The following is a 115,343-nucleotide window of genomic DNA, read 5'->3' as shown; positions in this document are numbered from 1 at the left end:
CGCAACCAGATCCCAGCGCGGCCATCCGAAGGCGAACGGCGGGGTGAAGCCGAGCCAGTCGGCCTCGCCGACCGCTGCGAAACTCGCGTCGCCGCACAGCCATGCCACCACGGTGCCGATGACCAGACCCAGGAGGACGGCGATGGTGCCGAGGAACCCGCGGAAGAATCGTTGCATCAACACGATCAGGATGATGGTCCCCAGGACGTAGAGGACCCAGCGCCAGTTGGCCGCGTCGTACAGGTGGGTCGTCGGGTCGCTGACCGCATCGCCCGCACCCACCGGGATCAGACAGATACCGATGATGGTGATCAGCGTGCCCGTGACCACCGGTGGTAGGAACCGGATCAGTTTGGCGAAGAACGGGGCGATCAGGAAGGTGAAGACACCGGCCGCGATCACCGCGCCGTACACGGTCTGCAGGCCGACCCGGCCGCCGCCGTGGTTGTTGGCGATCTGGATCACCGGCGCGAGTGTCGCGAAGGTGATGCCCTGCAGCAGCGGCAGGCGGACGCCGATCTTCCAGATGCCGACCGCCTGCAGCAGGGAAGCGATCCCGCAGGTGAACAGATCGGCGGTGATCAGCATGGTGAGTGCCTCGGAGTCGAGGCCGATGGCCCGGGCGATCAACAGCGGGACCAGGACGGCGCCGGCGTAGAAGGCGACCACGTGCTGAGCGCCGAGTGCGACGAGCCGGCCCGCGGGCGGTACCTGATCGACGGGGTGCACGCGACGTCTGCTCTGCGCTGCGGTCGGGGCGGACGAATCTGTTGCCATGTGCTCAACCACCTTCTGCTCACCGCCATCGGATCCGTGGCAGCGATGCCACGGTGGCAGAGAAGATTGTGAACCCCGGTACGGTTTACCGCGCGGCGGTCGATGATGTGTTTCCGGCCGGTGAACCAGTGAGGGAGAGGCGGCGCGACGACGTCATGACGAAGCCTTCTCGAGCGCCGGCCGAGGGTGGGACCGAGGGCGGCACCAACGTCCTCGGCGTGGTCCTCGCGGCCGGTGCGGGCACACGCTACGGATCGCCCAAAATCGTTGCTCGCCAAGGCGAATGGCTTCGTCTGGCAGTCGCCGCGCTGGCTGGAGCGGGCTGTCGCGAGGTGATCGTGACGATGGGTGCCCGGGTGGTGGAGCCACCGGCCGGATCGTCGGCGGTGGTGGTCTCCGACTGGGCCGACGGATTGTCGGCGACGGTGCGTGCCGCCGTCATCGAGGCAGGTCGCCGGTCGTGGGTGCACGGCATGGTTTTACATGTTGTTGACACACCAGACGTCGGGGCGGACGTGGTGGCCCGGGTGTTGTCGGCGACCGGCGGACGAGCCGACCGACTGGGACGTGCGGTCTTCGATGGTGCACCGGGACATCCGGTGTATATCGGTGTGCGACACCTCGATGCGTTGGTGGCCGGACTGGACGGTGACGTCGGTGCAGGGCCGTATCTGCGGACGCATGCGCGGGAGGTCATTGAGGTGGAGTGCGGTGACCTCGCGACCGGGACAGACCGGGACGTGGCGGATTGAGTGCCAGACTCTCAGCGCAGAAAACTCACCGGGCCGGACACGCCGCGCTCCGGTGGCGCCGGTCGAACGGGGTTGCTGCCCACAGGGATCGGGGCCCGGACGACGGCTGTGGCGAGCTCAGGTCGGGAGGGCGTCGGACAGTGCACCCACCGTCACGCCGAGAGCGCCCTGGGCGAACCGGGCGACCGGGGCGGCCGCGGCGTCGAGCGCGGCACCGTGGCCCGTGCGGGCGCGGCCCCAGAGCCGGCCGCGCTGGTGGTCACCGCCCTCGGGTGTGACACCGATGAGGCACACGAGTTCCCCGGTGGTGGGGATGCACACCCCCCAGACGAATTCCGTCTCGCGGCGCCAGCCGTCGGCGGCGGAGGCGACGAAGGAGCTTGCGTCGGCGACCCCCAGATCGGACAACGCCGGAACGTCGGTGATCCGGTCGTCCGCACGAAGCGCACGCAGATACCACGTCCCGGCGTTGATCTCGACAGCTTCCATGTCGAAGCGGTGAGTGCCTGACTACTTGATCTCGAGCAGGAGGGTTCCCTGGGTGACCGCGGCACCGGCCTCGACGGCCAGGCCGGTCACGACGCCGTCCTTGTGGGCGGTGACCGGGTTCTCCATCTTCATCGCCTCGAGCACCACGACGAGATCACCGGCAGACACCTGCTGGCCCTCCTCGACGGCGACCTTGACGACGGTGCCCTGCATCGGGGCCTGCACGGAATCGCCGGAAGCAGCGGCGCCGCCGCCCTTCTTGCGGGAACGCGCCTTGGGCTTCTTGCGCAGGACACCGTTGCCGCCGCCACCGCCGAGCTGCAGATCGCCGGGCAGCGAGACCTCGACGCGACGGCCACCGACCTCGACGACGACGTTCTGCCGCGGCAGGGCGTCGTCCTCGTCGATGGCCTCGCCGCCGGTGTACGGCTCGATCGGGTTCTCCCAATCGGTCTCGATCCATTTGGTGTAGACGTCGAACGTCTCCACGCCGTCGTCGTTCTTGTGCCCCATGAAGGCGGGGTTGGTGACGATGTGCCGGTGGAAGGGGAGCACGGTGGCCAGACCCTCGACCTCGTACTCGGCGAGTGCGCGGCTGGCACGCTCGAGCGCCTGCTCACGGTTCTCGCCGACGACGATCAGCTTGGCGAGCATGGAGTCGAACTGGCCACCGATGACGTCGCCCTCGACGACACCGGAGTCGACGCGCACGCCCGGGCCGCTCGGCTCGCGGTACTTGGTGATCGGGCCGGGAGCGGGCAGGAAGTTGCGGCCCGCGTCCTCACCGTTGATGCGGAACTCGAAGGCGTGCCCACGCGGTGTCGGGTCCTCGGAGATCTCGAGCTTCTCGCCGTTGGCGATGCGGAACTGCTGGCGCACCAGGTCGATGCCCGCGGTCTCCTCGGTGACCGGATGCTCCACCTGCAGACGGGTGTTGACCTCGAGGAACGACACGAGACCGTCGTTGCCGACGAGGAACTCGACCGTCCCGGCGCCGTAGTAGCCGGCCTCCCGGCAGATCGCCTTGGCCGACTCGTGGATCTTGGTGCGCTGCTCGTCGGTCAGGAACGGCGCCGGGGCCTCCTCGACGAGCTTCTGGAAACGGCGCTGCAGCGAGCAGTCACGCGTGCCGGCGACGATGACGTTGCCGTGCTGGTCGGCGATGACCTGGGCCTCCACGTGGCGGGCCTTGTCCAGGTAGCGCTCCACGAAGCACTCGCCGCGACCGAAGGCGGCGACGGCCTCACGGGTGGCCGACTCGAACAGGTGGGGGATCTCTTCGATGCTGTAGGCGACCTTCATGCCGCGCCCGCCGCCACCGAAGGCGGCCTTGATCGCGACCGGGACCCCGTGCTCCTTGGCAAACGCGACGACCTCGTCGGCATCCTTGACCGGATCCTTGGTGCCCGGAGCCATGGGGGCGTTGGCCTTGAGCGCGATGTGGCGCGCGGTGACCTTGTCACCGAGGTCGCGGATCGACTGCGGCGACGGTCCGATCCAGATCAGTCCGGCGTCGAGCACGGCCTGGGCGAAGTCGGCATTCTCGGACAGGAAGCCATAGCCGGGGTGCACAGCGTTCGCGCCGGACTTGGCTGCTGCGTCGAGAAGCTTGTCGAAGACGAGGTATGACTCGGCAGACGTCTGGCCGCCGAGCGCGAAGGCCTCGTCGGCCAGCTTGACGAACTGTGCGTCCGCATCGGGCTCTGCGTAGACCGCGACGCTCGGAATACCGGCATCGCGCGCCGCGCGGATCACACGCACGGCAATCTCACCGCGGTTGGCGATGAGGACCTTGGAAATCGTCGAGCTGTTCGCAGAGGGACTAGGCACTTGTTCTCCTGGGCGTCGTGTCGCCGTGGTCGGCGGCACCGGCTGGTGGTCGGGCTTCACACTCACTTTGTGGTCCACCCCGTGACGGGCCTGATGTGGGCCGGGACGAGGTGACGCATGACACTTGGAGTCTAGGTGCCACGCGCTCAGGGCAATACCCTAACCCACCGATCATTTGCTCGGTCGCCCGCCGGGGGGCACGGCGAGTCCGAAGGCACTGTCGTCGCCGACGGTGCGGACGAACTCGGTGAAAGCCTGCAGGTAGGCGCGAACCGGTGCACCGGGCGCACCGTCGGCGCGGCGGGGGTCGTCGGGGCCAGTGACATTTTTCACTGCCGGTTCGGCGCCGGGAAAACGAGCGGACACCCGCATACCCGATGGTGTCCGATTTATCCAGATGAACACCTCGTCGGTGGCATAGCTGTGGCTACGCAAGACCTTGGCGCGGCCGGCGTCGGCCTCGGCGGCACCGGGGGCGTAACGGGTGTCGATGAACGAGATGACGAAGCGGGGTTCGCCGCCGTGCCCGAGGAGTTCGGCCACCCGTAGGAACGGCAGCGATGATCCCTGTCGTGACCGTTTCAGCTCGGCCGTCGCCCGCGCCACCGCCTGGTCGAAGGTCGGCGAGTCGGAGACGTCGAGGCAAAAGGGTGCGACGGCCACGTACCACCCGAGCGACGCCAGCCATCGGGTGTCGTTGCGGGTGTGCCGGGGCAGCACGCAGCGGAACTCCGGGTCACCGGTGTGCTGGTGGTAGACGATCGCGAACGCGGCCAACACACCCGCGGTCAGGGTCCCGCCCGCTTGGGAGCACACGGCGTTGAACCGGTTGGCGGCCACGTCGTCGAGCACGACATCGGTGATGGAGGCCTGTGGGATCGCGACCTCCTCGTCGATGCTGTCGGTGTCGCTGTCGGTGCCGGCGTCGGTGTTGGCCGTTCGGCCCGCTTCGATCTCCGGGGATTCGCCGTCGGTGGCGGTGCGCTCGTAATCGAACCCGGGCAGATCTCCGCGTCCGGCACGCAGGAAGTCGGCCCAGGTGCCGACGGCAGGATGGTCGGCGCCGGTCTGATCGGCCTGGCGGCGCTCCTCCGCGCTGAAGTCGACATAGCTGCCGACCTCCGATGTCTGCGGCGCAACGTGATCGCGAGCCGCGCGATAAGCCTGCACCAATTCGTCCTGGGCCATGATCAGGGAGTAGCCGTCAACCAACGAGTGGTCGGCGGCGAACAGCAACGTGAACGAGTGCTCGCGACCGACCGTGGCGAACATGTAGGCGGGCCAGTGCAACGGGGCGGTGGCGCGGTCGAAGGCGCCCGCGACCTGCTCGACGAGCGGCCCGGATTGCGTGTACCAGCCGATCCGACCCATCTTGAGTTTGACGGTCCCGGGTTCGGTGGTCAGGCGCTGCAGACCGTCACCCTTGAGCACCACATGGCTGCGCAGCACCTCGTGACGATCGATCCATCGCATCAGCGCGGTCCGGATCGCCGGAATCGACAACGGTTCGTCGAACTCGATCGACAGGCCCAGCCACGATTCCCGGCCGCCCTCGCGACGCGTGCGCAGGCGATACTCGAACGCCGATCGCAGGTGCTGTTCGTGATTGTGGGAGGTGAGTCGCGAATCGTGCGTCCACGTCCCCAGGCCACCCGGGACATACGGGGTCCACTCGACGAGGCCGCCGGGCTCGATCGGCTCCTCGAGGATCTGGATGAACTTCATGTGCCGGGTTCGGCCGCCGGCCCGGGTGTGTCCTGCGGCCCGTCTGTACTCTGCGGCCCGTCTGTACTTTGCGGCCCGTCTGCGAGCTGCGCGCGCACCTGGTTCTTCACCCGCGCCAACATGCCCGCCATCCCGCGCAGCCGCAGAAGACTGACAGCGGCGTCGAGACCCAGGTCGTGGTAGAAGTCGGCGGGCACGGCGAGGATCTCCTCCGCCGAGGCGCCGTCGAGTCCCTGATGCAGGATCGAGGCGAAGCCCCGAGTTGTCGGAGCCTCTTGCGGCGCACTGAAATACAGCCGCACGGCCGTCGGCGCCGAGGCATCGACGGCGAGGAACACCGGTGACTGGCACTCCGGGACCGGCTCCATCGCGTCGGTCACCAGATGGTCCGGTAACTCCGGCAGTTCGCGGGAGAACTCGAGCAGTAGCGCAACCTTGTCCGAATCGCCGAGCGCACCGAAGTCGTCGACGATGTCCGCGAGTGGTTCGGGCAGACTCATTTCTTGACGGGTGGTTGTCCGGGCTCGGGACCGATGGCGATCGGCACCCTGACCACGTTGCCCCACTCGGTCCAGGAGCCGTCGTAGTTACGGACGTGCTCGAAACCGAGCAGATGGGTCAGGACGAACCAGGTGTGGCTCGAGCGCTCGCCGATCCGACAGTACGCGATCGTCGGGGTCGACGAGTCGAGCTCGCCGTAGATCTCGTCGAGCTCGGCGCGGGACCGGAACCGTCCGTCGGAGGCAGCTGCCTTGGCCCACGGGATGGAGATGGCCGACGGGATGTGGCCGCCGCGCAATGCGCCTTCCTCCGGGTAGTCCGGCATGTGGGTGCGTTCGCCGGTGTACTCCTGAGGGGAGCGGACGTCGACGAGCGGCTCGCTGCCGAGCGCCTCGAGGACCTCGGGTGCAAAGGCCCGGATCCGGGTGTCGTCGCGCTCGACGACGGGATAGTCCGATCGCGGGTACTCCGGGACGTCGAAACTGGTCTCGCGGTCCTCGGACATCCACGCATCGCGTCCGCCGTCGAGCAGGCGCACGTCCTCGTGTCCGAAGAGCGTGAACACCCACAGCGCGTATGCGGCCCACCAATTGCTCTTGTCGCCGTAGATGACGATCGTGTCGTCGCGTTCGATGCCCTTGCTGCGCATCAGCTCGGCGAACTGCTCCCCGTCGATGTAGTCACGCTCGACCGGATCGTTCAGGTGCAGGTGCCAATCGATCTTCTGCGCGGTCGGGATGTGCCCGATGTCGTAGAGCAGCACGTCCTCGTCGGACTCGACGATCTTGAGTCCCTTGGCGCCGAGATGCGCGGACAACCACTGCGTGGTGACCAGCCGCTCCGGGTGTGCATAGGCGGCGAACGTCGGATTCGGATCGGTCTCAACGCTCAACTGCGGTCCCTCTCAGGAGTGGTGACGAATCCACCGACGACCCTTCGAGACGCTCACGAACTTCGTTCCTCAGGTGCCGGTGGACCCGGGCTGTGGTCTGTCGATAGCGAGCCTACCCAGTCGTCGGTGCCCGCGGTGTGCGGTGTGCCGGGATGTCGCCGCGCGATTCACCGTCGGTACGGCCGAGCCGCCTGGTCGGAGAGGACCGCACACGCCGACGACAACGCGTCGGTGGGTGGGATCAACCGATCCGCGAGCTCGCGCGCGGCACGCCTCGTCTCGGGGTCGGTGAGGGGTTCGAGGTGGGTCGCGCCGAGTCTGGACAGCGGGGCACCCCCGCCGACACCGGCCCGGCGCAGCGCCCCGGCCCACAGGGGTTGATCGGCGCTGAGCCACCCGATCACGCTCGGGATGCCGGCGCGGGTTGCGGCACCGGTGGTCCCCGCACCGCCGTGGTGGACGGCGCCCGCGCAATGCGGCAGCAGGACTTCGTGATCGACGGCGTCGGCGACGTGGTGCACCCCATCGGCGCCGACGGGGTGCGGGGTGTGTGCGATCACGCGCAGCCCCTGGCGCGACAGGGCGTCGACGACGGTGATGACGCGATCCTTGTCCACCGGCATGCTGCCGAAACCGACGTAGACGGGAGCAGGTCCCGCATCGGCCCAGTCGAGCGCCTCGACGGTCGCCGCATCCTGGTGGTCGTTGAGTGCGAGGCGGGTGTTTCGGTCGGCCACAAGGCTTCCCACCACCGGTCGCTGCGCGCCCCATTCGGCATCGAGTCCCTTGAACAGGAGCGGATCGTAGGCCTGGATCTCGCGGAACCCGTCGGAGCGTAGGCGGTGGCTCAGCGGGCCTTTGGCCGGTGCGAGATCGAGTCGTCGACGGAGGTCGGCCTCGGCGCCGCGGACACTGAGGTGATAGACCCGTTCGGCGACACTCCAGGCCGGTCGGCGAGTCCATCGCGGCCAGTCGCCCGCCGTCGGGGAGACACTCGAATTCGGCCGCACCGGACAGTAATTGAGGCCCGCATAGGCGATCTGACGGCTCTCCGCGATCGCCGCGGCGCGTTCCTGTCCGACGGGCCCGCAGACGATGTTGTCGGCGACGTCGGCGAGCGCGGAGATCGCCGCCTCGGATTCGGTGGCACCATAGGCGCCGACCTCGCGCAGCGCGCGGAATCGGACGCGCGGATCCTTGGCGTGCAGTTGCTCGCGGATCAGCGGACTGCGCAGCAACTCCGCGGTGTCGGGACCGATGCTCTGGGTGGGCAGCCCGGTCCGCTCCACGGCAGCCACGAGATTGTCGGGGACGGCCAACCGGACCTCGTGACCGCGGTCGACCAGGCCGACGGCGAGCGCCACCGCTGGCTGGATGTCGCCGCGACTGCCGTGCAGGGCGAAGCCGACCCTCATCGGTCCCACGTGTTCGCCGGCAGCCCCCAGCGATCGAGTTCGGCATGCACGAGTTCGGCCAGCGCCGCCGGCAGTGCCGCGGCATCGGGATCCAGACAGATGAACGACAGCGTGAACACGCCTGCACTCTGCGACATCCAGGCGCTGATGCCGCCGCCCCATCGGCGCAGGGTCTCGGTGTCGGCGCCCGGGGTCACCGCGCGACTGACCACCGACACCGGGGTCGACCCACCCAGCGCCGCGAAATCGTGATCGAGTCGGCCGATGTTGGAGACCAGACACAGTGGCGTGGTCATCGACCCGGTCAGCCGGCGGATCGCCTTGTCTCCCAACGCTTGCCCCAGAACGCCGAACTGGGAGCTGGGCGGTCTCTCCCGCAGGGACGCGAACGCGGACTTGCTGGCCGCCCGGATGGTGCCGAGATCGGCGTAACGATCGTCGTCGACGACGATGCGTGCGGTCACCGCGGACGTGGCGTTGGCCCGACGGTCCCCGTCCGCACGGGTGGAGACGGGAAGGTTGACACCGATCTCGTCTCCGGTGTGGATCCGGCCGGTGCGGGCCAGCACGCCCACTGCGATCGCGATGAACAGCGTGTTGGCGGTGCCTCCGGCGGCCGCTGCGGTGTCGAGGAAGGCCTGTTCGTCGACGGTGACCGCATGATTCGGCACGCCGGTCGGAGTCCGCTCGGCAGGTTCGTCGGCCTGCGGGAGGCGTCGGTTGACACCGGTCGCCTGCGGGGCGAGTGCGCCACCGGCGCGCACGATGCCCGCTGCGGCGCGGCCTGCCGACGCCAGTACGGTTGCTGCCTCGCGGATCTCGTCGACACGGCCGGGGAGGACGTCGCGGGTGTCGAAGTCGATGTCGCCGAACGCCTCGGCGAACGCGGCGAAGGTGGCGCCGCCGTCGGCGATGACATGTGAACAGATCAGCGACACGAGGATGTCGCCGTCGGCGTCGTCGACGCGTGCCGCGGCCAGCCGCCACGCCGGGCCGTGTATCGAGTCGACGGGTTCGGCGGCCCGCGCGTCGGCCCAGTGGATGGTCTCGCCGCTGGGCACCGGGGTGGGGGAGAAGTGGAATCGGCCCGCAGCGGGTGTGTGAATCCAGCGGTCCCGCACGGGTATACGTCGGCGGCGCACGAGTTTGCCGAGCCGTCCGACGCGGAGCCGGTCGGCCAACTCGGTGAGGATCGCGGTGTCGTAGTCGGCCGGCAGACGCCACAGCGTCTGGTTGACCACCGCGAGTCCGATGGCGTGTTCCATGCGGACGAAGAGATCGTCGTCGGGGGTGAGACGTTCGGCGGCGTGCAACGTCGTGGCGGGGGCGGTGCTCACTGGGCGGAGGCCTTTCGTCGGTCTCGGGGGTGGAGTGGTCAGACGCGCCGCAGGTAGGTGCGCACGGTGATCGGGGCGATGATCGCGATGATGGCGACCGTGCCGAGGAGCGTCCAGCCGAGATCGGCACTCACCGTGAGGCCGTCGGCGAGATCCCGGTAGGCCGAGACGAGGTGCGACACCGGGTTGACGTCGGCCACGCGTTGCATCCATCCGGGCATCGTCTCGGTCGGTACGTATGCGTTGGAGGTGAAGGTCAACGGCATCAGGATGAGCATCGAAATACCCTGTACTGCCGATGCTTTGGACATGAGCACACCCATCAGCGCGAAGATCCAGCTGATCGAGAAGGCGGCGAAGACGGTGAGCAGCGTGGCGGCGAGCGCGCCGATCACGCTGTCGGGACGATAACCGAGTGCGACACCGACGGTGAGCGACACCACCGTGGCGATCAGGTAGCGGAAGGTGTCGGCGATGAGCAGTCCGGCGAGTGGGGCGACGCGTGCGATGGGCAGCGATATGAAACGGTCGAACACACCGGTGTCCATGTCCTCGCGCAGCTGGACGCCGGTGATCACCGAGGTGGTGACCGCGACGGAGACCGCCACGCCGGGCACCAGCTGCGGCAGGTAGTCGGTGACGCTGCCGGACACCGCGCCGCCGAAGATGTTGGCGAACATGATCGTGAACACGATCGGCACCACGATGACGTCGACGAGCTGATGCGGGTTGTGCCGGAATCGGGTCAGCCCGCGTCCGGCGAGCGCCGCGGTGTCGCGCAGTGCCTGCCCGAAGGTGACCCGTTCGATGACAGTGCCGGTCCATTCGGGAACGGCGACTCCGACGGTCATGCGGGGACCTCGTTTCCGGTGATGGCGAAGAACGCCTCGTCGAGGCTCGGGCGCTGCACGGTCAGTTCGGCGAGGGGTATCGCGGCGTCGTCGAATGCGGTGACCACACGGGCCACCACGGACGGATCACTGATGCCCGCGGTGATCCGTCCGGCTTCGGGAGTCGGCGTCACGGCATCACCGAGCAAGGTCTGCATGATCGTCAGGGCCTGACCGAACTGTTCGGGCCGTTCCAGCGTGATCTGCAGAGTTCGGGAACCCACGCGGTCCTTGAGCGCATCGGCCGGGCCATCGGCAACCACGCGCCCGTGGTCGATGACCACGAGCGAGTCGGCGAGTTGATCGGCCTCGTCGAGGTACTGGGTGGTGAGCACGACCGTGCTGCCTGCACCGACGAGCTCGCGTACCGCAGCCCACACCTGCGCTCGGGTCGCCGGATCGAGGCCGGTGGTGGGTTCGTCGAGGAACAGCAGGGCCGGTCGGGTGATCATCGAGACCGCCAGATCGATGCGTCGTCGCATACCTCCGGAGAACCCGGATACGGGGCGGTCGGCCGCATCCGTCAACCCGAACTCCTCGATCAGTTCGCTCGCCCGAGTGCGCGCACGGGGACCGCGGAAGCCACGCAGCCGGGCGAACAACTGCAGGTTCTCCGTCGCGGTGAGGTCTTCGTCGATCGACGCGTACTGGCCGGTCAGCGAGATCAGCGAACGCACCGCGGTCGCGTCGGTGACGACGTCGCGGCCGAAGACGCGAGCCGAACCACCGTCGGGGCGCAGCAGTGTCGCGAGCATGCGGACGGTCGTGGTCTTGCCGGCACCATTGGGACCGAGGACGCCGCACACCGACCCGGTCGGCACCGTCAGCGACACGTCGTCGACGGCGGTCACCGCGCCGAAGCGTTTGTGCAACCCGACGGCCTCGACCGCGATCTCCGGCAGTCTGGTCATGAAACGTCCCTCCCGTATTCGGTGTCGACGTCAAGGATGCGGGGACGGCGCGACGACGGCCACCTGCCCCGTTGTCGGGGTGAGGGAACTCACGCGCCCGCTGATCAGCCCGCCCGGTGGCGTCGTGGCTGCGTCCGCATGTCGTCGACCTGGTCGGTGACCGCGTCGAGCAGGTCGTCCATCGTCTGCCGAGCGGTGGTGGTGTCGGGGTGTCGCGCGCGCAGCTGGATCCCGTCGGTATCGCGCCAGAACCAGAACTGGGCGGTATCGGTGTCGCGGGAGCTGGAGATCTGTCGGGTGGTGACCGAGGCCGGGAGGTGCAGGCGCCGGTAGTCGACGTAGGACATCATGAACACGTCGTTGCGGTTCTGCCGGAGCAGGTCGGCGTACGCGGTGTACACCGGCGTCAGCCCGATCTCCGCCAGCGGCAGTGCGTCGCCGAGTCGTGTCGTGTTGGTGCGCAATGCGCAGGCGCCGTCGCCACGGGCGAGCAGGCGGATCGGCGCGTTGCCGACCAGCCAGCCGACCGCACGCCGGTCGACCGGACGACCGCGGGTGTGGATCGGGAGGATGGTGGCCAGCTCGGCGGGCCCGCCCGCCTGACGCACGGCGTCGGCCACCGCGGTCAACAATGCGGGATAGGTGCGGGCGCCCTTCGCCCGCACCGCGCTCTCGAAGGAGTCGGTCGCCTCCGCGTCGAGCAGGTCACGCACCTCGGTGCGGACCTCGGCCTTCTCGCCCGGTGCGAGACCGAGGTCGAGGGGGAACTCGGGTACCGTCCAGTCGCCCGCGGCGAGGAACTCTCCCCACCGCGTCAGACGCGGGTCGTCGGTACCGACGGGGGCGGCGTTCTCCTCGAGTGCGCGGATCGCCAGGAAGCTCGCAGGCGCGGGGACCGGCACGCGCGCGATGTCGTCGACGAGGTCCGAGGCGATCACGGCCAACGAATACGCATCCACGAAGCAGTGATCGAACGCGCAGATCAGTGTCGTCGACGAGGGGCGATCGACGGCCGCGATCACGTGCCCGAAAGGGGTGAAAGGCGAACAGTTCGCCGCGATCTCGTCGATCAGGTGGTCGGAGATCGGGCTGGTCTCGGTGTCACAGGTGCGAGGTTCGACGGTGACCGTCGCCGCAGGTGTGACGTGGCGGCGGAAATCGTCGCCGTCGATGTCGAAGTGACACCGGAGTACCTCATGTCGCTCGAGCAGCGTGCGCACCGCTCGGGTCAGGTCCTCGAGCGGCACCCGCTCGCCGAACTCCACCGTCAGGGCGAGCCAGCCGGCCGCGCCGTGCCGACGCAACCCGTCCAGATGGAATTTCTCGTTCTCCGACGGCGGCACCGCCACCGCTGTCGGCGTCGCATCCGACGACAGATCCCATCGCACCAGGGCGCCGGGCGCGATGGCGACGGTGTCGACGCCGCACAGCTTCACGAGGTCGCCTCGACCGCAGGCGCCGCGCCGACGACGAGGTCGTCTCCGGCGCAGTAGGACCTCAGCCATCGACCCACCGAGTCGCGGTAGGTGTCGAAGTTCGCCAGCGCGGTCGCGTTGTCGGGAACCAGTGCGGTGAGCCCGAGGCCGAGATCGAAGCGGGTGAACCACATGTTCGCGTTGCGGGTGCGACCGACCGCCGGGAAGATGGTTGACTCCGCGACCACGGGGTCACTGGCCACCGGGACGCGACGGAAGTCCAGGTAGGAGACCATCTGCGGCGATGTCGCCTCCGGCACGAAGGCGCCCTGCGCCGCCAGGATCGCGAGCGCCGCGTGGACGGGCACCGCGCTGAGCTCATGCGCCCGGCGCACCGCGGTGGTGGCGGTCCGGATCAGATCGTCGAACGACGACCCGGCCGCGATGGGGAACGTGACCGGGGTGAAGTTGCACAGCCAGCCTTGCGTGGCGGTGTGCTCGGCCGTTCGTGTGGACAACACCGTCGACGTGAAAAATGCGTCGCTGCCCAACAATTCGTTCTCGGCCGCGGCCAGTGCCGCGTAGACGAGTCCGGCGAACGACTGGCCGTCGCCGCGGCGTCGGTCACCCGCCTCGAGTTCGTCTGCGGTCGCCAGCGTGTGCGTGACCGGGACCGCCGGGGCCGGTTCGTCGTCGACCAAGCCGAGATCGAACGGGAAGCGGGGGATACGTCCGTTGGTCACCGACAGTGCTTCGCGCCAGGTGGCGATCCTCGGGTCGTCGGGATCCACGGCCGCTGCGGCAGCCTGCTCGGTGGCGATGTAGTCGGTGAACTGCCCGGGCACCACCGGCTCGGGTGTCCGCCCGTCGCGGTAGGCCCGATAGAGCTCGGCGAGCTCCTGCAGGCCGACCATCTGGGAGAAACCGTCGCTGTGCGAGTGATCCGACCCGATGTAGAACGTGAACCGTGCGCAACCGTCGACCGCGCCGTAGACGAGGCCGGGCATCCGGTCGAAGACCGCTTCGGTCTCGATACGGCCGACGATGTGCGCCAACACCTCGTCGGAGGGGAGCTCGACATCGGTGTCCACGGCGACGAACTCGATGGTCTCGGGAGGCGCGACCAACCGCTGCGGCCCGCTCTCGGTGAGCGTGTACAGCGACCGCAGTTCGTCGTGTCGCCGGACGAACGTGGTCAGGGCCGACGCCATCGCGGCATGGTCGAGTGGCTCGTCGAACACCGTGATCGTGCCGGTCGTGCCGGTGTGCGGGGAGCCGCTCGCGCGTTGCGCGACCGACCCGGCGAGATGGTCGAGCTGCAGACCCGTCGGTGTGCCCGCGGGCACGGCCGCGGCCAGCGCGGCGTCGGGATCGGCGAGGCGCCACTCGACGAGGGTGCCACCCACCGGGGCGGATCGGATGTTCGGAAGGTGCGCCATCACGTCCTAGGTCGAACTCGTCGAGCCGACCACCGGGAGCTCGTATGCGAGATCACCCTCGGCGATGACGGTGGTGAGGATGCGGTGGAAGGTCGAGATGAACCGGTGCACCGAGTCGGCCTGCGCGCCGGTGGGGAAGCGCGAGGAGATGTTGGTGCCCGCCGGGACCCGGTTGATCCAGAAGTAGACCTCGTCGGCGTTGCGGGTGGAGCTGCGCAGGACACGGGCTGCTCGCGCATCCCAGAGTTCGGCGCCCTCGCCGTGGCGTAGGTCGATGTAGGAGACCACCAGACCTGGGGGCGTGGTGTCGCCACCGATCAGATCGGCGATCGGGGCGAACGGCGCCGCGCCGACGTGTTTGTAATCGCCCGCACTCGACCCGACGCGGGTGATGGCCTCGCGGAAGGTGGTGGCGCCCTGCGGACGCAGATGCACCGGGATGATCCCGACGAACCAACCCGCGGCCTCACCCCACTTGAGTTCGCTGCGCGTGTGGATGGGATTGAGGAAACGCAGTTCGCCGGAGCCGGTCAGCGACGAGGCCGTCATGGACAGCGCGGTGTAGATGCCTGCCTGCATGTTCGCGCCGGCATCCTTGCACAGCGCGTGGAACGCCGCGGTCTGCTCGGCATCGAGCAGCCACGATGACAGCGTCGCCTGGAATCCTGTGTCGGGCTCACGTGACGCGGTGATCGTCGGGCGTTCGCGACTCGCGTCGGAGGCGAAGGCCGGGAACGCAGGCATCGGCGTCGGCTGTGTGGAATCTGCTCGGGCGGAGGAGAAGAAGCGGCTCCAGCCGGCGACCGCCTCGTCGGTCTCGCGGATCTGGTCGCCCAGTTCCCGTTCGGCGTCGGAGAAGTCGACGTAACTCCCGAAATCGGCCAACCCGTCGGGGGTGTCGGTGGCCGCGGATTCGTAGAGCGCGGTCAGTTCCTTGATGGCGAACACCTGCGTGTAGGCGTCCATCACCGTGTGGTCGGCGCCGAAGACCACCAGGAACGCGTCGTCGCGATCGGCGAGCTCGACGGTGACGGCGGTGCAGTGCGGCCAGCGCAACGGGCTCACCGTGGTGTTGAAGTACTCGTTCATCTGCTCGAACACCTCGGTGCTCGACAACCCGGTGCCCATGGGGCGCTCGGCGATGCTCACCGCGTCGGCGGGCAGTGTGATCCGGTGCAACTCGCCGGCGTCGTCGAAGCGGACCGACGTCCGGAAGGCCTCGTGCCGTTCGTACCAGCGACGCATGGTGGCATCCATCGCGGCGCGATCCAGCGGGCGTTCGATGAGGAATGCGGTACCGATCCACTGGCTGTACCAGGCGTCGCCCTCGGCGGAGGCACGATGGGCGTGCTCGAGATGCATGTACGACAGGCGTCGCGGATCGTCCGACCAGCGTGCGGTCGGTGCCTCCGGTACCCAGGCGGTGAGGTCACCGCCGGGCAGCGGGTAATCGGCTAACTCGGTGTATTCCACGAAACCTCCTCCATCAGAAGCACTGTCGCCCCGAGAATCTGTGTCGGATGGTCTTCCGCGGCCGAGGCTACCGCCGAAGGATGCTGTATGCAGTTCGAGCGAATTCGAAACCTTCAGTGGCGCAATCGGTCAGCCGGCGCGGTTGAGCGCGGCACCGATGAAAGGCCAGCTCGTGTGGAGCTGATCGACCCAATACGGCCAAGAATGCGTGCCCGGGTTCACATAGGTGAACTTTGCGGGAATTCCCTGGCTGGACAACTTGCTCTGCAGACTCTGGGTGCACCAGAGAGAACCGGCCTCGATCGCCCCGCCGACGATCTGGCGATCGGTCGGGTTGGAGTTGCCCGGGAATCCGGGGGCGTCGTAGGCGCCCGATCGGCCGGTGCCGGTGGAGACGTAGATCGCGCTGCCGCGCAGTCCACCCGAGCGCAGCAGCACGTCGTGCGCCGCCCACTGCGGGTCGGTGGGCGGTCCCCACATGTTGTCGGCGTTGCCGCCGAAGGCGCTGATGATGCCGCGCGGATAAGCCTGCCCGGCAGGCCCGGTGGTGGTGTAGCAGCCGCTGTAGGCGGCGACCGCACGGTAGAAGCCCGGGTTGCGAGCGGCCAGTGCGAGGCTCGAACCCGCGCCCATCGACAGTCCGGCGATGCCCTGACGGCCGTTGCCGTCGAACCGGGCGTTGATCAGTGGGGGCAGCTCCTTGGTCAGGAAGGTCTCCCACTTGTAGCGCCCGAGCTTGGGGTCGTCGCGCTGCCAGTCGGTGTACATGCTGCCGTTGCCGGCGATCGGGAGGGCGACGTTGACGTTCTTGTCGGCGAAGAACCGTACGGCGTCGGTCTTGAGTAGCCAGATGCTGTTCTGCGGGTCCTGTTCGCCGAGCCCGCTGAGCATGTAGAGCGTGGGCCGGGGACCGGACTGTGCCTTCGGTGTGAGGACCTGCACCTTGATCGTCTTGCGCATCGATGCCGAGTGCACGTACGCGGCGTACTGGGTGGGGCCTTCCTTGACGACGCGTTCGATGTGCGACGACGAGGGCGCGGCCGATGCGACCGGCGTCGCGACCGCTGCCACGGCCCCCAGCACCATCCCGATCACCGCCGTCACCGAGAGCACGTAACGGGCAGACAGCATCGGCATCGGTGTCCTTCGGGTGTCGTCGGTCCGGCGGTCCTGATGCCGGCGGATCATGAAACTTGCATCCGAAAATAGTGACTCAAACGAGATAAGTCGCCCCAAAGTGAGAATTGTCACGACTTGGTCAAGTGTCAAACTTCAACGCGCGCTTGGTGATTGGCACCGCTGTGCCAGTTCTTTGCCTATCGGACGCTCGGTCAGGTTCTCGTCCAGAGGGTGGTGATGTCGACATCGACCTCGCCGAGCAGCCGCCGCACGGTGGGCAGTCCGATCCCGATCACCGACGACGGATCGCCGTCGATCCCGTCGATGAACCAGCCGCCGAGACCGTCGAGGGTGAAGGCCCCCGCCACCGAGAGGGGTTCGCCGGTGGCGACGTAGGCGTCGATGGTCGCGTCGTCGATGTCGGCGAACCGGATCAGCGTGGCGACCGCGGAGTGGGCACTACCGACCACCGCGTCACCGCGCAGACGGGTCACCTGATGACCGGTCAGCAACTCCGCCGTCCGGCCGCGCATCCGCCGCCATTGTTCGCGGGCGACGTCGGCGGTGTGCGGTTTGCCGGTGAGCGCACCGTCGAAGAGCAGCATCGAGTCGCAGGTGAGGATCACGACCTCGGCATCGTCGGCGCGCGTCTCGGCCACGACGGTGGCCACCACGGCATCCGCCTTGGCCGCCGCCAGCCGGACCACGATCTCGTGCGGTGCCGCCGTCGCGAGGGAACTCAGCAGAGCATCCTCGTCGACGGCGGACACGATCACACGCGGGTCGAGTCCCGCATCACGCAGGACCCGCAGTCGGGCGGGCGATGCCGACCCGAGTACCACCGAGGTGGTGGTCACCACCCCAGGTTGGTGAAGCTCGACGGTCCACCCCACACCGGGCGCAGTCGATCCTCCGGACGACCCCACTCGTTGCGTGGTTCGGTGTCGGTGGGTGCACCGCCGGATCCGTCCGCGGCGGCAGCGGCCACCACGGCCACCAGGGCGGCGACCTCTTCGTCGGTGGGGGCACCGCGCACCACGCGCAGGAACGGGGCAGCACCCGTTGTCTGTGCTTCGCTCACAGCGACCGCATCTTTCGCTTCGCTCACAGCGACCGTATCTTTCGCTTCGCTCACAGGGGGATGTTCCCATGCTTCTTCGGCGGCAGCGACACCATCTTGCGCTCGAGGAGACGCAGGGCGGTCGCGATCTGACCGCGGGTGTGGCTCGGCGGGATGACCGCGTCGACGTATCCGCGCTCGGCGGCGACGTACGGGTTGACGAGGGTGTCCTCGTACTCCTGCTGCAGTTCCAGCCGCAGTGCGTCCACGTCGTCGCCGTTGGCGGCGGCTTCCTTGAGCCGGCTGCGGTAGACGAATCCGACCGCGCCCGAGGCGCCCATGACGGCGATCTGGGCGGTCGGCCAGGCCAGGTTGACGTCGGCACCCATGTGCTTGGACCCCATCACGTCGTACGCGCCGCCGTAGGCCTTGCGGGTGATGATGGTGATCTTGCCGACGGTGGCCTCGCCGTACGCGTAGAGCAGCTTGGCGCCACGACGGATGATGCCGTTGTATTCCTGGTCGGTGCCGGGCAGGAAGCCGGGCACGTCGACCAGGGTGATGATCGGGATGTTGAACGCGTCGCAGGTCCGCACGAAGCGTGCGGCCTTCTCCGATGCATTGATGTCCAGGCAGCCGGCGAACTGGGTCGGCTGGTTGGCGACGATACCCACGCTGCGGCCGTCGACCCGGCCGAACCCGACCACGATGTTGGTCGCGTACTCGGCCTGGACCTCGAGGAACTCGTCGTCGTCGAGGACGCGACGGATCACCTCGTGCATGTCGTAGGGCTGGTTGGGCGAATCCGGGATCAGGGTGTCGAGCTCGAGGTCCTCGTCGGTGAGGGTCTCCTCGATCGACCCGGCGGCCGGCTGGGCGACCGGCAGGCGCGGTGCGTCGGCGCGGTTGTTCGACGGCAGGTAGCCGAGCAGTTCCTTGACGTACTCGAGCGCGTCCTCTTCGTCGGCGGCGACGTAGTGCGCGGTGCCCGACTTGCTCATGTGCGTGTGCGCACCGCCGAGCTCCTCCATGGTGACCTCTTCACCGGTGACGGTCTTGATGACGTCCGGTCCGGTGATGAACATCTGGCTGGTCTGGTCGACCATGACCACGAAGTCGGTGAGCGCGGGGGAGTAGACGTGTCCGCCTGCCGCGGCGCCCATGATGAGCGAGATCTGCGGGATCACGCCCGAGGCACGCACGTTGCGGTGGAAGATCTCGCCATAGAGGCCGAGCGAGACGACGCCCTCTTGGATACGCGCACCGGCACCGTCGTTGATGCCGATCAGCGGACGTCCGGTCTTGACCGCGAGGTCCATCACCTTGACGATCTTCTCGCCGTAGACCTCGCCGAGGCTGCCACCGAAGACGGTCGAGTCCTGGCTGAACACGCACACCTCTCGGCCGTCGATGGTGCCGTAGCCGGTCACCACGCCGTCGCCGAGCGGGCGACGCTCGGCGAGTCCGAAGTTGGTGCTGCGGTGACGGGCGAGCGCGTCGAGTTCGACGAACGAGCCCTCGTCGAGCAGGTGGGTGATGCGCTCGCGCGCGGTGAGCTTGCCCTTCTCGTGGGTCTTCTCGACCGCGGCCTCACCGACCGGGTGCTTGGTCTCGTCGAGACGGTTGCGCAGATCGGCGAGTTTGCCCGCCGTGGTGTGGATGTCGGGAGCGCCGTCCTCGCGCGAAGCTGTCGTCATGGTCATCGATGCTAACGACCCGAGTGTGAGCCACGTCAACCGGATCAACGTGAGATATGCCTCAGGTTCCCGAGCGATCGGTCGGCCTGCGGGTTTGCGGCGTCCGGCGTGGTCGGCAGCGGTACACGCGCAGTACCGTCGGATCTCATGACCGTGGATCGCACTGAACTCATCCGCCGATTGGCCGGCACTCGTTGGCACACGGTGGAGGTGGTGGACGCGACCGGATCGACCAATGCCGATCTGGTCGCCCGAGCGGGTACCGACGACATCGCGGGAACCGTGCGCATCACCACCGACCAGACCGCCGGGCGCGGTCGACACGCACGGGTGTGGTCGGCGCCCGCGGGCAGTCAGCTGGCCATGTCCGCGGCTGTCGCCGTGGGCGAGCGCACCGAGCACCTGGGATGGCTGTCGTTGATCGCCGGGCTCGCGGCGACCAAGGCCATCGAAGAGGTGACCGGTCTGCGTCCCACCCTCAAGTGGCCGAACGACGTATTGCTCGAGGACCGCAAGGTCGCAGGCATCCTGTCGGAGTACACGCCCGGGGTGTCCGGTGGCGTCGCGGTGATCGGCATCGGGATCAACACGGCCATGAGTGCCGATCAACTGCCGGTCCCCACGGCGACGTCGCTGTCGATCAGCACCGGCCGCGATGTCGCGTCCACCGACGTCGCGGCGGCGTTTCTGCGCGAGTTGTCCGACCTGCTCGTCATGTGGCCGGACGACGTGATGAGCCTCGCCGAGGCCTATCGACAGCGCAGCGACACCATGGGTCGACGGGTGCGTCTGGTGCTCCCCGGCGACGACGAGGTCATCGGTACCGCCACCGGCGTGGACTCCGCGGGCCGGATCGTCGTCGACGCGCAGGGACGTGAAGTGGTCGCGGCGGCCGGTGACGTCACGCACCTGCGGCGTATCGACTGACCGCCCGACAGAGCAGTGCCCGGTCGGCGAGGTCATCGACCTCGCCGACCGGGCCCTCAGCTGCGGTTGATGCTCTTGTGCCCCATGGTCGGGACGAGGATCAGGATCGGTACCCCGATGATGAGGTGCAGAATCGCTGTCGCGATCCCGACGGAGATCTCCGCCGACAACACCAGCGGGATGATCACGGCGGCTGCGATGAGCAGACCCACGATCCAGCGGAAGAACTGATCGGGCGATGGCGTCACCAGCTGCAGCACGTACCACAGTGCACCCGCCGCGAGCGCACACAGAAACCCGACGACGGCAAACCAGAACTCGTCGCGCGCAAGGGGATTCCAGACACCGAATCGACCGGCCTCGTTGACCCGTTCGACGATGGCCCGGATGATCCATGCGGCCAACCAGGCGGCGAGTCCGGTCACCACACCGGTCATCACCACACCGCCGATGAACATCGTCGGGTTGATATCCGGCCCCAGTCGGGGTCGCTCGCGCCGCTGCGGCTCCATCGGTTGCTGGGCGTGGTAGCCGGCCTGGCTGTATGCCTGCGATTCCGGATATCCCGACTCGTAGCGTCTGGTCCCGGGATCACGCGGATCGCGGGGATCCTGATAGCTCATGTGCCTTCCTGACCTCGTCGCCTTTTGCGTGAGTGTACCCATGCGCAGCGACGGGATCCTCGCCCCGCGCCAAGTGGTCGGCGCTCTGAATCGCGACCATTAAGCTGGCTGCCATGTCCTATCCACGCGAGAACCTCGCCCCCGGTGAGGAGATCGTGCTGCACCGGCATCCCCACTGGAAATGCCTGCTCGGCCCGTTCCTGCTGTTTCTGGTGATCACCGCGATCGCCGGGGTGCTCGCCGGCATCATCAGCGGGTCCGATCTCGGGTCGACCCCGACGATGGTGCTGCTGATCATCGTCGGCGTGTTGTGGCTGGCCGGCCTCGGCTGGTTCTTCCTGCGGCCGTTGATCTCCTGGAAGACCACACATTTCGTGCTGACCGATCGCCGCGTGATCTTCCGCAACGGTGTCCTCACCCGGTCGGGGATCGACATCCCGATCCGACGGATCAACACCGTCGAGTTCCGGCACGGCCCGATCGACCGGTTGCTGCGCACCGGCACGCTCATCATCGAGTCCGCCTCCGACGATCCGCTGTCGTTCGACGACATCCCGCAGGTCGAACGGGTGCACGCGCTGCTCTATCACGAGGTCCTGGACACCCAGGACCGTGACTTCGACGACGAGGACGGCTACGCCGGTGATCCGGCACGTAGCCGGGACGAGGGGATCGGTCGATGACCGACGTGTTGCTGGCCGAAGACGATGCCGCGATCGCCGAACCGCTGGCCCGGGCCCTCATCCGGGAGGGTTACGGCTGTCAGGTGGTCGCCGACGGCGCCGAGGCCCTCGACCAGGCCCTCGACAGCCGCTACGAGCTGCTCATCCTCGACCTCGGGCTGCCTCAGATCGACGGTCTCGAGGTGTGTCGTCGGGTGCGTGTGGAGCGTCCGCAACTCGCGGTCCTGATGCTCACCGCGCGCACCGACGAGGTGGACTTCGTCGTCGGCCTCGACGCCGGCGCCGACGATTACGTGGGCAAGCCGTTCCGGTTGGCCGAACTGTTGGCACGGGTGCGTGCCCTGCTGCGACGCCAACAGAGCACCGACGAGGTTCTCGACGGCGGTGACATCCAGCTCGACACCCGAGGTCGGCGCGTTCTGGTGAACGGGCAGGACCTGGTGCTGGCAAACCGCGAGTTCGACCTGCTGCGGTTCCTGATGGAGCGGTCGGGGCAGGTGGTCAGCCGCGACGAGATCCTCACCGAGGTGTGGGGTTCGGCGGATCTGCGGTCGTCCAAGACGCTGGACATGCACATCTCGTGGTTGCGTCGCAAGATCGGCGACGACCAGTACGACCGGCCCCGCCACATCGTGACGGTCCGGGGTGTCGGATTCCGTTTCGACCCGTGATCAGTGGGCGGACACCCGGCGAGAGATCACCGGGGGAGAGGTCGCGGTGCGTCGTCGAATCCTGAACACGATGATCGCGATGATCGTCGCGGTCGGTCTGCTCCTCGGTATCCCGTTGTCGGTGATCGCCTGGTGGTGGGTGGCCGACAATGCGCGCCAGAGCCTCGACAGTCGACTGCGGCTCATCTCCGACCAGCTGATCCGCGACGAGGGGGCAGCGGGCCGGGTCGAGTCGGGTGCGCTCGACACCGACGCGTTCACGCTCCTACTGCCCGAGGACGGGCGTCTGATCGTGCGTTACCCGGTCGCCGAGGACAACGACGCGGTGACCGTCGTCGGCGATCCGATCGTCGGGGCCACGATGAAGGAGTCCTTCGACCTGGGCAAGGCCGGGTCGTTGGTGTTGGAGATCCCGATGGATCAGGTGCGCGACGACCAGCTCGCGGCCCTGGGCATCGTCGCGCTGGTGGTGGCCGGGTCGATCGCGGCGGGCACCATCGTCGCGGCGGTGACCGCCGGACGGGTCGCCGACCCGCTGATCGACCTCGCGACCCGCGCGGCGGCGATGGCGCGTGGCGACTTCCGCTCGGAGTGGAAGTCGTACGGCATCAGCGAACTCGATCGGGTGTCGCGCGCACTCGGTGACGCGAATGCGGAGATCGCGCTGCGGCTCGAGCGTGAGGGCGAGATCGTCGGTGACGTCTCGCATCAGTTGCGCAGCAGGCTCACGGCCATCCAGCTGCGGCTCGACGAGCTCTCGATGCACGACGATCCCGCCGTTGTCGCGGAGGCCGAGGCTGCGCTGGAACAGGTGGAGCGGTTGTCGCGGGAACTCGACGAGATGGTCGCCGCGTCTCGCAGCGACCCGACCGCCCCCAACGCCACCATCGACGTCGAGGACATGGTCCGCACCCTGATCGGTGACTTCCGTGCGGGGTTCGCCGCGGCCGACCGGACCATCTCGGCCACCTTCGACGGGCAGGCGACGTCGTCGAGTGCGCGACCTGGCCGCCTGCGTGAGGCGTTGAGCGTGCTCGTGGACAACGCCCTGCAGCACGGCGGCGGCGCCTGTCGCATCGCCGTGGACGATCTGCCGTCGGGTGACATGCTGCGCATCTCGGTGTCCGACGAAGGTGGCGGTGTCGACGACGCCCTGGTCGGTCTGATCTTCCGGCGGGGCTTCTCCGCCGGGCGTGGCAACGGCGTCGGTCTGTCGTTGGCGCGTGCGCTCATCGAGGCCGACGGAGGTCGTCTGGACCTCACGTCACGTCGACCGCCGGTGTTCTCGATCGTGGTGCCCTCGGCACATGGCGGCAGCGATGACGATGGCGGGGACGGTGACGTCGGGGACGGCCCGGTCGACGACGAGTCCGTCAGGCGTGACCGAGTTCCTCATCGTTGAGTTCCTCGGCGGTTGGGTGCAGGTCGGTGGATCCGGCTTCCCCGGCGTGGAGTTCGGCGACCGGGAACGCGAACTTGCGCAGTGCCCAGAAGCGGAATGCCATCTGCAGCAGGTTGCCGATGATGAAACCGAGGATGAAGTCGACCACCGCCAACTCCAGCCTGCCCAGGTTGGCACGCATGTCGAAGACGTTGTTGGCGAGCCAGAGGGGTGCTGCGGCCAACACCACACCGACGCCGCTGATCACGAAGAAGATGAGGGCCTCGTGGTGTTTCTCGCGGCCGCCGCGGTTCTTGAACGCCCACTCCCGGTTGAGGATGTAGCTCAAGATGGTGGCGAGTGTGCCCGAGATCACACGGGCGACGACGGGTTTCGCCTCGAGGACGCTGAACGTCAGGGCATAGAAGATCACCAGGTCGAAGACGAACGTGGTGCCGCCGACGAGAGCGAACTTGATCAGTTCCTGGTGGCGTACGACGAGGCGGTGAACGGGCTCCGGTAGCCGGGCAACCAGCTCGTCGATGAATGGCACAAGATCCGAGTGTACGAAACCGAACCGGCGAGTAGGTTTCCTGGGCGGTTGTGTGCGCATGTCGCGGCCGCCGTGACACCATGTTCGGCGTGAGTTCCCGCGCACAGGAGTCCCCGTCGTCCGACGCCTCGACCCGGTCGGAGACCGGAATGCCGGCCCGGTCGGAGACCGGAATGCCGGCCCGGTCGGAGACCGGAATGCCGGCCCGGTCGGAGACCGGAATGCCGGCCCGGTCGGAGACCGGAATGCCGGCCCGGTCGGAGACCGGAATGCCGGCCCGGTCGGAGACCGGAATGCCGACCCGGTCGGAGACCGGAATGCCGACCCGGTCGGAGACCGGAATGCCGACCCGGTCGGAGACCGGAATGCCGACCCGGTCGGAGACCGGAATGCCGACCCGGTCGGAGACCGGAATGCCGACCCGGTCGGAGACCGGAATGCCAACCGTGACCATGATCGGCGGCGGCCAGTTGGCGCGTATGACGCACCAGGCGGCGATCGCTCTGGGGCAGTGTCTGCGCGTGTTGTCGGTGAGCGACACCGATCCGGCGGCGCAGGTGAGTGCCGACGTGGTGGTCGGCTCGCATGACGATCTCGACGCTCTTCGCGAGGCGGCACGCGGTGCGGTGGCGTTGACGTTCGACCACGAGGGTGTGCCGCTGACGCACCTGCAGGCCCTGGAGGCCGACGGCGTCGCGGTGCGGCCGCCCTCGGCTGCACTGCATTTCGCGCAGGACAAACTCGCGATGCGGTTGCGCTTGTCCGAACTGGGATTGCCGATCCCGGATTTCGCCGACCTGACCGGAGACCGAGACGCGGCTCGCGCCCGGTTCGTCGAGTTCGGCGAGCGGCACGACTGGTCGATCGTGCTGAAGACCATCCGCGGCGGGTACGACGGCCGCGGTGTGTGGCTGATCGAGCATCGCGAGGAAGCATTGGCCGTCTTCGACGAACACATCGGGTCGGGCCCGGGCCTGATCGCCGAACAGATGGTGCCGATGCGACGCGAGCTGTCGGCGATGATCGCCCGGTCACCGTTCGGCCAGGGGGCCGCGTGGCCGGTCGTCGAGACGGTGCAGCGCCACGGGCAGTGCGCTGTGGTCCTCGCCCCGGCTCCGGGTCTCGACGAGGAGGCGGCCGGGCGCGCACAGCAGATGGCGTTGGGATTGGCCGACGCGCTCGGTGTGGTCGGCGTGATGGCGATGGAGCTGTTCGAGACCACCGACGGTGAGATCCTGGTGAACGAGTTGGCGATGCGGCCGCACAACAGCGGCCACTGGACGATGGACGGCGCGGTCACCTCGCAGTTCGAGCAGCATCTGCGGGCGGTCCTCGACTATCCGCTCGGCGACACGCTCCCGCGGGCGTCGATCACCGTGATGGCGAACATCCTCGGGGCCGCGGATGCGCCCGCGATGTCGATGGACGAGCGTCTGCACCACCTGATGGCGCGGATGCCGGACGCCAAAGTGCATCTGTACGGCAAGGGAGAACGCCCCGACCGTAAGATCGGGCACGTCAACATTGTTGGCACCGAACAAGATTCGGTCGCCGACGTCCGGGAGCGTGCTGAACGTGCCGCTCATTGGATGTCGCACGCCGAATGGACCGATGGATGGGATCCGCACGCATGACCGACACCACCGCCACAGACACCACCGCCACCGACGACCCCGACATCACGCGTCCGCGTGTCGGTCTGATCATGGGCAGCGACTCGGACTGGCCGACGATGGAGGCCGCGGCCGAGGCGCTCGCCGAGTTCGAGGTCCCGTTCGAGGTGGGTGTCGTGTCGGCGCACCGCACACCGCAGCCGATGCTCGACTACGCGTCGGGTGCCGCGGCGCGCGGTATCTCGGTCATCATCGCCGGAGCGGGCGGCGCGGCCCATCTGCCGGGCATGGTCGCCTCGGCGACGCCGTTGCCGGTGATCGGCGTCCCGGTCCAGTTGCGCACACTCGACGGTCTCGATTCGCTGTTGTCGATCGTCCAGATGCCCGCGGGGGTGCCGGTCGCGACCGTCTCCATCGGTGGCGCGCGTAACGCAGGACTGCTGGCCGTGCGCATCCTGGCATCCTCCGATGCCCGATTGCGTGCTCGCATGGAGGATTTCCAGCGTGGTCTGGAGACCATGGTGCTCGAGAAGGACGAGGCCCTGCGTCGCAAGCTGCTCGGCGGAGAGCAGGACTGACCGACGAACCGGATGATCGACGGCCGGTTCGGTTACCTCACGGCGATCCTCCGCCGGTGAGCTTGGCCTCGAAGAAGTCCAGGACCTGCTCGCGGGTGTCGTAGGTCGGCTGTCCGGGTTCGTCGACGAGATCCTCGGTGAGCACCGAATGTGGCGTCGGCAGCATCGAATCCGGATTGGCGGCAGAGTCGGGGAGTTCGACCGCCAGGAACGCGTCACCGAGTTGTTCACGCAAGAAGTCGAATCGGTTGCCGGGGGACAGGCGGTCACCTTCGAAACGCAGCCCCATCACCTGGAGTCCGGCCGCGCAGCGCGATTTCACGCGCGCGAGATCGGCGTCGCTGAGGTCGATGGACCGGTTGCGCGAGGGGATGATCCCGAACGGCAGCGAGGGCTGCGAGAGCACCGGTGCCAGCAGCCGGTCGTCGGTGGCCATGGCCAGTGCGAATCCGCCGGTGAAGCACATGCCGACCGCACCGACACCTGGTCCGCCACACCGTTCGTGTTCCTGTTCGGCGAGTCCGCGTAACCAGTCGGCGACCGGGGAGGTCTTGCCCGTGGCGAGCACGGTGAACTCACGACTGATGCAGGCTTTGACGATGGTGCCCACCATGTTCCGGCCCGAGCCGAGATTGCCCAGATTCTCCGGACGCGGATCGCGGCCGTCGACTCCGAACAGGGACGGCATCACGGCGGTCAGGCCGCGGGCTGCGACCTTGCGGGCGAAATCGGCGACCTTGGGACTGATCCCGGGCATCTCCGCGATGACGATGACCGCGGGCCCGGTGCCTTTCGAGTAGACGCGACGGGTGGCAGCGCCGACCGTGACGTCGCGGGCGTCGAAGTCGTCGAGTGGATCGTCGGCCATGAGAGGTCCCCCTGTGGTCAGTCGTCGACGATGGTGCCGATGAGAACGGAATCGAAGAGCCGGGCCGGCAGTCGCGCACCGGACGCCACGTCCGGTGAGTCCGACGGGATCACACGCGGGCGAACCACCTTGTGGTGCTTGGACTTGCGGATCAGGCCGAACTCTCCCGCGGCCTCGACGTTACGCACCCAGTCGGTGTGCCGTCCGTAGGTCAGGACGATGGAGAGCCGATCGCCGTCCACCCAGGCGAGGACCGGGATCGAGTACTTCTTCCCGGTTCGACGCCCGACGTGTTCGATCATGGCCCACGGCGCCAGCCGCGGTGCCCACTGCCGTTGCAGGGGGTTGGTGATCACTTTGTTGACGTGTGCGACCGTCCGAGGGATCTTCATGGCTACGAGGATGCCGTACCGCGCCGGTCGGGGTGGGTCAACTGCCCAGATACCCGCTTCCCGAACCGGTGCCCTGTGCGGCGCCGTTGGTGTAACCGCTGATCACGCCGGCCACCGGGATCGAACCTCGTACGGCCGAACGGAAATTCAGCATCGCCCGCTTGACGTGGGCCGGACTGCTCACCACGACTGCTCCGGTGGCCCTCCCGGCTGCGAGCATCGCAGCGGTGTTGCGGGCGTTCTCGGCGGTAGAGCGGGAACGATTCTCGGTGGCTACCCGGTTGCCCGCCACACCGTGCGCGATCAGCCATGTCCTCATGGCCTGGGCCTCGGTGCGACCGCCGCGCGGCAGTCCGCCCGTGGTGATCAGGCCGGCGGTCGGGAACGTGCGGGCCAGCGACAATGCGGCGAGGAGGCGTGTCACCAGGACGGGCTTCATCGAACCGTCGCGGTTGAGTGCGGCACCGAGGACGACGATGCGTGTCCCGAACGGATTCAGCCGCAACATCATCGGAACCTCGGGCGTCAACCGCTCCTGATCGGTGCACCACCGGATCAGTTGCGGGATGGCGGTCTGACACCCTCCGACGGTCGACAGAACCCCGTTGACCATCGTCGTCGGTGATGCTGTGGCGGTCGGCACCGAGGTCGGCCCCGCTGCGACGATGACACTCATTACCGTGGCGCCCAACAAAAGGGCGAGTCTCCCCTTTATCCGCATGGCCCAACGGTAAGGAGGGCCGGGCCACCTGTCCGGCTTTCCGGGGAATCGTGACCTCCGGCGAAATGGATCAGCGCAACACGACGGTGGCCCGTTCGGTCGCCGCGAGCGCATCGAGACGCGTGTCGTCGGCGTGCGCGACCGTGACCAGCGAGGCGCCGGCGATCAGGGGAGCGAGCAGGTTGGCGGTGACGTCGGCGGCCGTGTGCCACCCACGGGTGGTCACGACACGTGCACCCGCCGAGATACCGGCGCCGGCCGCCGCCGCCGCGTCGCGGACCACCTCGTCGGTGGTCGCATCATCGAGCACCGGGCCGGTGGGAGCCGGACCGGGACGGTACTGATCGCCGTGCACACGCACGGCGGTCGCGAAATCCGTGATCCCCGCGGGCAGGTCGCGCACACCCATCGCGAATGGGTCGAGCGAGGCGACGAGAACCTCGTCCACATCGCCGTGGTGATCGATCCGGTCGGCGGAGGTCACGACCGCCTGCAACGACCCGTGGTCGACGTCGGACAGGTGTACCCGAGTGCCCGCCCACCAGGCGCCCAACAGGATCGCGGCGGTCTGCCAGTGCTCGGGAAGGTCCACGAGGATCTCGTCGCCGGCCCCGAGTCCCAACTCGTCGACGAAGAAGTTCGCCGACTTGGCCGCCCAGTTGCCCAGGGTCGCGGCCGACAACTCGGTACGTTCGCCGGATGCGTGGTCGTAGTGGGTCAGCAGCGGCTGCGACCAATCGTCGACGACGTCGAGCACTGCGGAGGTGATGGTTGCGGGACTCATCGGACCAGCATCTCAGTTCACGCAGGCGGGCCCGTCGCTGCCCGCGGTGATGGGCGGCCGCTTGTTGCCGACCCGATCGCTCGCCGGGGTGTTGTCGGCCTGCTGGCCGGTGTCACCGATCGACCCCGGCCCGTCGTAGGTGTTGGTGAGCACCGCGCGCATCCGGTTCTCGGGCATCGATGGGTCGGCACGCACCTCGACGCCGCCGAGATCCTTGGCGAGCTGTTTGGCGCCATCGTCGTCGGCGCTGTGGGAGTACACCACCGAGTTGCGATCGCCTGCTGCGCCGCTCGCGGTCTTACCCGCCTGGAAACCCTTGTTGGTCAGGATGTTGGCCACATTGGACGCGAGTCCGTCGACGGTACCGGCGTTGACCACGTCGACCGTGTAGTCCGAGCGCTGGGCGTCGGAGGATTTCTTCGCGTTCAGCAGGTTGTCGGTGTAGGCGTGCACCTGCTTCGGATCGACCTGCACCACGCTCTGCTGGCCGTCGTCGCTCCACCCCTGTTCGGTGACCACCGGGATGGTCGAGAACTTCACCTTGCCGCCGGTGAGATCCTTCAGCTGTTCGGCGAAGTGCAGCACATCCCAGTTGTCGTCGATGACGACCGATCGCGACACCGCCTTTTCGAGTTCGGAGATCTTGCCGGGGTCGGTCAGCATGTGCGCGGAGAGCATCTTCTGGGTGAGTGAGGCCATGAAGACCTGCTGTCGGGTGATCCGATCGAGGTCGCCGCGGGGTAGATTGTGGCGCTGACGCACGAAGCTCAGGGCTTTGGGGCCGTTGAGCGTCTGCTTGCCTGCGGGGAAGCGAGCCCCCGAGAAGGGCTCTCGCACCGGGGCCTTGAGGCACACGTCGACACCGCCGACCGCGTCGGTCAGCAGGACGAACCCGAGCAGCCCCACCTCCGTGTAGTGGTCGACCTTGACGCCGGTCAGGTTGGCGACGGTGTCCACCAACGCCTTTCGGCCGGCCTGCGTGCCCTCGCGTTCGGCCTTCGACTCCGAGTCGCCGGCCTCGACGGCGCGGCGGCGTACGCCCTCCTTGGTGGTTCCGTACGCGGCGTTGATCTTCGACATCCCGATTCCCGGCACATCGACGTAGGAGTCGCGCGGGATGGAGATCGCGGTCGCCGACGAACCGTCGTTCGGGATCCGGATGAGCAGGATCGTGTCGGTGTTGGTCGCGACCTCCTCGCCGGAGCGCAGCCATTTGAGTTCCTTGGCCGACAACGGGTTTCCCTTGGCGTCGGTGCGGGAATCGGTACCGACGAGCAGGATGTCGACGGCACCGTCGTCGGCGCCGCCGAGGCCGAGGCCTGCCGCCTGGGTGATCTTCGAGTTCAGGCCCGTGACGCTGTTCCAGGCATACCCGGTGCACAACAGCACCGCTGCGGAGAGCAGCGCGACCAGTCCTCGACCGACGCCACGGCGCGTCGAGCGTGATCGCCACGAGAAACGCGGCGTCGCGGGAGCGGGTCGCGTCGCCGCCTGCGGGCGGGTCGCGCCGTCCGGGCGTGCGGTGTTCGGACGTTCGGCGTTCGGACGTGCGGTGTTCGGGCGACCGGGCCGTTGGCGTGGTCGGCCCGTACCGTTCGGGTTCGCGGCTCGTCGGGGGCCTGCGGCCGCCGCCCGGGGATCTGCGGTGCCGTCGGCGGACCGAGGGCGCGGGCGTCGACGAGGTGCGCCGCCGTTGCGGTCGTCGCGGCGGGTGTGGATCTCGCCCGATGCACGCCGAGTGGTGTCGCCGGCCGGATCGTCGGGGCCCCCACCCTCGGTCCGCCGACGGCCCGGTGGGGTGCGTCGCTGCGCACCCTCGGGCCGCCTGCCGGTCGCGCCGGGCTCGCGGTCGCGGGACTCCGGCGCACGTCGCCGCCGTTCGGCGGGATCACGCCGGGGCTGTTCGCGGCCGGGGTCGCGACGCCCTTGCCGGCGGTCGCCGCCATCGCGGCCGACCTGGCCGCGGTCACCGGGGTCGCGACGTGTCTGACCGTCGGGGCGCCCGGCGGATGGCTGCGCACGTCGGGCGCGCGGGCCGGTGGGCTCGTCGGGACGTGCGCCACCTCCGGGACGTCGCCGGGCACCATCGGGTCGAGACTCCACTGACGGGTCAATCCTTTTCATCTGTTGCGCAAGTGCGTGACGTTGCGTGTGTTGTCTGTTGTTACTGCGATGACGCAAGGCTACTGAAGTGAACAATGAATTCGGTGCCGCAACGCCGGGGGTCGGCGAGACTCACATCACCGGTCGTCCGCTCGACCGACGGCGTGCGGCAAGATGTGTTCCATGACCGCGACCACCTACATCGTCGGCGCCGCAGGCCAGCTCGGCACAGCCCTGCAGAACAGTCCGCATGCGCCGTCGCAGGTACGCGCACTGACGTCGGCCGATCTCGACATCACCGACCAGGCCTCGGTCGCCGACGCCCTTGCCGCCCTCGGCCCCCGCGACGTCGTCATCAACTGTGCGGCCTACACGAATGTCGATGGCGCGCAAAGTGATGTCGACAGTGCGGTCGCCGTCAACCGTGACGGACCGCGCCACCTCGCCCGGGCCACCGCGGCAGTCGGTGCCCGGTTGGTCCATGTGTCCACCGACTACGTGTTCGCAGGCGCCGCGGCCACATCGGATCGACCAGGCCGGACGGTCCCCTACGAACCCGACGACGTGTCCGGCGAGCCGGAGACCGTGTACGGCGCGTCGAAGCTGGCAGGCGAGCGCGCCGTTTCCGGCGCCGACCCCCGCGCGACCATCGTGCGCACCGCCTGGGTGTACACGGGCGGCCCGGAGAGTCCCGACTTCGTCGGCACCATGCGGCGGCTCGAGGCGGACCGCGACGAGGTGACCGTCGTGGACGACCAGACCGGCTCGCCGACGTACGCGCCCGACCTCGCCGATGCACTGTGGGAACTCGCCGCCGACGGCCGGGACACGACGCGCGGAGTCGTGTTGCACGCCACAAATGCCGGCGGCGTCACCTGGTATCAGGTCGCCCGCGCGGTGTTCGACGAGATCGGTGCGGACCCGTCGCGCGTCCGGCCCTGCACGACCGCCGACTTCCCGCGTCCGGCACCACGACCTGCCTTTTCCGTATTGTCCGGATCGTCGTGGACGGCCGCGGGCCTCGCGCCGCTGCGGGACTGGCGCGCCGCCCTGCACGACGCGATCCACCAACCCCGCGACACGCGTGGATGATGCAGGGTCCTCGGCCGTCAACCGATCGCTCCCGGCGTTGGTTACCCTGACCCGGTGACTGCTCAGCTTGCCGTCGTGACGGTGACCTACTCGTCGGGGGAGTACCTCACGACCTTCTTGCGCAGCCTGGAGAAGGCGACGTCGTCGGCGATCCCGCCGGTGATCATCGCCGACAACGGCTCGACCGACGGTGCTCCGGAGGCCGCCGAGCAGGAGAACGACAACGTCACCCTGGTCCGCACGGGCGGCAACATCGGCTATGGCGGTGGCGTCAACCGCGCCGTCGCGGAGGTCGATCCGGACGTCGAGTTCGTGGTGATCGCCAACCCGGACGTGGAGTGGGGGCCGGGCTCGCTCGACGAACTCGTGGCCGCTGCGCAGCGCTGGCCGCGCGCCGGGTCGTTGGGTCCGCTCATCCACGAACCCGACGGGTCGATCTATCCGTCGGCACGACGGGTCCCGGACCTGGTGTCCGGGGCCGGCCACGCACTGTTCGGCACGGTGTGGAAATCCAATCCGTGGACGGCCGCCTACCGCGCCGACAGCGCGGCACCGAGTGAACGTGCCGTCGGGTGGTTGTCCGGATCGTGTCTGCTCGTGCGTCGCGCCGCCTTCGACTCGGTCGACGGCTTCGACAGCCGCTACTTCATGTACATGGAGGACGTCGATCTCGGGGACCGGCTCGGCCGAGCCGGGTGGCTCAACGTCTACGTGCCGTCGGCCGAGATCGTGCACACCAAAGGCCATGCGGCCGGGCGCAATCCGGAGAAGATGCTGCCTGCCCACCACCGCAGCGCCTACCGCTTCCAGGCCGACCGCAATCCGGGTGTGCTGCGCGCGCCCATCCGCCTGGCCCTGCGTATCGGGCTCGCAGTGCGATCCAAGGTCGCGGTGGTCGCGGCCCGAAGGCGAGAGAACAAGGTGGAGTCCGGTGACCAGTGACAACCGAGAAGAGGCCATCGTGAGCGAAACAGACCGTCCGTCGGTGCAGGCGGTGGTTCTCGTCGGCGGAAAGGGAACCCGGCTGCGGCCGCTGACGCTGTCGGCACCCAAACCGATGCTCCCGACCGCCGGGGTCCCGTTCCTCACCCACCTGCTGTCCCGCATTCGCGACGCCGGGATCACCGACGTGGTACTGGGCACCTCGTTCCAGGCGCACGTCTTCTCGGAGTACTACGGCGACGGTTCGAAACTCGGACTGCGGCTGCGCTACGTGACCGAGACCGAACCACTCGGTACCGGCGGCGGCATCCGCAACGTGTTGCCCGAGCTGACCGCCGACACCGTCCTGGTCTTCAACGGGGATGTGTTGGGCGGCACCGATGTCCGTGAGGTGCTCGCCACCCATGAGAGCAGTGGGGCAGACGTCACCCTGCATCTGGTACGGGTCGGGGACCCGCGTGCCTTCGGGTGCGTGCCCACCGACGACGACGGCCGGGTCACGGCGTTCCTGGAGAAGACCCAGGACCCGCCGACCGACCAGATCAACGCCGGGACCTACGTGTTCAAGCGGTCGGTCATCGAGCAGATCCCGGCCGATCGGGCGGTGTCGGTGGAGCGCGAGGTGTTCCCGAAGCTGCTGGCCGAGGGGCGGCACATCCACGGCCACGTCGACCACGCCTACTGGCGGGACATGGGCACACCCGAGGACTTCGTCCGTGGGTCGGCCGATCTGGTGCGCGGAATCGCGCCGTCGCCGGCTCTCGGTGACCGCCACGGCGAATCGCTCGTCCACGAGGGCGCCGGTGTGGGCCCCGGTGCGGTCCTGATCGGTGGCACCGTGGTCGGTCGCGGCGCCGAGATCGGTCCCCGCGCACGTCTCGACGGTGCGGTCGTGTTCGACGGCGCGGTGATCGACGCGGGAGCGGTCGTGGAACGCAGCATCGTCGGATTCGGGGCGCGCATCGGTCCGCGGGCTCTCATCCGCGACACCGTGGTCGGCGACGGTGCGGACGTGGGCGCTCGCTGCGAACTGTTGCGGGGTGCCCGGGTGTGGCCCGGCGTGCAGATCCCCGACGGCGGGGTGCGGTTCTCGACGGACGTCTGAGGGCGCCTCAGCGGGCCTTGGCGGCCGCGAGCACCCCGGCGCCGAGTGGGATCACGACCGGCAGCAGACGTTCGTCGTCGGCGATGAGCATCGCGGCCTCACGTGCGGCGGCGGCCGGGGGATCGGTGCGGGTGGGATCGGCGACCGCACCGTCGGCGGTGGCGTTGTGCACCACCACGACGCCGCCTGGGCGCAGCATCCGGACGGCCTCGGCCACGTTGCGCGGATGATGGATCAGGGGACCGTCGACGAACACGAGATCGTAGGTGGAGTCCGACAGTCGCGGCAGGACCTCGGTGGGTGTCCCGTTGATCAATCTCGTCCGACCGGGCGCGATGTCGGCGGCCGCGAACGACTGACGGGCCGCACGGTGATGTTCGGGTTCCGGGTCGATGGTGGTCAGGACGCCGTCGGCGGCCATGCCGGCCAGCAGCCACAGCCCGCTGACGCCTGCCCCGGTGCCGATCTCGGCGACCGCGTGGGCGTCGCACGATCGCGCGAGGAGCGCCAGCAGCGCGCCGACCGCCGGGCTGACCGCGGTGGCGCCGAGCTCTTCGGCACGGGCCCGGGCCGCGACCAGGGCGTCGTCCTCGACGATCGCCGACTCGGCGTAGTCGATCAGGGCTGAGGAATCGGTCATTCTCTGAGGTTATGACGTGTCGTCGCGATTGCGCGGGTGGCGCGCCAACCACAGAGGAACTCGGTGGTCAGCGCCGCTGCGAAGACGGATCGGCGCGGCCGCCGAGACCGCCGCAACTTCCTCAGCCAAACCTCAGGAGTCTCATACGGCGACCACACCCCGATGCGAGAGGGTTTGAGGAGCGTGTCGGGGGGAGGAATACCTCGACGACACGCGGGGTTTACCATCGTGAACATCCGTCATTTGGCGGAGCGGTCCGAAGAAGGGAACTGGCCACCCAACATGACTGATCCCGAGGGGTCTGCAGACGCCGTCCCGGCCGGAACGGCCGGATTCGATGCCACTGGTGACGAGCGCTTGATGCCGTCATGGGATGAACTCGTGCGCGAACATGCCGATCGGGTGTATCGGCTGGCGTACCGGCTGTCCGGTAACCAGCACGATGCCGAGGACCTCACGCAGGAGACGTTCATCCGGGTCTTCCGCTCGCTGTCGAACTACAAGCCGGGCACCTTCGAGGGGTGGCTGCACCGCATCACCACCAACCTCTTCCTGGACATGGTGCGTCGTCGCGGCAAGATCCGCATGGAGGCATTGCCCGAAGAGTACGACCGCGTTCCGGCCGACACCCCGGATCCGCAACAGATTTTCCACGACGCCAACCTGGACCCGGATCTGCAGGAAGCGCTCGACGCCCTGCCGCCGGAGTTCCGTGCCGCAGTGGTGCTGTGCGACATCGAAGGTCTGTCCTACGAGGAGATCGCCACCACCCTCGGGGTCAAGCTCGGTACCGTCCGCAGCCGCATCCACCGTGGCCGACAGACCGTCCGCGATCACCTCAAGGCCAAGGGGCACCACAACAGCCGCTCGGTCGTCGTCGGTTCTCGACAGGCCTGACCACCGCCGTCTCGCGGCGCGTCCCATCCGGGAACCCCTGGCGTCCCGCCGTCGTTGTCACCTTCGGATAGGCTCGGATATTGCGCCGTCGGGATACCGCGCGCGAGTGAAACGCACGTGTGGAAGAGGTGAACGTCAGATGGAGATGGACCGAGGCCGAACCTCGGAGGAGTGGGAACCGAACCCGCCATCCGCATCGAATCTCCGCCGACGTCGTCGTTCCGCATGGAACCCCGCAACATGGAGTCCGGTGACCACCTCTTTCGCCCCGAATCGTGAGTATCGGGCACCCGGTATGGCCGGTGGCCGACGTTTCGCGCCGACCGAGCATCTCGCTGCGGAGGCGGTCGCCGCCTTCGTCGACGGTGAGTTGGGGATGACCGCACACATGCGTGCTGTCCAGCATCTGGCCATCTGCCCCGAGTGCATGTCGGCGGTCGATGCGCAGATGTCCGCACGTTCGCGGCTGCGCGCGGCTGGTGACGTCTCGTTACCCGCCGGGCTGCTCGGTCAGCTCAGTGCCATCCCCACCCGCGAGATCGACATGACCGCACCGCGTTCCGAACCTCCCACCGACCGGCACGAACCGATCCCACCGTGGGCCGCCCATGGCACCCGGTCCCGGATGAGTCGCTGGCGGGGCCGCTGACACGTGGACGACAACACACCGGAGGACGCACTGGACGAGCCGGTCGGGCCGACCGATGGTCGGCCCACAGACGCCCAGCCCACAGATCCCCAGAACCCCGAGGCCGGTCTCGAGGGGTCACCGGACGCCGCCGGCGTGACCGGGCCCGCCTCGAGCGGCGAAGCGGCGCGGCACCTGGCGATTTCACCGGAGACGGTGGCCGTGTTCGGTCGCCCGCGTGGCGTGCAGGGGTCGTTCGCGACCTCGCCGGACGAGGCGCGCGACCGCCTCGAACCGACGATCGCCCCGCCCGATCCCGTCCTGGCCGAGGCGTTCGGACGCCCGCAGGGCTCCGCCGAGACACTCCAGCGCGACCCGCTGGCCACCTATGGCGAGCCCGAGGCGTCGGACAGCCCGGCCGACCCGTGGCGCGATCCGGAGAGCCCGGCGAGTCTGGACCAGCCTGCCCTGGAGACCCCGAGCGCCCCCGAACCGACCGAACCGGGTCCCAAACTCGGCGTGCAGGACGTGTTGTTCGGCAAGCGGGTGGGCTGGCACGCGTTGGCCACGCTCGGTGTGCTCGCGTTGCTCGTCGGTGTGGTCGGCGGACTGATCGGACGATGGACCGCCGAGGTGGTGTCGCCGCTGAACTCCGATTCGGTCCAGCTGTCCACCGGGGACCGTGACGACAACGACGCCCCACGCTCCCCGGTCGCGAAAGTGGCTCGCGCCGTGGAGAAGTCGGCCGTCGCCATCGACGTGCGCACCTCCAGCGCGGTGGGCACCGGGTCAGGCTTCGTGATCGACGAGAACGGCTACATCGTCACCAACAACCACGTCATCGCGATGGCCGCGAACGACCGCAATGCCAAACTCGAAGTCGTCTTCTTCGACCGCAAGCGGGTGCCCGCCCGGATCGTCGGCCGGGACACCAAGACCGACCTGGCCGTGGTGAAGGTCGACAACGTCGACAACCTCACCGTCTCCGATCTCGGCAACTCCGACGACCTGCAGATCGGGCAGGAGGTCATCGCCTTCGGCTCACCCCTGGGCCTCGACCGCACCGTGACCAGCGGCATCGTCAGTGCCCTGAACCGCCCGGTGCCGTTGCGCCCGGACGCCGAATCCGACACCGACGCGGTGATCGACGCGATCCAGACCGACGCCGCGATCAACCCCGGCAACTCGGGCGGACCGCTGGTCGACGATCAGGCGCACGTCGTCGGGATCAACACCGCGGGCCTGGTGCCCGGCGGCGGATCCATCGGACTGGGCTTCGCGATCCCGATCAACCAGGTGGTCCCCATCGCGCAGACGTTGATCAAGAACGGCAAGATCAACCACCCCCAGATCGGCGTCAACGCCAGCTCGGTCCGCAACGACCGCGTGCTGGGTGCCCAGGTGCGCAACGTCGTCGCCGGCGGTCCGGCCGAACGCGCAGGCGTTCGCGAGGACGACGTGATCACCTCGTTCGACGGTCGTACGATCGAGAGCGCAGACGAGTTGACCGTCGCGGTCCAGACGGCGAAGATCGGTGAGAAGGTCCCGTTCACCTACTGGCGCGACGGGCGCACGTTCAACGGCACCATCACGCCGGCGAGTGACTGATCGGGCGCGGCACCAGACCGCGACACCAGACAGCGGGGATGACATATGTTCAGCAGCATCGGTTGGGGTGAGATCGTCATCCTGTTGGCTGCGGGTTTGATCATCCTCGGACCCGAACGTCTCCCCGATGCGGTGTCGTGGACGATGAAGTCGCTCCGCCAGGTGCGCGACTACGCCACGGGCGCCACCAACCAGCTCAAGGACGAGCTCGGGCCCGAGTTCGACGACCTGCGAAAGCCGTTGTCCGAACTCAACGAATTGCGCGGCATGACACCGCGGGCAGTGGTCACACGACATCTGCTCGACGGTGACGACTCGATCTTCCGGATGGGACTGGACTCGCGCGACGTCGATCGACCGACGACGCCCACCCCGGAGATCAAGCCGGTGTCGGCGCCGTTACCTCCCGAACCCGGTACCGAACCTGCCGGTCGCACCGCCGACGACACGGCACCGCGTCGTCGGTCGGTCTCCGATTGGGACGCCACCTGAGCGGTGCGCCCCCGGGCTCAGCCGTGACGAGTGGTGTCGATGCCCAGGCTCATCCCGGCCAGACCGCGCTTGCGGACGGCGAGCTTCTCCGCGATTGCCCGTAGAGCTGTACCGGATGCCGATTCGGGTGCCGACAGCACCACCGGGACACCCGCGTCGCCACCCTCACGCAGGGTGGTCTCGAGCGGAACCTGGCCGAGCAGTTCCACCGGGGCGCCGACCGCACGGGTGAGGCGCTCGGCAACCTGCTCGCCGCCGCCGGAACCGAACGGCTCCATCCGGGTGCCGTCGGGAAGCTCCATCCAGGACATGTTCTCCACCACGCCGAGGATCTTCTGGCGGGTCTGCAGTGCGATGGCGCCGGCACGTTCGGCCACCTCGGCCGCGGCCTGCTGCGGTGTCGTCACCACGAGGATCTCGGCGCCCGGGATGAGCTGGGCGATCGAGATCGCCACGTCGCCGGTGCCCGGCGGCAGATCGAGCAGCAGCACGTCGAGGTCTCCCCAGTAGACGTCGGCGAGGAACTGCTGCAGCGCGCGGTGCAGCATCGGACCACGCCACGTCACCGGGGTGTTGCCGTCGGTGAACTGGCCGATCGAGATGAACCGCACCCCATGGTTGCTCGGGGGCATGATCATGCGCTCGACCTGCGTGGGTTTCGCGTCGCTACCGAGCATGCGGGGCACCGAGTGGCCGTAGATGTCGGCGTCGAGGACACCGACGGTCAGGCCGCGGTCGGCCAGTGCGGTGGCCAGATTCACCGTCACACTCGACTTGCCGACGCCACCCTTGCCGGAGGCGACCGCGTAGACGCGGGTCAACGAGCCCGGCTGCGCGAACGGGATCACCGGCTCGGCCTTGTCACCGCGCAGCTTCTTGCGCAACTCGGTGCGTTGCGCATCGTCCATCACGTCGAGTTCGACACGCACCGCGCCGACACCAGGCACGTCGGCCACCGCCTGTTCGACCCGGCCGGAGATCTCGGTGCGCATGGGACAGCCCGAGGTGGTCAGGTACACGACCACGTCGACGGAGGCGTCATCGTTGATCGCGACCGACTTCACCATGCCCAGGTCGGTGATGGGTTTGCCGATCTCGGGATCGTTGACCTTGCTCAGGGCAGCGCGGACCGCGGATTCGGTGGGTACAACTCCGGTAGTCATCACAGCCAGCTTAACGGTCGGGGCCGACGGCCCATTCCGCCGCCGGTCAGCGGGCCGGTACCGGTGTCGTCGGTGTGGTTTTGCCGGTGCCCTTGGCGTTGGGCGCGCGGTGCGGCTTGGGCGCCGGCCGACGTGGCGGTTGTGGGGGCAGCAGCTGCGGCGGCAGCAGCTGTGACGGGATCAGGTCCGGCGGCACACAGACGACGCCGACGCAGGCCGGGGGCGGTGCGGTCGTGGTGGTCGTGGTGGACTCCGGCGTCGACGACTCGGGGGAGCGCGCGCCCGGCTTGGCCGGCTTCTTGGCCTTCTTGACCTTCGGCTTGCCCGGCTTGTGCTTGGGCTCCGGGATCGGATTGGTCGGCATGACGCCGGTGGCGTATGCGCCCGCCCAGGAGAGCACGTTGGCGGCGTATTCCATCGAGTGGTTGTACCGCATGACCGCCGCGACCTTGTTCTTGTCGGACATGATGTCCACGAAACCGGAGCAGAGGTAGCGTCCCGCCGAGTAGGTGGCGTCGAAGACGTTGTTCGGGTCGGCCTTGCCGTCACCGTTGGCGTCGGTGCCCCAACTCGCCCAGGTGCTCGGGATGAACTGCATCGGGCCCATCGCGCGGTCGTGCTTGCTGTCACCGTCGATGCTGCCGCCGTCGGTGTCCCGGATGACGGCGTTGCCCGCGAGGGAACCGTCGAGGACCGGACCGGCGATCGGGTTGATCGTGGTGCCGAACTGGTCGACCGAACCGTTCGAGGCGTGATTGGACTCGATCCGGCCGATGCCCGCGAGCAGGAACCACGGCAGTTTGCACTGCGGGCTCTCGGCACTGACGCGGCTCGCGGCGAGCTTGTACGCCTGCAACACCACCCCGGGGATGCCCAGGGGGCCGGTGGGGAGGTCGCCGGTGATCCGGAACTGTGGCTCGACGACCGGGTCGATGGTCTTCGGTGGTGGCGCGAACCCGAGCAGGGCGACCGGGTCGCCCGGGACGATGTCGGCGGCGGCCGCCGGGACGGCGTCGTCGGTGGGGACCGAGGCGATGGATTCGCTCTGCGCGCTCGACGTCGCGACACCGAGCACCAGTGCACCGACGAGAACCCCGCCCGCACCGACGGACAGCGCTCGACGTGAGACCTGCGCCCGACGCCGACGGCGGCGGAACATGCGGGGACTCACCGGGGGTACCCCGCCCGGATCCGCGCAGCTCGACTACCCACTGGCCCTGATCTCCCCTTCACACCACGTCCGTCATGCACAGGCATGTCCGACCCCCCGATATCCACTTGCGAATGGTGTCGGTCCGGCGCCGTTGATCGTGTCGTTCCGGCCCGGTCGACGTGTGACCCACCATACATATGGGTCGTTCGCCCGAATACAGGAACGAGACAATTATTCACGACTTGCATCTGATCGGACGATGAACGAAATCGCTCAGGTGCGGCGTGGTTCCTCGCGGGTGTCGTCGCGGTCGGACGCCGCGTCGTCCACCGGCGGTGACAGGCGTTGGACGAGCTCCTCGAGCAGGTCGTCGAACTCCCGGCGCAGGTAGTCGCGGGTGACGGTGTCGCCGACGGCGATGCGCACCGCGGCGAGTTCACGGGCCAGGAACTCGGTGTCGGCCTTGGTCTGCGCCGCGCGGGCCCGGTCTTCGTCCAGCGACACCTTGTCGCGATTCTCCTGCCGGTTCTGGGCGAGCAGGATCAACGGGGCCGCATACGCGGCCTGGGTGGAGAACGCCAGATTCAACAAGATGAACGGGTAGGGGTCCCATCGCCAGGACACCGCGAGCAGGTTCAGCGCGATCCACACCACCACGATCACGGTCTGGATGGCCAGATAGCGACCCGTGCCCAGGAATCGGGCGATTCGCTCGGCGTACACCCCCACCACGTCGGAGTCGAGGTTGAACGACAGACCGCGACGCACCCGGGGCATGTCGAGGCGGCGGCCCGACTGATCGGCGCTCACGCACCCGCTCCCGAGGTGCTCGTGCGCGGCAATGCCGGGTCGTCCTCGTCGTCGGGTTCGGTTTCACGCCAATCGCGGGGCAGCAGTTCGTCGAGAAGGTCGTCGACGCTCACCGCGCCGAGGAGGTGGCCCTCGTCGTCGACCACCGGCCCGCACACCAGGTTGTAGGTGGCGAAGTACCGGGTCACCATCTCCAGCGAATCCTCCGGATTCAGGTGCGACAGATCGGTGTCGAGGATGCCGCCGACGATGTTCGCCGGCGGTTCGCGCAGCAGTGCCTGCAGATGGGTGCAACCGAGGTACTTGCCGGTCGGCGTCGCCGTGGGTGGGCGGACCACGAACACGATGCTCGCCGCGGCCGGCGTGACATCCGGATCACGTACGCGCGCGAGTGCCTCGGCCACCGTGGTGGATGCGGTCACGATGATCGGTTCGGAGGTCATGAGGCCGCCTGCGGTGTCGGGGGAGTGGGTCAGCAGACGGCGAACCGGCTCGGATTCCTCGGGATCCATGCGTTCGAGGAGTGATTCGGCCTCGGCATCGGGCAACTCACCGAGGAGGTCGGCGGCATCGTCGGGGTCCATCGCCTCGAGCACGTCGGCGGCGCGTTCGAGTTCGAGGTGCGCGATCATGTCGGTCTGATCGTCGGGCGGGAGTTCCTGCAGCACGTCGGCGAGCCGCTCGTCGTCGAGCGCGGCGGCGATCTCGTCGCGACGCTTGACCGGCAACTCGCGCAGCGCGTTGGCGACGTCGGCTGCCCTCATGCCCTCGAACTGCATGAGCGCCTGGGCCACCCCCTGACCCGGCAGGTTCAGTTCGGTCGCGGTGAGCCCGTGTACCCGGTTCCATTCCACGACATGGGTTTCCCCGCGCCGGCGCAGTCCCTTGCGGCCGGTGCGTACCGCCACCCTCGACACCACCCAGTCCCGGGTGCGGGTGCGTTCGATGCCGAGATCGACGACGACCACGTCGATCCCGGCGAGCTCGGTGAGGTCCGGGTCGTCGACCTGCACACGCGAATCCAGGATCTGGCCGATCGCCAATGCCTCGCCGGGGCGCAGGTGCAGCCGGCGAAGGCTGACCGTTCCGGTGTTGAGGGTCACCGCCTGCGGTTCGATGGAGGTGACCCGCAGCATCGGAACGAAGATCCGTCGGCGCGTGGTGAGTTCGACCGCCAGCCCCAGCGCCCGGGGCTGTTGTCCGCTCATGCGGATCGCGACAACCACGTCGCGGACCCGGCCGATGGACTCGCCGTCGGGTCCGAGCACGGCCAATCCGACCAATCTGGCCACGAACACCTTGCTCACCGACGCCATGGGAGTAAGGGTAGTGGCAAGGTGACGGAGACCGCGCACGCCCGGCCGGGCGTGGTGGTGGCCGTCGATGTCGAGGTCAGATGCCCGACCAGCGAGTGGAGGACGAACGATGACCAACCCCATGCGACCGGGTCGCGAGACGCCCGGTCTGCCGACGCCTCCCAAAGGGTGGCCGATCGGGTCCTACGGCACGTATGCCGAGGCGCAGCGGGCCGTCGATTACCTCTCGGATCAGAACTTCACCGTCCAGGACGTGACCATCGTCGGCGTGGACCTGATGCAGGTGGAACGCGTCATCGGCCGCCTCACCTGGGGCAAGGTCGTCGGTGGCGGGATCGTCTCCGGTGCGTGGCTGGGTCTGTTCTTCGGCCTGCTGGTGTCGCTGGTGGTCTCGGGCGCCGGGTTCGCGCCCGTCGTGTTCGGTCTGATCGGTGGCATCGTCTTCGGGCTCATCTCCGCGACCATCCCGTACGCGGCCACCCGTGGGCAGCGCGACTTCGCCTCGACGATGCAGTTGGTGGCCGGGCGCTACGACGTCCTGTGCGACCCGCGCAGCGCCGAGAAGGCGCGCGACATGCTCAGCCATCTCACGAACTGACCGATCACGATCGGGCCGTGGCACGTGCAGCGTGCGCTGCGCGGATCACGATTCGACACGTTCTGGCACGCCCATGCCGAATGTGTTGCATGTCACGAACCGCGACATATAACGTTACGCAGCAGATGCTGACCGGTGCGGCCTCGATGTCTTGCACCGCAAACGACACCGAGGAGGCTGCGTGCGGTTCCGGGCTGGCAGTTCCGAGTACGGTCGATCCTCAAGGGGCATAAGGCGAAAGCTGGTGGTGGCGGCTGCGGCGCTGGCCACCGCCCTGCCGATCGTCACCGCATGTGGATCGGGTTACACACCCCGCGTCATCAACATCTATCCACCGGCCGACGGCGCATCGTTCATCGACAAGGTCGGGCAGAAGTGCACCGCGGAATCCGGTGGCGAGTACAAGATCGTCACGACCCCGTTGCCCAAATCCGCAGACGACCAGCGGTTGCAGCTCGCGCGTCGTCTCGCGGGCAACGACCACGGCCTCGACCTGATGGGTATGGACGTGGTGTGGACGGCCGAGTTCGCCGACGCCGGATGGCTGGTGCCCGTCCCGCCCGCATTGTCGGCGAAGGTCGCGGCGGAGAGCCTCGGCGGTCCGCGCGAGACCGCGATGTGGAAGACCAAGGACGACAGCGAGAAGCGGCTGTACGCGATTCCCACCTGGACCAACACCCAGCTGCTCTGGTACCGCCCGGACGTGTTGCGCAAGTATCTCGGCAAGAACCGCGCGCCGACCACGTGGGGCGAGATCCTCGCCGACACCGAGGCGGTCCGGCGCAAGGGCGGACCGAGCTACATCATGGTGCAGGGCAAGCAATACGAGGGCCTGATGGTCTGGTTCAACTCGGTGCTGGCCAGCGCCGGTGGACAGGTCGTGGACCCCAACGACCCGAACAAGGTGACGCTCAACGACACTCCGGCTCACCGAGCCGCAACCGTTGAGGCGCTTCGCATCCTGAAGGCGGTCGCCACCGCCCCGGGCCACGATCCGTCGATCACGAACTCCGACGAGTCGGCGGCCCGGCTCGGCATGGAGAACGGCAAGGCGACCTTCGAGCTGAACTGGCCGTTCGTTTTCTCGTCCATGCGCAGCAACGCGGCGACCGGCAGCGTGCCGTTCTTTCCGGAGATGAAGCGTTTCGGTCCGATGTTCGCCGATTCCGACAACCCGCCGCCGGATTCGGAGCTCGGACCCGTGAACGCGGTGGTGCGCACCAAGTTCAACTTCGCGAAGTACCCCGGTGTCAGCGATCGGCTACCCGCCAGGTCGACCCTGGGCGGGGTGAACATCGCGGTTGCGAGCACCTCACAGCAGAAAGACCTGGCGTTCAAGGCGGCAGCCTGTCTGACCAATCGTGACGCGCAGAAGGTCTACTCGGTCGAAGGCGGCACCCCGCCCACGAATGCGTCGCTCTACGACGACCCGGACTTCAAGGCCGCCTACCCCATGGGCGATGACATCCGGGCGCAGCTGGAGACCGATTCGGCGGCGTTGCGACCGGCTTCGCCGGTCTACCAGGCCATCTCGACCCTGTTGGTGGCCAAGCTGAGTCCGGTGGGTGCCTGGAATCCGGAGACACTGGTCGACGAACTCGCCGAGCAGGTCGAGCGGGCGATCAACGGGGAGGGACTGATCCCATGACAACCGGTGACAACGAGGACCCGCGTAATCGGCCCGGCAGGCATTCGCTGCCCGACGACGCCGCGCCCGCCCGCGAGCCGTCGGTACGTCCGCCGTCGGTGACCCCCACCGGCAACCGGCCGCCTGCAGGCAGCTGGACGCCGCCCGCATCGACGCCCGCGGCTGCGGCCTCGGGGGTGGCGACCGCCGAGCGGCCGGCCACCGGGGCGGCCCCACGGCCGGGGCGCGCAAAGCTCAGCGCGGGCCGCTCGGCCGAACGGCGTCTGGCCTACTGGCTGATCGCGCCCGCCGCGGTGATGATGCTGCTGGTGACCGGGTACCCGATCATCTACGCGGTGTGGCTCTCGCTCAACAAGATGAGCCTGTCGGCACCGGGGCAGCGGGAGTTCGTGTGGTTCAGCAACTATGCGACGGTCCTCACCGACAACTACTGGTGGACGGCGTTTTCGGTCACCCTGGGCATCACCGTGGTGTCCGTGCTGATCGAGCTGATCCTCGGTATGGCGATCGCACTCGTCATGCACCGCACCATTTTCGGGCGCGGCACCATCCGGACCGTCGTGTTGATCCCGTACGGGATCGTGACCGTGGCCGCCGCGTTCTCGTGGTACTACGCCTGGACGCCGGACACCGGATACCTGGCGAATCTGTTGCCGGACGGGAGCGCGCCGCTCACCGAACAGTGGCCGTCGCTGGCGATCATCGTGCTCGCCGAGGTGTGGAAGACGACACCGTTCATGGCGCTGCTGCTGTTGGCGGGTCTGGCGCTCGTACCCGACGATCTGCTCAAGGCCGCACAGGTCGACGGCGCGGGTGCGTGGACGAGACTGTGGCGCATCATCATTCCGCTGATGAAGCCTGCCATCCTGGTGGCGCTGCTGTTCCGCACCCTGGATGCGTTCCGGATCTTCGACAACATCTACGTGCTGACGGCAGGCTCCAACAACACCGGCTCGGTGTCGATGTTGGGCTACGACAATCTGTTCAAGGCGTTCAACCTCGGCATCGGGTCCGCGATCAGCGTGCTGATCTTCGTCTGCGTGGCGATCATCGCCTTCATCTTCATCAAGGGCTTCGGGACCGCCGCGCCCGGCTCCGAGAACGAGGGGAGATAGGGCCGGTATGACTCACAGTGTGAACCGCAGGGTCTGGTGGACGATCGCCAACGTCCTGGTGGTGTTGTACGCGATCATCCCGCTGCTGTGGATCCTCAGTCTGTCCTTCAAGCCGCCCGGCAGCGTCAAGGACGGCAATTTCATCCCCCAGGAGTGGACCTGGGACAACTACAAGGGCATTTTCGAGACGAGCGCCTTCACCTCGGCACTGCGCAACTCGATCGGCATCGGCCTGATCACCACGCTGATCGCGGTGATCCTGGGCACCATGGCCGCCTACGCCATTGCACGCCTGGAGTTTCCCGGTAAGAAGCTGCTCATCGGCGCGGCGCTGTTGATCGCGATGTTCCCGCAGATCTCGCTCGTCACACCGCTGTTCAACATCGAGCGGCGGATCGGCCTGTTCGACACCTGGCCGGGACTGATCCTGCCCTACATCACGTTTGCACTGCCGCTGGCGATCTACACCCTGTCCGCGTTCTTCCGGGAGATCCCGTGGGAGTTGGAGAAGGCCGCCAAGATGGACGGGGCCACCCCGTGGCAGGCGTTCACGAGGGTGATCGCCCCGCTCGCCGCGCCCGGTGTGGTGACCGCGGCCATCCTGGTCTTCATCTTCGCGTGGAACGATCTGTTGCTGGCCTTGTCACTGACCTCCACCCAGCGCGCGATCACCGCCCCGGTGGCCATGACGAACTTCACCGGCAGCAGTCAATTCGAGGAACCCACCGGGTCGATCGCCGCCGCCGCGGTCGTCATCACCATCCCGATCATCATCTTCGTGCTCTTCTTCCAACGTCGAATCGTGGCCGGTCTGACCTCCGGCGCCGTGAAGGGATAACCCATGGCCGAGATCGTTCTGGACAATGTCACCAAGCAGTACCCGGATGGGTCGGTCGCCGTACACGAGGTGAGTCTCGACATCGCCGACGGCGAGTTCATCATCCTGGTGGGTCCGTCCGGCTGCGGAAAGTCGACCACGCTCAACATGATCGCGGGTCTCGAGGACATCTCCTCGGGGGAGCTGAAGATCGATGGCGAACGGGTCAACGAGCGCGCCCCCAAGGACCGCGACATCGCAATGGTCTTCCAGAGCTACGCGCTCTATCCGCACATGTCGGTGCGCGACAACATCGCCTTCCCGCTCACGCTGGCGAAGCTGTCGAAGTCGGAGATCGCCGCCAAGGTCGACGAGGCCGCCAAGATCCTCGACCTCGGGGCATATCTGGATCGCAAACCCGCCAACCTGTCCGGCGGTCAGCGCCAGCGAGTCGCGATGGGGCGTGCCATCGTCCGATCGCCGAAGGCGTTCCTGATGGACGAGCCGCTGTCGAATCTGGATGCGAAACTGCGTGTGCAGATGCGCACCGAGATCGCCCGGCTGCAGCAGCGCCTGGGCACCACCACCGTCTACGTGACCCACGATCAGACCGAGGCGATGACGCTCGGTGACCGGGTCGTGGTGCTGCGCAACGGATATGTCCAGCAGATCGGCACCCCGCAGGAGCTCTACAACGACCCGACGAACCTGTTCGTGGCCGGTTTCATCGGATCGCCCGCGATGAACTTCGTGCCCGGTCGGCTGTCGACGGACGGGATCGAGACGCCGATCGGTAAGGTCACCGTGCCCGACCATCAGCAGATCGTCGCCAACGCCCAGCGCGCACGCAGCGACGGTGAGGTGCTCGTGGGCATCCGACCGGAGCACCTGGAGGACGCGGCACTCGTCGAGTCCGCCGCCCGGGCGAAGGGATCGACCTTCACCGCGAAGATCGAGGTTGTCGAGTCGATGGGTTCGGACAATTACGTCTACTTCAGCGTCGACGCACCGCGGGCGACCAGCGACGCCCTCGCCGAACTGTCCGCGGACGCGGGAGCCGAGATCGGTGGTGGCCAGATGATCGCCCGTGTCGCACCGGAATCGACCCTGAGTCGTGGCGCCGACGCCGAATTGTTCTACGACCCGGCCAAGGTCTCCGTGTTCGATCAGGCGTCCGGGGCGAACCTGCGCAGGTCCTGACCGTCGGCCTCAGCGTCGTCGGCGGCCCTGGTCGTGGAGTCGGGCGACGATCTCGTCGTCCCAGATGTGCTTGCGCACCAGGCGATAGCGTTCGCACGCCAACCACAGGTACAGTTCGGCGTCACTGCCGAGATCGTCACGGACCCCGGCCCGTCGCGCCATCCGCACCACGGGCAGGAACTCCTCGCCGAACCAGCGACGGGCGACCTCGGCGCGGGTGAGATACTCGCCGATCTCCTGGCCGAGCCGAAATCCCCACGCCTCCACGTTCTCTGCGAGTTCCGCGTAGTCGAAGGGGTCGGTGAAGCGGATGGCCTGTGCCTGGGCGCCGACGAGGGGCACCCGCGACAGGAACAGCCGTCGGTGGTCCTTGAGGATCAGATCCGATGTGGCGCTGATGCCCTCGGGTGAGATACGCGTGTGGATCTCGGTGACATAGGCGTCGATGATGTGCAGATGCCGGGCGATGGCTATCGACACCCGATGGTGTCCGTCGATGACGAAATGCATGCCACCGATACGGTAGAGACGAACCGGTGGCACCGATTCGCCGCGACGTTGTGCGGCGGCCAACCGCTGCCACCGCTCCCGGATCCGCGACGATGTCGGACGGAACATCCGGTCGAAATCCTTTGTGCGGTCCACACTTCCGACGATCGAGGACACCTCGACCTGCTGCAGACCGAGATAGGTCTCACCCAGACGTCCGAGGGCAGCCACCACCTCGTCGAAGGGCAGGATCGTGTTGACGTCGGCCGGTTGCCGGGTGAACCAGGCGATCAGGCGCGACATCTCGGCGGCGCGGCGCATCCGGCTGAAGTCGTTTTCCGCATCCGCGTCGGGAAATCCGGTGTCACGCGCCATGGCGCCGCCTGACGACCTGGAAATCACGGGTGCCCGGATCGATGTCGAACTCGCAGTAGCCGACAACGTTGACCGAGGTGGTCGCATCGCCGATCCGGCGGTCGGACGGCCGCGTCCCGTAGGGGTGGACGTGACCGTGGATCAGCAGCGCGGGCTGCAACGATCGGACGAGGCCGTGGTAGCAGTCGAAGCCGCGATGCGGGGCGTCGTCGCCGTCGCCCACGCCGCGGGCCGGACTGTGTGTGAGCAGGATGTCGGTGTTCGTGCGGGCGCCGGACAGCCGCCACGAGCGCATCCGCTGGTGGAGCTCGGAGTACTGGTTCGGGCCGTCGTTGTAGCGGCGGCATCCGCCGAGCCCGCTGATGCGCAGCCCCGCGACCTCCACGGTGCGTCGGTCGGCGTTGATCGCCCCGCGCGGGCCGGGATCGTCGGTGGGCAGACCTGCCCTGGTCCAGCCCGACCGGCCGCGTCGATAACCGGTGAGGTCGCGGTCGTGGTTGCCGGGCACGAACACGCACGGTGCGTCACAGAGGGTGGAGAGCACCTCGAGATACGAGAACGGCAGGTCGCCGGCGCCGAGGATCACATCGGGGCGGGACTCGATACCGACCCCGAAGGTCAACGAGTCCACCACCTCGTCGGCCACCGCCAGCACGTGCACCACGTCTCTCAGGTTAGGCCATGGGCCTGCCTGTCCCGGGGGTTCCATTACGGTGGACGGGTGAGTGATGACGTCGCCGACCGGATCGGTCGACACCTGACCGCAGCGCTGGGCACCGAACCGCAACGCGCGTCGGTGACGTTTCTCGGCCTCGAACCCGTGGACATCCTACGGTTCGTGATCGGCGACGACGTGGTCTACGTGAGCGCAGGATGCGCGCGCCACCCGATGACCGATCCGAACGAGATCAACCCGGACCCGTTGCGCGGCCCGCGCGCGGAGATCGTCGTGCGTCTGCACGGTGGCCGAGCGACACCGGGGCTGCATCGACGGATGGCGACGGTGGCGGCCGCGCCCGCGGTGGAGGGCCTGATCCTCACCGACGATGCGCTCGTCGATCTCGGCGAGCCGCTCTGGGACGGGGCATCGTGTACGGCCTTCGTCCTGACCGACGACGATCTCGGCGAGTTGGCGCTACCCGAACCGATGGATCCGGTGCGCTTCCTGCGTGCCGTGCCGATCACGGCCAACGAGGCGGCCTGGGTACGGCTCAAGGGTGCCGACGCGTTGCGGGAGGCGTGGACGGAGGCGGGCATCGACGTGGCCGATCCGGCACGGGCGGGCGCCCGCCTGTAGGGGTCGCCTCAGAGCGATGCTCAGAGCCAGTGGTGGTGTCGGAACACCGCCCACAGACCCGAGCAGGCGATCACCATGCACACGATGACGACCGGATAGCCCCAGTGCTGGTGGAGTTCGGGCATGTAGTCGAAGTTCATGCCATAGATGCCTGCGACCATCGTCGGGACCGCGCCGATCGCGACCCACGAGGAGATCTTGCGCATGTCGGTGTTCTGCTGCAATCCCACCTTGGCGGCCGCGGCACCGAGGATCGACGTCAACACCTCGTCGTACTCGACGACACGGTCGATGACGGTCGTCAGATGGTCGGCGACATCGCGGAAGTGTCGTCGGATCTCCTTGGGCACCAACGGATTGTTCGCGGTGAGCCGGGCGAGCGGGCCGGTCAGCGGTGTCACCGCGCGACGCAACTCGAGCACCTCGCGCTTGAGCAGATACACCGGGTCGATGTTGAGCCAACGCTTCTGCGCGCCGAACACCGCGGACTCGATCGCCATGATGTCGCTCTCCATGCGATCGGTCACGGCCAGATAGCTGTCCACGACGAGGTCGGAGATGGCGTGCAGCACTGCGGTGGGTCCCTGTGCCAGACGCTCGGGACGGGCCTCGAGGCGGCGTCGTAGACCGGACAGGTGGGTGTGGTCGCCGTGGCGCACGGTGATGACGAAATCGGGGCCGCAGAAGATCATGATCTCGCCGGTCTCGACCACCTCGCTGGCCTGTTCCATGCTCTCGTGCTCGACGTACTTGACCGTACGGAGCACCAGGAACTGGGTGTCGTCGTAGATCTCCAGCTTGGGACGCTGATGTGCGTGCACCGCGTCCTCGACGACGAGTTCGTGCAGACCGAAGACCTCGGCGACACCCTGCATCTGTTCGGCGTCCGGGGAGTGCAGACCCAGCCACACGAAACCCTCGCCACTCGAACGCACCTGGTCGAAGGCCGCGGTGTAGGAGATCCGTCCCGGTTGGCGCTGACCGTCCACGTAGAGTGCGCAATCGACGACGGCGCGTGCCGCCGGGATGGGAATCCTCGGCAGCGGCCGTTTCTCTCGTCGTGGCGGGACCAGTCCGCCGGCACGCAGGTGCGGCATCGAGGGCACGTACCGGATGCTACCCGCAAGGTCGAGGACCTCCGGTGCACCGGCCGCCGAGCGCCCGACGGGGCGAGCGCTAACGTGGGGCCCGTGATCAAGCATGCCGCGGCAGCAGTTCTGGCGATCGTGACGGTCGCCGCAGCAGTGGTCGGGTGTTCGGATGCCGACTCCGACGTCCGGGGCCTGGTGCTGGGCTCGACCGATGCGCCGGAGATGCAGGTGATGACCCAGATCTACGCGGGTGCGTTGCGGAACGCAGGCAACGCGGTGTCGGAGACCACGCGTACCGGAAGCTATTCGGATCTGCTCGACGACATGGACGCGACATCGGTGGACCTGTTCCCGGCGTTCAGCGGGCGACTCCTCGAGCAGCTGGCCCCGCAGTTGACGCCCGCGACTCCCGACGACGTCTACCACGACTTGAATCGAGCTCTGCCGCAGGGTGTTTCGGTGGGCGACGCCACCATGGTGACGGCGACGCCGCAGGTCTTCGTGGCCGCCCGGGTGGCCGAGACAGGCCATCTGGCCGATCTCACCGACTGCCGGCGGCTGCCGGAGGCGTTGCCCCTCGTGGTGGTCGGTAAGTCGGACGAGTCGGCACGGACTGCCTTCGTCGGCGCCGGATGTCGGTTCGGGTCGGTGCAGGAGGTGCCCACGGTGACCGAGGCCGTCGACCGTGTCGCGTCCGGTTCGGCGGTCGGTCTGCTCACCCCGCTCGAGGTAGCCGGGGAGGACGCCGAGGGCGCGGCGGGACAGATCCGCGCCCTGCAGCCCGCCGAGCCCGCGGGCAAGTCCGGGCCGGATGCGTCCCAGGCCCCGGGCGCGTCGACGTCGGACACACTTCGCGGGGCACGGGCCGAACAGCTCGTCCCGGTCTATCGGACCGCAGCGCTGGGCCGTGACCAGGTCAAGACCATCAACACGGTGGCGGGGGAGATCACCACCGCAGATCTGGCAACCCTCGCCCGACGCGCCCAACGCGGAGAGGATCCGCACGAGCTCGCGGTGACCTGGCTCGGCGAGCACGGTCTGTAGAGCACCGGTGGAGACGAGAATCGGGCCGTCTCCCGAGGGAGGACGGCCCGATTTCGACGATTCGGTGGATCAGCCGGCCTTGGACAACGCCCATCCGGTGACCTTCGCCGACACCCACTGGTAGTGCGATGCGACGATCCGCACCCACACGTCGAGGAACTTCGCGTCGGCACCGACGAGGACGCGCGCCTTGTTCTTGCGCACGCCGTCGAGGATGATGTCGGCGGCCTTCTCCGAGGTCATGCGCGCCAGGTACTTGTCGAAGAACTCGGCGGTCTGGCGCTGGTCGTGGTCGCCGGAGGTGGTCGCGTTGCGGGCGATCGCGGTCTTGATGCCGCCGGGGTGCACGCAGGTGACCTTCACCGGGTGCTTGGCCACGATCATCTCCTGATTGAGCGACTCGGTGAACCCGCGCACCGCGAACTTCGCCGAGTTGTAGGCGGCCTGGCCGGGTTCGGCCAGCAGGCCGAACAACGACGAGGTGTTCACGATGTGGCCGTCACCCGACGCGATGATGTGCGGCAGGAACGCCTTGGTGCCGTTGACGACTCCCCAGTAGTCCACGTCCATCACGCGCTCGATGTCCTTGAACTCGGTGCGCTCGATCTCGCCGTGATGGGCGATACCGGCATTGTTGAAGATGACGTTGACCTTGCCGTAGTGCTTGACGACGGTGTCGGCGTACTCGAGTACCGCCTCGCGCTCGGCGACGTTGAGGATCTGGGCGTGCACCTGCGCGCCGGTCTCGCGGACCAGTTTCTCGGTGGCCGCGAGGCCCTCGGGGTTCATGTCCGAGATGGCCAGCTTGGCGCCTTCTCGACCGAGTTTGACCGCCAGGTCGCGGCCCATGCCGGAGCCGGCGCCGGTGATGACGACGACCTTGTCGCGAAAGTCCTTCATGCTCTTGTTCCTTCGGGTGTGGTCGGTGAGTCAGGCTGATGCGGGCGCGGGTTCGACGGTCGTGGCCGACGCGACCGACGGAGTGCGGCGTCGTTCTACATCGTAGGCCGCGATGTCGAAGCGTTTGGTGATCCGCCGGAAGTTGAACGTGAAGCCGGGCCACAGGGTGGTGATGTTGCCGTGATGATCCTTGTACCAGGATGCACACCCACCGTTGACCCACACGCTGTTGCGGAGATCGTGCTGCACGTCGGCGTTGAAGCGTCGCTGTGCCTCGCGGGTTACCTCGGTACGCGTGATTCCCTGTGCCCGAACAGTTTTCAGATAGTCGACGAGGTAGTTCAGCTGCGACTCGATCATGTACACCATCGAGGTGTGGCCGAGTCCGGTCGACGGACCGATCATCAGCATCATGTTGGGGAATCCGTTGATGAACGAACCCTTGTAGCCCTGCATGCCGATCTCGGCCCAGACGTTCGCGAGGCTGCGGTCGCCGACGCCGATGATGCGGTCGAAGACGGGGGAGTCGGTGACGTGGAACCCGGTGGCGACGACGATGACGTCGACGTCGCGTCGCGTGCCGTCCTTGGTGACCACGCCGGTCTCGGTGATCGAGTCGATGCCGTCGGTGACGAGGTCGACATTGCTGCGGGCGATCGCCGGATACCAGTCGTTGGACCGGAGGATGCGCTTACAGCCGACCTGGAACGTCGGCGTGACCTTCTTGCGCAGTTCGCGGTCGCGGATGGACCGGGCGATGTTGCCGCGGCAGATCAGTTCGACGGGCTTGAGTGCCTTGGGGGAGTAGGTGAGACCGAAGGCAGTGACCTCGTTGGCCGCGTAGACGACGCCACGCATCGCGGACTGGTAGCCCGGAACCTTCTCGAACGCCCAGTGCTCGACGGGGCTGTAGGGCCGCTCGGTGCGCGGCACGATCCACGGCGCCGTGCGCTGGTAGACGTCGAGGCGCTCGGCGACCTTGGCGAGCTGGGGCACCAGCTGGATCGCGGAGGCGCCGGTGCCGATCACCGCGACGCGCTTGCCGGCGAAGTCGAAGTCGTTGTCCCATCGGGCGGAGTGGACGATCTTGCCCTGGTAGGAGTCGAAGCCGTCGATGTCGGGCAGATTCGGCTCGCACAGCGGACCGACCGCGCCGATCAGGATCTCGGCGCGCACCTGCTCGGTGACGCCGTCGCGCTCGGTGTCGAGCACCCAGCGACGTTCGTCCTCGCGCCACTCGGCGCGCAGCACCTCGGTTCCGAACCGGGTGTGCGACGCGATCGCGTGCTTGTCGGCGACACCGTTGATGTAGTCGTGGATTTCGGGCTGGTGTGAGTACGACCGCGACCATCGGGGGTTGTGGGCGAACGAGTACGAGTAGAGCTGTGACGGCACGTCGCAGGCTGCGCCGGGATAGGTGTTGTCGCGCCAGGTGCCGCCGAAGTCGGAGCCACGGTCGAGGACCACGAAGTCGTCGAAGCCGTTCTGCTTGAGCTTGATGGCTGCGCCCAGGCCGGAGAAGCCGGCCCCGATGATGGCGATCTGAACATCGTTCGTTGTCATGGTGCCACCATAGAGGTCTACTGAACATGCGTCAATAGCCTTATTGAATCTCCATCAATAAGGCTCTACGGTGGAGTTCACCAGCGAGATCAGGAGAGAGGACACCACGACTGTGGCGACATCAGGGTCTGCGTCGACGGCCAAGCGCACGCGGATGAGCCCGGAGGCGCGGCGCGATCAACTGATCGATCTGGGCCTGGCGATGGTTCGTGAACGGCCGCTCGAGCAGGTCTCCATCGACGCGATCGCCGAGGCGGCCGGGGTGTCGCGGGCGCTGCTGTTCCACTACTTCGAGTCGAAACAGGACTTCCACGTCGCGATCGCCCGGGCGCAGGCCGACGAGATGCTCGAATGCACCGCCCCGGACACCACCCTCGGCGATCCCATCGCGATGCTGTCGGGGTCGATGTCGGCGTTCGTCGACTACGTCAGCGACAACCGTGCGGCCTACATGGCGTTCATGCGCGGATCGTCGAGCGCGGATCCGGCCATGCGCGAGGTGTTCGACCAGACCCGAGCCGCCATGGCCTCGCGGGTGCTCGATCACGCACCGGCGCTGGGTATCGCGGTGACCCCGGTCGTGGAGATGACGGTGCACGGTTGGATCTCCTTCGTCGAGGAGACCACGATCGGCTGGCTCACCGAGCCGGTGATCACCCGCGACCAGCTCCTCGGACTCATCACCGCCGCGCTGCCCGCGCTCGCCGGTGTGGTCGGGGACCTCTGACGTCTCGCCTGGCGCAACCCCCACCCTTCTCTCGCGACAGCAACCGGATTCCCCGCGACAGCAACCGGATTCCACGCGAGAGCAACCACATCTCTCGCGAGAGCAACCGGATTTCCCGCGACAGCAACCACTTTCCGCCCGACAGCACGCGGCGTCCCGACTGCGACAACCCCGGCGTCCCGCGACAGCAACCTGATTCCACGCGAGAGAAACCAGATGACCGCCGAGAGCAACGGTCCGCACTCAGAAGTAGCCGCCGCGCGAACGCAATGCCTTCTCGATCTCGATGACGATGCTCCACGGCGCGGTCCGCAGTCGCTCCTTGTCGAGCCGGATGACGATCCAGCCCATCGCCCGCAACTTCGCATCGCGGGCGGCATCCCGTGCGCGCTGCTCTTCGGTGCTGTGGAACTCTTCGCCGTCGTACTCGATGGCAATCTTCAGTTCTTCGTATGCGAGGTCGATCCGGGCGAACACGTGTCCTGTGTCGTCGGCGACCTCGACCTGCAACCGCGGCAGCGGAAGATCCGCCTTGACGACGATGAGCCGCACCCAACTCTCGGGTGGTGATTCGGCGAGATCGTCGATCAAGGGGATCAGATTGCGCAGCTGACGGACTCCGCGGTGTCCGGGGTATCGTCGCGCATACTGCGCCAGTTCGTCCCTGCAGAACCCCGTTGCTCGGAACAGCGAGTCGAGCAGGCCGAGGGCGTACCAGTCCGGTGCGATGCGACCGATGTCGAACGCTGTCCGGATGGCGTTCGTCACCGGAATACCGTCGATCTCCGTCACGTCGTCGGGTTGCAGATCGGTTCGCCGCACACGACGACCGCGCACCTTACGGTTGCCTGCTTCGGGACCGCGCACCAGATCGATCGTGAAGTCGGCGTCATACCAGCGGGATCCGTGCAGGATCGTCGCGGCCATCAGGCCGACGACAGAACCGGACGGTCCGTCCTGGGCGGCGGTCCGGATTCTTTCCGTCGGCGACAACGTGACGGACCGGTCGACGTACAGTCCGCCGTGCAGGTGACTGAACGCCGCAGTGAACTGTTCGGCGGTCATGTTGCTGCGTTCGAGTGCTTCCTGTCGACGAAGAATGCGCTTGTCGGGGGCGGGATCGCGACTCATCATGACCATTGGACGTGTACGACGCGCCATCGGATCCATGGACGGGACCAAGCCTGTGGATCATTCGGGGTCGTCGGCGCGGATCACATCGTCGGCCATCGACTCAGGTCCGGAGGGTAGGCCTCGTGCGCGCGGATTGTGTCGACGCAAGTGGCTGCCGTCGCACGCTTTCAGGTTGCTCTCGCGCGAATCTTGGTTGCTGTCGCGGGAGCGCCGGTTGCCGTCGCGTGAGATTCGGTTGCTGTCGCGGGAATCATGGGTGTCACCGGAACGCCGACGGCGGGCACCCCACGCAGGGGCACCCGCCGTCGACGGTGTGTTCTCAGCTCAGGCGAGCGCCTCGTCGAGGATCTCCTGCTGCTCGACCGCGTGGACCTTGCTCGAGCCCGACGACGGTGCCGACATCGGACGACGCGAGATGCGCCGCAGTCCGCCGAGCACGTCCGGGAGCACCTCGGGCAGCCACAGACCCAGGAATGGCCACGGACCCTGGTTGGCCGGCTCCTCCTGCACCCAGGCGAAGTCCTCGGCGTTCGGGTACTGCTCGAGGGTGTTGCGCAGCCGACGGTGCGGCACCGGGTAGAGCTGCTCGATGCGCACGACGGCAATGTCGTCGCGGCCTTCCTTGTCGCGACGTGCGGCCAGCTCGTAGTACAGCTTGCCGCTCACCAACAGCACACGCTTGACCTTGGCGCGGGCAGCCGCATCCTGGCCGAGGTACTTCGGATCGTCGAGAACCGACCGGAACTTGTCGTCGGTGAACTCTTCGACCGGGCTGACCGCGGCCTTGTTGCGCAGCATCGACTTCGGGGTGAAGACGATGAGCGGGCGGCTGATGCCGTCGAGGACGTGTCGACGCAGCAGGTGGAAGTAGCTGGCCGGGGTGGACGGCAGCGCGACGGTCATCGATCCTTCGGCGCACAACTGCAGGAACCGTTCGATGCGGCCCGATGTGTGGTCGGGGCCCTGACCTTCGTGACCGTGCGGCAGCAGCAGCACGACGTCGGAGAGCTGGCCCCACTTGGCCTCACCGGACGAGATGAACTCGTCGATGATCGACTGGGCGCCGTTCACGAAGTCGCCGAACTGGCCTTCCCACAACACGAGGGCGTCGGGGTTGCCGACCGAATAGCCGTACTCGAACCCGACCACCGCGTATTCCGAGAGCGGGGAGTCGTAGACGTTGAATCGTCCGCCGGCATCGGCGTCGCCGTTGACCGGCTGCAGATGGTTGAGCGGGGTGTACTCCGAACCGCTCTCCCGGTCGATGAGCACCGAGTGCCGCTGGGTGAAGGTTCCGCGACGCGAGTCCTGTCCGGACAGTCGGACGGTGCGCCCCTCCATGACCAGCGAGCCGAAGGCGAGCAACTCGGCGAAGGCCCAGTCGATGCCGCCGTGACGAGACATCTCGTGGCGACGTTCGAGGACGGGCTTCACTCTGGGGTGCGGGTCGAAACCTTCGGGCACGTGCAGGAAGGCGTCACCGATGGATTCCAGGACCTCCTTGGACACCGCGGTGACCAGCTTGGTCGGGAGGGTCTGGTCGGATTCCACCGACGGGCTCGGTTCGGCGTGGTACTTCTCGAGTTCCTTGACCTCGTTGAAGACCCGCTCGAGCTGTCCCTGGTAGTCACGCAGGGCGTCCTCGGCCTCCTTGGTCGAGATGTCACCGCGACCGATCAGGGCCTCGGTGTAGCTCTTGCGGACGCCACGCTTGGTGTCGATCACGTCGTACATCGCCGGCTGGGTCATCGACGGGTCGTCGCCCTCGTTGTGGCCGCGACGACGGAAGCAGACGAGGTCGATGACGACGTCCTTGTGGAAGGCGTCGCGGTAGTCGACGGCGAGCTTGGCAACCCAGACGCAGGCCTCGGGATCGTCGCCGTTCACGTGGAAGATCGGGGCGCCGATCATCTTCGCGACGTCGGTGCAGTACTCCGAGGAACGTGAGTGCTCGGGCGCGGTGGTGAAACCGACCTGGTTGTTCACCACGATGTGCACGGTGCCACCCGTCCGATAACCCGGCAGCATCGCCATGTTCAACGTTTCGGCCACGACACCCTGACCGGCGAAGGCGGCGTCGCCGTGCAGCATCAGCGGAAGGATGGAGAACTGGTCGTCGTCGTCGAGGAGATCTTGCTTGGCGCGGACCAGACCTTCGAGAACCGGATCGACGGCCTCGAGGTGGCTGGGGTTGGCGGTCAGCGACACGTTGATCTCGTTGTCGCCGAACATCTGGTAGTACTTGCCCTCGGCGCCGAGGTGGTACTTCACGTCGCCGGAGCCGTGGGCCTGCGACGGATTCAGGTTGCCCTCGAACTCGGTGAAGATCTTCGAGTAGGGCTTGCCGACGATGTTCGCCAACACGTTGAGACGACCGCGGTGCGGCATGCCGATGACGACCTCGTTGAGGTTGTGCTCGGCACCCTGGTCGATGACGGCATCCATCATCGGGATGACCGACTCCGCGCCCTCCAGCGAGAAACGCTTCTGCCCAACATATTTCGTCTGCAGGAACGTCTCGAAGGCTTCGGCGGCGTTCAGCTTCGACAGGATGTACTTCTGCTCGGCGACCGGCGGCTTGACGTGCTCGACCTCGACCCGGTCCTGCAGCCAGCGCTGCTGCTCGGGCTCGAGGATGTGGGTGTACTCGACGCCGATGTGGCGGCAGTACGCGTCCCGCAGCACCGACAACACGTCGCGCAGCTTCATCTTGTCGCGTCCGTGGAAACCACCGACGTTGAAGCTGCGATCGAGGTCCCACAGGGTCAGGCCGTAGGTGAGGACGTTGAGATCGGGATGGCTGGTGCGCGCATCACTGTCCATCATCAGCGGATCGATGTCGGCCATCAGATGACCGCGGCTGCGGTAGGCGGCGATCAGCTCGAGGACGCGCGTGCTCTTGTCGACCAACCCGGCCGGGATGTCACGACGCCACCGCACCGGCTCGTAGGGGATGTGGAACGCGGTGAAGATCTCGTCGTAGAACGCGTCGTCGAGAAGAAGTTCGTGGATGGTGCGCAGGAAGTCGCCGGACTCGGCACCCTGGATGACCCGGTGGTCGTAGGTCGAGGTCAGCGTCATCAACTTGCCGACGCCGAGCTCGGCGATCTGCTCGTCACTGGCGCCCTGGAACTCGGCCGGGTACTCCATCGCGCCGGCACCGACGATGGTGCCCTGGCCCTTCATCAGGCGCGGCACCGAGTGCACGGTGCCGATGGTGCCCGGGTTGGTCAGCGAGATGGTGACCCCGGCGAAGTCCTCGGCGGTCAGCTTGCCGTCACGGGCGCGGCGGACGATGTCCTGGTAGGCGGTGTAGAACTCGGCGAAACCCATGGTCTCGCAGTTCTTGATGGCCGCGACGACCAGTGAGCGGCTGCCGTTCTTGCCGACGAGGTCGATGGCCAGGCCGAGGTTGGTGTGCGCCGGCGTCACCACGTTGGGCTTGCCGTCCACCTCGGCGAAGTGGTTGTTCATGTTCGGGTACGACTTGATCGCCTGCACGATCGCGTAGCCGAGGATGTGGGTGAAGCTGATCTTGCCGCCGCGGGTGCGTGCGAGATGATTGTTGACGACGATGCGGTTGTCGATCATCAACTTGGCCGGGATGGCCCGCACACTCGTCGCGGTGGGGACCTCCAGCGACGCGTTCATGTTCTTGACGATCGCCGCGGCCGGACCGCGGAGCACCTTGTTCGCATCCTCGGAGGGCGTCGCGGCCGCAGGGGCTGCGGGGGCCTTCTCCTTCTGCGAGGTGGCCGAACCGTCGCGGCTGGCGGTGCTGCGACCGGAGGCAGCCTTGGTCGCGGTCGACTCCTTCGCCGGCCCGGACTTACGGGCCGGGGTGGCGGCCTCGGGCTGCTGGTCGAGGGTGACCTGCTTGGTCGCAGGCTTCGATTCGGGAGCCTTTGATGCGGGAGCCGAGGACGCCGGAGTCGCGGAGGTGGGAGCCGAGGGGGCGGGCGCGGAGTTGCGCGCGGCGGCGGTGGCCGACGCGGTGTCGGATGAGCCGTTCGAGCCGGGTTCGTAGCCGGAGAGGAACTCGTGCCAACTCGGGTCGACCGAGCTGGGGTCCTTCTTGTACTGCTGGTACATTTCCTCGACCAGCCACGTATTTTGTCCGAAATCCGAAATCGAACTGCTCACAGCGGTATCTCGCCTCTATTCCCTCTGGTGTCGGGTCGCCTGCCACGCTGAAAGTCCCTTGTGAAGACTATCGGTGAACCACCTGACGATGCTACGCGATGCCCTGGTCGGAGCGCTCGGCAGACCTCATCGCAATGCGGCGTCGCCGGTGGTGTCGATACCATCCGCGTCGGGCGCGACACCGGCATCCCAGAACGCGCGGTACCGTCCCTTCAACGCGAGCAGCTCGCTGTGTGTTCCCATCTCCATGATCCGTCCTCGATCGACCACCGCGATGGTCTCGGCACGGGCGGCGGTGGCGAGCCGATGCGCGACGATGACCGATGTCCGTCGGTGTGTCAGAGCCTCGCCCGCGGCCAGCACCTGGGCCTCGGTCGCCTGGTCGAGGGTCGCGGTCGCCTCGTCGAGTAGTAAGAGGTCGGGCTCGACGAGTTCGGCCCGCGCCAGCGCCACGAGTTGGCGCTGCCCCGACGACAAGCCCTGGCCGCGTTCGCCGATCCGATGATGCATGCCGTCGGGGAGACCCGCGATCATCGTGTCGGCCCCGACCGCACGTGCTGCCGCGGCGATCGTCTCGCGATCCGCGTCGGGACGGCCGTAGGCGATGTTCTCGGCGATGGTGCCGGTGAACAGGTGCGCCTCCTGCGGGACGACGCCGAGTCGGTGGCGGTAGTCGGTGAGCGCGAAGTCCCGGATGTCGGTTCCGTCCATGCGCACTGAGCCAGTCGTCGGATCGTAGAAACGCGCCAGGAGTTTGACGACGGTGGATTTCCCCGCGCCGGTCTTGCCGACCAGCGCCAGCGACGTCCCCGCCGGGATCGTCAGGTCGACGTCGGTCAGGGCGTCGCGGTCGGCACCGGAATAGCGGAAGGTGACGTCGTCGAGTTCGGCGTGACCGTCGAATCCCTGTGGTGCGGTAGGCACGAGATGGTCGCGCCGTACCAGCGAACTGGGGGTGTGCAGCAGATCGGAGATCCGACGCAGACCGACGACGGCCTGCTGGTATCCGTCGAACACCTGGGTCAGTTGCTGTACCGGACCGAACAGCATGGACAGGTACAGGACGAACGCGACCAGGGTGCCCGCCGAGAGAGAACCCGCGGCGATCTGATGGGCGCCGACGGCGATCGCGACCGCGGTGGCGAGGTCCGACATCAGCGTGATGAACGGGAAGTAGGTCGAGATGGCCTTCTGCGAGACCATCCGCGCATCGACCCATTCGAGGGTCCGCCGGGTGAACCGCGTGGTCGCGGCGGGGGTGTGACGGTAGGTACGGGTCGTCTTGATGCCGGCGATGTTCTCCTGGAAGTCGGCGTTGACGATGCTGACCAGTTCACGCGAACGCGTGTAGGCCACCGATGACACGCGACGGAACACCAGCGTCGCGATGACCAGGACCGGGAAGACCGGCAGCATCAGGGCGCCGAGCACGGCGTCGGTCACCACGAGGGCGACGGTGACGCCGATCAGGGTGAGGGCGGCGACGATCGCCGACGACAACCCCGTCTGCAGGAAGGTGGACAGCGCGTCGACGTCGGTGGTCATCCGCGTCATGATGCGTCCGGACAGCTCGCGCTCGTAGTAGTCGAGTCCGAGCCGTTGCAGGTGCGCATAGCTGCGTACCCGCAGTCCGAACAGCACTCGTTCGCCCGCCCGGGTGGACGTGATGGTCATCGCCGACGATGCCGCCCAACCGATCCCGACGAGCAACACCCCGATCACCGTGGCCCGCCACAGCGTCGCCTCGTCGGCGTGGGTTGCCGCGTCGATGACGGTGCGCGCCAGCGACGGGAACGCCAACCCGACGAGTGTGTCGACCGAGATGCAGACGACGGCCGCGACGAGTAGCCACCGCACTGGCGTCAACAGGCCGCGCAACGAGAACGAGCGGGTCTCGGCCCGGGCGTCGTCGGTGTCGACGCGGGGTTGCTCGTCGGCCGGGGGCAACGTATCCACTGCGGCAAGCAACTCAGGCGTCGCGGGCATCGATCCGAGAGCACTGCCGATTCCGCCGCCACGGCGCCCTCCACCGCCGGTGGCGGGCGCGGGGGTCGGTGCGCGGTGGTCGACGTCGGGTTCCGGTGCGGAGGGCGCCGATGGCCACAGGGTGTCGAGGTCGACCGGCGGCGGCAGCTCACGCAGCGGTTCTCGACCGGCCCGCGCGGGGTCGGCCGACGACATCAACGCCCGGAACATCTCGGAGCGATCGTCGAGTTCGGCGACGGTCCCGATGTCGATGATCCGGCCGCCGTCGAGTACGGCGACGCGGTCGGCGAGCGTCAGCGTCGAACGTCGGTGGGCGAGAACGAGCATGGTGCGACGTTCGGCGCGCAGTTGACCGAGGATGCGTGCCTCGGTGGCGGCATCCACCGCCGAGGTGGCGTCGTCGAGAACCAGGATTCGCGGATTCGCGTGGAGCGCGCGGGCGAGTGCCACGCGCTGTCGTTGACCGCCCGACAGGGTGAGTCCGCGTTCTCCGACAACGGTTTCGAAGCCGTCGGGAAGTGCCTCGATGAACTCGAGCGCGTCGGCGCGTTCGGCGGCAGACTGCAGGGACGGGTCCACGGCACCGTCGGTGGCCGGCACGGTTTCGTCGGGGCCGAGAGCGATGTTGGCGGCGATGGTGTCGGAATAGAGGAACGGCTCGTCGAACACCACCGAGACCGCGGCGTGCAGCGAATCGGGGCTGAGTTGTTCGACGTCGTACACACCGTCGGCGGCGAGCACCTCGACGACCCCGTCGTCGGGACGATGGTGGCGACCGACGAGATCGGCGAGCGTCGACTTACCCGAGCCCGGCGGCCCGACCACGGCGACGCATTCGCCGGGGGCAACGGTCAGATCGATGCCGGACAGGACCGGCCGCTCGTCGTCGAAGGCGAAGGTGACATCGCGCAGTCGCACCCCGAGGGGGCCGTCGGGGAGGACTTCGGTGTTCTGCTCGGCCGGGTCGTGCGGGTGGTCGATGACGTCGTAGACGCGGTCCACCGCGGCGCGGGCGAGTTGGGCGCTGACCACGAGGTTGGTCAGCAGGCGCGCCAGTGCGGTCATCGATGCGATGTAGGTGGCGAAGGCCAGGAAGGTGCCGGCGGTGATGCGGCCGTCCATGGTGAGCCAGCCGCCGACCGCGATGACCGCGACCATGCCGAGCTGCGGGATCGCCGCCATGGTCGGGGTGAAGCGGGCGTTGATCTTTCCGGCACGCAGTCGCAGCGAGAACAGTCGCGCGCCGAGGCCGACCAGTTCGTCGACGGCACGCTCCTCCTGTCCGAATCCTTTCACCACCCGCACACCGGTGACGGTCTCCTCGACGTGCTGGGCGACATCGGCCGCGGCCTGCTGTGCCGACCACGTCGCGGCGAAAAGCTTTCGGCGCGTGCGGAACACGACGACGGCGACGAGGGGGAAGACCAACAGGGCGACCAGCGTCAGCAGCGGGGACAGGTAGGCCATGATGGCGATCGCGAAGACCACCTGCAGTCCTGCGCCCGCCGACAGCGGCACCATCGCCAGCAGCCCCTGGACGATCTGCAGGTCAGAGATCGACCGCGACACGATCTGACCGGTGCGAATACGGCTCTGAGCGTCTCCGTCGAGGTGCAACAGTGTGTCGAGCAGGCGCAGCCGCAGCGCGTTCTGCACGTTGATCGACAGCCGGCCCGCCGTGATCCGGCGGCCGAACTGACAGCCGTAGCGCACCACCGCGAGCATGACGAGGGCGCCGACGATGAGTCCGATCGACCATCCGCCGCGTACGGCTCCGGTCGCGTGGTCGATGGCGGCCTTGGCGAGCAGTGGGGCCACGAGGTCCACGGCGACCGCCACGACGGTGACCGCCAGCGTGATCACCACGAGGCGACGGTGTCGGAGACACTCGGCGGTCAGCCGGCGAATCCACGGACGAGTGGCGGTGTGTTCTTCGATCGACGACCCCGGGTCCGGTCGGGTCGGTCGTGCGGTCTGCAGCGTCGGAGTCACCGATCCGTCGTCGCGGAGCGTGGGGTGTCGATCACGTCGCCGTCGACCGTCCAGGCCGACGGCGGCGGACCGAACGCCTCGCGGGCGTTGGCGATGACCCGTTTGCCCAGCGCACGGTTGCCGGCTCCGCCGATCATCGCGCCGATCCCGGCGGGCAACAGCTTGCCGAAGATCAGCGGGCCTCGGCGGATCGCGTACTTGCGGGCCAACTTCGTCGTCAACGACTTGTTCAGTCTGCCCAGCGCACCACCGGGAATTGCCGAGCCGCCCAACCGTCGCAGGGCCCCGCTGCGGGTGCCGACGATACGGCCGAGTGCTGCCACGCCCTCCTCGCCGAGCGCCACCGCCAGGATGAGTGTCTTGCGCCGTTCGGCATCGTGCAGGCCGATCCCGTGGACTTCGGCGATCGACAGCGCGAGCAGCGCCGACGTCTCCAGGAAGAACGCCGTCTCGCCGGTCATCGCGCTGAGCGCGGTCATCGTGCCGACCCCCGGGACGGCCGCGGTGGCGCCGACGGCGCCACCCGATCCGGTGACGGCGGTCAGATAGCGCTTTTCCAGGCGTCTGATGATCTCGGCGGGAGAGTCGTCCGGGTGGGCTGCGCGCAGGTTTCGGACGTACTTCGCGACATAGGGTGCCTGGAGTTTCTGGGCGCGGTCGATCAGGCCGCCGGTGATCTCGACGGTCTTGCTCGTCGACGGATCGGCGGCGACCTCCCCGGTCGGCGAACGGTCGGGCAACAGTCGTCGGAGGGCGTTGTCAGCCATGGGTGGGAATCCAATTCTGTGCGGGAACGACTTCGGTGGGCTTCGGCGGTCCCGGTGGCGTGCCGTCGCCGAACGGGGCACCGCCGAGTTCCTCCCGATGGTGCGGTGTCAGCCACGTGGTGAGATCGGGTCCGTCGGGCACGATCCCGGTGGGATTGATGTCGCGGTGAACGACGTAGTAGTGGCGCTTGATCTGGGCGAAGTCGATGGTGTCGCCGAAACCCGGGGTCTGGAAGAGGTCCCGGGCGTACGCCCACAACACGGGCATCTCGGCGAGTTTGCTCCGGTTGCATTTGAAGTGCCCGTGATAGACGGGGTCGAAACGTGCGAGGGTGGTGAACAGTCGCACGTCGGCCTCGGTGATGGTGTCGCCGACGAGGTATCGCTGCCGGGAGAGTCGCTCGGAGAGTTCGTCGAGTTTGGTGAACAGACGCGTGTACGCCTTGTCGTAGGCGTCCTGATCCCCGGCGAAACCGCAACGGTAGACGCCGTTGTTGACCTCGGTGTAGACGCCGCGATTCACCTCGTCGATCTCGTCGCGGAGTCGCTCCGGGTACAGCTGCGGAGCGCCCTCGCGGTGGTACTCGGTCCATTCGAGTTCGAAATCGACGGTGATCTGGGGGAAATCGTTGGTGACCACCGCGCCGCTGGGGATGTCGACGACGGCCGGCACGGTGATGCCCTTGGGATAACCGGGGATGCGCTTGTCGTAGGCGTCCTTGAGACGAGGGATCTGCAGGACCGGATCGACGCCACCGGGATCGAGGTCGAAGGTCCAGGAGTCGGCGTCGTGGGTGGGGCCGCACAGTCCCATCGAGATGACATCCTCGAGCCCGAGCAGCCGCCGGACGATGATCGTCCGGTTCGCCCACGGGCAGGCACGTGCGGCGACGAGGCGGTAGCGACCCGGTTCGACCGGATAGCCGTCGCGGCCGTCACGCGTGATGCGGGACCCGATGTATTTCGTGTCGCGGACGTATTCCTGACCGGTGGTGACATAGACGCCCTGACCTTGTGCGGATGTGCTCTCGGTGGCGGGGCGCTCGCTGCTCATGTCTCCACATTAATGATCGGTTCCGACACTTGGCAGCAGATGCTCGTCGCGGTATATTCCACTCGGAATATTCAAAAATGATCCCGGTGCACGCGCAGGTGCATTTCCCCGATGGCTCGAGGCCACCACGTGCACCCGGGATGTCGGATGAGGGGAGTGCAACGTGGGTGACCAGGCGCAGGCGGTGCAACAACCGTTGGCGATTCTGGTGCTCGGGCTCGTCGCCGAGCGGCCCATGCATCCCTACGAGATGTTCCAGACGACCATCGAGCGACGGGAGGATCGCCTGGCCAAGTTCCGGCCGGGCACGATGTACCACACGGTCGACAGGTTGGCGGCCAAGGGCCTGATCGAGGTCCACGACGTACAGCGTGAGGGCAACCGGCCCGAGCGGACGGTGTACGCGATCACCGATCTCGGGCGAGAAGCGTTGCGGGACAGTCTCGAACAGATCCTCGAGCGCCATCCGGTCGAGTATCCGGAGTTGTATCTCGCGTTGTCGGAGGCACACGGCCTGCCGCGGGCGCGGGTGATCGAACTCCTGCGTCGTCGCCTCGAGGCGATGCGTGCCGATCACGACACCATGACCGAAGCCGTCGCGCAGGTCCGTGAACGTGGCAGACCGGAGATGTTCTATCTCGACGCCGGATGCCGCATCGCGACATTGCGAACACAGATCGAGTGGCTCGACGACCTCGTCGACCGACTGGAGAACTCCACCATCGAATGGCTCGATGACCCGGATTCCCCGTACTGCGGAACTCCGGGCACGCCGGCCGTCCAGAACGAGAAAGCTGACGCAAGATGACCTCCCCGACTTCCGAGACGTCACCGCCGTCTCCGGCGCAGGTGACCACCCGGCCCTGGGCCGCGATGCTGGCGCTGTGCGTCGGCTTCTTCATGATCCTGGTCGACATGACCATCGTCGCGGTGGCCCAACCCCAGATCCAGACCGCTCTGCAGACCGACGTCAACGGCATCGTCTGGGTGACCAGTGCGTATCTGCTGACTTACGCTGTGCCACTTCTCATCACCGGTCGCCTCGGCGACAAGTACGGACCGAAACTCGTCTATCAGGTCGGTCTGTTGGTCTTCACCGCGGCCAGTGTGTGGTGTGGCTTCTCCGGCTCGATCGGCGAGCTGATCGCCGCCCGTGCGCTCCAGGGCATCGGTGCGGCACTCATCACGCCGCAGACGATGGCGTTGATCACCCGTATCTTCCCGCCCGAGAAGCGCGGCGCCGCAATGGGTGTCTGGGGCACCGTGGCCGGCGTGGCGACACTGGTCGGCCCGCTGCTCGGCGGCGTGTTGACCGACAGCCTGGGCTGGGAGTGGATCTTCTTCGTGAACCTGCCGGTGGGTGTCGTCGGCCTGATCCTGGCCGCGGTGCTGGTGCCCAGCGTCGAGACCCACGACCACCAGTTCGACTGGCTGGGGGTCGTCCTCTCGGCGGTCGGCCTGTTCGCCTTGGTGTTCGGCATCCAGGACGGTGAGAAGTACTCGTGGAACGCCGGGATCTGGACGCTCATCATCGGTGGCCTGGTGGTGATGGCGGCCTTCGTCTGGTGGCAGTCGCGTATCAAGGGTGAGCCGCTGGTGCCGCTGTCGTTGTTCCGGGATCGAAACTTCTCCCTGTCCAACATCGGTATCGCGTCGATGGGTTTCGCCATCTCCGGTCTGATGATCCCGACCATGTTCTTCCTACAGCTCGTGGGCGGGATGTCCCCGACGCGGTCCGCCGTGATGATGGTGCCGATGGCGTTGTTGACCGGTGTGCTGGCGCCGATCGTCGGGCGGGTCCTCGACCGCGTGCATCCGCGGGTGATCATCGCGTCGGCGTTGCTGCTCAACGCGATCGCCGTCGGATGGCTCGGCATGATCGCTCGTCCGCAGACCCCGGTGTGGCAGTTGATCATCCCGATGTGCCTGATGGGTATCGCATCGTCGGGCATCTGGGCGCCGTTGGCTGCCACGGCGACCCGCGGACTGCCCTGGCATCAGGCCGGCGCCGGTGCCGGTGTGTACAACACCACCCGGATGATCGGCTCGGTGCTCGGCAGTGCTGCGGTCGGCGCGCTGATGCAGACCCGGCTGGCCGCCGAACTGCCGGGTGTCGACACCGAACACCACAACGCCACCGGTCAGTTGCCGGAGATGGTCCGCGAGGGTTTCGCGACGGCCATGGGAGACACCCTGTACCTGCCGGCGGCCGTTCTGCTGATCGGCGTGGCCGCGGCCCTGTTCTTCGTCAAACCGAAGCATCAGGGTCCGCCTGCCGCGCCGGAGGGGACCCAGCCGTCCGGAGAGGCCGCGCCCGCGGGCCCGGTGCACAGCTCCTGACAGCGGCGGGCCGTCCGAGCCTCGGACGCCCGCCTCACCACTGAGAACCACCCCCGGTGGGTCCGTCGCCGACCAACGGCGCCGGCCCCGCCGACGGGTGGTTCTCGGCGTCGACGGGTGTTCTCGGTGGTGAACGGCACCGACGCGCACCGACTGTGGTGGGAGCCGTGGCCTTGCCTCCCACAGTCTGTCGGCCCTCGATCGTAGGGTTGTGGCCATGCGAATCGCGCACACGTCTGACTGGCATCTGGGACGGACGTTCCACGGTGTCGAGCTCCTCGACGACCAACGGCGGGCGCTCGCGCACCTCGCCGAGGTCGTCGCGGAGGAATCCGTCGACGTGGTGATCGTCGCAGGCGACGTCTACGACCGTTCGGTACCGTCGGCCGACGCCGTACGCGTGTACGACGAAGGTCTTGCGCAGATCGCCGCGGCCGGTGCGCGGATCGTCGTCACCTCGGGCAATCACGATTCTCCCACCCGGCTCGGTGCCGGATCGGGTTTCGCTGCCGCAGGCGGACTGCACCTGCGGACCACCGTCGCGGGTATCGACGACCCGGTGCTCGGTGAGGACGAGTTCGGCGAGGTGGCCATCTACGGCATCCCGTATCTCGAACCCGATTCGGCACGAAGGGAACTCGGTGTCGACGAGGCCCGTGGTCACGCCGACGTGCTGGCCGCCGCGATGGATCGTGTGCGGGCGGATCTGGCCGCACGGTCGGCGCGTTCGATCGTCGTCGCGCACGCCTTCGTCGTGGGAGCGGTGGCCACCGGTTCCGAACGGTCGATCAGCGTGGGCGGCGTGGAAACCGTTGCCGCGGACACATTCTCCGGCGTCGACTACGTTGCGCTCGGGCACCTGCACTCGCCCCAGCAGCTCACCGAAGCGGTGCGATACAGCGGGTCGCTGCTGCCGTACTCCTTCGGCGAACGCTCCCACCGCAAGTCGATCTGGATCGTCGACCTCGACGCCGACGGTCTGGCCGAGGTGCGGGCTCGGGAACTCCCCACCGTCCGCGGCCTCAGTTCGCTCACCGGCACGCTCGACGAACTGCTCACCGACGACACGCTCGTCGACGCCGAGGACCACTACGTCGAGGCGACCCTGACCGATGCCGTGCGGCCGGTCGACGCGATGCGCAGACTGCGGGAACGATTCCCGCACGCGGTACATCTCCAGTGGCAGCGGCCCCACCTCGGCGACGGTCTCGACTACGGGTCCCGCGTGCGCGGGCGAACCGATGCCGAGATCGTCGAGTCGTTCATCGACGATGTGCGTGACACCGCGACGGCAGGCGAACGCCGATTGATCGATCGTGCGCTTCGCGATGTGGTCGGCGAGCCGGAGACCCACGTGGGCGCCGAGGGCGATGTCGAGGAACTGGCCCTGTTCTCGATCGAGCCGATCGCCGAGTCGGCATGAGGTTGCACCGCTTGCGGATTCGGGCTTTCGGGCCGTTCGCCGACGAGATCGAGATCGACGTCGACTCGGTGTCGTCGGACGGACTGTTCCTGCTGCACGGCCAGACCGGTGCAGGCAAGACGACCATTCTCGACGCCGTCGCCTTCGCCCTTTACGGCCGTGTGCCCGGTGCCCGTGACACCAACCGTCGACTGCACTCCGACCATGCGACCGCCGAGGTGACCCCGGAGGTGGAACTCGAGGCGACGATCGGTGGTCGGCGTCTGTGCCTCACCCGGTCGCCCGATCACCATCGACCCAAGAAGCGCGGCACCGGGACCACGAAGGTCAACGCCCGCGCCTGCCTCGTCTGGGTGGACGGATCCGGTCCGGATCTCACACGTCTGCCGGAGATCGGCGAGGCCGTCGTGCGTCTCCTCGGGATGAGTGCCGAGCAGTTCTTCCAGGTGGTCTTGTTGCCGCAAGGGGAGTTCGCGCGCTTTCTGCGGGCGACCTCCGAAGATCGAGAACTGTTGTTGGAGAGGCTTTTCGACACCGAGCGGTTCGGTGAGATCGAGGAGTGGCTGCGTGAGCGTGCGCGACGGTCGGCGAGCGCGCTCGAGGAGCGGGCCACCGCCGTGGACCGGATCGCCGGCCAGATCGTGGCGGTGGCCGGTGTGCCGACACCGGCGGTACCCGACATGGACTGGGCACAGGCGTGCCTGGACGCCGCGCGTGACGACGCCGCGCGTGCGCGTGGCGAGCTCGCCGCCGTGCAGGCGGAAGTAGATCGGGTGCAGGCGGCCCACGAGCACGGACGACGCATCGCGGAACTCCGTAGGCGCGGCGCCGAGGCACAGACGCGCCTCGAACGGCTCGACCGTGAGCAATCGGTGCTCACCGAGGCGGCGCAAGCGCTGCGGGCCGCTCGGCGGGCGGCGCCGATCGCCCCGGTCGCCGACGACCATGATCAGGCGCTCGCGGCAGCCGAACTCGCCGATCAGCTCCGGGAGCATGCGCGTGCCGAGCTGCGAGAGCTGCCCGATACCGCGCACCTGTGCGAGACCGACGACGGTGCCGCGCTGGAGACCGCGATCGAGCAGTGGATCACCGAGTCGGGACGATGGGAGCCGTTGGCGCGTCGCGAGTCACAACGACCAGGGCTCGTCGCCGAGATGGACGAACTCACCGAGCATCTCGACCACGCCGATCGCCGCATCGCCGCGTTGCGAACGCACCTCGACGCGGCCCCGCAACGTCGCGCCGAGATCCTCGGCGAACTCGCCGATGCGAATGAGGCACGAGCCCGGATCCCGCAACTGACGGCAGAACGCGAGCGGCTCGACACGCTGGCGGCAGCGATGGCCGACCGTGATCGGCTCGCGGAGCCGATGCGCAAGGCACGACAGCACCTCGACGAAGCGCGCGAGGCCCACCTCACCGCGCGGTCGCACCTGCTGGACCTGCGTGAGACACGACTCGCCGGGATGGCCGTGGAGCTGGCGAACCAGTTGGCCGACGGTGAGCCGTGTGTGGTGTGTGGCTCGACCACTCACCCCGCACCGGCGGGAGGGGCCGAGGGCGATCGGGTGAGCGAGGCCGACGAGACGGCCGCCGGGGAGACCGAACAGCGCGCGGCGGCGGCAGTGGCGCAGGCCGGCTCCGGACTCGCCACCCTGACCGAGCGGCACGCGAACCTGACCGCTGTCATCGGCACTGCCGGCCCGCGGGAGATCGAGGCCGATCGGACCCGGATCGCCGACCGGCTCGTCGTCGCGACACGCGCGTCCGAACGTGTCGGCGAACTCGAGCGCCGCATCTCCGCCGTCGATGCCGAGGTCGAGCGGTGGCGGGCCGAGCTCGGCGAACTCGAGAGCACGCGATCGGGCAGGCGCGAACGCCTCACGGGTCTTCGCTCGACACTCGCCGAACTGGACGCGGACATCGCCGAGGCCACGGGCGGGCGGATCGGTGTGGCACAACGCCGCGACGACCTGGCCGAGTTGTGCCGACGGGCGCGGCGCCTCCGCGAGACCGGGCAGGATGCCGCCCGTGCACGGCGACGCGTGACGGACCTGGCCGAGCGCCTCGGCACCGAATGCGCCTCCGCGGGCTTCGACGACGTGCACTCGGCGCGGTCGGCGGCGGCATCCGAGGAGCAGATCGCCGAATGGGAGTCGGCACTGGCGCAGGCCGCGTCGTTGCGGTCGGGGGCACAGGAGATCCTCTCCGACGACGAGGTGGTCGGTGCGCTCGCCGCAGAATCCGTCGATGTCGCGGCGCTGGCCGACGAACTGACCACGACCCGACAGGCGCGGGATGCGGCGACGAGGCGCAATGCCGTTGCGGCACATCGATTGACCGACCTCGAGGGATTCGTCGGCCAGTTCTGGGCGGCCGCCGATGCCCTGGCACCGTTGCAGGCCCGCCACGCCGAGCTACACGGGCTGGCCGAACTGGTCAGCGGGCGCGGACAGAATTCCCGACGGATGTCGCTGCGGTCCTATGTGCTCGCCGCTCGTCTCGAAGAGGTACTCGTCGCCGCGTCGGCTCGGTTGCGGCAGATGTCCTCGGGGCGCTATGAATTCGTCCACTCCGACGCGGCCGGGCCCCGAGGTCGCCGCGGCGGGCTGGGCATCGAGGTGATCGACGAGTACACAGGTGTGGTCCGCGCGACGACGACCCTGTCCGGCGGCGAGACGTTCTTCGCGTCGCTGGCGCTGGCACTGGGTCTGGCAGACGTGGTCTCGGCCGAATCCGGTGGTCGAATCCTCGACACGATCTTCATCGACGAAGGATTCGGCACCCTCGATCCGGAGGCTCTCGACCTGGTCATGGGAGTCCTCGACGACCTGCGATCGGGTGGCCGCGTCGTCGGGGTGGTCAGTCACGTCGGCGAACTGCAAGAACGGATCCCGGCTCAGGTGCATGTGGTGCGCGCCGAAAACGGATCGCATGTGTGGGTGCGCGGAGCCGTCGGTGTGTCGTGAGGGCCCGATTGGGTTCTCACGGCCACAGTGCGCTACTCTGAACCCCGCCCGATGAGCCCCCGTAGCTCAGGGGATAGAGCGTCTGCCTCCGGAGCAGAAGGCCATAGGTTCGAATCCTATCGGGGGCACCGTGACATTCTTGCCGGCCTCCGGCCGGTGTGCGCCCACTGTGTTTGACAAAGAGAGATCTACGCGGCCGCACGGTGACATTTCTGCCGGCCTCCGGCCGGTGTGCGCCCACTGTGTTTGACAAAGAGAGATCTACGCGGCCGCACCGTGACATTCTTGCCGGCCTCCGGCGCCACTCTTTCGGTGACATCGACTCCGGCGACGTCGACGCCGCTCAGCGCAACCGCATCGACTCGTCACGGCGCAGCACGAAGAAGTACGGGCGATCCGATCCGCGCAAGTCCATCGCGCCCATCACGGCGTCCTCGGACAGACGTCGGAACACGTCATTGACCGGCAACTGGTCGTACACCATCGTGGCGGTGTCCACTCCTCGGTACCGGGTGGTCCGAAGCCGGGCCTTCGGTGACCGTGTCCGCAGCGCGGGTCTCGCCACCGCGATCGGCGTCACGAACGAGAGGTTCTTCACCGCCGGGAACCGTGCGCCGAGCGGGACACCGCTGAACGCGAGAACCGGATTCATCGCCCACAGGGCCGACCCGTCGCGGGTGGGGAACAGCAGTGGATGGACGGTTTCGGCGTCGACGAATTGCTTTCCCCACCAACCGCTGGCCGCCAGGAGGCCGTCCATCGGGTGACCGGTCGGCAACTCGGCGCCGCGCCACGTGCCGATCATGGAGTCGGCATCCACCGGAGCGAGGTCGTCGTACTGCTCGAGGGCCTCTGCCGTGGTGGTCGGGACGGTGGCCAGCAGCTCATCTGCACGCATGCCCGACATGCTACCCAGCAAAGACACGAGCATCGGAATTTGTATCTTCGCGGTCGGGATCTCTGGCCGATCCGACCCGGCGCGTGCGTGCAGAGGTCAGGATGGACCGATGGATGCTGACACCGCCCCCGCACAACGATTGCTGTCGGCGACGGCGGAAAAGCAGTGCTGGGGCTTCATGATCGGTTCGACCCTGTTCGCGGTGGGATCCGCGCCGGGGTTCGCCGATGCGGTCGGTTCGTCGGTGGCCAACCTGTGCTTCTTCGCTGGTGCGTGGTTCTTCACCGCTGCGGCCCTGGTGCAGTTGGTGCGCAGCGGTGACGCCACCACCTCGCGCAGCGACGGCGAGCGTCAGTTCCGGCCCGAGTGGCTCTCCGCGGCAACGCAGTTCGCCGGAGCGCTGTTGTTCAACGTGAGCACCGCCGCAGCGTTGCACGCGGATACCGTCACCGATGAACGTCGTCGGGTGTGGACCCCCGACGCGGCGGGTTCACTGGCCTTTCTGGTCAGCGGGCTCCTCGCGGTGGTCGTGGTCGCACACGCGATGCGATGGTGGGCGCCCCGGCGGCGCGACTGGTGGGCTGCCCAGATCAACCTGCTCGGCTGCGTCGCCTTCGGGATCTCGGCTCTCGGTGCGTATGTCACCTCCGCCGGGGAGGTCGTCAACGATGCCGTGGCCATGGGCGGGACCTTCGTCGGCGCGATCTGCTTTCTGATCTCCGCGTGGCTGTCGCTCCCGCGACGGGCGCACTGACCCGGATCATCACGGCACCGTCAGTTCATCGGCAACGGGGCCGAATTCCGTTCCGCCAGCATCTGTTCGATGATGGCGATCTCCTTGTCCTGCGTCTGCTTCATCGCGGTGGCGAGGCTGCGGACGTAGTCCTCGGAGACGTTCGCGGGATCGGCCGCATACTCCATCATGTGCAGACCACCCTCGTGGTGGCGCAACATCAACTGCAGGAAGTACACGTCGGCATCCGGGCCGTGCAGGGCGCGCAGCCTGTTCATCTCGGCGGACGTGGCCATGCCGGGCATCGGGGGAGTCTCGGTGTCGGCCGATGACGATGGCATGGACATCGACGGCATGGACATCGACGGCATGGATGGGGACATCGACGGCGTCGACGGCATGTTGCTCATGTGGTGATCGCCGGCGTGGTCGTGGCCCATCCAGGCCATCGGCTCGGACGGGTTGATCAGCGGTTGCCCCCATCGGGTGAGCCACGACTGCATCTGCCCGATCTCGTTGCTCTGGGCGGTGAGGATGTCGAAGGCCATGCTGCGGACCTGCGGGTCCGTACCGTTCTCGAGTTCGATCGCGGCCATCTCCACGCCTTGCTCGTGATGCCGGATCATGTCCTGGGCGAAACCCACGGCGGCCGGGCTCGCAGCCGGGGCGGCGGCGTCCGGGTCATCGTCGAGGCCGGCCGCGATCAGCAGTCCTGCTGCGATACCGATGAGGAGTAGCGCGATCCCCACGAGCGACAACAACACGGCGCGTGAGCGTGGGGAGCGTCCGCCCGCGATCGTCGCGGCGGGGTCGGGATCGTGGCCACTGTCACTCATCTCGTGTCCTAACCGGTCGGCATCGTCTCGTCGGCGGCGTCGGCCGACCCCGTTCCGTCCATCTTCACGGCGTCCGGGCCGGGCGGACCCTGATCGGCTGCGGGAGGATCGGCCGGGTCGAATGCGCCGGGGATGGCGGCGCACGCGGCCTGGGTCTCCGGGAAGGCTGCCTCCGACGGGTTCTCCTTGTACACGCCGGGCGTGGTGTTGCGGCGCAGCGCGGTGATGAACTGGTCGATCCGCGGGTCGGTGGCGGAGTCCGTCTTCAGCTGATGGCCCCAGCTCTGCAGCGAGACGGGGTGATCGAGGTCCGGGTAGGGCGACAGGAACAGGAACTGTTCGCCGGTGACCTTCTTCTTCAGCGTGTCCAGATCGTCGGCCGCGATGGTGTCCGGGTTGTAGGTGATCCACACCGCACCGTGTTCCAGCGCGTGCACGGCGTTCTCCGAGCGCAGCGGTTCGGGATAGACGATGCCGGTACACGTCGCCCAGACCTCGTCATGCGGTCCGCCGAACGGAGGCGACTGGTCGTAGGCAACACGCTGATCGCCCCGTACGTGCAGGGCGGCGCGATAGTAGATCTTGGTCACCCCGGGGATCCGCGACGACGGATCGGGATCCTGCGCCGACGGCACGAAGCCCTCGACGGTCTGTGGCTTGAGGCTCTGGGCCTCGCGTTCGTCGAGGAACTTGGGCAACAGATAGGCGATCAGTCCGACGATGACCGCGACGACCACCACGACGGCGCCGACGATGGTCCAGTCGACATGCCGTCCTCCCGCCGCAGGAACACCCCCCGACCTGGCCGGACGCTTGCTGGACTTGGGCACATTGGGGCCGGGTTTGGCTGCCATCGCTCTCTTTCTGCTGCGGCGCCGACCGGGGTTCGCAGCGCGGCGAGCGACAGTCTACTGACCCCGCGTGACACGGTTGCGTTCGTCATCGGGGCGCCTGGGCGGAGGCGATTGTCCTCTGGTACGGGTCGGCCAATAGGATGGTGATTCGTGACTCCCGCCGATCTCTCCGCGTTGCTTGCTGCTGTGACGCTGACCGTTGTCCGTGACCACGGGCTCGACGAGTCCCTGGTGCCCGAAACCGTGGTCGTCGAGCGGCCGCGCCACGCCGACCACGGGGACTACGCGACCAATATCGCGCTGCAACTCGGCAAGAAGCTCGGTGTGTCCCCGCGCGACCTCGCCGGGTGGCTCGCCGACGCGTTCGCCGGGGCGGACGGCATCGAGAAAGCCGAGGTCGCCGGGCCCGGGTTCGTGAACATCTGGCTGGCCGCCGCGGCCCAGAACTCCGTGGTCGCCACGGTGCTCGACACCGCCGCCGACTACGGACGCGGGGCCGAACTCGGCGGACACAGCATCAACCTGGAGTTCGTCTCTGCGAACCCGACAGGACCGATCCACCTCGGCGGCACCCGATGGGCGGCCGTGGGCGACGCGCTAGGCCGTGTGCTCGGCGCCCGGGGAGCCGCGGTCACCCGCGAGTACTACTTCAACGACCACGGAACCCAGATCGACCGCTTCGCCCGGTCGCTGGAGGCCGCGGCACAGGGGAAACCGACGCCCGAGGACGGTTATGCGGGCGACTACATCGGCGAGATCGCCGCGAACGTCGTCGCCAAGGTGCCCGACGTCCTCGATCGACCCGAGACCGAGCGGGTCGAGACGTTCCGGTCGGTCGGCGTCGACCTGATGTTCGACCACATCAAGACCAGCCTGCACGAGTTCGGCACCGACTTCGACGTGTACACCCACGAGGACAGCATGTTCACCTCGGGGATGGTCGACCAGTGCATCGCCGAGCTCAAGGCCAACGGCAACCTCTACGAGAAGGACGGGGCCTGGTGGCTGCGTTCGACGAACTACGGCGACGACAAGGACCGCGTCGTCATCAAGAGTGACGGTCACGCGGCCTACATCGCCGGCGACATCGCCTACTACCGCGACAAGCGCAACCGCGGTGCCGATCTGTGCATCTACATGCTCGGTGCCGATCACCACGGTTACGTGAGCCGTCTGAAGGCGGCGGCTGCCGCGCTCGGTGACGACCCGGCGACCGTCGAGGTGCTGATCGGTCAGATGGTCAATCTCGTCCGTGACGGACAGCCGGTGCGGATGAGCAAGCGCGCAGGCACCGTGATCACCCTCGACGATCTCGTGGATGCGGTCGGCGTGGATGCCGCGCGCTACGCGCTGATCCGGTCCTCGGTGGACGTCAACATCGACATCGATCTCGACCTGCTGCGCAGACAGTCCAACGACAACCCCGTCTACTACGTGCAGTACGCGCACGCGCGGTTGTCCGCGCTGTCGCGCAATGCCGTGGAACTCGGTCTCGAGCGTTCCCTCGACCACCTCGATCTGCTCGACGATCCGGCCGAGGGAGAACTGATCCGCACCATCGGCGACTTCGACAACGTGGTCGCCACCGCGGCGGAATTACGTGAGCCACACCGGATCTGCCGCTATCTCGAATCGCTCGCCGGCGCCTACCACCGCTTCTACGCGCGGTGTCGGGTTCTGCCGCAGGGCGACGAGGAGGCCACCGACATACATCGGGCACGACTCGCGTTGTGCGCCGCCACCCGACAGGTCCTGGCCAACGGCCTCGAGCTCGTCGGCGTCAGCGCTCCGGAGCGGATGTGAACGCGCACCCGGCCGGCCCGCGGCACGCCGAGCAACTGGCCGCACCGCACCTCGCGGAGCGGCCGAACGATCCTGCGGTGCTCGCGACGATTCCGGCAAATGTATGGCCACGCAACGCGGCTCGTGATGACTCCGGTGAGGTGACACTCGCGGGTGTGGGGGTCTCGGATCTGGCGGAACGACACGGCACGCCGCTGTTCGTCGTCGACGAGGCGGATTTCCGGTCCCGGTGCGCCGACATGATCGCAGCCTTCGGCCCGTACGGACGAGTGCACTACGCCTCCAAGGCGTTCCTGTCGACGCAGATCGCGCGCTGGGTCGACGAGGAAGGGTTGTCGCTCGACGTCTGTACCGGGGGAGAGCTGGCGATTGCGTTGCGTGCCGGCTTCCCTCCGGAGCGAATCGCCCTGCACGGCAACAACAAGAGCGTCGACGAGCTGGCCATGGCGCTCGATGCCGGAGTCGGCCACATCGTGTTGGACTCGATGATCGAGATCGAGCGGCTCGACTCGCTGGCCGCCGAACGCGGCGTCGTCGCAGACGTCCTCGTGCGCGTCACCCCCGGGGTCGAGGCGCACACCCACGAGTTCATCTCCACGGCCCACGAGGATCAGAAGTTCGGCTTCGCGCTCGCCGGCGGCGTGGCCATGGACGCGGTGCGCCGCGTCTTCGCCACCGACAACCTGCGTCTGGTGGGACTGCACAGTCACATCGGTTCGCAGATCTTCGACATGGATGGATTCGAGCTGGCGGCCCATCGCGTGCTGGGGCTGCTCAAGGATGTCGTCGCCGAGTTCGGAGTGGATCGCACCGCGCAGTTGTCCATCATCGATCTCGGTGGCGGACTGGGTATCTCGTATCTTCCGGACGACGATCCGCTACCCGTGGACAAGGTGGCGGAGACCCTCGCCGACATCGTGCGTCGCGAGTCGGCGGCGGTCGGTTTGCCGATGCCACGTCTCACCGTCGAGCCCGGTCGCGCCATCGCGGGGCCCGGTACCGTCACGCTCTATCGGGTCGGCACCGTCAAGGACGTCACCATCGGGACCAACCTCACCCGGCGCTATGTCTCGGTCGACGGCGGCATGAGCGACAACATCCGCACCGTGCTGTACGAGGCCGAATACGACATCCGGCTGGTGTCGCGCGTCTCCGAGGCGCCCGCCGTGGTCAGTCGTGTCGTCGGAAAGCATTGTGAGAGTGGCGATATCGTCATCAAGGATTGCTGGCTGCCGTCCGACCTCGGCCCCGGCGATCTCGTTGCGGTGGCCGCCACGGGCGCCTACTGCTACTCGATGTCGAGCCGGTACAACATGACCATGCGTCCGGCCGTGGTCGCCGTGCGGGAGGGCGAGTCCCGAGTGTTGTTGCGGCGCGAGACGATCGACGATTTCCTCAGCTTGGAGGTTTCCGAATGAGTGCAGCCGGAACCCGGACCATCGGGGTCGCGGTGCTCGGTATGGGCAACGTGGGTACCGAGGTCGTCCGGATTCTCGAGGAGAACGCCGACGATCTGCGTGCCCGGGTCGGTGCGCCGGTCGAACTGCGTGGTGTCGCGGTCCGCGATCTGAGCCGGGCGCGCACCATCGCCCCTGAACTGCTCACCGATGATCCGGCGGCGCTGGTGGCCCGCGACGACGTCGACATCGTCGTCGAACTGATCGGCGGAATCGATCCGGCCCGTGAACTGATCCGCGCGGCGCTGCAGAGTGGTAAATCGGTGGTCACCGCCAACAAGGCGCTGCTGGCCGAATACACCGGCGAACTCGCCACGGCCGCAGCGCAGGCCAAGGTCGACCTCTACTTCGAGGCGGCCGTCGCGGGAGCGATCCCCGTGGTGCGCCCGCTGATGCAGTCACTGGCGGGCGACACCGTGGAGCGGGTGGCGGGCATCGTCAACGGCACGACGAACTTCATCCTGTCGGCAATGGACGAGACCGGCGCCGACTATGCCGATACCCTGGCGGAGGCCGGCCGCCTCGGATACGCCGAAGCGGACCCGACCGCCGACGTGGAGGGGTACGACGCGGCGGCGAAGGCTGCGATCCTCGCCTCCATCGCCTTTCACACCCGGGTGACCGCGGCAGACGTCCATCGGGAGGGGATCACCTCGGTGACCGCGGGTGACCTGGTCGCCGCCAAGAAGTTCGACTGCACGATCAAGTTGTTGTCGATCTGTGAGCGCGTCCGCGGCGACGACGGGTCCGAGCGCGTCTCGGCACGCGTCTATCCCGCTCTGATCCCGCTGACCCACCCGCTCGCGACGGTCAATGGGGCCTTCAACGCGGTGGTCGTCGAGGCCGAGAACTCCGGGCGACTGATGTTCTACGGACAGGGCGCGGGCGGTGCTCCGACCGCGTCGGCCGTGCTCGGTGACATGGTGATGGCGGCACGTAACAAGGTGCACGGAGGTCGGGGACCGTTGGAGTCGACGTACGCATCGCTGCCGATCGCGCCGATCGACGATGTGGCAACCCGCTATTACGTGTCGATGAAGGTCGCCGACCGGGCCGGGGTGCTGGCTCAGGTTGCCGGCGAGTTCTCCAAGCGTTCGGTGAGCATCGCCGCGGTTCGCCAGGAGGGTGCGGGCGAGGACGCCCGCCTGATCGTGGTCACCCATCGCGCCCCCGACCGGGCGCAATCGGAATGTGTTGCCGCACTAGAAGACATGGACGCCGTCATCAAGGTGTCGAGTGTTCTGCGATTGGAAGGAACCGATGACTGAAGCCACCCCGGTCCATCAGCGCTGGCCAGGCCTGATCGAGGCATACCGGGACCGTCTGCCGGTCGGCGACGACTGGAAGGTCGTCACCCTGCTCGAGGGCGGCACCCCGCTCATCTCGGCTCCGCACCTGTCCGAGATCACCGGCTGCGAGGTCTATCTCAAGGTCGAGGGCCTCAACCCGACCGGCTCGTTCAAGGACCGCGGCATGACCATGGCGGTCAGCACCGCGGTCAACAACGGCAAGACGGCGGTACTGTGCGCCTCCACCGGCAACACGTCGGCGTCTGCGGCGGCCTACGCCACTCGGGCCGGTATCACCTGCGCGGTCCTCATTCCCGAGGGCAAGATCGCGATGGGCAAGCTGGCACAGGCGGTCATGCACGGCGCCAAGATCATCCAGGTGCAGGGCAACTTCGACGACTGTCTCGAGCTCGCACGCAAGGCGACCGCCGAGTTCACCGAGATCGAGTTGGTGAACTCGGTGAATCCGTCCCGGATCGAGGGACAGAAGACCGCTGCGTTCGAGATCGTCGACGTCCTCGGGCGCGCACCGGACGTCCACGCCCTGCCGGTCGGCAACGCGGGCAACATCACCGCGTACTGGAAGGGCTACACCGAGTACCACCGCGACGGCATCAGCTCGTCGGTGCCGCGGATGCTGGGCGTGCAGGCCGCGGGCGCGGCACCGCTGGTGAACGGCGCACCGGTCCGTGATCCCGAGACCATCGCGACCGCGATCCGGATCGGGTCGCCTGCGAGCTGGAACCAGGCGGTGGCGGCCAAGGAGGAGTCGGGCGGTCAGTTCCGCGCGGCCACCGACGACAAGCTGCTCGAGGCCTACCGGCTGATCGCCGGTCGGGAAGGTGTGTTCGTGGAACCCGCGTCGGCGGCGAGTGTGGCCGGCCTGCTCGCAGCGCGCGAGGACAACTGGATCGAGCCGGGGTCCCTCGTCGTCTGCACGGTGACCGGCAACGGCCTCAAGGATCCCGACACCGCGTTGCGCGGCATGCCCGAGGTCGAGGCGATCCCGGTGGACCCGGTGGCGGTGGCCGATGCGCTCGGCGTCCGCTGAGGCGACCGAGGCGATGAGCGGCCAGGCGACCTCGAGCGACACGGGAACTGTTTTACCCGAGGGAATCTCGGTGCGCGTTCGCGTGCCCGCATCGAGCGCGAATCTGGGCCCGGGTTTCGATTGCCTGGGCATCGCGCTCGGGGTCTACGACGAACTGATCGTCGAGACGACCGCCGGAGGCATCGAGGTCGAGGTGTCCGGTGAGGGCGCAGGCGACGTCCCGCAGGACGGGAACCATCTGGTCGCGCGTGCCATCGCCCGCGGTCTGGCCGTCGCCGGGGCGCGTGCACCGGGTCTGAAGTTGCGTTGTGTCAACGCGATTCCGCACTCGCGGGGTATGGGTTCGTCGGCTGCCGCGGCGGTCTCCGGGCTCGCCGCGGCATCGGGCCTGCTCGTCGAGGCAGGCGTGCGTGAGGCGTTCGACGATGCCGAGCTGGTGCAGTTGTCGTCGGAGTTCGAAGGGCATCCCGACAACGCGGCGGCCAGTGTGCTCGGCTCGGCCGTGGTCACCTGGGCCGAACCCGACGGTGCGGCGGGCCATCGCTTTCGTGCGCGCAGGCTGCCGGTGCACCCCGAGATCACCGCAACCGTGTTCGTGCCCGCCACCGAATCGTCGACCGCGTATACCCGTGGCCTGCTACCGGAGTCGGTGCCGCGCGCCGACGCGGTCTTCAACGTCAGTCGTGCTGCGCTCGCGGTGGTGGCCTTGACCACGGATCCGACGATCCTGCTCGCGGCGACCGAGGACCGGTTGCATCAGGACTACCGGGCCGCGGCGATGGCTCCGTCCATCGAACTGATCGGCGCACTTCGTGCTCGCGGACATGCGGCGACGGTGTCCGGCGCAGGCCCGACCGTGCTGGTCCTCGGCGTCGGGCAGGTCTCCGCCGAGGCCAGGGAGATCGCCGTCGGTCTCGGGTTCGTGCCCGCGACGGTTGCCGTCGCCGGTGGCGTCGAGGTCACCCATTCACAGCGCTGATCGGCACGCGAGACGACGATCGGATCGCAGGGCAGAGACGACAGGCGCGGGCGGCGTGTTTGCCCCGACCACTCGAACGCGTTAGCATATAGTTTGTCTAGCCGCGCAGACTTGTCTTGCCGTGCTTCTCGTCTATCACCGATCTTGCCTTCCGATTCGACACCGGTCGCTGGATCTGCGGTAACCGATATCGAGCTCGCACCAGCGGACACACCGCCGCGGACCACATTTCTTCTACCGTCCACGGAGGAGAATCCCCATCGGGGTCGCTTCGACGAGGACGAAGTCCCGCCTGACGTGAGGGCGGGGAGACGAGACCCCGACGCAGCTCTGGTCTGCGGGGGAACGAAAGGACATCCGTGACGGATACGGACCTGATCACCGCACCAGCCCCCACAACGAGCACCGAGGCGTCCTCGGGAGACTCTGCGGTGAGTTCGAACACAGGTGGCTCCACCCGCGCACGTTCCGGCCTTGCCGGAATGGTGCTCCCGGAGCTGCGCGCGCTCGCCGGTGAGCTCGGTATCAAGGGCATCTCCGGCATGCGTAAAGGCGACCTGATCGCCGCCATCAAGGAGCGACAGGCCGGCGGGGCGTCGTCGGCCAAGAGCGAAAGCGATCGACAGATGACGATCTCTGACGCGCCCGACACCGCGCCGGCAACGACCAACGGCTCCGACACCAAGGGGAGCACCCCCAAGGGTGGCACCGCCAAGGGCGAGAGCAGCAAGAACGGTGGCTCGAAGGCTGCCGGTGCCAAGGGCGACGGTGCCAAGGGCGACAGTGCCAAGGGTGACGATGGCAAGGCCGCAGACGCCAAGGCAGACGGTGCCAAGGCCGGAGATGCCAAGGCGGGCGACACCGGGGAATCCCGACCGACCCGCGGTCGTCGCCGCGCTCGTGCCGAGTCAACCGAGGCGACCGATGCCGGTTCGCCGGCCGCGTCCGGCACCGAGTCGTCGACGCAGGCGAAGGGCGATCGCCAGGGCGACTCCGACGGTGGCGAGCAGCGCAACCGCAACCAGAACCGCAACCGCAATCAGAACCGCGATGGCGGACAGGGCCGTGACGGTGGCGACCAAAGCGGACAGCACAACCGCGACCGGGATCAGAACAACCGCGACCAGAACAACCGCGACCAGAACGGCGGCGGTCAGAACAGTGGCGGTCAAAACAACAACCGCGACCAGAACAATCGCGACGACGACGGCGAGGGCCGTGGTCGTCGGGGTCGCCGATTCCGTGAACGCCGTCGCGGGCGTGACCGTGATTCGTCGGGCCCCAACGAGCCGCAGATCTCCGAAGACGATGTGCTGCAACCGGTCGCCGGCATCCTCGACGTCCTCGACAACTACGCGTTCGTGCGGACCTCGGGCTACCTGGCCGGGCCGAACGACGTCTACGTGTCGATGAACATGGTGCGCAAGAACGGGCTGCGCCGTGGCGACGCGATCACCGGTGCGGTCAAGGTGCCGCGCGAGGGTGAGCAGCAGAACCAGCGTCAGAAGTTCAACCCGCTGGTGCGCCTCGACACGGTCAACGGCACCGATGTGGACACCGCGAAGAAGCGTCCGGACTTCAACAAGTTGACGCCGCTGTACCCGAATCAGCGGTTGCGCCTGGAGACGACGCCCGAACGGCTCGACACCCGTGTCATAGACCTGATCATGCCGATCGGCAAAGGCCAACGCGCGCTCATCGTCTCGCCCCCCAAGGCGGGTAAGACGACGATCCTGCAGGACATCGCGAACGCCATCGCCACGAACAATCCGGAATGCCACCTCATGGTCGTGCTCGTCGACGAGCGCCCCGAGGAGGTCACCGACATGCAGCGTTCGGTGAAGGGCGAGGTCATCGCCTCCACCTTCGACCGTCCGCCGTCAGATCACACCTCGGTGTCCGAGCTCGCGATCGAACGCGCCAAGCGTCTGGTCGAGAACGGCAAGGACGTGGTGGTGCTGCTGGATTCGATCACCCGCCTCGGCCGTGCGTACAACAACGCGTCGCCGGCCTCGGGCCGAATCCTCTCCGGTGGTGTCGATTCCACCGCGCTGTACCCGCCGAAGCGCTTCTTGGGCGCGGCCCGCAACATCGAACACGGCGGTTCGCTCACGATCATCGCCTCCGCGCTGGTCGAGACCGGCTCCACCGGTGACACGGTCATCTTCGAGGAGTTCAAGGGCACCGGCAACGCCGAGCTCAAGCTCGATCGCAAGATCTCCGAGCGTCGTGTGTTCCCGGCCGTCGACGTGAACCTGTCGAGCACCCGTAAGGACGAGCTGCTGCTGTCGCCGGAGGAGTTCTCCATCGTGCACAAGCTGCGTCGGGTGTTGTCCGGATTGGACTCACAGCAGGCGATCGACCTGTTGATCAGCCAGCTCAAGAAGACCAAGACGAACATCGAGTTCCTGATGCAGGTGCAGAAGACCGCACCGGGAGCCATGAAGGACGACTAGAAGTCCTGCGGTGTCGGGGGCACTACGCCGCCGTGCCGACGACACCCGACAGTTCACCGAGCGTGCCCCGACCACCATCGTGGTCGGGGCACGCTCGTCTCGTCGGTCCCGGTGCGCTCACGCAGCGACGTCGTGTGCCAGTTGATTCCAGGCGTCGATGGTCTCCGCGGACACCGATCCGGTCTGCGTCGCGACCAGACTGCAATGACCGTGCCGGTCGTAGAGTTCGATCGAACCCGTGGCTCCCCAGACGCCGTCCGACCAGGTCACCCAGCATGCGGCGACGAGGTCGAAATTGATCATCGTCCGACACGACCCCGATGCGACCACCATCGACCCGCGATGTTCGCGTGCCCCGTCGAGGCGGTCGTGGCGCATCTGTACGCAGCCGGCCGCTGTGGTCGCCAGGGTCATCGGCATCCCGAGCAGGGCCGCGTGTTCGATCGCGGCGATCACCCGTCGCGACTCCACCCTGGTGGCGCCGATGGCCGAATACCCGGGCAGTGACGACAGACGCTGTGTCCCACCGTCGTCGAGGATCGAGTCGAACTGGGCGATCTGATCGACCGGCGGGATGTCGAGGTCGGTGGCCCGGTGTGCGTCGTCGCGCCCGCCCCGGTCGACCGCGCCCGAATATCCGCCGGTCAGCGACAGTGCCTCGAAGGCCAGACGATCCGAGGATTCGGTCAGATACGTCGCATGGGCGGTGTTCCCGTCCGCGTCGAACAGCCGCAGCGTCGGCGGGACGTGCGCGGCGGGGTCGGTGACGACCGCTGCGCCGAGTCGGGCGGGGTTGAGCCGCAAGGAGATCCGCGACGGTCGACAACGGATCGGGCCACCGATGCCGGTGGGTGCGTCATGGGTGCCGACATCGTTCATCAGGACCGGGCCCGCCACGGTAACCCCGACCACGTGGTCGAGGGCCGGCAGGTGTCTGGACACCGACGTGACGTCGGCGCCCAGCAGGGTGCCCGCGAACCCCGGAGTCGCGAGCAGGGCGTCGAGATCGCTGGTCGTCTGCGCCCGCGGACACCGACATCGATCGCCACATGTCGACCGGGCGATCGTGCCGTCGTCGCGTGGGGAGTCGTCTGGTCGAGGTGCCTCTGGCATCGTTGCCGTTCCTTTCACACTGTCGATGGATGACGATCGAGATGGTCGCCACATGCGGTGTCAGTACACGTCGCGCAGATATCGCTTGTCGCGCTTGAGCCGATCGATGACGTCCTGGGCGTCGTCGGCGGACAGGTCTGCGTGATCGGCGACGATCTCGCGCAGCGCAGTGTCGACGTCGCGGGCCATGCGGGTGGCATCGCCGCAGACATACAGGTGTGCGCCATCGGCCAACCACGCGTACAGGTCCGCACCGCGCTCGCGCATCAGGTCCTGCACGTAGATCTTGTGCTCCTGATCGCGCGAGAACGCCAGGTCGACCCGGTCGAGCAGTCCGTCGGCGACGAACCCGTCGATCTCGTCGGCGTAGAGATGATCGTGAGCGCGATGCCGGTCACCGAAGAACAGCCAATTCCCGCCGCGGGCGCCACTCGCTGCACGTTCGTGCAGGAACGCGCGGAAGGGTGCGATGCCGGTGCCGGGCCCGATCATGATGACCTTGGTGTCGTCGGGGGGTAGACGGAACGAGTTGTTGGGGGTGACGAACACGTCGACGCGGGCGCCATCGGGACACCGATCGGCGAGATGGGTCGAACAGACGCCGCCGCGTGGCCGGTCGCCGGAGCCGTATCTGACTGTCGCCACGGTGATGTGCACGGTGCCCGGATGTGCCGCCGGGCTCGACGAGATCGAGTACACGCGGTGGCGAAGCGGGCGTAGTTCGGCAAGCAACTCGTCGGGCGGCACGACGATCGTCGGGTCCACATCGAGCAGATCGAGAACGTCCTTGCCCCACAGCCACGCATCGAGCGCCTCGGAATCCCCGTTTGCCACCAGACGGTTCAGTTCGGTGTCCCGGCCGCGTGCGGCGATGTAGTCCACCAGGGACCTCGACGGTGTCGCGATCTCGTGGCGATGGGTGAGCGCTTCACGAAGGGTTCGTGGAGTTCCGCGGTCGGTGACCGTGGTGTCCGGGGGCACACCGAGTCTCGCGATCAGCCGGTCGACGAGGGAGGTGTCGTTCACCGGTGTGATGCCGATGCCGTCCCCGGGCCGGTACTCGATGCCGCTGTCGCCCAACGAGATGACCAGATGCCGCACCTCTTTGTCGGATCCGGGCCCGGACAGCAGGGTGTTCGCCAGCACGGTCGCCGGATACGGGTTCTTGCGCGTCCACTTCGCGGGCGCGGTCGGCACCGTCGGGATCACCGCTGTGGCGGCCAGGCGATCGTCGGCGTCGACGTCGGCCAATGACCGGATGGCCGACACCAGCCAGGCCTCGGCGGGTTCCTCGAAGTCGACGTCGCAGTCACCGCGTCCCGTCACGGCGGTGGCACCCAGCTCGGCCAGCCGAGCGTCGATGTTCTTGCCTGCCTGGCAGAAACCGTCGTAGATCGAGTCACCGAGCGCCAGCACCCCGAAGTACAGGCCGTCCAGCCGCGGCGCATCCGATGCCGAAAGAGCCTTCCAGAACAACTCGGCATTGTCGGGCATCTCGCCTTCACCGTAGGTGGAGGTGATCACCAACAGACGGCGAGCTGCCGACAACGCGGTCATGTCGAGGGTGTCGAGGTCGCAGCGCTCCGGATCGAATCCCTGTGCCCGAGCGAGGGTCTCGGCCTGGTCGGCGACCATCTCCGCGGTACCGGTCTGGCTGCCGTATGCGATCTGTAGCGGTACGCCGCCTTCCGGCGCGACGACGATCGACGATGTCGCGGTCTCGGGAGACGTCGCCGCAGGCATCGAGACACGAGTGTTGAGACCGGCCAGGAATCCTGCGAGCCAGGCCTTCTGGTCGCCGGTGAACGGAACGTCCGCCGGGATGTAGGGCAGTTGCATCTCAGCCAACCTTTGCTGTGTCGGAGTCGGTCGGTCCCGACCGCAGGGCATCGGCGATGTCGCCGACGGAACGCGCCACGAAGAGCTCATCGAAACTCGGTAGCCCGCCCAACTTCTCGCGGTTCTTGTGATCCTGCGTGAGGATCCACCCGTAAGTGCCGGGAGCATCCATGGACCGGACGTTGCGTCGCGCGAGCGCCTGTTTGTAGTCGTCGACCCGTTTGGCGGCGATGAGCGCGGCCAGCTGTCGATCGTCGTGTTCGGCGAGCACGTCACGGGCGTAGCGCGCGACCTTCGACAGCAATTCGAAGTCCTCGGTGAGGACCAGATTGCGTGCCCCGGTCGCGATCGCCTGATCGGCCCACGCCGCCTGACCGGGCCCGCGGGTCCGGGAGAGTCGGGCCGTCGTCACCTGGCGTGCGAGTTCGTACACGATGAAGGCGCCCAGCAGTCGGAACATCTCGGATGTATCGGTCTGTCCGTAGTCGGGCACCACACCGCCGGCCACCGGATCGCCGCTGCGGATGCTGCTCTTGAGTGCGCGCACCTGGTGACCGGCCAGTGCCATGGACAACTCGGTGAGCAGGTCTCGGCGCGACAGCGAGGCGAGCAGCGCATCGCTGTCCTGATAGGCGGCCAGCGCCCGTGGCATCACGTACGAGATGTGGTGGCGTTCGGTCTCCCAATTGTCCAGGATGCGTGATCCGACAGCGGAACCAGTTGCTGCGACATGCATCTCGAGCATCATGCGCACCGCAAGGCCGTGTACCGACGCCAACGGGTCGTCACCGGTGATGGCGCCGATGACGACCGAGTCGCCGGAGATCCGACTGTCGAGGTCGCCGGTCGGGTCGTATTGGTAGAAGAAGCCACCGCTGCAACCGTTGCCGATGCCCTTGCCGAAACCACCGAGATTGAGCACGGCGCCGTTGGTCATGTACTCGCAGGCGAACTCACCGACACCCTCGACCACTGCGGTGGCACCGGAGTTGCGCACCGCGAAGCGATCACCCGCCTCGCCGGCCACGAACAGGCGGCCGCCGGTCGCGCCGAACAACGCGAAGTTGCCGATCAGGACGTTGCCGCCGACCGACGGGGACCCACCGCCGGGCGAGCAGACCACGACCGAGCCCCCGGACATGGATTTCGCGACCCCGTCGTTGCAGGTTCCGGTGTGCTGCAAGATCATGCCGTCGTTGCAGAACGCCGCGAAGGACTGCCCGGCAGACCCTCGCGACACGATGCGCACGGACTCCGGTGCGAGGTGTCGACGACCGCGATCATCGGTGTGCACCGACGGCAGCGTCGCCGCGATCTCATCGTCGAGCTCGTGGTTGAGGAGACGCTCGATGTCGACGGCGAGTTGGGCCCCCACGCTCTTGCTGCGGTTGTCAAGGAGCGGCGTCGCGAGTTCGACGGTGTCGGCGCGCGCACCGATCAGCGCCGAGCGCACCTCGACGAGCAACATGTCGTCGATCGTGTAATCGCTGTCGAGATACACCGGATCGGCGATCTCGGGTTCGTCGGCCTGTGCGAGAAGGGCATCGGGGCGCATGGCGCCGATCACCGACGGATGATCCATCAGCGTGAGCAGATCGGTGCGTCCGCGGGCGGCCCGCAGGCTCGGTAGTCTCAGGGCGGCAAGGATCTCACGTACGTCGTGCGCCACGTTCAGCAGATACTGGGCCATCGACCGCGGATCCCCGTCGAAGACCTCGGGATTGGTGGTCAGGCCGGCCGGACACTTGATGTTGCAGTTCTTGGCCATCACGCAGCCGATCATCATCAACGCCGATGTGCCGAACTCGAAGCTGTCCGCCCCGAGCAGTGCCGAGGTCACCACGTCTGCTCCGGTTTGATGTGCACCTGACGTGCGCAGCACGATCTTGCGCCGAAGCCCGTTGGCGCTCAATGCCTGGTGGACCTCGGCCAGGCCCAGCTCGGCGGCGCGTCCCGCGTAGCGCAGGGACGAGACCGAGGCGGCGCCGGTGCCTCCGGTGTTTCCTGCGACGTTGATGACGTCGGCGCCGGCCTTGGCCACGCCGACCGCAATGGTGCCGATGCCTTCCGACGACACCAGTTTCACGATGACTCGTACCCGGGCGGCCTTGCAGTCGTGGATCAGCTGGGCGAGATCCTCGATCGAGTAGGTGTCGTGGTGTGGTGGCGGTGAGACGAGCTCGACGCCGGGGGTGCCACCGCGCGCCGCGGCGATCTCCACCGTGACCTTCGACGCCGGGAGTTGCCCGCCCTCACCGGGTTTCGCTCCTTGGCCGATCTTGATCTCGAGCTCGCGCAGCATCGGATCGGCGAGATAGCCCGCCCAGATGCCGAACCGGCCCGATGCGAACTGCTTGATGGCCGAGGCTCGGATGGTCCCGTATCGGGACATGTGTTCGCCGCCCTCGCCGCTGTTGGACAGTCCGCCGACCATGTTGGTGCCGTGGGCCACTGCCTCGTGGGCCGCGGCGACCAGAGCGCCGTGGCTCATGGCGCCGGAGGCGAAGGTTGCGGTGATCTCGTGTGCGGGTTGGATCTCGTCGAGCGCGAGTGGCGTTGTGCCGACGGGCATTCCGTCGTCGTCTTCGTGGACGAGATCGGTGGGGAGCCGGAGGATGTCGCGCAGAGCGGCCGGGCGGGCAGCCCGTGTGGTGGTCAACTCCGCGACGAAGGACCGGTAGGCGTCGGTGATGACGAAGCCGTCGATGTCTTCGTCGGACAGCCGGTGATAGCCGGACTCTGCATACGCGCGCTCGTCGAGACCGAAGGCCTCGTCGAGATCGCGCAGGGTGAGGAGGCGCAACCGGCCGGTGTCGTCGACCTCTGCCGGCCCCGACACGTGGTGGGCGGTCCCGATGGTGATCTTCTCGGCGGCCAGATCACCGAACTTACGGACGGCGGTCGTGCCGAACGAGTGCCCGGCGCCGTCGGCCCGCTCCTTGAACAACCCGAGCAGCGGCAACTCGGCATCGGTGGTGATCGGTGTGCACATCGCGGCCCGGTGCGCACGGGTTGTCGCCTCGACGATCGGCAGGAGTCCCACACCGCCGACCGGGGTCCTCAGCGTCGGAAACCAGCGTCGCAGATCGGGATCGGTGGTGTCGAGGAAGTTCGGTTCGAAGAACTCGCCGCCGATGTAGCTCTCCACCCGGCACAGCCCGACCCGTCCCATGGTCTTCATCAAGGACTTCTCGGCGGCCGTGATCCAGCGCCGCAGTCCGCCTTCGGGGTCGTCGGGGGTGACCGATCGAGCACGCCGGACGACCGAGTGTGGATGGACCGCTGCAGCGCCGAAACCCAGTGTGGCGGCGAGATGATGGGACGACTCGACCTGTCCGGTGTCGGCGACCAGGGAGACCCGCAGACGCAGACCCGCGGTGATCAGACGGTGGTTGACCGCCGACACGGCCAGGACGATCGGGAGCGCAGCGCGGCCGGGTGCGATCGCACGGTCGCTGAGCACCGCTATCCCGCCGTGGGTCCGCGCGAAGTCGACGACGTCGTCACCGAGCCGGTCGATGGCCTCGACGAGTGCGGCGCGGTCGGTCTGCGGATCGGTGTCGGCGGGCTCGAGGGCGTAACACGCATCGAATCGTCGGATCGGGATCTGCGTCTGGGTGAGGAGCAGATCGAGTTGTGGTGCGGTGAGAACCGGTGTCGGCAACACGATCTGGCGAGTGCTCGCGGAGTGCCCGCTCTCGTCCGGGCGGGCTCCGAGGGCGACGCGCAGGGTCATGCCGTCGGCTTCGCGGATGCTGTCCAGTGGGGGATTGGTGACCTGGGCGAACCGCTGGGAGAAGAACCGCGCGACCGAGGCCTCGATGTTCGTCAACGCATTGATCGCGTTGCCGAACCCCATGGCCGACACACGTTCGACCCCGTCGGTCAGCATCGGGTCGATGAAGTAGCGGAAACTCTCCTGGTCGAGGTGATAGGCGCGATGACGCTGATGGTCGGTGAGTTCGTCGTCGACGATGCTGGTGCGGGCCGCCGCCGACGTCCCCAGATCGGCGAGGTCGACCTTCGCGGCACCCAGTAGGGCGGGGTAGTCCCTTGCAGCAGCGAGTTTTTCGTATGCGTCGTCGGTGGTGTAGATGCGGTGTTCGCGGTGGTCGTAGTAGATCATGCCGCCCGCCGACACCCGGCCCCGCGCGATGACCTGCTCGGGTGGCACCGAGATCTGGCCCGCCTCGGAGAACACGCACAGGTAGTCGGTGGTCTCCAGGGTGCGCAGTGGTCGCAGGCCGAGCCGATCCAATCGGGCGCCGATCACTGTGCCGTCGCCGAACACCACCGCGGCTGGTCCGTCGTTGCACTCCTCGTAGAGCGAGAAGTACTCGAACATGGCCCGTACCGGCGCCGACAACGACGTGTCGTTCTCCCAGGCCGGCGGCATCATCGAGACGACGGCGGTGACGAGGTCGACCCCGTCATCGACCACACGCGCCGCGACGGTCTGGTCGAGGCGGGAACTGTCGGACTGCCCGGGCGGACGCACGATGCTGCGTTGCCGGGCGGCGGCGGCGCACACCTGTGCGATCCGGTTCTTCCGGTCGGTGTTGAGCTCGCCGTTGTGCGCGAGGAAGCGGAACGGCTGGGCCATCGTGGGATGTGGATCGGTGTTGGTGGAGAACCTGGTGTGGAACGAGAGTGTGTGGATCGCGTGGTCGGGATCGCGCAGGTCGAGGAAGTAGTCGATGACCTCGGGGGCCGACAGGCGTCCCTTGAGGACCTGGGTGCGGGCCGACAGCGACAGTGGGTACAGGCCCGTCAGCCGCTCGGTGGTGAAGGCGACGCGCTCGATGTCGAGCAACGCCTGCTGCACCAGTCGGTCGAGCGCGGCGGGCTGCGGGCACGGGTCCGGGGCGGCGAACACCCATTGACGGATCGGCAGCTGGAACTCCGATGCGGCGGGCCGCAGTACCGAGGCGTCTACCGGGACGTCGCGCACGGCGAGGACATCGAAGCCGCGCTCGGTCATGGTGTGTTCGATGACCGCGATGGCGTGCTTGGCATCGTCGGGGTCGGTGGGGAGGAAGAAGTTCCCGACACAGAAGCGCCCTAGACGTAAGTCGGGGCTGGCCGTCACCTTGCGGAAGAAGCGCAGCGAGAGATCGATGGACACTCCGCCGCCGTCGCCGACGCCCAGCGCCGACATACCGCCACGGTGGGGCACCGAGCACAGGGCCTCCCGGGCTCTGTCGATGACGTCGTGACCCTGTACCCCGTCCTTGCGGGTGATGAAGCCCACGCCGCAACTGCTCTTCTCGTCGCTGGGGTCCCACAGGAGTTGCTGGGGATGCTCGTCTGGCCGCATTCGTTCCTCTGGTCTCGGCCGGCGCGCACAGGAGGCCTGACGGCCTGCACCTGCACGGTCGGTGCTGGTCGGAGGGTTATGACGCCGCTGCGACGATGAAGGGGCGCCGTCAGGCCGACAGCGTACTACTTAGCTAAGGCTTAGTTATGTTAGGGCAACCTAATTACGCGGTCGAGGTCGCGGAATGAAACCCGGTGGGTGGATGTTGTGCAGCGTGAGATCGCTCGTTCCCGTGCCGGGGACTTCTGTGGAGATCCGTAGATTTCCAGGTGAGATACCCGGCGTGGCATACTGAGCGGTCGAGTCCGGTTCCGGTTCACACCGCCGATCCCCGGCGGTGACCCGGCGACCACAGAAAGGGACAACGAGATGAAGCAGGGTATTCACCCCGAGTACGCAGTGACCACCGTGGTCTGCGGTTGTGGCAACACCTTCGAGACCCGCAGCACCGCGGCCAACGGACGCATCAACGTCGAGGTCTGCTCGCAGTGCCACCCGTTCTACACGGGCAAGCAGAAGATTCTCGACACCGGCGGCCGCGTCGCCAAGTTCGAGAAGCGCTACGGCAAGCGCACCAAGACGGCAGACGCCAAGTAGCCCGATCGACGACGCCCTCCGGAGCGCGCAGACAGCGACGCACCGGACGGGCGTCGTTGTCGTTTCCGCTTCGGGTCGTTCCGATATCGGGCGTTTCGGGGTCGTGTCGTTCCGGAGCCATGTCGTTGTCGCATGAGGTGGGCGGGTTCGCCCGCGAGAGGTGAGTACAGATGGGTACCCAGAGTCCGTCGGCGATCGACGACATCCTCGCCGAGCACGCAGGCCTCGAGGCGCAGCTGGCCGATCCCTCGCTGCACGACGACCCCACCGCCGCCCGGCGCGTCGGCAAACGATTCGCCGAACTCGCGCCGATCATGTCGACCTACCGGCGACTGGAGGTGGCGCGCGACGATCTCGCCGCGGCCCGCGAACTCGCCGCCGACGACGAGACCTTCGCCGAGGAGGTGCCCGCACTCGAAACGCTGGTCGCCGAACTCGAGGAGACGCTGACGGATCTGCTCGCACCCCGCGATGCGCATGACGGCGACGACGTGGTCCTCGAGATCAAATCGGGTGCAGGTGGCGAGGAATCGGCGCTGTTCGCCTCGGATCTCGCGCGGATGTACCTGAAATACTGTGAGCGACGCGGGTTCAAGGCGCAGGTGCTCGGCGTCACCGAGTCCGACCTCGGTGGCTACAAAGAGGCCACCATCTCGATCAAATCGAAAGAGCAAGTGCGCGACGGCGTCTGGTCACGACTGAAATTCGAGGGCGGCGTGCACCGGGTGCAGCGGGTGCCGGTCACCGAATCCCAGGGCCGGATCCACACCTCGGCGGCGGGGGTGCTCATCTACCCCGAGCCCGAGGAAGTCGAACAGATCCAGATCGACGAATCCGATCTGCGGGTCGACGTGTACCGCTCTTCCGGCAAGGGCGGACAGGGTGTCAACACCACCGACTCCGCGGTGCGGCTCACCCATCTGCCCACCGGGATCGTGGTGACGTGCCAGAACGAACGCTCGCAGCTGCAGAACAAGGCGCGCGCGATGCAGGTGCTCGCGGCGCGGCTGCAGTCGGCTGCCGAGGAAGAGGCCGACGCAGCGGCCGCCGAGGGGCGTGCTGCGCAGGTCCGCACCGTCGATCGGTCCGAGCGCATCCGTACCTACAACTTCCCGGAGAACCGGATCACCGATCACCGCATCGGGTACAAGGCGAACAATCTCGACGCGGTTCTCGACGGGGAGATGGACGCCCTGCTCGATGCACTCGTGGCCGCAGACCGGCAGGCGAGACTCGAGGCGGAATGATCCGATGAGTGGGCCCCGCGGCGCGGCCGACCTGTATCGCGTCGATGCCGAGCTGTCCTGGGCGCGCGACCGGTTGACGCTGGCCGGGATCGACTCACCGGGCAGCGATGCCGAATGGCTGCTCGCCGACGCGTTGACCGTCGAGCGCGGCAGACTCGTCCTCGTCGACGGTCTCGACGAGGTGCAGCGGTCCCGATTCCGGGCCGCAGTGGAGCAGCGTGCGCAGCGAATCCCGTTGCAGCACATCGTCGGTACCGCGGCCTTCGGTCCGGGTGAACTCGCCGTCGGGCCCGGAGTGTTCGTGCCCCGGCCGGAGACCGAGTTCCTCGCCGAATGGGCGCAGGCGCAGACCCGCACGACCGTCGAGCCCGTCATTGTCGACCTTTGCAGCGGCAGCGGAGCGCTCGCCATCGCGCTGGCGGTCCTGGTGCCCGCAGCACGCGTGTACGCGGTCGAGCGGTCCCCCGATGCCCTGGAATGGTTGCGGCACAATGTCGCCGCCTCCGACGCGGTCGCCGATCGGATCACCGTCGTCGATGCCGACGTGACCGACCCGGCGCAGATGAGTGCCGTGGGCCTCGACGGCACCGTCGATGTCGTCGTCGCCAACCCGCCGTATGTGCCCCTCGACGCCGAGGTCTCGCCGGAGGTCGCCCACGATCCGGCCGAGGCGGTGTTCGGTGGTGTCGACGGGATGGCCGTGATCGTTCCGATGATGCCGATCGTGGCGTCGCTGCTGGCACCCGGCGGTGTCGTCGGAGTCGAACACGACGACACCACGTCCGCGCAGGTCGTCGCCGCGATCGATGGGCTCGGCGAGTTCGCCGACGTGCGGGCGCACCGGGACCTGGCCGGCAGGCCCCGATTCGTCACGGCGCGCCGGGTTCCCGGCGTCAGGGACGGGCGTGGGAGAATGGCGCCGTGAGCACGGTATTCGACTGCGGGGACCCAGATGCCAGATCGGCAGGCATACGTGCGGCCGTCGGGGCGGCGAAGGCCGGGCGGCTCGTCGTGCTGCCGACCGACACCGTCTACGGCATCGGATGCGATGCGTTCGACCCGGAAGCGGTCGCCGCACTGCTGGCGGCCAAGGGCCGCGGCCGCGACATGCCTGTCCCGGTGCTCGTGGGTTCCTGGCACACCATCGACGGGCTCGTGTTGTCGGTGCCCACGGCAGCACGCGATCTCGTGGAGGCATTCTGGCCCGGCGGATTGAGCCTCGTCGTGGAGCAGGCCCCCTCGCTGTCGTGGGATCTCGGTGACGCCGACGGCACCGTGATGTTGCGGATGCCTCTGCATCCGGTGGCCATCGAATTGCTCCGCGAGGTCGGGCCGATGGCGGTCTCGAGCGCCAACGTGTCCGGTCAGCCGGCGTCGACCACCGCGGACGAGGCGCGCGCCCAGCTCGGCGAATCGGTCTCGGTCTACCTCGACGGTGGGCCTGCCGCCGCAGCGCAGGCATCCACCATCGTCGACGTGACCACTCCGGTGCCGCGCATCCTGCGCGCCGGCGCGGTGTCCACGGCGGCGATCGCCGAGGTTCTCGATCTCGACGTCGACGCCCTGACCTCACCGTAGATCGTGACCGAGACGACGACCGATCCCGAGATCGACGCCCTGATCGCCCGCGAGGCACAGCGTCGGGCCACCACTCTTCAGCTGATCGCGAGCGAGACGCCCGCGAGTCCGGCGGTGCGTGCCGCCCTCGCGTCGGACCTCGGTGCCAAGTACGCCGAGGGGTATCCGGGCGCGCGCTACCACGGTGGATGCGAGGTCGTCGACGAGATCGAGCAACTCGCAGTGGACCGCGCGGCGACGCTGTTCGGCGCCGACGACGTGAACGTACAGCCGCTGTCGGGCAGCGCGGCGAACCTCGCCGTGTACGCGGCGTTCGCCCAGCCGGGCGACCCGGTGTTGGCGCTGCACCTGCATCACGGCGGACACCAGACCCACGGGTCTCGTGCGAACTTCTCCGGTCGCTGGTTCACCGGAATCCACTACAACGTGCGCGAATCCGACGAACGGATCGATTACGACGAACTGCGCGAGCTGGCCCTCGTGCACCGGCCGCGCATCATCGTGGCGGGCGGGGCGGCGTATTCGCGCTTCATCGATTTCGCCGCATTGCGGGCGATCGCCGACGACGCCGATGCCATCTTGTGGGTCGACGCCGCACATCTCGCCGGCCTGGTGGCCGGGGGAGTGGCACCGTCTCCGGTGCCGTACGCCGACGTGGTCACCCTTGCCACCCACAAGGTCCTGCGAGGCCCGCGGGGCGGGATGATCCTGGCCCGCGAGGCCCACCGGGCCGCGCTGCGCAAGGCGGTCCACCCGTTCGTGCAGGGCGGATCGTCGATGAACTCGATCGCCGCCAAGGCGGTGTGCATGCGGGAGTCGGGGACCGCAGAGTTCGCCGAGTACACCGCGACGACGGTGTCTCTCGCGCAACGGCTGTGCAGCGATCTCGTCGAGGGCGGGCTGCGCATCGTCAGCGGTGGCACCGATACGCACCTGGCCGTCGTGGACGTCTCCGGCATCGGACTCACCGGAATCGAGGCGCAGCGACGTCTGGCGGCTGCGGGCATCGTGGTCGACAAGGCCGTCCTGCCCTACGACTCCGAACCGGTGACCTCGGGATCCGCGATCCGCGTGGGGACCTCGTCGTCGGTGCTCGCCGGTCTCGGTGTGGACGACGCCCCGGTGATCGCCGATGCGATGATGCGGGCCCTGCGCGAGCCGGTGGGCGCGGCACAACACGCCGGGATCCGCGCCCGAATCGCCGACCTGCTCGACAGGTAGCGTTGTGCTGGTGTTCGAAACCGCTGCCGGGGTACCCGGCCTGGCCCTGGGTGCCGGTCTCACCGACCCGGGGACGGCCGTGTGGGCGGCAGCCGACAGCGGCGGTGCGGGTGTGCCGCTGCGCGAACTCGCCCTGGTGGGTTTGACGGCTGCGGCGGTCACCTATCTGCTCACCTCACTCGTCCGGGTCTTCGCGATCCGCATCGGAGCCGTCGCGGTGCCGCGCGTTCGCGACGTCCATGTGATCCCGACCCCGCGTCTGGGTGGGCTCGGAATGTTCGCCGGCGTGGTCGCGGCGATCGCGCTCGCGGCCAACCTCCCGGCGTTGACCCGCGGATTCGCCTACACCAGCGACATGGGAGCGGTGATCGTCGCCGGTGCCGTCATCGTCATCGTCGGGGTCATCGACGACCGGTGGGGTCTGGATGCGCTGACCAAGTTCGTCGGGCAGCTCACCGCCGCCGGTGTGCTGGTCATCCTGGGCGTCAGTTGGTACCTGCTCTACGTGCCGTTCGCCGACATCGGCACCGTGGTCCTCGACCCCCTGCAGGCGGGACTGCTGACAGTGGCCATCACCGTGGCCACCATCAACGCGATCAACTTCGTCGACGGTCTCGACGGTCTGGCGGCCGGACTGGGACTGATAGCAGCGGCGGCGATCTGCATGTTCTCCCTCGGGCTGCTCCATGATCAGGGTGGCGATGTCAGCTATTACCCGCCGGCGCTCATCTCGACCGCCCTCGCCGGCGCCTGTCTGGGATTCCTGCCGCACAACTTCTCCCCGGCGCGCATCTTCATGGGTGACTCGGGTGCGATGCTCATCGGGCTGATGCTGGCGGCCGCGTCGACGAGTGCGTCCGGCCGCATCGCGATCAATGCCTACGGGCCTGCGGACGTCTTCACCCTGCTGTCGCCGTTGATCCTGGTCGCTGCGGTGGTGTTCGTGCCGATGCTCGACATGCTGATGGCCGTCATCCGCCGGACACGCGCAGGCGTGGGTTTCTACACGCCGGACAAGATGCACCTGCATCATCGGCTGCTCGAGCTCGGACACTCGCAGCGCAGGGTCGCGCTCATCATCTACCTCTGGGTCGGTGTGCTCGCGTTCTCCGCGGCGGCCAGTACGCTGTTCCCGGTGTCGGTGGTCGCCCCGATGTTCGGGGCCGGTCTGATCATCGCCCTGCTCGCTACGATGGCCCCGCGTCTGCAGCGTCGGCTGGCGGGGATGCGCACCCGAGGGCATGCGGACGGCCCCGAGTCGTCCGATTCGCTGGCTCACCGCACCTGATTGCGGCGGGGAGGGCGACCCCGGGTAAGGCGATGGTAAAAACCCGTGTACTATCCCCCGTAGTAGGTCGACGTCGGCGCGAACGAGGTCATCGGTCATCCGGATGACACGACTCGCACGGCATTGACACCCCTCCCGCCTCGCTGCGTGCATACCCCCCGGTTGGTACGGGTGCGAGTGTTGGTAGTGTCACAGAAAACCAGAGCTTACGTCCGGCGATTCGATTCGCCGATCGCACGCTCGATACCCTGTGCCCGATGGGCCAGGGCTTTAGTTGAGGAGAGGCGCATGACCACATCTGCACCTGACTCGACGGTCTATTACCCCGCGGCACCCACCGGTCTGCGACGTCCCGGGATCATCGCGGCGGTGGTCGTCGTGGCGGTGTTCGCCCTGTGCATCGCGATCGGCCACGTGTGGTTCGCGGTCTTCTTCGTGGCCGGCACGGTGGGGATTTTCGTCAACACCATCCTGGTGCGTCGCGCGGTCGAGGTCGTGGCCGCGCAGGAGCACCCGCGTAAGCAAGCTCTCGCCGTCAATTCCGCCTACCGACTCGGCGCCATCACCGTGTTGGCGTTGGTCGCGGCGTTCCTGGTCCGGCCCGACGGGTTGGGCGCGCTGTTCGGACTTGCCATCGGCCAGGTGATCCTGGTCCTCAACACGGTGATTCCGGTGATGAAAGGACTTCGTAAGCAGCCATGACCGCAACGTCTTATCTGGCCGAGGCCCAGATCGAGGTCGGCCACCATCGGACGGCCGAGTTCCTGGGCATGACCTGGAACGTCGACACGATCGTCGCCACCGCCATCGCCGCGGTCGTCGTGATCGCGCTGGCGTTCGTCGTGCGGTGGAAGGTCACCTCCGGCAAGCCCAACTCGGTGCAGCTGTACTTCGAGGTGCTGACCGTCCAGATGCGTCAGCAGATCGAGAGCTCGATCGGCATGCGCGTCGCGCCGTTCGTGTTGCCCCTGGCCGTCACCCTGTTCACCCTGATCCTCGCCGCCAACTGGCTCGGCGTGATCCCGTGGCAGTACGCCAAGGAGGACGGCTCCACCACCGAGCTGTTGATGACGCCGTCGAGTGACGTCAACTTCGCCTACGCCCTCGCGCTGTTCGTCTTCGTCTGGTATCACCTCGCCGGTGCACGCCGACGCGGACCGTTCACGCACATGAAGATGCTCGTGAAGGGTCACGCCGCAGGTCTTGCGCCGATCAACATCATCGAGGAGATCGCCAAGCCGGTCTCCCTGTCTCTCCGACTTTTCGGCAACATGTTCGCCGGTGGAACCATGCTCGCGGTCATCGCGCTGTTCCCGGCATACATCTTGTGGGCGCCCAACGCCCTGTGGAAGTCCTTCGACCTGTTCGTCGGTCTGATCCAGGCGTTCATCTTCGCCCTCCTGACGATCCTCTACTTCAGTCAGTCGATGGAGCTGGAGGAAGACCACCACTAGTACGAACCCTGGTCGGCGCCGCCGGCCGGGCCCGTAAGACCTGACAACGCGAAATTGTCAGTTTCACCCGAAAGGAAATCTCTCAATGGATCCCAATCTGATTGGTCTGGGCGCGTTGATCGGTGGCGGCCTCATCATGGGCGGCGGCGCGATCGGTGCCGGTATCGGTGACGGTATCGCGGGTTCTCAGCTGATCGCTGGTATCGCACGGCAGCCGGAGGCGCAGGGTCGCCTCTTCACCCCGTTCTTCATCACCGTCGGTCTGGTCGAGGCTGCGTACTTCATCAACCTGGCGTTCATGGCGCTGTTCGTGTTCGCCACGCCGATCTCCGGCCAGTCCTGATCACGGACGCCAACCGGATTCGTAAGGACCGCAAGGGAACCCACGCAACATGAATCTCGCCGCAGAGAACTTTCTCATCCCCAACGGTACGTTCTTCGCGTGCCTGTTGATCTTCGTGATCGTGCTCATCGTCATCCGGACCATGGTCGTCCCACCGATCGTGAAGGTGCTCGACGAGCGCAACGCGCGGGTCGCGCAGACTGCCGAGGACAACCGGGCGGCTGCGGCGAGCTACGAGGACGCCGACACCGAGTACCGGGCCGCCATGAAGGACGCCCGGGGGGATGCGACCGGTATTCGGGACGAGGCACGCGCCAAGGCCAACGAGGAGTTGGCCGCGGCCAAGCGCCGGGCGACCGATGAGGCGGACTCCGCGCTCGCGGAGAACAGCAAGGCACTCAAGGTCGAGGCCGATTCCGCGCTGGAGACGGCACGACGCGACGTCGACCGGTTGGCGCAGACCCTGGCCGGCCGGGTGTTGGGAAATGATGTCAAGGCCGCAAAGGCCGAGCAGACGGAGACGGTGAACTAACAGTGGACATCTTCATCGGACAGCTCATCGGCTTCGCTGTCCTCGCGCTTCTGTTCTGGCGCTTCGTGCTACCGCCGCTCAAGCGCGCAGTGGTGAAGCAGCAGGACACGATCGGACAGCAGATCGTCGACAGTGACACCGCCAAGGCCCAGCTCGCCGACGCCAAGGCAGCGCATGAGCGTGCGCTGACGAACGCGAAGACCGAGGCCGAGGAACTGCACCGTGGTGCGGTCAAGGACGCCGAGGGGATCACCGCCGACATCCGCGCGCAGGCCGACTCGGAGGTCAACCGGATCACCGAACACGGACGTTCGCAGGGAGAACTGCTGCGGGCCAACCTGGTTCGTCAGCTGCGCTCGGAACTCGGACTCAGCGCGGTCGACAACGCAGGTCAACTGGTGCGGTCGCACCTCGCGGAGCCGGCCGCCCAGGCGCAGAGCATCGATCGCGTGATCGATGAACTCGAGGCCATGTCGGCCCGGACGCCGGATACCGTGCCCGCCAATGTCGAACTGCTCGGACTGCACTCGATGCGGGCGAGCAGCCGTTCGGCGGCGCGCGCCGTCGCGCAGGAGTTCGATTCGGCGAGCGCCGGTCTGGACAGTGCGGCACTCGGCACGGCGAGTGAGGAGCTCACCCAGGTGATCGGTGTTCTCGCCGACAACCCGGTGTTGCGCAAGAAGCTCACCGATGACGACGACAATCCTGCAGGCAAGGAGCAGGTCGTGCGGTCGCTGTTCGGCGGCAAGGTGTCGCCGATCGTGGTGGACGTCCTGGTTGCCGCGGTCAAGCAGCGGTGGTCGTCGAGCGCTGACTTCACCGCCGGACTGCGCAGGCAGAACGCGCTGGTCGTGCTCACCTCGGCCGAGCGTGACGGCACCATCGAGCAGGTCGAGAACCAGCTGTTCGCGGTGGCTCGGGTGCTCGAGCAGAACCCGCAGCTGGCCTCGCTGCTGTCGGATCACACGCACGACGGTGCGAAGCGGGTGGAGATGCTCCGCTCGTTGGTCGGAGACAAGGTGAACGCTCACACCTGGTATCTGATCTCGCACACCATCGTCCTGCTGCACGGGCAGCCGGCGGATGTCGCGGTCGACCAACTCGCCCAGCTCGCCGCCGCGCGTCGGGGTGAATCGGTCGCGCACGTGGTGTCGGCCACCGAACTGACCGCCGCCCAGCAGGCACGACTCGCGTCGGTGCTCGGCACCATCTACGGCCGGACGATCTCGGTGCAGACCGAGATCGATCCCGCGATCCTGGGTGGTCTGCGCATCGGTGTGGGTGACGAGCAGATCGAGGCGGATGTCGCCACACGATTGGCGAAGGCGGCCACGAGCCTGCCGCGCTGATCACCGAGAATCCCGACCAGCCACACCCGAGCGAACAACCCAAACCACCAGCCGGATTGATCAAGAAAGACGAGTACCCATGGCGGAGTTGACGATCTCACCAGACGAGATTAAGGGAGCGATCGAGCAGTATGTCTCGTCGTTCGAAGCCGATGCCTCCCGCGACGAGGTTGGCATCATCACCGACACATCGGACGGTATCGCCCACGTCAGCGGACTGCCCGGCGCAATGGCCAACGAGCTGCTGAAGTTCGAGAACGGCGTGCTCGGAGTCGCCCTGAACCTGGACGAAGACGAGATCGGCGCCGTCATCCTCGGTGACTACGAGTCGCTGGAAGAGGGCCAGCAGGTCAGCCGTACCGGCGAGGTCCTCTCGGTCCCCGTGGGCGACAAGTTCCTGGGCCGCGTCGTCGACCCGCTGGGTGCTCCGATCGACGGACTCGGCGACATCGAGGCCGAGGACCAGCGCGTCCTCGAGCTGCAGGCCGCCTCGGTGCTCGAGCGCCAGCCGGTCGAGGAGTCGTTGGCCACCGGTATCAAGGCCATCGACGCCATGACCGCCATCGGCCGTGGCCAGCGCCAGCTCGTCATCGGCGACCGCAAGACCGGCAAGACCGCGGTCTGCATCGACGCGATCCTGAACCAGAAGGCCAACTGGGATTCCGGCGACCCGGACAAGCAGGTCCGCTGCATCTACGTCGCGATCGGCCAGAAGGGCTCGACCATCGCGGGCGTCAAGACCGCTCTCGAAGAGGCCGGCGCGATGGAGTACACCACCATCGTCGCGGCCCCGGCTTCGGATTCGGCCGGCTTCAAGTGGCTCGCCCCCTACACCGGTTCGGCCATCGGCCAGCACTGGATGTACTCCGGCAAGCACGTCCTGATCGTGTTCGACGACCTGACCAAGCAGGCCGAGGCCTACCGCGCCATCTCGCTGCTGCTGCGTCGTCCGCCGGGCCGCGAGGCATACCCCGGTGACGTCTTCTACTTGCACTCCCGTCTGCTGGAGCGTTGTGCGAAGCTGTCCGACGCCATGGGCGGCGGTTCGATGACCGGCCTGCCGATCATCGAAACCCAGGCCAACGACGTGTCTGCGTTCATCCCGACCAACGTCATCTCCATCACCGACGGCCAGGTGTTCCTGGAGTCGGACCTGTTCAACAAGGGCGTCCGCCCCGCCATCAACGTCGGTACCTCGGTGTCGCGCGTCGGTGGTGCCGCGCAGACCAAGGGCCTCAAGAAGGTCTCCGGCTCGCTGCGTCTGGAGCTCGCACAGTTCCGTGAGCTGGAAGCCTTCTCGGCGTTCGCCTCCGACCTCGACGATGCGTCGAAGGCGCAGCTCGAGCGCGGAGCCCGCTGGGTCGAGATGCTCAAGCAGGACCAGTACAGCCCGTTCTCGGTCGAGGACGAGATCGTGTCGATCTACCTGTGCGGTGAGGGTCACTACGACTCGGTGCCGGTCGACGACATCCGCAACTTCGAGTCGCAGCTGCTCAGCCACCTGCACCACGAGGCCAAGGGCGTCTACGACGCGATCGCCGGCGGCAAGGCGCTCGGCGACGATCAGGCCGAGGCACTGGTCACCGAGACCAACAAGTTCAAGAACAGCTACCTCACCCACGACGGCAAGCGCGTCGTGAACGAGGCCGAGGCCAAGGCCATGGACTCCGAGGACGTCGAGCACGAGCAGATTACGGTTCGCAAGTCGTGATCGCGTCGTCCGACATTCGTCCGAAGAGAAAGGGGTGATCGCCGATGGCCAGCATTCGTGAGCTGCGCTCACGCATCCGGTCGGTGAATTCGACGAAGAAGATCACCAAGGCGCAGGAGCTCATCGCGACCTCGCGGATCACCAAGGCACAGGCCCGGGTGGCGGCGGCGAAGCCTTATGCGCACGAGATGACCGAGGTGCTCTCGGAACTGGCGAGCAACGCAGGTTCGCTCGAGCACCCGCTGCTCGTCGAGCGTGAGAAGCCTCGTCGTGCAGGGATTCTCGTGGTGACCAGCGATCGCGGCATGTGCGGCGGCTACAACGCCAACGTGCTGCGGGCGACGCGCGAACTCATCTCGCTGCTGCGGGAAGAGGGCAAAGAGCCCGTGTTGTTCGTGACGGGTCGCAAGGGCGTGGCCTACTTCACGTTCCGTAGCGCCGAGGTCGCCGACTCGTGGACCGGCTTCTCCGAGTCGCCCGAGTACAGCGACGCCGGGGTGGCCACCGACTTCCTGGTCGATCTGTTCGTCACCGGGTCCGGTGCGCAGGTGGAACGGCCCGACGGCGAGGGCACTCTCGAGGGCGTCGACGAACTGCACCTGGTGTACACCAAGTTCGTCACGATGCTCACCCAGGTGCCCGAGGTGCGACGGATCGCTCCGCTGGTGGTGACCGAGGCCGACGATCCCGAGGAAGCGGAGATCCACCACGCCTCGCGGAACTATTCGTTCGAGCCCGGTGCCGAGGCGCTGTTGGACGCGCTGTTGCCGAAGTACCTGGCAACCCGGGTCTACGCCGCGCTGCTCGACTCGGCGGCGTCGGAGTCGGCAGCCCGCCGTACCGCCATGAAGTCCGCGACCGACAACGCAGAGGAGCTGGCGACCTCGCTGTCGCGCGAGGCCAACAAGCTCCGCCAGGCGCAGATCACCCAGGAGATCAGCGAGATCGTCGGCGGTTCGAGCGCCCTGGCCAACTGACCTATCGACCCAAAGAGGAAGTGACCCAAGCACCATGACTGCAGCAGTAACCGAGAGTGCGACCAGCTCTGCTGGTTCGGCACACGGCCGCGTCGTCCGGATCATCGGCCCCGTGGTCGACGTCGAGTTCCCGCGCGGCTCCATCCCAGACCTTTTCAATGCCCTGCACGCGGAGGTCACTCTCGCAGCGGTGGCCAAGACGCTGACCCTGGAGGTCGCGCAGCACCTCGGTGACAACCTGGTGCGCACCATCTCCATGCAGCCCACCGACGGCCTGGTGCGCGGCGAGACCGTCGTCGACACCGGTCGCCCGATCTCGGTGCCCGTCGGCGACGTCGTCAAGGGCCACGTGTTCAACGCCCTGGGCGACTGCCTGGATGCACCGGGCACCGGACGTGACGGCGAGCAGTGGGGCATCCACCGCAAGCCGCCGGCCTTCGACGAGCTCGAGGGCAAGACCGAGATCCTGGAGACCGGCATCAAGGTCATCGACCTGCTGACCCCGTACGTCAAGGGCGGCAAGATCGGTCTGTTCGGTGGTGCCGGTGTGGGCAAGACCGTTCTGATCCAGGAGATGATCACCCGTATCGCGCGTGAGTTCTCCGGCACCTCGGTCTTCGCGGGCGTCGGTGAGCGCACTCGTGAGGGCACCGACCTCCACCTCGAGATGGAGGAGATGGGCGTCCTCCAGGACACCGCGTTGGTGTTCGGCCAGATGGACGAGCCGCCGGGCACGCGTATGCGCGTGGCGTTGTCGGCGCTGACCATGGCGGAGTACTTCCGCGATGTGAAGCACCAGGACGTGCTGCTGTTCATCGACAACATCTTCCGGTTCACCCAGGCCGGTTCGGAGGTCTCGACGCTGCTCGGCCGTATGCCGTCTGCCGTCGGTTACCAGCCGACCCTGGCCGACGAGATGGGTGAGCTCCAGGAGCGCATCACCTCGACCAAGGGCCGGTCGATCACCTCGCTGCAGGCGATCTACGTGCCTGCCGACGACTACACCGACCCGGCGCCGGCCACCACCTTCGCGCACCTCGACGCGACCACCGAGCTCTCGCGTCCGATCTCGCAGCTGGGTATCTACCCGGCCGTGGATCCGCTGACGTCGACCTCGCGAATCCTCGAGGCCTCGATCGTCGGTGACGAGCACTTCCGCGTCGCCAACGAGGTCAAGCGAATCCTGCAGAAGTACAAGGAACTCCAGGACATCATCGCGATCCTCGGTATGGACGAGCTGTCCGAAGAGGACAAGGTCACGGTGCAGCGTGCTCGCCGTATCCAGAAGTTCCTCGGTCAGAACTTCCTCGTCGCCGAGAAGTTCACCGGACAGAAGGGCTCGGTCGTGCCGCTCGCCGACACCATCGAGGCGTTCGACCGTGTCTGCAAGGGTGAGTTCGATCACCTGCCGGAGCAGGCGTTCAACAGCTGCGGCGGTCTCGACGACGTGGAGGCCGCAGCTGCCAAGATCGCCGGAAAGTAGCGGATCACCATGGCAGAGAAGTCCTTCCGAGTCGAGATCGTCGCCGCCGACGAGGAGCTGTACACCGGTGAGGCCACCTTCGTGATCGCCCAGACCACGGTTGGTGAACTCGGTGTGCTGGCCAACCACGAGCCGTTGCTCGGACAACTGGTCCCGGGTGGCTTCGTGGTGATCGTCGAGACCGACGGCACCCGGCGCAGCGCCGCGGTCCAGGGCGGATTCCTGTCCGTGACCGGCGAATCGGTGACTGTGCTCGCCGAGTCGGCGCAGTGGGCGGACGGCATCGACGCGACCGCCGAGCGTGCCGCGCTCGAATCGGCGGAGCCGGGAAGTGACGAGTACAACCGTGCTCATTCACGTCTCGCGGCCGCGGAGCACGCCGGCAACTAGATCACATCGCCACGACGGCCGGGTATCGCACACAGCGATGCCCGGCCGTCGTCGTCTGTCTGGCATGCTGGGAGTCGAACGTCCGCGCATGGAGTCGTTCGACTCCTTCGCCGGTGTGTGTGAATGGTCCACATGCCGGTCCGCAGCCCCGTCGCGCGGGCGTCGTGGAGGTGTGCGCCTGGTGTCATCGATCGTGGTTGTGTTGGGCGTGCTCCTGATCGTGGCGGTCGCCGTGTGTGCATTGTTGGCGTACCGGCTCGGTCAGCTCCGCAGTGCGGGCACCCCGGTGCTGCTCCGCGAACTGCCCGCGGCCGCCGACGAAGGCTGGCGGCACGGCACGGTGCACTACGGCGACGACACCCTCCGGTACTACCGACTCAGTTCCCTACGGCCCGGTCCCACCCGCACATTGGTGCGGCAGTCCATCGAGATCAGTCGGCGTCGCCGAGCCGAGGGGTCCGAGGCCGACATCCTCGACGGCATGGTCATCCTCGAACTCGAGCCCGGTGCCGACGAAGCAGGTCGTGCATTCGAGCTGGCGATGGCCCCCGGCGCGGACACCGCCTTCCAGTCGTGGCTCGAGTCGCGACAGTCGCGGCGTTCGCAACGTCGGCGCAGTGCGTGACCGCATCGTCGCGCCAGGAGTTCGGGGTGTGCGGGGTCGGGCAGTAGATTCGACGGCATGGCCGTACATCTGACTCGGATCTACACGCGCACCGGCGACGACGGGACCACCGGATTGAGCGACTTCTCCCGGGTGGCCAAGACCGATGTGCGAGTGGTCGCGTACGCGGACTGCGACGAGGCCAATGCCGCGATCGGCATGGTGCTGGCGCTGGGTGACGTCCCCGACGATGTGGCCGAGGTGCTCAGGACCGTGCAGAACGACCTGTTCGACGCCGGTGCCGACCTGTCGACGCCGGTCGTCGACGACCCGCAGTACCCACCGCTGCGTATCGAACAGGACTACATCGACGCCCTGGAGACGTGGTGCGACGGCTTCGGCGCCGACCTCCCCGCACTCGACTCCTTCGTGTTGCCCGGCGGCAGTCCGTCGAGTGCGTTGCTGCATCATGCGCGGACCGTCACCCGCCGGGCCGAGAGGTCGGCGTGGGCGGCGGTGGCCGCCGGCCCCGACGACACCAGCGTCCTGCCTGCCCGCTATCTGAACCGGCTGTCGGATCTGTTGTTCGTCCTGTCCCGCGTCGCCAATCGCCCACCGAGTGGTGAGGGCGACGTGAAGTGGGTCCCGGGCGGCGACCGGCCGCGTCCGGCCGCATCCGAGCGTGGTCGCGCCGATCGCCGTCGTACCGGTGACCGCTAAGGTGGCAGCGTGAGCGATCGGTTTCTGGTGTCCGGAGGAGCACGGCTGTCCGGGGAAGTGGCTGTCGGCGGAGCCAAGAACAGTGTGCTGAAACTGATGGCGGCGGCACTGTTGGCCGAGGGCACCACACGGTTGACGAATTCGCCGGAGATCGCCGATGTCCCTCTGATGGCCGATGTGCTCCGTGGACTCGGTGCGGTGGTGCGGATCGACCACGACACCGTGGAGATCGATGCCCCGGCAGAGCCGAAGTATCACGCCGACTTCGACGCGGTGAAGCAGTTCCGGGCGTCCGTGTGTGTGCTCGGCCCCCTGATGGCCCGATGCCATCGCGCGGTCGTCGCGCTGCCGGGCGGTGACGCGATCGGTTCGAGGCCGCTGGACATGCATCAGGCGGGGCTGCGGGCGCTCGGTGCGCACAGTTCCATCGAGCACGGCTGCGTGGTCGCCGAGGCCGACACCCTGGTGGGCGCACCGGTCGCTCTGGAGTTCCCGTCGGTGGGCGCCACCGAGAACATTCTGATGGCCGCCGTTCTCGCCGACGGGGTGACCACGATCGACAACGCCGCCCGTGAACCGGAGGTCGTCGACCTGTGCGTGATGCTGCAGCAGATGGGTGCCCGCATCGACGGTGCCGGTACGTCGACGCTGACGGTCACCGGCGTCGACCGGCTCCACCCGACGACACATCGCGTGGTCGGTGACCGGATCGTCGGTGCGACATGGGGTATCGCCGCAGTGATGACACGCGGCGACGTCACGGTGCACGGGGTGGTGCCGGAGCATCTGCAGCTGGTGCTCAACAAGCTCGTCGACGCGGGTGCGCAGGTGGACCGCTTCACGGACGGTTTCCGGGTGCGCCAGGAGAACCGCCCGGTCGCGGTCAATGTGTCGACGCTGCCGTTCCCGGGTTTTCCCACCGATCTACAGCCGATGGCGATCGGTATGGCCGCGATCGCCGACGGTATGTCGGTGATCACGGAGAACGTCTTCGAGGCGCGTTTTCGCTTCGTGGAGGAGATGGTGCGCCTCGGTGCCGACGCGCGCACCGACGGCCATCACGCGGTGGTGCGCGGATCCGAGCGCCTCTCGAGCGCTCCGGTGTGGTGTTCGGACATCCGGGCCGGTGCCGGTCTGGTTCTGGCCGGGTTGGTCGCCGACGGCGTCACAGAGGTGCACGACGTCGAACACATCGACCGCGGGTACCCCCGGTTCGTCGAGAATCTCCGCAGCCTGGGCGGCGCCATCGAACGGGTCGGCTGACCCGATGGGTGAGCCCACGCGAGGCCACGGGCGACCAGGTCGAGACGTGGTGACGGGCGCCGACGACGGTGACGTCGACGTCGCCGAGTGGGCCACCCGGTTCGACCTGCTGTCCGACCCGCATCGTCTGGCGATACTGCTGGTCCTGCACCGGCATCCGGGCATCTTCGTCGGTGATCTGGCGACCGCGGTGGGGCGGACGGAAACGGCGGTGTCGCAGGCGCTTCGTGTGCTGCGCCACCAGGGGTGGGTCAGTTCGACACGTGTCGGTCGATCGGTGAGTTACCGCCTCGACGACGACACCGTGCACGACCTCCTGCATTGGATGGGTGCGGGCCACCAGTAGGTGGCGCGGTGCGAACCTGTCCCATCGGACCGTCTGCTCACCCGAACATCTGAATAAGTGGACAGATGATGTCGGCGGCCTTAAGTTCGCTTCATGATCATGACCACGCCGCAGGCGGAGCGCAGCGTCGTCGCGATGCACATGAGTGACGGAATCATCAACGCGCCCGTCTCGATGTTGTTCGGGGTCATCGCATTCGGCGCCTTGGCGTACTGCGTGTGGCGGACTCGCGTGGATTTGGACGAGAAGGCCGTACCCTTGGCCGGGCTGGTGGCGGCGTTCGTGTTCGCGGTCCAGATGATCAACTTCCCGATCCTGCCCGGCGTCAGTGGGCATCTGCTCGGAGGGGCGCTGGCCGCGATACTGGTCGGTCCGTACACGGGTGCGTTGTGCATCGCGATCGTGCTTGTGGTGCAGGCGTTGCTGTTCGCCGACGGCGGCGTCACCGCGCTGGGTGCGAACATCACGAACATGGCTCTGCTCTCGACGTTCGTCGGCTATCTCGTCGCCCTCGCCGGGTATCGGCTGTGCGGCCGTAGCCCATCTGTGCGACAGCTCGGTGCGGTTTCGTTCGTTGCCGCATGGTGCGGAACAGTAGCTGCAGCAACAGGTTTCGTGATCGAGTACGCAATCGGAGGCGCGGCGACGCAGTCACTGGCCACGATTGCGGGCTATCTCTGGGGCACACACGCCCTGATCGGCATCGGTGAAGGGCTCATCACCGCGATCACCGTCATGGCGGTGGCGCGTGTCCGGCCCGATCTCGTTCACCTGCTGCACCCGAGCGCCCGGCGTGACGACGAGCGGATGGGGGCGCCGGCATGAGCGCGCACACCGACGTCGGCCCCCGTGTCAGCCGACGGCTGTTCCTCGTGGTCTTCGGGGTCGTCGCACTGATCATCGCCGGTGTGCTCTCGTATGCGGCGAGCTCGTCGCCGGACGGACTGGACTCGGCGACCATGCGCGGTTGCCAGACCGTGGTCACCGACGGCCGCGAGGAACTGATCGGGGACTGCATCGCCCAGCAGGCAACCGATCACGCGCTCGGCTCGTCACCGCTGGCGGACTATGCGCTGCACGGACGTACGCACACCAACGGGATCGCCGGCGTGGTCGGAGTCGTGGTCACGTTGGCCGTGGCCGTCGGACTGTTCTGGCTACTGATCGCCCGACGTTCGGCGCGATCGTCGGGCGAGACGGCGAACGAGGTCTGATACGCGTGGGTGGCCCGAATGCACAACCGCTCTACCGGGCGGGGCGCTCGCCGGTCCATCGCGCTCCCGCCGAGGCCAAACTCGTCTGCCTGGTGCTGTTCGTGGGCGCCGTGGTGGCGACACCGCGCGAGTCGTTCGTTCCGTACGCGGTCTACGCCGGGATGCTGATCGCGATCTGGGCTCTCGCCCGGGTTCCGATCACGTGGATCGCGCCACGCATGCTGATCGAGGCGCCGTTCCTGGTGCTCGCGGTGCTCCTGCCGTTCGCGGAAGCCGGCGAGCGTGTGCACGTCATGGGTCTCTCACTCTCGGTTCCGGGGCTCTACGCAGCGTGGGGCATCGTGATCAAGGGGACGCTGGGTGTGGCGGCGTCGCTGACCTTCGCGGCCACCACGCCCGCGCGGGAACTCCCGTTGGCGCTCACCCGTCTCGGCGTGCCCGCCACCGTGACCCCGGTGATCGTGATGATGCTCCGCTACGCGGATGTGCTGTCCGAACAGATCCGGCGGATGCACACCGCTCGGGTCGCGAGAGGCGACTCGCCGCGGATGCTGCACCAGGTCAGTGCGATCGCGAAGGGCGTGGGTTCCCTGTTCCTGCGGTCCTACGAGCGTGGTGAGCGGGTGCATCTGGCGATGATGTCGCGTGGCTTCACCGGTGTCGTACCGGAGACGCCGGGCATCGGAACGGCCCCCCGCGCCGTCGGGTCTCGGTGGGCGGTGGTGCTGGCTCCGGCGGTGCTTGCCGTGGTGGTGGCCGCAACCGCTTGGGGGACACGATGATCGATGACCGTCTACCGGCCGCGGTCGAGGCCCGGGGAGTGCGCTTCGTCTATCCGGACGGTCACGTCGCCCTCGATGGAGTCGACCTCACCATCACCGCAGGTGAGCGCGTCGCACTGCTGGGGCCCAACGGCGCGGGCAAGACCACCCTCATGCTGCATCTCAACGGTGTTCTTCGTGCGACGTCCGGCGAGGTGAGGATCAACGGAACCCAGATCGGCAAGAAGACCCTGCGGCAGGTCCGCCGACAGGTCGGGCTGGTGTTCCAGGACCCGGACGATCAGCTCTTCATGCCCACGTTGGCCGAGGACGTGGCCTTCGGCCCGGCGAACTTCGGCGTCGCCGGGGCGGAGCTGACCCGACGCGTGGCCGATGCATTGGCGACGGTCGGGATGGCCGATCAGGCCGAGCGTAGCCCGCATCATCTGTCCGGTGGGCAGCGGCGCCGCGGTGCATTGGCCACCGTGTTGGCCTGTCGCCCTGACATTCTCGTGCTCGACGAACCCTCGGCGAATCTGGATCCGGTGGCCCGACGTGAGCTCGCCGAGACCCTGCTGGGGATCGAGACGACGATGCTGGTGGTGACACACGACCTGCCCTACGCAGCGCAGTTGTGTGATCGGGCGATCATCGTCGACGCCGGTCGGGTGGTGGTCGACGGTCCCATCCACCAGGTACTCGCCGACGAGACCACGCTGTCGGCACACCGCCTCGAGCTTCCCTGGGGTTTCGACGCCCGAGCGATGTCAGCCGATCGGGCAGGTCGAGGCCGGCCCACTGGTCGACAATGATCGCAAAACGAATGGTTTGAGGACCGAGATACATTGGCGGACAGTGCGATGCGCGCATAGACGTCGATCTCCGGCCACGGATACGGCGCGCCCGGGCAAGAGCCCGCCGCGGCGCCAGGGACGGGAGAACGGGGGAGGGGCCGCGATCCGCAAGCGGGGGTCGGCGGGGTCGCTTCACTGTCCCTTCGGAGAGGCAGTCGCCGGGCCGTCGGAGGACGTTTCATGGCGCACGTCACAGTTGTGCACGACCGTCCCAATCCGCGAAATATGCACGGCTGCCGCACGATCGAAATGCCTTGACCTGCGGGTTCGACAGATCCACTTGAGCGCGAACAGGCGATTTGACCCTGGCGGAGCGGTTGCGTAACTTTCTTCGAGTCAGAGCGACCACGGCGCCGCCCCGGACAGACCCGAGAGGGACTGGGAGGGGAAGGGAAACCGGGTTTACGCACTGGCCGCCCCGAAGTTGTTGTCCAGGAGAGCCTTGCGCAATCTTGGCCGCTGCATCGGGTCCAGATTCACTCGGCTGGACGTGCAACCGCAAGTTGCGCTCCGAAGATTGGCTCTGGTACTCTGGAAAAGTTGCTCCGGACACGGAGTGGACATTCCAAAACGAACAAAGCTTGCCGAAGAGCGCCTCTTGTTGGGGTGGTGTTGGTGGGTGTGTGTTCTTTGAGAACTCGATAGTGTG

Annotated in this window: 101 protein-coding genes, 1 tRNA gene and 1 pseudogene (1 of these 103 running past the window's edge); 58 read left to right on the top strand and 45 right to left on the bottom strand. The window is 67.5% G+C overall.

Annotated elements, in window-relative coordinates; translation table 11 throughout:
- A protein-coding gene (locus AAFP35_RS07235; protein ID WP_419220883.1) for a solute carrier family 23 protein crosses the window boundary here: on the bottom strand, positions 1-777 show its 5' end (the start). The gene continues 1,209 nt to the left of window position 1, outside the view; the window shows 777 of its 1,986 coding nt (coding positions 1-777); it begins with the start codon at positions 775-777; the stop codon falls past the left edge of the window.
- Between the two features lie 155 nt (positions 778-932).
- On the opposite strand from AAFP35_RS07235, the gene AAFP35_RS07230 reads away from it, so the two are divergent.
- A complete protein-coding gene (locus AAFP35_RS07230; protein ID WP_419220882.1) occupies positions 933-1,529 on the top strand; it encodes a nucleotidyltransferase family protein in 597 nt (198 codons plus the stop codon).
- Positions 1,530-1,646: 117 nt separating this feature from the next.
- Here the strand turns inward: AAFP35_RS07230 and AAFP35_RS07225 are convergent, their stop codons facing one another.
- From AAFP35_RS07225 to AAFP35_RS07150, 16 genes and pseudogenes are all read right to left on the bottom strand, one after another.
- Positions 1,647-2,018: a hypothetical protein gene (locus tag AAFP35_RS07225; protein WP_419220881.1), complete on the bottom strand. Its 372-nt coding sequence runs from the start codon at positions 2,016-2,018 to the stop codon at positions 1,647-1,649.
- A gap of 21 nt (positions 2,019-2,039) precedes the next feature.
- Positions 2,040-3,848, bottom strand: coding sequence for an acetyl/propionyl/methylcrotonyl-CoA carboxylase subunit alpha (locus AAFP35_RS07220; protein WP_419220880.1), 1,809 nt, complete (start codon positions 3,846-3,848; stop codon positions 2,040-2,042).
- 171 nt (positions 3,849-4,019) lie between these two features.
- On the bottom strand, positions 4,020-5,573 hold the full coding sequence (locus AAFP35_RS07215) for a condensation domain-containing protein (protein WP_419220879.1): 1,554 nt from the start codon (positions 5,571-5,573) through the stop codon (positions 4,020-4,022).
- The gene (locus AAFP35_RS07210; RefSeq protein WP_419220878.1) at positions 5,570-6,073 is read right to left on the bottom strand and encodes a SufE family protein; all 504 of its coding nucleotides are present in this window, start codon (positions 6,071-6,073) and stop codon (positions 5,570-5,572) included. The genes AAFP35_RS07215 and AAFP35_RS07210 overlap by 4 nt, the downstream gene beginning before the upstream one ends.
- Positions 6,070-6,966, bottom strand: coding sequence for a sulfurtransferase (locus tag AAFP35_RS07205; protein ID WP_419220877.1), 897 nt, complete (start codon positions 6,964-6,966; stop codon positions 6,070-6,072). The genes AAFP35_RS07210 and AAFP35_RS07205 overlap by 4 nt, the downstream gene beginning before the upstream one ends.
- Positions 6,967-7,133: 167 nt before the next feature.
- Positions 7,134-8,381, bottom strand: coding sequence for a nucleotide disphospho-sugar-binding domain-containing protein (locus AAFP35_RS07200; RefSeq protein WP_419220876.1), 1,248 nt, complete (start codon positions 8,379-8,381; stop codon positions 7,134-7,136).
- A complete protein-coding gene (locus tag AAFP35_RS07195) occupies positions 8,378-9,718 on the bottom strand; it encodes a hypothetical protein (RefSeq protein WP_419220875.1) in 1,341 nt (446 codons plus the stop codon). Before AAFP35_RS07195 ends, AAFP35_RS07200 begins: the two co-directional genes overlap by 4 nt.
- Before the next feature lie 38 nt (positions 9,719-9,756).
- The gene (locus AAFP35_RS07190) at positions 9,757-10,569 is read right to left on the bottom strand and encodes an ABC transporter permease (protein WP_419220874.1); all 813 of its coding nucleotides are present in this window, start codon (positions 10,567-10,569) and stop codon (positions 9,757-9,759) included.
- Positions 10,566-11,453 (bottom strand): annotated as a pseudogene (locus tag AAFP35_RS07185) (ATP-binding cassette domain-containing protein); the annotation flags it as partial. The pseudogene AAFP35_RS07185 and the gene AAFP35_RS07190, both read right to left, overlap by 4 nt.
- Positions 11,454-11,623: 170 nt before the next feature.
- Positions 11,624-12,955, bottom strand: a complete 1,332-nt coding sequence (locus tag AAFP35_RS07180; RefSeq protein ID WP_419220873.1) for a condensation protein — start codon at positions 12,953-12,955, stop codon at positions 11,624-11,626.
- Positions 12,952-14,373, bottom strand: a complete 1,422-nt coding sequence (locus tag AAFP35_RS07175) for a condensation domain-containing protein (RefSeq protein WP_419220872.1) — start codon at positions 14,371-14,373, stop codon at positions 12,952-12,954. The genes AAFP35_RS07180 and AAFP35_RS07175 overlap by 4 nt, the downstream gene beginning before the upstream one ends.
- Before the next feature lie 6 nt (positions 14,374-14,379).
- A complete protein-coding gene (locus tag AAFP35_RS07170) occupies positions 14,380-15,846 on the bottom strand; it encodes a condensation domain-containing protein (protein WP_419220871.1) in 1,467 nt (488 codons plus the stop codon).
- Between the two features lie 129 nt (positions 15,847-15,975).
- Positions 15,976-16,983: an alpha/beta hydrolase gene (locus tag AAFP35_RS07165; RefSeq protein WP_419220870.1), complete on the bottom strand. Its 1,008-nt coding sequence runs from the start codon at positions 16,981-16,983 to the stop codon at positions 15,976-15,978.
- A 194-nt stretch (positions 16,984-17,177) separates the two neighbouring features.
- Positions 17,178-17,825 (bottom strand): Maf family protein, encoded by a 648-nt coding sequence (locus tag AAFP35_RS07160; RefSeq protein ID WP_419220869.1) that lies wholly within the window; start codon positions 17,823-17,825, stop codon positions 17,178-17,180.
- On the bottom strand, positions 17,819-18,073 hold the full coding sequence (locus AAFP35_RS07155; protein ID WP_419220868.1) for an acyl-CoA carboxylase subunit epsilon: 255 nt from the start codon (positions 18,071-18,073) through the stop codon (positions 17,819-17,821). Before AAFP35_RS07155 ends, AAFP35_RS07160 begins: the two co-directional genes overlap by 7 nt.
- A 23-nt stretch (positions 18,074-18,096) precedes the next feature.
- Complete coding sequence (locus tag AAFP35_RS07150) at positions 18,097-19,722, bottom strand: acyl-CoA carboxylase subunit beta (protein ID WP_419220867.1); 1,626 nt, start codon at positions 19,720-19,722, stop codon at positions 18,097-18,099.
- Between the two features lie 147 nt (positions 19,723-19,869).
- Here AAFP35_RS07150 and AAFP35_RS07145 point away from each other — a divergent pair, with 147 nt between their 5' ends.
- On the top strand, positions 19,870-20,649 hold the full coding sequence (locus AAFP35_RS07145; RefSeq protein ID WP_419220866.1) for a biotin--[acetyl-CoA-carboxylase] ligase: 780 nt from the start codon (positions 19,870-19,872) through the stop codon (positions 20,647-20,649).
- A gap of 56 nt (positions 20,650-20,705) precedes the next feature.
- Here the strand turns inward: AAFP35_RS07145 and AAFP35_RS07140 are convergent, their stop codons facing one another.
- Complete coding sequence (locus tag AAFP35_RS07140) at positions 20,706-21,272, bottom strand: hypothetical protein (RefSeq protein WP_419220865.1); 567 nt, start codon at positions 21,270-21,272, stop codon at positions 20,706-20,708.
- Positions 21,273-21,385: 113 nt separating this feature from the next.
- On the opposite strand from AAFP35_RS07140, the gene AAFP35_RS07135 reads away from it, so the two are divergent.
- From AAFP35_RS07135 to AAFP35_RS07125, 3 genes are read left to right on the top strand one after another with little or no spacing between them, the layout of a single operon-like run.
- Positions 21,386-21,955 (top strand): PH domain-containing protein, encoded by a 570-nt coding sequence (locus AAFP35_RS07135; protein WP_419220864.1) that lies wholly within the window; start codon positions 21,386-21,388, stop codon positions 21,953-21,955.
- Positions 21,952-22,626: a response regulator transcription factor gene (locus AAFP35_RS07130; RefSeq protein ID WP_419220863.1), complete on the top strand. Its 675-nt coding sequence runs from the start codon at positions 21,952-21,954 to the stop codon at positions 22,624-22,626. The genes AAFP35_RS07135 and AAFP35_RS07130 overlap by 4 nt, the downstream gene beginning before the upstream one ends.
- Before the next feature lie 46 nt (positions 22,627-22,672).
- Positions 22,673-24,028, top strand: coding sequence for a sensor histidine kinase (locus AAFP35_RS07125; RefSeq protein WP_419221153.1), 1,356 nt, complete (start codon positions 22,673-22,675; stop codon positions 24,026-24,028).
- Here AAFP35_RS07125 and AAFP35_RS07120 read toward each other — a convergent pair.
- The gene (locus AAFP35_RS07120; protein WP_419220862.1) at positions 24,000-24,560 is read right to left on the bottom strand and encodes a GtrA family protein; all 561 of its coding nucleotides are present in this window, start codon (positions 24,558-24,560) and stop codon (positions 24,000-24,002) included. The two genes, AAFP35_RS07125 and AAFP35_RS07120, sit on opposite strands and share 29 nt — an antisense overlap.
- Before the next feature lie 389 nt (positions 24,561-24,949).
- On the opposite strand from AAFP35_RS07120, the gene AAFP35_RS07115 reads away from it, so the two are divergent.
- The gene (locus AAFP35_RS07115) at positions 24,950-26,194 is read left to right on the top strand and encodes a 5-(carboxyamino)imidazole ribonucleotide synthase (RefSeq protein WP_419221152.1); all 1,245 of its coding nucleotides are present in this window, start codon (positions 24,950-24,952) and stop codon (positions 26,192-26,194) included.
- Entirely contained in the window at positions 26,191-26,751 is a 561-nt protein-coding gene (gene purE / locus AAFP35_RS07110) for a 5-(carboxyamino)imidazole ribonucleotide mutase (RefSeq protein ID WP_419220861.1), read from the top strand. Before AAFP35_RS07115 ends, purE begins: the two co-directional genes overlap by 4 nt.
- Positions 26,752-26,788: 37 nt before the next feature.
- Here purE and AAFP35_RS07105 read toward each other — a convergent pair whose 3' ends face one another.
- From AAFP35_RS07105 to AAFP35_RS07085, 5 genes are all read right to left on the bottom strand, one after another.
- Positions 26,789-27,619: a dienelactone hydrolase family protein gene (locus AAFP35_RS07105; protein ID WP_419220860.1), complete on the bottom strand. Its 831-nt coding sequence runs from the start codon at positions 27,617-27,619 to the stop codon at positions 26,789-26,791.
- A gap of 17 nt (positions 27,620-27,636) precedes the next feature.
- Positions 27,637-28,011, bottom strand: coding sequence for a nitroreductase family deazaflavin-dependent oxidoreductase (locus AAFP35_RS07100; protein WP_419220859.1), 375 nt, complete (start codon positions 28,009-28,011; stop codon positions 27,637-27,639).
- A 37-nt stretch (positions 28,012-28,048) separates the two neighbouring features.
- Complete coding sequence (locus tag AAFP35_RS07095; RefSeq protein WP_419220858.1) at positions 28,049-28,687, bottom strand: YdcF family protein; 639 nt, start codon at positions 28,685-28,687, stop codon at positions 28,049-28,051.
- A gap of 115 nt (positions 28,688-28,802) precedes the next feature.
- The gene (locus tag AAFP35_RS07090) at positions 28,803-29,516 is read right to left on the bottom strand and encodes a TIGR03089 family protein (RefSeq protein ID WP_419220857.1); all 714 of its coding nucleotides are present in this window, start codon (positions 29,514-29,516) and stop codon (positions 28,803-28,805) included.
- Between the two features lie 12 nt (positions 29,517-29,528).
- A complete protein-coding gene (locus AAFP35_RS07085; RefSeq protein WP_419221151.1) occupies positions 29,529-31,235 on the bottom strand; it encodes an LCP family protein in 1,707 nt (568 codons plus the stop codon).
- Between AAFP35_RS07085 and AAFP35_RS07080 the strand changes: the two genes are divergently transcribed.
- From AAFP35_RS07080 to AAFP35_RS07065, 4 genes are all read left to right on the top strand, one after another.
- Positions 31,230-31,622, top strand: coding sequence for a hypothetical protein (locus tag AAFP35_RS07080; protein WP_419221172.1), 393 nt, complete (start codon positions 31,230-31,232; stop codon positions 31,620-31,622). The two genes, AAFP35_RS07085 and AAFP35_RS07080, sit on opposite strands and share 6 nt — an antisense overlap.
- Before the next feature lie 180 nt (positions 31,623-31,802).
- On the top strand, positions 31,803-32,711 hold the full coding sequence (gene rfbD / locus AAFP35_RS07075; protein WP_419220856.1) for a dTDP-4-dehydrorhamnose reductase: 909 nt from the start codon (positions 31,803-31,805) through the stop codon (positions 32,709-32,711).
- A 54-nt stretch (positions 32,712-32,765) separates the two neighbouring features.
- On the top strand, positions 32,766-33,653 hold the full coding sequence (locus AAFP35_RS07070) for a glycosyltransferase family 2 protein (protein ID WP_419220855.1): 888 nt from the start codon (positions 32,766-32,768) through the stop codon (positions 33,651-33,653).
- Entirely contained in the window at positions 33,643-34,758 is a 1,116-nt protein-coding gene (locus tag AAFP35_RS07065; RefSeq protein WP_419220854.1) for a sugar phosphate nucleotidyltransferase, read from the top strand. Before AAFP35_RS07070 ends, AAFP35_RS07065 begins: the two co-directional genes overlap by 11 nt.
- 7 nt (positions 34,759-34,765) lie before the next feature.
- Here the strand turns inward: AAFP35_RS07065 and AAFP35_RS07060 are convergent, their stop codons facing one another.
- Positions 34,766-35,398 carry an O-methyltransferase gene (locus AAFP35_RS07060; protein WP_419220853.1) on the bottom strand — a complete coding sequence of 211 codons (633 nt, stop codon included), beginning with the start codon at positions 35,396-35,398 and terminating at the stop codon, positions 34,766-34,768.
- 282 nt (positions 35,399-35,680) lie between these two features.
- Between AAFP35_RS07060 and sigE the strand changes: the two genes are divergently transcribed.
- From sigE to tatB, 4 genes are all read left to right on the top strand, one after another.
- A complete protein-coding gene (sigE, locus tag AAFP35_RS07055) occupies positions 35,681-36,295 on the top strand; it encodes an RNA polymerase sigma factor SigE (RefSeq protein ID WP_419220852.1) in 615 nt (204 codons plus the stop codon).
- 139 nt (positions 36,296-36,434) lie between these two features.
- Entirely contained in the window at positions 36,435-36,944 is a 510-nt protein-coding gene (locus AAFP35_RS07050; RefSeq protein WP_419220851.1) for a zf-HC2 domain-containing protein, read from the top strand.
- Positions 36,945-37,079: 135 nt separating this feature from the next.
- Positions 37,080-38,531 carry a S1C family serine protease gene (locus AAFP35_RS07045; protein ID WP_419221150.1) on the top strand — a complete coding sequence of 484 codons (1,452 nt, stop codon included), beginning with the start codon at positions 37,080-37,082 and terminating at the stop codon, positions 38,529-38,531.
- 45 nt (positions 38,532-38,576) lie between these two features.
- Complete coding sequence (tatB, locus tag AAFP35_RS07040) at positions 38,577-39,023, top strand: Sec-independent protein translocase protein TatB (RefSeq protein ID WP_419220850.1); 447 nt, start codon at positions 38,577-38,579, stop codon at positions 39,021-39,023.
- 17 nt (positions 39,024-39,040) lie between these two features.
- On the opposite strand, the gene AAFP35_RS07035 is transcribed toward tatB, so the two are convergent.
- The 4 genes from AAFP35_RS07035 to AAFP35_RS07020 all read right to left on the bottom strand — a co-directional run bounded on the left by AAFP35_RS07035 (position 39,041) and on the right by AAFP35_RS07020 (position 43,465).
- Positions 39,041-40,186, bottom strand: a complete 1,146-nt coding sequence (locus AAFP35_RS07035; protein ID WP_419220849.1) for an Mrp/NBP35 family ATP-binding protein — start codon at positions 40,184-40,186, stop codon at positions 39,041-39,043.
- 46 nt (positions 40,187-40,232) lie between these two features.
- Positions 40,233-41,345 (bottom strand): lytic transglycosylase domain-containing protein, encoded by a 1,113-nt coding sequence (locus AAFP35_RS07030; RefSeq protein ID WP_419220848.1) that lies wholly within the window; start codon positions 41,343-41,345, stop codon positions 40,233-40,235.
- Positions 41,346-41,612: 267 nt separating this feature from the next.
- Positions 41,613-42,116, bottom strand: a complete 504-nt coding sequence (locus AAFP35_RS07025; RefSeq protein WP_419221149.1) for a DUF1003 domain-containing protein — start codon at positions 42,114-42,116, stop codon at positions 41,613-41,615.
- Positions 42,117-42,145: 29 nt separating this feature from the next.
- The gene (locus tag AAFP35_RS07020; protein WP_419220847.1) at positions 42,146-43,465 is read right to left on the bottom strand and encodes a magnesium transporter MgtE N-terminal domain-containing protein; all 1,320 of its coding nucleotides are present in this window, start codon (positions 43,463-43,465) and stop codon (positions 42,146-42,148) included.
- Positions 43,466-43,574: 109 nt separating this feature from the next.
- Between AAFP35_RS07020 and AAFP35_RS07015 the strand changes: the two genes are divergently transcribed.
- From AAFP35_RS07015 to AAFP35_RS06995, 5 genes are all read left to right on the top strand, one after another.
- The gene (locus tag AAFP35_RS07015) at positions 43,575-44,063 is read left to right on the top strand and encodes a general stress protein (protein ID WP_419220846.1); all 489 of its coding nucleotides are present in this window, start codon (positions 43,575-43,577) and stop codon (positions 44,061-44,063) included.
- A 244-nt stretch (positions 44,064-44,307) separates the two neighbouring features.
- Entirely contained in the window at positions 44,308-45,711 is a 1,404-nt protein-coding gene (locus AAFP35_RS07010; protein WP_419220845.1) for an extracellular solute-binding protein, read from the top strand.
- Entirely contained in the window at positions 45,708-46,826 is a 1,119-nt protein-coding gene (locus tag AAFP35_RS07005) for a carbohydrate ABC transporter permease (protein ID WP_419220844.1), read from the top strand. Before AAFP35_RS07010 ends, AAFP35_RS07005 begins: the two co-directional genes overlap by 4 nt.
- Positions 46,827-46,833: 7 nt before the next feature.
- The gene (locus AAFP35_RS07000) at positions 46,834-47,664 is read left to right on the top strand and encodes a carbohydrate ABC transporter permease (RefSeq protein WP_419220843.1); all 831 of its coding nucleotides are present in this window, start codon (positions 46,834-46,836) and stop codon (positions 47,662-47,664) included.
- Positions 47,665-47,667: 3 nt separating this feature from the next.
- A complete protein-coding gene (locus AAFP35_RS06995; protein WP_419220842.1) occupies positions 47,668-48,843 on the top strand; it encodes an ABC transporter ATP-binding protein in 1,176 nt (391 codons plus the stop codon).
- A 9-nt stretch (positions 48,844-48,852) separates the two neighbouring features.
- Here AAFP35_RS06995 and AAFP35_RS06990 read toward each other — a convergent pair whose 3' ends face one another.
- On the bottom strand, positions 48,853-49,707 hold the full coding sequence (locus AAFP35_RS06990) for a chromosome partitioning protein ParB (protein ID WP_419220841.1): 855 nt from the start codon (positions 49,705-49,707) through the stop codon (positions 48,853-48,855).
- On the bottom strand, positions 49,697-50,371 hold the full coding sequence (locus tag AAFP35_RS06985; protein ID WP_419220840.1) for a metallophosphoesterase family protein: 675 nt from the start codon (positions 50,369-50,371) through the stop codon (positions 49,697-49,699). The genes AAFP35_RS06990 and AAFP35_RS06985 overlap by 11 nt, the downstream gene beginning before the upstream one ends.
- A gap of 57 nt (positions 50,372-50,428) precedes the next feature.
- Here AAFP35_RS06985 and AAFP35_RS06980 point away from each other — a divergent pair, with 57 nt between their 5' ends.
- Positions 50,429-51,004 (top strand): suppressor of fused domain protein, encoded by a 576-nt coding sequence (locus tag AAFP35_RS06980; RefSeq protein ID WP_419220839.1) that lies wholly within the window; start codon positions 50,429-50,431, stop codon positions 51,002-51,004.
- Positions 51,005-51,024: 20 nt separating this feature from the next.
- Here the strand turns inward: AAFP35_RS06980 and AAFP35_RS06975 are convergent, their stop codons facing one another.
- Complete coding sequence (locus AAFP35_RS06975; protein ID WP_419221148.1) at positions 51,025-52,101, bottom strand: magnesium and cobalt transport protein CorA; 1,077 nt, start codon at positions 52,099-52,101, stop codon at positions 51,025-51,027.
- Positions 52,102-52,194: 93 nt separating this feature from the next.
- Between AAFP35_RS06975 and AAFP35_RS06970 the strand changes: the two genes are divergently transcribed.
- Entirely contained in the window at positions 52,195-53,139 is a 945-nt protein-coding gene (locus AAFP35_RS06970) for a glycine betaine ABC transporter substrate-binding protein (RefSeq protein ID WP_419220838.1), read from the top strand.
- A 69-nt stretch (positions 53,140-53,208) separates the two neighbouring features.
- Here the strand turns inward: AAFP35_RS06970 and AAFP35_RS06965 are convergent, their stop codons facing one another.
- Positions 53,209-54,039: an SDR family NAD(P)-dependent oxidoreductase gene (locus AAFP35_RS06965; RefSeq protein WP_419220837.1), complete on the bottom strand. Its 831-nt coding sequence runs from the start codon at positions 54,037-54,039 to the stop codon at positions 53,209-53,211.
- A 30-nt stretch (positions 54,040-54,069) separates the two neighbouring features.
- The gene (locus AAFP35_RS06960; RefSeq protein ID WP_419220836.1) at positions 54,070-55,602 is read right to left on the bottom strand and encodes a flavin-containing monooxygenase; all 1,533 of its coding nucleotides are present in this window, start codon (positions 55,600-55,602) and stop codon (positions 54,070-54,072) included.
- A gap of 154 nt (positions 55,603-55,756) precedes the next feature.
- Here AAFP35_RS06960 and AAFP35_RS06955 point away from each other — a divergent pair, with 154 nt between their 5' ends.
- Positions 55,757-56,329: a TetR/AcrR family transcriptional regulator gene (locus AAFP35_RS06955; RefSeq protein WP_419221147.1), complete on the top strand. Its 573-nt coding sequence runs from the start codon at positions 55,757-55,759 to the stop codon at positions 56,327-56,329.
- Between the two features lie 243 nt (positions 56,330-56,572).
- Here the strand turns inward: AAFP35_RS06955 and AAFP35_RS06950 are convergent, their stop codons facing one another.
- The 5 genes from AAFP35_RS06950 to AAFP35_RS06930 all read right to left on the bottom strand — a co-directional run bounded on the left by AAFP35_RS06950 (position 56,573) and on the right by AAFP35_RS06930 (position 67,405).
- The gene (locus AAFP35_RS06950; protein WP_419220835.1) at positions 56,573-57,460 is read right to left on the bottom strand and encodes an endonuclease domain-containing protein; all 888 of its coding nucleotides are present in this window, start codon (positions 57,458-57,460) and stop codon (positions 56,573-56,575) included.
- Positions 57,461-57,787: 327 nt separating this feature from the next.
- Positions 57,788-61,606 carry a multifunctional oxoglutarate decarboxylase/oxoglutarate dehydrogenase thiamine pyrophosphate-binding subunit/dihydrolipoyllysine-residue succinyltransferase subunit gene (locus AAFP35_RS06945; protein ID WP_419220834.1) on the bottom strand — a complete coding sequence of 1,273 codons (3,819 nt, stop codon included), beginning with the start codon at positions 61,604-61,606 and terminating at the stop codon, positions 57,788-57,790.
- A gap of 126 nt (positions 61,607-61,732) precedes the next feature.
- Positions 61,733-65,584, bottom strand: coding sequence for an ABC transporter ATP-binding protein (locus AAFP35_RS06940; protein WP_419220833.1), 3,852 nt, complete (start codon positions 65,582-65,584; stop codon positions 61,733-61,735).
- Complete coding sequence (locus AAFP35_RS06935; RefSeq protein ID WP_419220832.1) at positions 65,581-66,351, bottom strand: hypothetical protein; 771 nt, start codon at positions 66,349-66,351, stop codon at positions 65,581-65,583. Before AAFP35_RS06935 ends, AAFP35_RS06940 begins: the two co-directional genes overlap by 4 nt.
- Positions 66,344-67,405 (bottom strand): glutathione S-transferase family protein, encoded by a 1,062-nt coding sequence (locus AAFP35_RS06930; RefSeq protein WP_419220831.1) that lies wholly within the window; start codon positions 67,403-67,405, stop codon positions 66,344-66,346. The genes AAFP35_RS06935 and AAFP35_RS06930 overlap by 8 nt, the downstream gene beginning before the upstream one ends.
- 163 nt (positions 67,406-67,568) lie before the next feature.
- Between AAFP35_RS06930 and AAFP35_RS06925 the strand changes: the two genes are divergently transcribed.
- The 5 genes from AAFP35_RS06925 to AAFP35_RS06905 all read left to right on the top strand — a co-directional run bounded on the left by AAFP35_RS06925 (position 67,569) and on the right by AAFP35_RS06905 (position 74,265).
- A complete protein-coding gene (locus AAFP35_RS06925) occupies positions 67,569-68,213 on the top strand; it encodes a helix-turn-helix transcriptional regulator (protein WP_419220830.1) in 645 nt (214 codons plus the stop codon).
- The gene (locus AAFP35_RS06920; RefSeq protein ID WP_419220829.1) at positions 68,210-69,745 is read left to right on the top strand and encodes an MFS transporter; all 1,536 of its coding nucleotides are present in this window, start codon (positions 68,210-68,212) and stop codon (positions 69,743-69,745) included. Before AAFP35_RS06925 ends, AAFP35_RS06920 begins: the two co-directional genes overlap by 4 nt.
- 217 nt (positions 69,746-69,962) lie before the next feature.
- On the top strand, positions 69,963-71,168 hold the full coding sequence (locus AAFP35_RS06915; protein ID WP_419220828.1) for an exonuclease SbcCD subunit D: 1,206 nt from the start codon (positions 69,963-69,965) through the stop codon (positions 71,166-71,168).
- Positions 71,165-74,137: an AAA family ATPase gene (locus AAFP35_RS06910; RefSeq protein WP_419220827.1), complete on the top strand. Its 2,973-nt coding sequence runs from the start codon at positions 71,165-71,167 to the stop codon at positions 74,135-74,137. The genes AAFP35_RS06915 and AAFP35_RS06910 overlap by 4 nt, the downstream gene beginning before the upstream one ends.
- A 55-nt stretch (positions 74,138-74,192) precedes the next feature.
- Positions 74,193-74,265: transfer RNA gene (locus AAFP35_RS06905), tRNA-Arg, on the top strand.
- Between the two features lie 215 nt (positions 74,266-74,480).
- On the opposite strand, the gene AAFP35_RS06900 is transcribed toward AAFP35_RS06905, so the two are convergent.
- Positions 74,481-75,035, bottom strand: a complete 555-nt coding sequence (locus AAFP35_RS06900) for a DUF4334 domain-containing protein (protein WP_419220826.1) — start codon at positions 75,033-75,035, stop codon at positions 74,481-74,483.
- 109 nt (positions 75,036-75,144) lie between these two features.
- On the opposite strand from AAFP35_RS06900, the gene AAFP35_RS06895 reads away from it, so the two are divergent.
- Positions 75,145-75,789: a hypothetical protein gene (locus AAFP35_RS06895; RefSeq protein ID WP_419220825.1), complete on the top strand. Its 645-nt coding sequence runs from the start codon at positions 75,145-75,147 to the stop codon at positions 75,787-75,789.
- A 20-nt stretch (positions 75,790-75,809) separates the two neighbouring features.
- On the opposite strand, the gene AAFP35_RS06890 is transcribed toward AAFP35_RS06895, so the two are convergent.
- Positions 75,810-76,604, bottom strand: a complete 795-nt coding sequence (locus tag AAFP35_RS06890) for a DUF305 domain-containing protein (protein WP_419220824.1) — start codon at positions 76,602-76,604, stop codon at positions 75,810-75,812.
- Positions 76,605-76,612: 8 nt separating this feature from the next.
- Positions 76,613-77,458, bottom strand: coding sequence for a DUF3105 domain-containing protein (locus AAFP35_RS06885; RefSeq protein WP_419220823.1), 846 nt, complete (start codon positions 77,456-77,458; stop codon positions 76,613-76,615).
- 150 nt (positions 77,459-77,608) lie between these two features.
- On the opposite strand from AAFP35_RS06885, the gene argS reads away from it, so the two are divergent.
- The 6 genes from argS (at position 77,609) to rho (ending at position 86,493) form a co-directional block, all read left to right on the top strand.
- Positions 77,609-79,261, top strand: coding sequence for an arginine--tRNA ligase (gene argS, locus AAFP35_RS06880; protein ID WP_419220822.1), 1,653 nt, complete (start codon positions 77,609-77,611; stop codon positions 79,259-79,261).
- Entirely contained in the window at positions 79,258-80,679 is a 1,422-nt protein-coding gene (gene lysA / locus AAFP35_RS06875; protein ID WP_419220821.1) for a diaminopimelate decarboxylase, read from the top strand. The genes argS and lysA overlap by 4 nt, the downstream gene beginning before the upstream one ends.
- On the top strand, positions 80,676-81,986 hold the full coding sequence (locus AAFP35_RS06870; protein ID WP_419220820.1) for a homoserine dehydrogenase: 1,311 nt from the start codon (positions 80,676-80,678) through the stop codon (positions 81,984-81,986). The genes lysA and AAFP35_RS06870 overlap by 4 nt, the downstream gene beginning before the upstream one ends.
- A complete protein-coding gene (gene thrC, locus AAFP35_RS06865; RefSeq protein ID WP_419220819.1) occupies positions 81,979-83,058 on the top strand; it encodes a threonine synthase in 1,080 nt (359 codons plus the stop codon). The genes AAFP35_RS06870 and thrC overlap by 8 nt, the downstream gene beginning before the upstream one ends.
- Positions 83,059-83,071: 13 nt before the next feature.
- Positions 83,072-84,037, top strand: coding sequence for a homoserine kinase (gene thrB / locus AAFP35_RS06860; protein WP_419221146.1), 966 nt, complete (start codon positions 83,072-83,074; stop codon positions 84,035-84,037).
- Positions 84,038-84,396: 359 nt separating this feature from the next.
- Positions 84,397-86,493 (top strand): transcription termination factor Rho, encoded by a 2,097-nt coding sequence (gene rho / locus AAFP35_RS06855; protein WP_419220818.1) that lies wholly within the window; start codon positions 84,397-84,399, stop codon positions 86,491-86,493.
- A gap of 117 nt (positions 86,494-86,610) precedes the next feature.
- Here rho and AAFP35_RS06850 read toward each other — a convergent pair whose 3' ends face one another.
- Genes AAFP35_RS06850 through AAFP35_RS06840 form a run of 3 tightly spaced genes read right to left on the bottom strand, consistent with a single transcriptional unit; the run spans position 86,611 to position 94,762 of the window.
- Positions 86,611-87,606, bottom strand: a complete 996-nt coding sequence (locus tag AAFP35_RS06850) for a heme transporter (protein WP_419220817.1) — start codon at positions 87,604-87,606, stop codon at positions 86,611-86,613.
- Between the two features lie 60 nt (positions 87,607-87,666).
- Positions 87,667-89,445, bottom strand: a complete 1,779-nt coding sequence (locus tag AAFP35_RS06845; protein WP_419220816.1) for a diflavin oxidoreductase — start codon at positions 89,443-89,445, stop codon at positions 87,667-87,669.
- A gap of 1 nt (position 89,446) precedes the next feature.
- Entirely contained in the window at positions 89,447-94,762 is a 5,316-nt protein-coding gene (locus tag AAFP35_RS06840) for a glutamate synthase-related protein (protein ID WP_419220815.1), read from the bottom strand.
- 369 nt (positions 94,763-95,131) lie between these two features.
- On the opposite strand from AAFP35_RS06840, the gene rpmE reads away from it, so the two are divergent.
- The 23 genes from rpmE (at position 95,132) to AAFP35_RS06725 (ending at position 114,652) form a co-directional block, all read left to right on the top strand.
- Complete coding sequence (gene rpmE / locus AAFP35_RS06835; RefSeq protein ID WP_419220814.1) at positions 95,132-95,359, top strand: 50S ribosomal protein L31; 228 nt, start codon at positions 95,132-95,134, stop codon at positions 95,357-95,359.
- A gap of 170 nt (positions 95,360-95,529) precedes the next feature.
- The gene (gene prfA, locus AAFP35_RS06830; RefSeq protein ID WP_419220813.1) at positions 95,530-96,606 is read left to right on the top strand and encodes a peptide chain release factor 1; all 1,077 of its coding nucleotides are present in this window, start codon (positions 95,530-95,532) and stop codon (positions 96,604-96,606) included.
- Positions 96,607-96,610: 4 nt separating this feature from the next.
- Complete coding sequence (gene prmC / locus AAFP35_RS06825; RefSeq protein ID WP_419220812.1) at positions 96,611-97,531, top strand: peptide chain release factor N(5)-glutamine methyltransferase; 921 nt, start codon at positions 96,611-96,613, stop codon at positions 97,529-97,531.
- Positions 97,528-98,184 (top strand): L-threonylcarbamoyladenylate synthase, encoded by a 657-nt coding sequence (locus tag AAFP35_RS06820; RefSeq protein WP_419220811.1) that lies wholly within the window; start codon positions 97,528-97,530, stop codon positions 98,182-98,184. Before prmC ends, AAFP35_RS06820 begins: the two co-directional genes overlap by 4 nt.
- Positions 98,185-98,187: 3 nt before the next feature.
- Entirely contained in the window at positions 98,188-99,405 is a 1,218-nt protein-coding gene (glyA, locus tag AAFP35_RS06815; protein ID WP_419220810.1) for a serine hydroxymethyltransferase, read from the top strand.
- Positions 99,406-99,451: 46 nt separating this feature from the next.
- Complete coding sequence (locus AAFP35_RS06810; RefSeq protein WP_419221145.1) at positions 99,452-100,693, top strand: glycosyltransferase family 4 protein; 1,242 nt, start codon at positions 99,452-99,454, stop codon at positions 100,691-100,693.
- A gap of 288 nt (positions 100,694-100,981) precedes the next feature.
- Positions 100,982-101,395: a hypothetical protein gene (locus tag AAFP35_RS06805; protein WP_419220809.1), complete on the top strand. Its 414-nt coding sequence runs from the start codon at positions 100,982-100,984 to the stop codon at positions 101,393-101,395.
- Complete coding sequence (atpB, locus tag AAFP35_RS06800; protein WP_419220808.1) at positions 101,392-102,147, top strand: F0F1 ATP synthase subunit A; 756 nt, start codon at positions 101,392-101,394, stop codon at positions 102,145-102,147. Before AAFP35_RS06805 ends, atpB begins: the two co-directional genes overlap by 4 nt.
- Before the next feature lie 85 nt (positions 102,148-102,232).
- Positions 102,233-102,490 carry a F0F1 ATP synthase subunit C gene (locus AAFP35_RS06795; RefSeq protein ID WP_419220807.1) on the top strand — a complete coding sequence of 86 codons (258 nt, stop codon included), beginning with the start codon at positions 102,233-102,235 and terminating at the stop codon, positions 102,488-102,490.
- A 49-nt stretch (positions 102,491-102,539) separates the two neighbouring features.
- Positions 102,540-103,022: a F0F1 ATP synthase subunit B gene (locus tag AAFP35_RS06790; RefSeq protein ID WP_419220806.1), complete on the top strand. Its 483-nt coding sequence runs from the start codon at positions 102,540-102,542 to the stop codon at positions 103,020-103,022.
- 2 nt (positions 103,023-103,024) lie between these two features.
- Positions 103,025-104,371 (top strand): F0F1 ATP synthase subunit B/delta, encoded by a 1,347-nt coding sequence (locus AAFP35_RS06785; RefSeq protein ID WP_419220805.1) that lies wholly within the window; start codon positions 103,025-103,027, stop codon positions 104,369-104,371.
- 79 nt (positions 104,372-104,450) lie between these two features.
- Complete coding sequence (gene atpA / locus AAFP35_RS06780; protein WP_419220804.1) at positions 104,451-106,082, top strand: F0F1 ATP synthase subunit alpha; 1,632 nt, start codon at positions 104,451-104,453, stop codon at positions 106,080-106,082.
- Between the two features lie 44 nt (positions 106,083-106,126).
- Positions 106,127-107,059 carry a F0F1 ATP synthase subunit gamma gene (locus AAFP35_RS06775; RefSeq protein ID WP_419220803.1) on the top strand — a complete coding sequence of 311 codons (933 nt, stop codon included), beginning with the start codon at positions 106,127-106,129 and terminating at the stop codon, positions 107,057-107,059.
- 34 nt (positions 107,060-107,093) lie between these two features.
- The gene (atpD, locus tag AAFP35_RS06770; protein ID WP_419220802.1) at positions 107,094-108,542 is read left to right on the top strand and encodes a F0F1 ATP synthase subunit beta; all 1,449 of its coding nucleotides are present in this window, start codon (positions 107,094-107,096) and stop codon (positions 108,540-108,542) included.
- Between the two features lie 9 nt (positions 108,543-108,551).
- Positions 108,552-108,932 (top strand): F0F1 ATP synthase subunit epsilon, encoded by a 381-nt coding sequence (locus AAFP35_RS06765; protein ID WP_419220801.1) that lies wholly within the window; start codon positions 108,552-108,554, stop codon positions 108,930-108,932.
- Positions 108,933-109,113: 181 nt separating this feature from the next.
- A complete protein-coding gene (locus AAFP35_RS06760; protein WP_419220800.1) occupies positions 109,114-109,557 on the top strand; it encodes a DUF2550 domain-containing protein in 444 nt (147 codons plus the stop codon).
- A gap of 57 nt (positions 109,558-109,614) precedes the next feature.
- Positions 109,615-110,256 (top strand): cob(I)yrinic acid a,c-diamide adenosyltransferase, encoded by a 642-nt coding sequence (locus AAFP35_RS06755; protein WP_419220799.1) that lies wholly within the window; start codon positions 109,615-109,617, stop codon positions 110,254-110,256.
- Positions 110,257-110,265: 9 nt separating this feature from the next.
- Positions 110,266-111,519 carry a UDP-N-acetylglucosamine 1-carboxyvinyltransferase gene (gene murA / locus AAFP35_RS06750; protein ID WP_419220798.1) on the top strand — a complete coding sequence of 418 codons (1,254 nt, stop codon included), beginning with the start codon at positions 110,266-110,268 and terminating at the stop codon, positions 111,517-111,519.
- 4 nt (positions 111,520-111,523) lie between these two features.
- Positions 111,524-111,865, top strand: a complete 342-nt coding sequence (locus tag AAFP35_RS06745) for an ArsR/SmtB family transcription factor (protein ID WP_419220797.1) — start codon at positions 111,524-111,526, stop codon at positions 111,863-111,865.
- Between the two features lie 93 nt (positions 111,866-111,958).
- A complete protein-coding gene (locus AAFP35_RS06740; RefSeq protein WP_419220796.1) occupies positions 111,959-112,690 on the top strand; it encodes an energy-coupling factor ABC transporter permease in 732 nt (243 codons plus the stop codon).
- A complete protein-coding gene (locus AAFP35_RS06735) occupies positions 112,687-113,079 on the top strand; it encodes a PDGLE domain-containing protein (protein ID WP_419220795.1) in 393 nt (130 codons plus the stop codon). Before AAFP35_RS06740 ends, AAFP35_RS06735 begins: the two co-directional genes overlap by 4 nt.
- 5 nt (positions 113,080-113,084) lie before the next feature.
- Positions 113,085-113,861, top strand: a complete 777-nt coding sequence (gene cbiQ, locus AAFP35_RS06730; protein ID WP_419220794.1) for a cobalt ECF transporter T component CbiQ — start codon at positions 113,085-113,087, stop codon at positions 113,859-113,861.
- Positions 113,858-114,652 carry an energy-coupling factor ABC transporter ATP-binding protein gene (locus AAFP35_RS06725; RefSeq protein WP_419220793.1) on the top strand — a complete coding sequence of 265 codons (795 nt, stop codon included), beginning with the start codon at positions 113,858-113,860 and terminating at the stop codon, positions 114,650-114,652. The genes cbiQ and AAFP35_RS06725 overlap by 4 nt, the downstream gene beginning before the upstream one ends.
- The last annotated feature ends 691 nt before the right edge of the window (positions 114,653-115,343 follow it).

Source organism: Gordonia sp. CPCC 206044, from assembly GCF_048537895.1.
GTDB lineage: Bacteria > Actinomycetota > Actinomycetes > Mycobacteriales > Mycobacteriaceae > Gordonia.
This window is presented reverse-complemented; position numbering and strand designations above follow the sequence as displayed.

Coding starts and splice junctions, on each gene's coding strand:
- AAFP35_RS06850 (WP_419220817.1), bottom strand. CDS start 87,606: ATGCCAGAGGCACCTCGACCAGACGACTCCCCACGCGACGACGGCACG.
- AAFP35_RS06725 (WP_419220793.1), top strand. CDS start 113,858: ATGATCGATGACCGTCTACCGGCCGCGGTCGAGGCCCGGGGAGTGCGC.
- tatB (WP_419220850.1), top strand. CDS start 38,577: ATGTTCAGCAGCATCGGTTGGGGTGAGATCGTCATCCTGTTGGCTGCG.
- AAFP35_RS07105 (WP_419220860.1), bottom strand. CDS start 27,619: ATGGCCGACGATCCACTCGACGACTTCGACGCCCGCGACGTCACGGTC.
- AAFP35_RS06805 (WP_419220809.1), top strand. CDS start 100,982: ATGACCACATCTGCACCTGACTCGACGGTCTATTACCCCGCGGCACCC.
- AAFP35_RS07050 (WP_419220851.1), top strand. CDS start 36,435: ATGGAGATGGACCGAGGCCGAACCTCGGAGGAGTGGGAACCGAACCCG.
- prmC (WP_419220812.1), top strand. CDS start 96,611: ATGAGTGGGCCCCGCGGCGCGGCCGACCTGTATCGCGTCGATGCCGAG.
- AAFP35_RS06995 (WP_419220842.1), top strand. CDS start 47,668: ATGGCCGAGATCGTTCTGGACAATGTCACCAAGCAGTACCCGGATGGG.
- AAFP35_RS06795 (WP_419220807.1), top strand. CDS start 102,233: ATGGATCCCAATCTGATTGGTCTGGGCGCGTTGATCGGTGGCGGCCTC.
- AAFP35_RS07000 (WP_419220843.1), top strand. CDS start 46,834: ATGACTCACAGTGTGAACCGCAGGGTCTGGTGGACGATCGCCAACGTC.
- rfbD (WP_419220856.1), top strand. CDS start 31,803: ATGACCGCGACCACCTACATCGTCGGCGCCGCAGGCCAGCTCGGCACA.
- AAFP35_RS06745 (WP_419220797.1), top strand. CDS start 111,524: ATGGGTGAGCCCACGCGAGGCCACGGGCGACCAGGTCGAGACGTGGTG.
- AAFP35_RS07030 (WP_419220848.1), bottom strand. CDS start 41,345: ATGTTCCGCCGCCGTCGGCGTCGGGCGCAGGTCTCACGTCGAGCGCTG.
- AAFP35_RS07090 (WP_419220857.1), bottom strand. CDS start 29,516: ATGAGTCCCGCAACCATCACCTCCGCAGTGCTCGACGTCGTCGACGAT.
- AAFP35_RS06890 (WP_419220824.1), bottom strand. CDS start 76,604: ATGAGTGACAGTGGCCACGATCCCGACCCCGCCGCGACGATCGCGGGC.
- AAFP35_RS07025 (WP_419221149.1), bottom strand. CDS start 42,116: ATGCCCCGGGTGCGTCGCGGTCTGTCGTTCAACCTCGACTCCGACGTG.
- AAFP35_RS06790 (WP_419220806.1), top strand. CDS start 102,540: ATGAATCTCGCCGCAGAGAACTTTCTCATCCCCAACGGTACGTTCTTC.
- AAFP35_RS06845 (WP_419220816.1), bottom strand. CDS start 89,445: ATGCAACTGCCCTACATCCCGGCGGACGTTCCGTTCACCGGCGACCAG.
- AAFP35_RS07200 (WP_419220876.1), bottom strand. CDS start 8,381: ATGAGGGTCGGCTTCGCCCTGCACGGCAGTCGCGGCGACATCCAGCCA.
- AAFP35_RS07210 (WP_419220878.1), bottom strand. CDS start 6,073: ATGAGTCTGCCCGAACCACTCGCGGACATCGTCGACGACTTCGGTGCG.
- AAFP35_RS06935 (WP_419220832.1), bottom strand. CDS start 66,351: ATGGCTGACAACGCCCTCCGACGACTGTTGCCCGACCGTTCGCCGACC.
- AAFP35_RS06920 (WP_419220829.1), top strand. CDS start 68,210: ATGACCTCCCCGACTTCCGAGACGTCACCGCCGTCTCCGGCGCAGGTG.
- AAFP35_RS06885 (WP_419220823.1), bottom strand. CDS start 77,458: ATGGCAGCCAAACCCGGCCCCAATGTGCCCAAGTCCAGCAAGCGTCCG.
- AAFP35_RS07020 (WP_419220847.1), bottom strand. CDS start 43,465: ATGGCGTCGGTGAGCAAGGTGTTCGTGGCCAGATTGGTCGGATTGGCC.
- AAFP35_RS06900 (WP_419220826.1), bottom strand. CDS start 75,035: ATGCGTGCAGATGAGCTGCTGGCCACCGTCCCGACCACCACGGCAGAG.
- AAFP35_RS06765 (WP_419220801.1), top strand. CDS start 108,552: ATGGCAGAGAAGTCCTTCCGAGTCGAGATCGTCGCCGCCGACGAGGAG.
- AAFP35_RS06870 (WP_419220820.1), top strand. CDS start 80,676: ATGAGTGCAGCCGGAACCCGGACCATCGGGGTCGCGGTGCTCGGTATG.
- AAFP35_RS07145 (WP_419220866.1), top strand. CDS start 19,870: ATGACCGTGGATCGCACTGAACTCATCCGCCGATTGGCCGGCACTCGT.
- AAFP35_RS06840 (WP_419220815.1), bottom strand. CDS start 94,762: ATGCGGCCAGACGAGCATCCCCAGCAACTCCTGTGGGACCCCAGCGAC.
- prfA (WP_419220813.1), top strand. CDS start 95,530: ATGGGTACCCAGAGTCCGTCGGCGATCGACGACATCCTCGCCGAGCAC.
- AAFP35_RS07190 (WP_419220874.1), bottom strand. CDS start 10,569: ATGACCGTCGGAGTCGCCGTTCCCGAATGGACCGGCACTGTCATCGAA.
- atpD (WP_419220802.1), top strand. CDS start 107,094: ATGACTGCAGCAGTAACCGAGAGTGCGACCAGCTCTGCTGGTTCGGCA.
- AAFP35_RS06930 (WP_419220831.1), bottom strand. CDS start 67,405: ATGAGCAGCGAGCGCCCCGCCACCGAGAGCACATCCGCACAAGGTCAG.
- AAFP35_RS06950 (WP_419220835.1), bottom strand. CDS start 57,460: ATGAGTCGCGATCCCGCCCCCGACAAGCGCATTCTTCGTCGACAGGAA.
- atpA (WP_419220804.1), top strand. CDS start 104,451: ATGGCGGAGTTGACGATCTCACCAGACGAGATTAAGGGAGCGATCGAG.
- AAFP35_RS07225 (WP_419220881.1), bottom strand. CDS start 2,018: ATGGAAGCTGTCGAGATCAACGCCGGGACGTGGTATCTGCGTGCGCTT.
- AAFP35_RS07215 (WP_419220879.1), bottom strand. CDS start 5,573: ATGAAGTTCATCCAGATCCTCGAGGAGCCGATCGAGCCCGGCGGCCTC.
- AAFP35_RS06910 (WP_419220827.1), top strand. CDS start 71,165: ATGAGGTTGCACCGCTTGCGGATTCGGGCTTTCGGGCCGTTCGCCGAC.
- AAFP35_RS06895 (WP_419220825.1), top strand. CDS start 75,145: ATGGATGCTGACACCGCCCCCGCACAACGATTGCTGTCGGCGACGGCG.
- AAFP35_RS07115 (WP_419221152.1), top strand. CDS start 24,950: ATGCCGACCCGGTCGGAGACCGGAATGCCGACCCGGTCGGAGACCGGA.
- AAFP35_RS07140 (WP_419220865.1), bottom strand. CDS start 21,272: ATGAGCTATCAGGATCCCCGCGATCCGCGTGATCCCGGGACCAGACGC.
- AAFP35_RS07035 (WP_419220849.1), bottom strand. CDS start 40,186: ATGACTACCGGAGTTGTACCCACCGAATCCGCGGTCCGCGCTGCCCTG.
- AAFP35_RS06975 (WP_419221148.1), bottom strand. CDS start 52,101: ATGCCGCACCTGCGTGCCGGCGGACTGGTCCCGCCACGACGAGAGAAA.
- AAFP35_RS07135 (WP_419220864.1), top strand. CDS start 21,386: ATGTCCTATCCACGCGAGAACCTCGCCCCCGGTGAGGAGATCGTGCTG.
- AAFP35_RS06915 (WP_419220828.1), top strand. CDS start 69,963: ATGCGAATCGCGCACACGTCTGACTGGCATCTGGGACGGACGTTCCAC.
- purE (WP_419220861.1), top strand. CDS start 26,191: ATGACCGACACCACCGCCACAGACACCACCGCCACCGACGACCCCGAC.
- AAFP35_RS07165 (WP_419220870.1), bottom strand. CDS start 16,983: ATGCCGATGCTGTCTGCCCGTTACGTGCTCTCGGTGACGGCGGTGATC.
- rpmE (WP_419220814.1), top strand. CDS start 95,132: ATGAAGCAGGGTATTCACCCCGAGTACGCAGTGACCACCGTGGTCTGC.
- AAFP35_RS07130 (WP_419220863.1), top strand. CDS start 21,952: ATGACCGACGTGTTGCTGGCCGAAGACGATGCCGCGATCGCCGAACCG.
- AAFP35_RS07005 (WP_419220844.1), top strand. CDS start 45,708: ATGACAACCGGTGACAACGAGGACCCGCGTAATCGGCCCGGCAGGCAT.
- AAFP35_RS06955 (WP_419221147.1), top strand. CDS start 55,757: ATGAGCCCGGAGGCGCGGCGCGATCAACTGATCGATCTGGGCCTGGCG.
- AAFP35_RS06990 (WP_419220841.1), bottom strand. CDS start 49,707: ATGGCGCGTGACACCGGATTTCCCGACGCGGATGCGGAAAACGACTTC.
- AAFP35_RS06960 (WP_419220836.1), bottom strand. CDS start 55,602: ATGACAACGAACGATGTTCAGATCGCCATCATCGGGGCCGGCTTCTCC.
- AAFP35_RS06755 (WP_419220799.1), top strand. CDS start 109,615: ATGGCCGTACATCTGACTCGGATCTACACGCGCACCGGCGACGACGGG.
- AAFP35_RS07150 (WP_419220867.1), bottom strand. CDS start 19,722: ATGACGACAGCTTCGCGCGAGGACGGCGCTCCCGACATCCACACCACG.
- thrB (WP_419221146.1), top strand. CDS start 83,072: ATGAGCGGCCAGGCGACCTCGAGCGACACGGGAACTGTTTTACCCGAG.
- AAFP35_RS07015 (WP_419220846.1), top strand. CDS start 43,575: ATGACCAACCCCATGCGACCGGGTCGCGAGACGCCCGGTCTGCCGACG.
- sigE (WP_419220852.1), top strand. CDS start 35,681: ATGACTGATCCCGAGGGGTCTGCAGACGCCGTCCCGGCCGGAACGGCC.
- AAFP35_RS07230 (WP_419220882.1), top strand. CDS start 933: ATGACGAAGCCTTCTCGAGCGCCGGCCGAGGGTGGGACCGAGGGCGGC.
- AAFP35_RS07060 (WP_419220853.1), bottom strand. CDS start 35,398: ATGACCGATTCCTCAGCCCTGATCGACTACGCCGAGTCGGCGATCGTC.
- AAFP35_RS06735 (WP_419220795.1), top strand. CDS start 112,687: ATGAGCGCGCACACCGACGTCGGCCCCCGTGTCAGCCGACGGCTGTTC.
- atpB (WP_419220808.1), top strand. CDS start 101,392: ATGACCGCAACGTCTTATCTGGCCGAGGCCCAGATCGAGGTCGGCCAC.
- AAFP35_RS06740 (WP_419220796.1), top strand. CDS start 111,959: ATGATCATGACCACGCCGCAGGCGGAGCGCAGCGTCGTCGCGATGCAC.
- AAFP35_RS07100 (WP_419220859.1), bottom strand. CDS start 28,011: ATGAAGATCCCTCGGACGGTCGCACACGTCAACAAAGTGATCACCAAC.
- AAFP35_RS07175 (WP_419220872.1), bottom strand. CDS start 14,373: ATGGCGCACCTTCCGAACATCCGATCCGCCCCGGTGGGTGGCACCCTC.
- thrC (WP_419220819.1), top strand. CDS start 81,979: ATGACTGAAGCCACCCCGGTCCATCAGCGCTGGCCAGGCCTGATCGAG.
- AAFP35_RS06775 (WP_419220803.1), top strand. CDS start 106,127: ATGGCCAGCATTCGTGAGCTGCGCTCACGCATCCGGTCGGTGAATTCG.
- AAFP35_RS06965 (WP_419220837.1), bottom strand. CDS start 54,039: ATGAAGGACTTTCGCGACAAGGTCGTCGTCATCACCGGCGCCGGCTCC.
- AAFP35_RS07095 (WP_419220858.1), bottom strand. CDS start 28,687: ATGAGTGTCATCGTCGCAGCGGGGCCGACCTCGGTGCCGACCGCCACA.